Raw genomic sequence first — 97,484 nt, 5'->3', positions numbered from 1 at the left:
GACGACGGAGAGGCACGTGTCGTTCAGGAGGTCTGGACCAAACAGGGGGATGTTGTTAATTGGTTGGTTTCAGATGCATTCGGGTTGCAACAAGCTCGATCCGTTGCGGCTGAGCGAGCAATAGAAGCTGCCGAAGCCTGGATGCGTGATGAAAGAGTCGGCTTACCAGAGGACCTCGATACCGAGAAAAAAATACATAAAGAACTGACTCGCCTTCTGCCAGGGGCGGATCATTTCTGGCCGCGGTGGATTGTGTCAGTCGAAAGAGGCGTCGAGAAGAGTAAGGGAGAGCGGACGTGATCCCCGTTCCTAACCCAATTGCTGAACCTGAAAAATTTGACGATAGGTGTCGAAAAAAAGGAACGAATTGGTTAAAGAAACACCCGGAGGGCAAGAGACCGGCGGATGACTGGTCCGAATTTCGACTGGACCTTGCTAGAGGCTTTGAGAACCGGTGTGCATTTGGCGCCATGTGGATTTCAAGTGGGACTATCGATCATTTCGTCAGTTGTGATGAAGACATTAATTTAGCTTATGAGTGGGGTAACTATCGCTATGTCGATGGTTGGATAAACAGTTCAAAAAAGAAAAAAGAAGCTGCTGACCTACTCGACCCTTTTCATGTTGCGGAGGGGTGGTTTGAGATTTTACTGCCTTCGTTGCAGTTGGCGATAACAAACGCCATTCCTGATGAGTTTCGTGAGCTTGCCGAGAAAACACTGCGTGATCTTCCCATTCGTGATGATGAGAGACTGGTTCGTAATCGTCGAGAATGGCTGAGGATGTACGAGGAAAAAGAGTTGACGCTGGAGGGGTTACGCAAGAAAGCTCCACTTGTTGCAGCGGCTGTCCAAAAAAAACAGGCCATTGAAGCAGCTCGGAAAGATGTCGATCTGTAGTCGGACTCACCTCGTTCGCCCTTGAAGCATTTGCTCAAACATCCAGCCCGCAGGTCTGCTTGCGCATGACTGCGCAGCATCTCTATAGTCCGCCTTGTCATTGGCAATTCAATGATTGGACGTCGCGGTCCAAACATGTAGCCTCACAGGCACCATCGAATCGATGGCGTTTCGCTGCCCTGTATCCGTGTTATGGCGGCTGTGTGAGGGACACCTTCGGGTGTGCCGGTTTGCTATGTGTCCGGTCCGCGAACCCTTGCACGGCTGCCACCCATCAGCATCGCGGCTGATGGCGGCGGCCTTTCAATGAGAAGGACTCACACATGGCTAGTTACATTGCATTTCAATCCAACACCACCGAAACCCCAGTCCTGTTCTTCAACCCTGATGCACCATTGCGTGACCTGTGTGCATTCGCCAGTCGCCGACTGCGTGGTGCCCGCGATCTTTCACAAACCTTGACCTGTGCCACGATCAATAATCTGGATGAGCAGGACTTCCGGCATGTGCTGGAGGTGATGTACACATTGCTCGATGATGGTTGCGAGGTGCTGGAAGTGGTGGAGCAGCGAGTAATGAAACCGCTGGATCGGGTTCAATAGGCAGACCGCGTTATCGTTCTTCGCGGGCAAGCTCCGCTCCCACAGGTTTTGTGTCGTACGCTAATTCTATGCACACTGCAAAACTGTAGGAGCAGGGCTTGCCCGCGACGAGGCCCTAAAGGTCGCCAAAAGCTTCGCTGGCAAGCCAAGCTCCTACAGATCGCAGCGAGCCTGGGAATGTGTAGTGTCAGTTCGCCCTGGCCTCAACGCTGCAACACCAATATCCGCGACAACAACTCATCCCGGTCGATATAGCAGCCCTGGAAATGCCGGGGCCCAGTGGCCGGGTCGAAGGCATTGCGCGCGTGCAGCGTGCGGCGGTTGTCGAAGCACCACAGTTCGCCCGGGTTGAGCCGTTGCATCACGCGGAAACGCGCTTCGCGGGTCATGGCGATAAAGCGTCGATAGGCGCCATACAGCACCGGCATCTGTTCCACCGATGCCTCGAACGGGCCGCGCAGGAAGTTGGCCATGCGGATCTCGCTGACCTGCCCGCTACTGTCCAGTGCGATAACCGGCGCCAGGCAGCGGTAGTCGCTGTGCCGGTCCTTGTTGCGGAACTCCACCGGGATTTCGCTCAGGACACGGAACGCCGACGGGTCTTCCCGGCGCAGCGCGGCGGCAATGGCAAAGCCATCGACGAAAATGCTCTCGCCACCCTCTGCGTCATTGACCAGGCAATGCAGGAATTGCAGGCCCGGTTGCAGCTCGCGGGTCGGCAGGTCGCTGTGCAGCGGCAGGTTGAAGGCGGTGTAGGCGTTGCTGTCGGCGTCGGCCTTGGATTGCACGTTGAACAACACGCCGAAGTTGGTCTGGCGGATAAATGAGATCAGCCTCGCCACCTCGGTCAGCGAGCCTGGTTCGGTCGGTACGCCCCGAACTTGGGTCAGGCCGGTATCGCGCAAGGCCAATAACCAGTGCAGCAGGGTTTTCGGATCCTCCTTGAGGGCGGCGAACTCGAACACCGGCAGCTCCAGGCTACTGCTCCACAACCGGCTTTTCGGTTTGCCGGCCTGGCGTTCGGCACGCGACGCGTCGTCATAGGCATGCGCCCGCAGCCAGCCCGGGTCGAAACGGCTGGCGTGGCCGTCCTGCCAGTCGATGCATAGGCAGCCGCCGTTGTCGATGCGGATGGCGGCCGGCGCCAGGTCCTCAGGCACATCGACGATTTCCAGCACCTGTTCCCGAGTCACCGTGTACACGCACTGCGGGCATGGGCAGTTGTCCCGTAGCCACAGGTGATGGTACGGGCTGATACGGCCGTCCGCCCAGTACACCTCGATGCGATCCGCCAGCGGATGCGCGGCGGTCAGGGCACTGATCAGCGGGTAACTGCGGAAATCGGCAAACGCGGCGGCGCTGTTCACGGTGAGCTCCTTTTCGGGGGATTGTTATTTCTTCGCGGGCAATCCAATGACGCGACCGATGTATCCGGGGGGGGGCAGGTCGCTCTGGTCTTCGACGATGGCTTGCAGCTTTTCCAGCACGGCATCGCTGAAGGGGGCCGAGCGCGGGCCGGCGAGGTCGACGTGGAGCAGCATCTGTTCGTTGCCGGCCAGCTCCTTGTCGCCGCCTACCAGGTGCAGGCTGTGGTAGAGGTGCAGGCGCTTGGCGTCGTGGCCGATGATCTGGGTGTGCACTTCGACCTGGGCGCCGAGCTTTACTTCGTGCAGGTAGTTGAGGTGCAGTTCGAGGGTGAACAACGAGCTGCCGGTGGCTTCGCGGTTGTCGCTGTCCATGCCCAGGCGCAGCATCAGGGCGTCGGTGGCGTAGCTGAAGATCAGCAGGTAGAAGGCATCGCGCAGATGGCCGTTGTAGTCGACCCAGTCCGGGATGACTTCGGTGGTGTAGGTGGTGAGGGTGGGCATGCAGGGCTCCCTGAAGTGGGCTGATCGCAGAGGTGTTGTACTTGGGCGGCCGTCTTCGCGGGCAAGCTCCGCTCCCACAGGGTTTGTGTCGGGCACTTATTGTTGTGTACGACATCTGACCTTGTGGGAGCGGAGCTTGCCCGCGAAGGGGCCCGCCCGGACACCGATAAACTTACTCGCTGAAACTCATGCCATGCTTGGCCTTGGTGGTTTTCACCGCATCCAGCACCGCCAGCAGGCAGTCGTCACGATAGCGTTCCAGGGCCGAAATGCTGTGTTTGCCCAACTGCTCGCGGGTGCCGTCAACCACATCGTCGATCAGCTTGTCGGTCAGTTCCGGTGCCGGCAGGTAGGTCCACGGCAATTGCAGGGCCGGACCAAACTGGGCCATGAAGTGACGCATACCGGCGTCGCCCCCGGCCAGGGTGTAGGTCAGGAAGGTGCCCATGAACGACCAGCGCAGACCGGCGCCAAAGCGGATCGCATCGTCGATTTCGCCGGTGGTGGCGACGCCGTCGTTGACCAGGTGCAGGGCCTCGCGCCACAGCGCTTCCAACAGACGGTCGGCGATAAACCCCGGCACTTCCTTGCGCACATGCAATGGGCGCATGCCAAGGGATTCATAAACCTTCATCGCGGCTTGCACGGCTTCCGGCGCGGTGTTCTTGCCGCCGACCACTTCCACCAGTGGCAGCAGGTACACCGGGTTGAACGGGTGGCCGACCACGCAGCGCTCCGGATGGCTGGCGCCTTCGTAGAATTCGCTGGGCAACAGGCCCGAGGTGCTGGAACCGATCAGGGCATTGGGCTTGGCCGCGGCGCTGATCTTGCCGTGCAGCTCGAGTTTCAGCTCCAGGCGTTCCGGGGCGCTTTCCTGGATGAAGTCGGCGTCTTTCACGCACTCTTCGATGGTCGCGACAAAGCGCAGGCGCTCTTGCGAAGCACCCGGCGCCAGGCCCTGTTTCTCCAGGGCTCCCCAGGCATTGGCGACGCGCTTGCGCAGGGCCGCTTCGGCGCCGGGCGCCGGGTCCCAGGCGATCACATCAAGGCCGTGGGCGAGGGCGCGGGAGACCCAGCCGCTGCCGATGACACCGCTGCCCAGGGCGGCGAAGGTTTTGATTTCGGTGATAAAGCTCATGGCAAATTCCTGCAAAAATATCGGTTTGAGGTGGGCAGCTCGATGTTTAAATGCACGCCGTGTAAGCGGCTGTGCCTGTACCGCCGTCTTCGTGGCGGTGCGGCGATCCGAAAAGTGCCGCACCCACAAGGTCCGAGTCGTCAGCATCTTCTGGGCCCGGTCGACACTTTGTGGGAGCGGAGCTTGCCCGCGAAGAGGCCTCTGAGGTCGCCAAAAAGTCGCGGACGAGCCCGTTCCCAAAGGTCCGCCAATGTATCGATCAACCGCGCTTGGTCAGGCCCATCTTCACCCGGCCTTCGGCCGGGGTCAGGACGCGGGCACCCAGGCGGCTGAGGATTTGCGCGGCGCGCTCGACCAGTTGGCCGTTGGTCGCCAGCACGCCCTTGTCGAGCCACAGGTTGTCTTCCAGGCCGACTCGCACGTTGCCGCCCAGCAGCACCGCTTGCGCGGCCATGGGCATCTGCATGCGGCCGATACCGAAACCGGCCCAGACCGCGCCCGCCGGCAGGTTGTCGACCATGGCCTTCATGGTGGTGGTGTCCGCCGGAGCGCCCCATGGGATGCCCAGGCACAGTTGGAACAACGGATCGTCCAGCAGGCCTTCCTTGATCAGCTGCTTGGCAAACCACAGGTGGCCGGTGTCGAAGATTTCCAGCTCGGCTTTCACGCCCAGCTCTTGAATGCGCTTGGCGCCAGCGCGCAGTTGCGCCGGGGTGGAGACATAGATGGTGTCGCCGTCGCCGAAATTCAGGGTGCCGCAGTCCAGGGTGCAGATTTCCGGCAGCAAGGCCTCGACGTGGGCCAGACGGGTCAACGGACCTACCAGGTCAGTGTTCGGGCCGAACTCCATCGGGGTTTCGCCGGCACCGATTTCCAGGTCGCCACCCATGCCGGCGGTGAGGTTGACGATGATGTCCACGTCCGCTTCGCGGATACGCTCCATCACTTCGCGATACAGCGCCACATCGCGACTGAACTTGCCGGTCTCGGGATTGCGCACGTGGCAATGCACCACGGTGGCGCCGGCCTTGGCCGCTTCCACGGCGGCCGCGGCGATCTGTTTGGGCGTGACCGGAACGTGGGGGCTTCTGCCGGTCGTGTCGCCAGCACCGGTGAGTGCGCAGGTGATGATGACGTCGTGGTTCATGGTGCGGGTTCCTTACAGGCGTGGTGGTTCACACCGCAGCCAGAGACGGCTGCGGCTGCGATTTACGGTGGTTTATTGACTGGTCAATTGCAGGTTTTCAGCGGCTGGCTTGCCATCGAAGGTGGTCACACCTTCCAGCCAGCGGGCTTTGTCCTGTGGGTGATCCTTGAGCCACTGTTTGGCCGATTCGAGCGCATCCTTGTGCTCGAGCAGCGGTTGCATCATGCGGCTCTCGTCGGCGGCGCTGAAGGTCAGATTGGTCAGCAGTTTGTTGACGTTCGGGCATTGTTCGGCGTAGCTCGGCGCGGTGACGGTCCAGACGGTGGCCATGCCTTCGTTCGGGCCCAGGGCGTTTTCGCTGCCGGTGAGGTAGGTCATCTGCACGTTGACGTTCATCGGGTGCGGCGCCCAGCCGAAGAACACCACGGCTTCCTTGCGGCGCACGGCGCGATCCACCGCCGAGAGCATGGCGGCCTCACTGGACTCCACCAGTTGGAATTTGCCCAGGCCGAACTGGTTCTTGGCGATCATTTCCTTGATCTGGGTGTTGGCGCCCGAGCCGGGTTCAATGCCGTAGATCTTGCCGCCCAGCTCTTTCTCGAACTTGGCGATGTCGGCGAAGGTCTTCAGGCCCTTGTCGGCCAGGTAGGTGGGCACGGCCAGGGTGGCACGGGCATCCTTGAGGCTCGGTTCGGCCAGGACCTTGACCTGCTTGGCGTCGACGAACGGGGTGATGGTCTGGGTCATCAGCGGGTTCCAGTAGCCGAGGAACATGTCCAGGCGCTGGTCGCGGATGCCGGCGAAGATGATCTGCTGGGACGCGCTGGTCTGCTTGACCTGGTAGCCCAGGCCATCGAGCAGTACCTGGGTCATGGCGCTGGTGGCCATGACATCGGTCCAGTTGACCACACCGAGGCGAACGTTCTGGCAGGAGGCTTGCTCCGCGGCCATGACCCCTGTGCTCAGGAGCGCGGTACCGGTGAGTGCGAGCGCACAGCGGCTGATCAGTCGTTTCATGATGGTTTCCTCGGCAGGTCGTTTATTGTCGGTTCCGGCGTCTTTCGTGCGCCGGTGATGCCACGTTACGCAGCCGGGCCTTGCTGAAAACGCACAGCGGCGACCGACTCTTGCACAGCAGCGACCTGTGCTCTTGTGGCCGCCGTGCAACTGGCGTATCACGTCGGGAACGCTACCCGTCTTGCGAGCGCGTTCCATGTCCCAGGATTTCTACTTTTTGTTGATGCCGGGTTTTTCGGCGATGGGCTTTATCTCGGCGATCGAGCCCTTGCGGGTGGCCAATCGCTTTCGCGGCGAGTTGTATCGTTGGCACGTGTTGAGTGCCGATGGCGGGGCGGTGCTGGCGAGTAATGGCATGTCGGTCAACGCCGATGCGGCGCTGGAGCCGTTGAAGAAGGGCACCACGCTGTTGGTGGTGGCGGGTTTCGAGCCGCTGAAGTTCGTCACTCCGACGCTGGCGCATTGGTTGCGGCGCCTCGATCATGAAGGCGTGACCCTCGGTGGTATTGACACCGGCAGCGTGGTGCTGGCTGAGGCCGCCTTGTTGGAAGGGCATCGCGTGACCCTGCACTGGGAAGCGCTGGAGGCCTTCAAGGAATCTTATCCACAGCTGGAAGTGACCCAGGAGCTGTTCGAGATTGATCGCCGGAGGATCACCTGCGCCGGCGGCACTGCGTCCATCGACATGATGCTCGACCTGATCGGCCAGGCCCACGGTCCGGAACTGGCGATCCAGGTCTCCGAGCAGTTCGTGCTGGGGCGCATCCGCCCGCGCAAGGACCACCAGCGCATGCAGATCGCCACGCGTTATGGCATCAGTAACAAGAAGCTGGTGCACGTGGTCGGCGAGATGGAGCAGCACATGGAGCCGCCGTTGAGCACGCTGGAACTGGCGGAGTCGATCAAGGTCACGCGGCGTCAGTTGGAGCGGCTGTTTCGCCTGTACCTCAAGGACACACCGAGCAATTTCTACCTGGGCTTGCGGCTGGAGAAGGCACGGCAGTTGTTGCGCCAGACGGACATGAGCGTGCTGGAGGTGAGCATCGCCAGCGGGTTCGAGTCGCCGTCGTATTTCACCCGCAGCTACCGGGCGCGATTTGCCCAGTGTCCGCGGGAGGATCGGCGCGGGATCAAGGCGTAGGAGCTGGCTGTTGCATTGGCGTGTGCGGCCTGGGTGGCGCTTCGGCGAAACAGGATAGGAAGGCTGAACGCTGTCGTTGTGGGAGCCGGCTTGCCGGCGATTGCGATGTTACATTCACCACCGCTATCGCCGGCAAGCCAGCTCCCACAGTGTTCGCGGTGCCTTGGAAATGGGTTCAAGTCTGCTTACTTTTTCATCAGCGCCGCACAGGCCGTTTTATAGGCCTCATGCTGATATTTGTTCAATGTGGCCGGCAGGGCGAAGTCGAACTTCTTGTTCTGCGCGTTAATGGTCTGTGGCGACAGCAGCGTCACCTCGCAGTTTTCCAGCAACTGGAAAATCCCTTCGATCTTGAAGGTGGTCGGCCCACCAGCAAATTCGCCTTTCTTGCTGCGCTTCTTGATGGTAATCCGCTCGATGCCCGCGTCCTGGACGAACGCCTTGACCTGGGCGGCGAAGGCTTTGACGTTGGCCGCTTCATCATCCTCGTCCAGGGCAATTTTCTTGATGGCGACGGCCACATGCGCAAGGGCGCTGCCCTGCAAGGTGGCGATGGCGAAGATGGCTTCGCTGCCTTTGATTTCGATGCCGCAGAGGGTCATTGGAGTCCTTGGAAAAAAGAGGAAAGGCTTAGAGTTCCAGTTGGTCGGCTTTGATGCCGAAGGCCGCGGCAATTTTCTCGCGGGTCGCCTTGCGGGGCTTGTTCACGGACTCCTGCTGGGCATAGGCCGGTTGGGAAATCCCCAGGCGCTTGGCCACTTCATCCTGCGTCAGGTCCAGATGCTCACGCCACGCGCGAATGGGAGTGGCGCCATCGACGATGCGGCTGACGACTTCGTGGGGAATCAAGTCGGCTTCTATCTGCTGCGCCACGTATTGCGCATAAGGGATGACGACGAACGCCGGCCGCCCGTCGGCACCGTTGATGATCTGGATTTCAGTAGGTACGTTCATCGCGCTTCTTTACCTCTTGAATACTGACTACTTTGATCGTCCCTTCCCAATCGAACAGAATCCTGTAGCGACCGACTCGCATACGGTAGCCATAGTCATGCTGACTCAGCGCCTTGACGTTGCTGAGGTCCGGCATGTCGCTAAGGATGGTCGCTGAATCGCGAATGTGAACCTGATCCCGGGAATGCAAGCTCAGAAGTTGCTTGGCCGCCTTTCGGGTCCAGAAAATCGTATTCACGGGATGATATAAGTCTTTTATAAGAATTGCGAATGCTTACTTATATCTTCCCGCAGGACAACGCCTGAACATTGTCCTGATGTTACGTCGGCGGGCCAAGCTATTCAGAGGCCAATCAGTAATAGACACTCTCCTCACGAAACCTGGCCATCTGCCGGTAATTCCAGCACAGCAGGCAGAGACACAGCGCGATCAGGCTCACACTGGCGCTGAAAATGTAGAAATCCGCGCGTTTGAAGCTGAACTCGCTCTTCAGGCTGTGAAAGCTCGGAAACCAGTCGGAGTAGACGATCTGCACCGGATCGCCGATCTGGTATGTCGGGTTCGCCACCATCGCGTTCAGCGAAAGAGTGCCCTGGCCTCGGTGGCCCAGTTCGTAGTCGAAGGCGTAGTAGATATCCGTCGGGGAGGCCGGTTTGCGGGTATTGATGACCTGGGTGATGGTGCCGGTCACTTCCCGTGGCGCCGCCTTGATGGCGGCATACAGCAGCCCGCCGCTCTTGGACAATGCCGCCATGCCAAAGGCCAGGAAGATCAGGAAAAGCAGCAGGACGCCTCGGGTAAAGAGGTAGTCCCGTTCGGTTTCTCGAGGAGAGTACATTCAAGTTCCTTTTGAATGAGTGAGTTCATTTCCCAGTCTAGTCGCTGCCTGCGGCTCGTGCCGGGTGTATCAGTCCATGGTTTTACGCAGATCGAGCATGATCTGGTCGACGTAATCGACACGGATAATGCCCAAGCGCGGAAACTCGAAATCCAGGATCACATACAGCACGCAGACCATTACCAGCGCATAACCCAGGCTGTGCAGCCAGTTGCGGGTAGCCGTGCCGGCCATGCCATAGCCGATGAACAGGGCGCTGATCTGGGTCAGGGCGATCAACATCAGGTAGATGACCAGCGGCGGGTGAGTCTCCGACGCCACGGCGCGGGTGGTGGTGATATCGATCATCTGGTTGAGCGCCTGCAGCAGATTGGCGCCCAGCGTCGGTGTCGGCATCTGCGGCAGCGCGGCAACCGTCTGTTTCCAGAGCTCAAGTTGCAAAGCGTTGGCCCGCTGGTTGTCGTGGCGGGAAAGATCGATTTCGTTAAGGTCGCGATAGTAGGCAATGCGCGCGTCGACATAGTCGCGAAACACCTGGTGCAAGGCCGGTTGACTGGCCGGCGGCATCAGGTCCAGGCGCAACCAGGCGGTGCCCATGGCGTTGGTTTCTTCGACGATCAGGTTGCGGCGGATGTCCAGTCGGGTGGCCGCGCCGGAAAAAGTAAAGGCGATCAACAGGGCCAGCAGGCCGAAGACCGCACCTTCGATGGCGCCGATCCCGGTCCGCGCGCCCTCGGGGTCGAGGGCCAGGTGGCGGGCACCGATCCGGCGGCCAATTTCGATAAACAGCACAATGGCGACGAAAATCGCCAAGGCATACCACGGAATGGCTGAAAGTGAGCGCATGCGAAAATCCTGTGATGATCGTCGATGACTCGCCTGTACAGCCAATTCAGGACGGGACTTGATGCAGTGTAGTCAGGCGTCCCAGGTTATTCCTGGGCGATCGACTCAAGAAACTCCGACCGTTCGTCGCTCTTGCTCGCGATGCAGTCGTACTGGTCGATGGTGAACGCCTTGGTCCCGGGCTTGGCCGGCAGCGGCGCGATGGCGCAATCGGCGTCCCGCGACTTGATCCAGAGCTGTTGGGCGGTCTGCAGCTTGCCGCTGATGTCGGCCACTTGCGCCTTGTCATTGGCAAATTGCGACTTGACCCGCTCCAGCAGCGCCTCGAAGTTTTCCTTGAGCAATTGCTCGGCGGTATTCTTGCTGTAGGTGGCGCACTCCAGGGTCTGCTGGTCGTTTTCGACCGCGTCGCAGGGCGAGCTGTCCGCGTTTTCGGCCGCGTGGGCACCCAGGCTGACAAGCGCCAAAGCCAGGAAAATCGATTTCATTGCGGCGTCCCGATCCTTGATCAAAAGAGGTGGCAGAGCGATGGAGGGCAATTCTGTCTCAAGCCCGCGTCAAAGAATAGTCGTACATGGACAAGTACTTAAACCTACGGCCCGGAATTCCGCGCGGCAACACCCCTTTGTCGCGGATTGACGCTTTCGGCAATTCCCCTGTCGTTTTTGCACCCGGCTCCACGGTCCCCTGGGCATATGCTGATCCCAAAGCGCCGGCAGACGATTCGGCGCGTGAATCGCCAATAGGGGACAGCCTGATGAGCCCAGCCGAACTGCACGCCGACAGCATCGTTATCGACGGGCTGATCATTGCCAAGTGGAACCGCGAACTGTTCGAGGACATGCGCAAAGGTGGTTTGACCGCCGCCAACTGCACCGTGTCGGTGTGGGAGGGCTTCCAGGCCACCGTCAACAGCATCGCCTCGAGCCAGAAGCTGATCCGCGAGAACAGCGACCTGGTGATGCCGGTGCGCACCACCGCCGACATTCGCAAGGCCAAGGAACTGGGCAAGACCGGGATCCTCTTCGGCTTCCAGAATGCCCACGCCTTCGAAGACCAGATCGGCTATGTCGAGATCTTCAAGCAGTTGGGCGTCGGTATCGTGCAGATGTGCTACAACACCCAGAACCTGGTGGGCACCGGCTGCTACGAGCGTGACGGCGGCCTGTCGGGCTTCGGTCGCGAGATCGTCGCCGAGATGAACCGGGTCGGGATCATGTGCGACCTGTCCCACGTCGGTTCCAAGACCAGTGAAGAAGTCATCCTCGAATCGAAGAAGCCGGTGACCTACTCCCACTGCCTGCCTTCGGGTCTGAAAGAGCATCCGCGCAACAAGTCCGATGCCGAACTGAAGTTCATTGCCGACCATGGTGGTTTTGTCGGCGTGACCATGTTCGCGCCGTTCCTGGCCAAGGGCATCGATTCGACCATCGACGACTATGCCGAGGCCATCGAGTACGTGATGAATATCGTCGGCGAAGACGCCATCGGCATCGGTACCGACTTTACCCAGGGCCATGGCCAGGATTTCTTCGAATATCTGACCCACGACAAGGGCTATGCCCGTCGCCTGACCAGCTTCGGCAAGATCATCAACCCGCTGGGCATCCGCACCGTGGGCGAGTTCCCGAACCTCACCGAGACCCTGCTCAAGCGCGGTCACCCTGAGCGCGTGGTGCGCAAGATCATGGGCGAAAACTGGGTCACCGTCCTCAAGGACGTGTGGGGCGAATAACGCCGCGGTCTTTTCCCTACTGACACACACCCTGCGCGCCGATCGCGCAGGGTGTAAGCGGCCAGCCGCGATCAACGAATTCTGGAGTGTTACCCATGGCTAAAATCGCCCCACAACTGCCTATCGAAGTCGACAGCGAAACCGGTGTCTGGACTTCCGACGCCCTGCCGATGCTCTACGTGCCACGGCACTTCTTCGTCAACAACCACATGGGCATCGAAGAAGTCCTGGGCGCCGAGGCCTACGCCGAGATCCTCTACAAGGCCGGCTACAAGTCCGCCTGGCACTGGTGTGAAAAAGAAGCCGAATGCCATGGCCTGGAAGGTGTCGCGGTGTTCGAGCACTACATGAAGCGCCTGTCGCAACGCGGCTGGGGCCTGTTCAAGATCCAGGACATCGACCTCGACAAAGGCACCGCCAGCGTCAAGCTCGAGCACTCGGCGTTCGTCTACGTCTACGGCAAGGTCGGGCGCAAGGTCGACTATATGTTCACCGGCTGGTTCGCCGGCGCCATGGACCAGATCCTGGCCGCCCGTGGCAGCGCGATCCGCACCGTTGCCGAGCAGGTCTACGGTGGTTCCGAAGAAGGTCACGACGATGGCCTGTTCACTGTCAAGCCGTTGTAAGTCGAGGATCGCATTATGGCTTTCGAAGCTATGTTCCAGCCGATCCAGATCGGCAAACTGACCATCCGCAACCGTGTGCTCAGTACCGCCCACGCCGAGGTCTATGCCACCGACGGCGGGATGACCACCGAGCGTTATATCCGTTATTACGAAGAGAAGGCCAAGGGTGGCATCGGCCTGGCGATCTGCGGCGGTTCGTCCGTGGTGGCGATCGACAGCCCGCAGGAATGGTGGAGCTCGGTGAACCTGTCCACCGACCGCATCATCCCGCACTTCCAGAACCTGGCCGACGCCATGCACAAGCATGGCGCCAAGATCATGATCCAGATTACCCACATGGGCCGTCGCTCGCGCTGGGACGGCTTCAACTGGCCGACCCTGATGTCGCCCTCGGGCGTGCGTGAGCCGGTGCACCGCGCCACCTGCAAGACCATCGAGCCGGAGGAAATCTGGCGGGTGATCGGCAACTACGCCCAGGCCGCGCGCCGGGCCAAGGAAGGCGGCCTGGACGGCGTCGAACTGTCTGCCGTGCACCAGCACATGATCGACCAGTTCTGGAGCCCGCGGGTCAACAAGCGCACCGACGAATGGGGCGGTACCTTCGAAGGCCGGATGAAGTTCGGCCTGGAAGTGCTCAAGGCCGTGCGCAAGGAAGTCGGCGACGACTTCTGTGTCGGCATGCGCATCTGCGGTGACGAATTCCACCCGGATGGCCTGTCCCACGAGGACATGAAGCAGATTGCCAAGTACTACGACGACACCGGCATGCTCGACTTCCTTGGCGTGGTCGGCTCGGGTTGCGACACCCACAACACCCTGGCCAACGTGATTCCGAACATGAGCTTCCCGCCGGAGCCGTTCCTGCACCTGGCGGCCGGGATCAAGGAAGTGGTCAAGGTTCCGGTGCTGCACGCGCAGAACATCAAGGACCCGAACCAGGCTACCCGCATCCTTGAAGGCGGTTATGTCGATATGGTCGGCATGACCCGCGCGCATATCGCCGACCCGCACTTGATCGCCAAGATCAAGATGGGCCAGATCGACCAGATCAAGCAATGCGTCGGTGCCAACTACTGCATCGACCGCCAGTACCAGGGCCTGGACGTCCTCTGCATCCAGAACGCCGCGACCTCCCGTGAATACATGGGCGTGCCGCACATCATCGAGAAAACCACCGGGGTCAAGCGCAAGGTGGTGATCGTCGGTGCCGGTCCTGCCGGGATGGAAGCCGCTCGCGTGGCCGCCGAACGCGGGCACGATGTGACCTTGTTCGAGAAGAAAGATGCCATCGGTGGGCAGATCACCACGGCTTCGAAAGCGCCGCAGCGTGACCAGATCGCCGGTATCACCCGCTGGTTCCAGCTGGAGCTGGCACGCCTGAAGGTCGACTTGCGCCTGGGCACCGCCGCTGACGCGGCGACTATCCTCGACCTGCGTCCGGATATCGTGGTGCTGGCCGTCGGCGGGCATCCGTACCTGGAACAGAACGAACACTGGGGCGCCGCCGAAGGGCTGGTGGTCAGCAGCTGGGACGTGCTCGATGGCAAGGTCGCACCGGGCAAGAACGTGCTGGTCTACGACACCATCTGCGAGTTCACCGGTATGTCGGTGGCCGACTTCCTCGCCGACAAGGGCAGCCAGGTGGAAATCGTCACCGACGATATCAAGCCGGGCGTGGCGATTGGCGGTACGTCGTTCCCGACCTACTACCGCAGCATGTACCCGAAAGAAGTGATCATGACCGGCGACATGATGCTGGAAAAGGTCTATCGCGAGGGCGACAAGCTGGTGGCGGTGCTGGAGAACGAATACACCGGTGCCAAGGAAGAGCGGGTGGTCGACCAGGTGGTGGTGGAGAACGGCGTGCGTCCGGATGAGGAAATCTACTACGGGCTCAAGGAAGGTTCGCGCAACAAGGGCCAGATCGATGTCGAAGCCCTGTTCGCGATCAAGCCGCAACCTTCGCTGAGCGAGTCGGGTGATGGCTACTTGCTGTTCCGCATCGGCGACTGTGTGGCCCAGCGCAACACGCACGCGGCGATCTATGACGCGTTGCGTCTGTGCAAGGATTTCTAACGGCATCACCACCATCACCTGTGGCAAGGGGGCAAGCTCATCAGTTGGGGAAATGAGATACCGAAAACGCCGTGTAACTGTGGGAGCAGAGCTTGCTCGCGAAGAGGCCCTTGAAGTCGCTAAAAGCTTCGCGGGCAAGCACCGCTCCCACAGGGACTGTGTTCGGCCTCAACTGAACGGCAGCAGGGCTACCCCTCTAGTCACAAGTAGGTGCATCGCTTTCACCGGCATGCATATGAACCCTTGCAAGACCCGAGGTCTTTGGGAGCTGCACCATGTTGAACACCCTTCTTCCCATCCTGCTGTTTGCTGCCCTGGGCCTTGGCGTCCTCGGCGCATTGCGGCGGGCAGCCATGTGGCGTCGCGGTCGACCGGCGAAAGTCGATCTGCTCGGCGGCCTCTTTGCCATGCCCAAGCGCTACATGGTCGACCTGCACCATGTGGTGGCGCGGGACAAATACATCGCCAACACTCACGTCGCCACGGCCGGCGGCGCGGTGGCGTCGATCGTGCTGGCGATCCTGGTGCACGGTTTCGGCCTGCATAACCGCATCCTCGGCTATGCCTTGCTGCTGATGTCGGCGCTGATGTTTGTCGGCGCGATCTTCGTTTATCTGCGCCGTCGCAACCCACCAAGCCGTTTGTCGAAAGGCCCGTGGATGCGCCTGCCGAAAAGCCTGCTGGCGTTCTCGGCGTCGTTCTTCCTGGTGACCCTGCCGGTCGCCGGCATCCTGCCGGAAGACTTCGGCGGCTGGGTCATGGCCGTGATCCTCGGCATCGGTGTACTGTGGGGCGTGTCGGAGCTGTTCTTCGGCATGACCTGGGGCGGCCCGATGAAGCACGCCTTCGCCGGCGCCCTGCACCTGGCCTGGCACCGTCGCGCCGAACGCTTCGGCGGCGGCCGCTCCACCGGCCTCAAGCCGCTGGACCTGAGCGACCCGAAAGCACCGCTGGGCGTGGAGAAACCCAAGGACTTCACCTGGAACCAACTGCTGGGCTTCGATGCCTGCGTGCAGTGCGGTAAATGTGAAGCCGCCTGCCCGGCGTTCGCCGCCGGCCAGCCGTTGAACCCGAAAAAGCTGATCCAGGACATGGTGGTCGGCCTGGCCGGCGGCACCGACGCGAATTTTGCCGGCAGCCCGTATCCAGGCAAAGCCATCGGCGAGCATTCCGGCAATCCGCATCAGCCGATCGTCAACGGCCTGGTGGACGCCGAGACCCTGTGGTCCTGCACCACCTGCCGCGCCTGCGTCGAGGAGTGCCCGATGATGATCGAGCACGTCGATGCCATCGTCGACATGCGCCGTCACCTGACCTTGGAAAAGGGCGCGACGCCGAACAAGGGCGCCGAAGTCCTGGAAAACCTGATTGCCACCGACAACCCCGGCGGTTTCGCCCCGGGCGGACGGATGAACTGGGCGGCGGACCTGAACCTCAACCTGCTCGGCGAGAAGAAAACCACCGACGTGCTGTTCTGGGTCGGCGACGGCGCCTTCGACATGCGTAACCAACGCACCTTGCGCGCCTTTGTCAAAGTGCTGAAGGCGGCCAAGGTCGACTTCGCGGTACTCGGCCTGGAAGAGCGCGACAGCGGGGACGTGGCCCGGCGCCTGGGCGACGAGGCGACCTTCCAGCTATTGGCCAAGCGCAATATCCAGACCCTGGCCAAGTACAGCTTCAAGCGCATCGTCACCTGCGATCCCCACAGTTTCCATGTGCTGAAAAATGAATATGGCGCCTTCGGTGGCAACTATCAGGTGCAGCATCACAGCACCTATATGGCCGAACTGATCGGTGCCGGTGCCTTGAACCTCGGGCAACACAAAGGCAACAGCGTGACCTATCACGATCCGTGCTACCTCGGTCGCTACAACGGCGAGTATGAAGCGCCGCGTGATGTGCTGCGGGCCCTGGGGATCGAGGTCAAGGAAATGCAGCGTTCCGGTTTCCGTTCCCGTTGCTGCGGCGGCGGTGGTGGCGCGCCGATCACCGATATTCCCGGCAAACAGCGGATTCCCGATATGCGCATGGATGACATCCGCGAAACCGGTGCCGAACTGGTGGCCGTCGGTTGCCCGCAATGCACGGCGATGCTCGAAGGCGTGGTCGAACCGCGTCCCCTGATCAAGGACCTGGCCGAGTTGGTGGCCGACGCCCTGCTTGAAGAGGCGGCGCCCAGCAAACCCGCCCCCAAGCGTGAACCCGCGGAGGTGCACTGATGAGCGATATTATCCGCCGCGACCCTCGCGCCGAGTGGATCGCCCGCAACCGCCTGCACCCGTTGCACGCGGCCATGCAGCCGCAGCAACAGAGCTGGATGGGACCCAATGGCCTTATCCGCAAGAATGTCCATGGCGTCGGTTTTATCGGCCCCAACGGTATCAAGCGCATCGACCGCAGCGGCGCCCAGCAGGGCGGTGCGAGCAAGCGCACGGCCAGCGTCGAAGTGCAATTGCCGCTGCATCAGGTGCCGCAACCGGCGTTCTATATCAGCGTGGTGCCGGACATGGTCGGCGGTCGCCTGAGCAGTCACGACCGCGATCTGCTGGGCCTGGCCCATCAGATGGCCGGCAAGGACGGCGCGGTGTTGGCCGTGGTTTTTGGCGAGCACAAGGAGTCAGCCTTCGAAACCGCCGGCGTCGACCGTCTGCTGGTGCTCGACGGCAATGAATTCAGCGGTTATTCCCCGGAACAACGGGTTCAGGGCCTGCGGGCTGTGGATAACCAGTTCAATCCGCGTCACTGGTTGCTGCCGGACAGCCGCAGCGGTGGTGGCGAACTGGGCCGGCGCTTGGCCGCGAGCCTGGGCGAACGCCCGGCCACGCGGGTCTGGCAGGTCAAGGGCGAGCAGTGCATCGGTCGCGCCGGTGCTGGCCTGCAGGATCTGGCGCGGCCATTGGCGCGCTTGATCCTGGCCGCCGCCGAATGCGCCGAACCGGTCAGCGAAACCCGGCATGAAGCCTTGCCCGTGGAGTTATCCACAAGCATCGCTCGCAGCCTGCCGCGGATCGAGGATCTTGGCGCGGTAGCGGTAGACCCGGGGGCGATTCCGATGGCTGAGGCCGAGTTTATTTTCTCCGGCGGCAATGGGGTCAAGGACTGGACGCTGTTCCACGAAACGGCTGCGGCCCTGGGCGCCACCGAAGGTGCTTCGCGGGTGGCGGTGGACGATGGCTTCATGTCCCGCGACCGTCAGGTCGGCGCCAGTGGCACCTGGGTCACCGCGCGGGTCTACGTGGCCGTGGGGATTTCCGGGGCGATCCAGCACCTGCAAGGCATCGGTGCCTGCGACAAGGTGGTGGCGATCAACCTCGATCCGGGTTGCGACATGATCAAGCGTGCCGACCTGTCGGTGATCGGCGAAAGCAGTGAGATCTTCCGCGCCCTGATCGCGGCGGTGACGGCATACCGCAACGGCGCCAAGCGCGATGCGGCTTAAGGTAGGGATGACGTCATGAGTACGAATGTAATCAGCCTGGTCTCCATCGGCGCCCACCCGACCTCCGGCCGCGCCCGTCGCGCCGAACAGGATGCCCGCGCGGTGGAACTGGGGTTGCAACTGGCTGGGGATAACTTGCAGGTGGTGCATGCCGGCGATGTCTCGGAGCCGGCGCTGCGCGCCTACCTGGGCATGGGCCTGGACGAACTGCGGGTGCTGGAACAGCCGGCCGGGGCCGATGCGCTGCCGGCCCTGACCGATTATCTGCGCGATGCCGGGGCCCAGTTGGTGCTCACCGGCAGCCAGGCGGAAACCGGCGAAGGTTCGGGCATGCTGCCGTTCCTGCTGGCGGAAAACCTCGGTTGGCCGCTGGTGGTCGGGTTGGCCCAGGTCGAGTCCATCGAAAACGGTGTGGCTCATGTGCTGCAAGCCTTGCCACGCGGGCAGCGGCGCCGTTTGAAAGTCCGCCTGCCGTTTCTCGCGACGGTGGATAACGCCGCGCCCAAGCCACGGCAAAGCGCCTACGGCCCGGCACAGCGTGGCGTGCTGCACGCCGAGGAAGTGGAGGTGCTGGAAGATGAGTTATTCACCGGCGCCTTGCTGCAACCGGCCAAGCCACGGCCCAAGCGCTTGAAGGTGATCAAGGCCAAGAGCGGTGCCGACCGGATGAAGGCGGCTACGGCCAAGGCCAGCGGTGGTGGCGGGCAGGTGCTCAAGGGCGTCAGTGCCGAGGCCGGGGCCGACGCTATTCTCAAGCTGTTGATCGAGGAAGGCGTGCTGCGCTGAGGCCTGCACCGGGCGGTTCCGACGCCGCCTGTTCAGCGCCGCGTCGGTCGGTACAGCGCCAACAACTCACGGTAGTAGTGCCACACCTGCAACGCATAGTGCTCGCGCCCGTCGCCCTGCTCCGGCAGGGCGCCGGCGTTGTAGGCACCCACGGCCTGCCAGCCGTAACCCAACTGCTGAATGGACTGCGCCAGAATCCAGGCCCTGACCATGACACTGGTGCAGGGCTCGCTCCGCAGTTTGTGTTCGTCGATCCCAAAGGCCGCCAAGCGCGGCAGGTGCCGGCTATTGATCTGCATCAGGCCGATATCCCGGCTGCCATCGCGATTGGTGTTGAGCGCCGCCGGGTTCATGCCCGACTCGACCTCGGCAATGGCATAGAGCCGCAGCGGGTCGATGTGATAGCGCTCGCCGGCGTCCTGAAAACAGTTGGCCGCGGCGCTGCCGGCCATGATCAGGTAGCAGACGACAAGCATGGTGCATGAATGGCGCATCGGGCTCCCTCGCGAAGCGTGTGCCAAGACACCTCCACTGCTAGAACATGGCGCGTTGTGGAGAAAGTGTAGTCGCACGCTCAAGGGCGTCATTTGCCGCTGTGTAAAACCACAAACCATCACCCGCGGAACAAGTGTCCACAGAGGCTGTGGGTCGGCCTGTGGATAAGGTGTTCGTGCATGGCTGCAGCCTATGTAAATCAACGCCTGTAGCCCTTCGTACGAAAAATGATCAACCTAACTGACGGTTTTTATTGGAATTTTTATGTGGATAAGGGCGTTGCCGGGTTTCGCTCGGGCGCGGACTTGTTAACAAAGTCTGTTGGCGTATTTGTGGATAAGATGTTCGCTGTCCTCTACGAGCCTTGTTTTATATGGCTTGTAGGTGTTTGATCAAAAAAATATACAAATGTGTTTTTTGCGGCCTTTGATCGGCCTGTAAGCTTCATATCTCGTGGCTTTCAGCGGTTTTCCACAGAGACATGAGAAAACCCCTGACTTGCACACAAAGTCTGTTGGCCGTTCTGTGGATAAGGTGTTCGCGGTCCTGCGTAGGCCTTTAAACACGTGGCCTGTAACAATGTGATCAAAAACTGATCAATAGCTGCCAGAACGGGTCTTTCTGAATAAGTCACGGATTTTATTCAGATTCCATCGCCGCCACCGGTGCATAAAGCGCTACTTGCCCACATTTGCTGTGGGTGGATCTGTGGATAAGTTGTTCGCTAAGGTCGCCAGGCCCCGGTTCTTATAGCCCATAGTGCTATAGATCAAATTTCATACAGTTCTAAGAGCGTTTATTGACACCCCCCGGCTCAAAGTCTTCACTCATGGCACAAGGGCACAACGTTATTCGCATCCATATCAGGTTCAGGGAGAGCGCTTGATGGGTCGTCAACCGCAGTACCGTCCGCCGCCGTCCGCCCGCCTCAAGGCCGCGGCCCGAGCCAGCGCCCTGGTTCCCAGACGCATTCACCGCCACGCCATCCATCAGCGCGCTCGCCTATAGCGCTTGAGCTGGCGCTTGTGCGCCACCCGATCTTTTCGCCTGCATGCCCGGCTTGTCTGGAGAACCCGCGTGCGCGTGCGTTTGTTGCATCACCGTCCGTCCCTGTAGCGGCAATCGCAGAGTTGCCCGACCTAGCCTGATAGAGGAAATGACCATGCCACGGATTTCGACATCCATCAGTGAGATCAAGGAACGCTACGACGTCATCGTGATCGGCTCCGGTTACGGCGGCGGTATTGCCGCGTCGCGTCTGTCGCGTGCCGGGAAGAGCGTCTGCCTGCTGGAACGCGGGCGCGAGATCCAGCCGGGTGAGTACCCCAACACCATGGTCGCGGCGACGGAAGAGTTGCAGGTGCATGACCCGGACGGTCATATCGGCTCGCGCACCGGTTTGTTCGACCTGCACGTCAATGCCCAGCAGAACGTGGTGGTCGGTTGCGGCCTGGGCGGCACTTCGTTGATCAATGCCAACGTGTCCCTGGAGCCGGAGCCGGGGGTCTTCGATGACCCGCGCTGGCCCCAGGCGGTGCGCGAGCACCGTGACACGCTGCTCGCCGAAGGTTATGCGCGGGCCCGGGAAATGCTCAAGCCCAACCCGTATCCGGCCTCCGGACCGAAACTGGCGAAGCTGGATGCCAACCGCAAGTCGGCGGATTACCTCGAGGAAACAGCGCATTTTTATACCCCGCCGATCAACGTGACCTTCGACAAGCTGCCCAACAACCTCAACCATGTCGGCGTCGAACAACTGCCGTGCAACCAGTGTGGCGACTGTGTCTCGGGCTGTAACAACAAGGCCAAGAACACCACCTTGATGAACTACCTGCCGGATGCCTGGAACCACGGTGCGGAGATTTTCTGCCAGGCTGAGGTGCGGCATCTGGAGCGCGACGGTGACGGTTGGATCGTGCACTTCCAGTACCTGGACAGTGGCCGGGAAAAATTCTCGGCACCCACCCTGTTCGTCAGGGCCAACATCGTGGTGGTCTCCGCCGGCACCCTGGGCTCCACGGAAATTCTCCTGCGCTCGCGCAGCAAAGGCGTGCCGATGTCCGACCAGCTTGGCGAAAACATGAGCGGCAACGGCGATATCCTCGGTTTCGGCCACAATTGCGAACAGACCATCAACGGCATCGGTTTTGGTGCCCACTCGGCCAAGGAGATGGAGCCGGTCGGGCCGTGTATCACCTCGATCATCGACCTGCGCACCGAGGGTGACTGGCGCAGCCGCATGGTGATTGAAGAGGGCTCGATCCCGGGCGCGCTGGGGCGGCCCATGGTGCCGGCCATGGCCGGGTTTGCCGGGATGATCGGCGAGGCTACCGACAAGGGCGTCAGCGCCGAACTGCACTACAAGGCCCGCGAGGCGGAAAGTTTTCTGCGCGGTCCGTATTACGGTGCGCTGCACAATATGCAGACCTACCTGATCATGAGCCATGACGACGGCAAGGGCCGCATGCTGCTGGACGACAAGGATCAGCTGCGCATCGACTGGCCTGGGGTGGGCGAGCAGGAAAACTTCAAACTCGGTAACGCGCGCCTGCATCAGTCGACCAAGGCCCTGGGCGGGGTCTGGGTGCCGAACCCGATCTGGACCCAGCTGCTCAAGCACAGCATTGTCTCGGTGCACCCATTGGGTGGCTGCGTGATGGGTGAGGACGCCGCGCAGGGCGTGGTCAACCACAAGGGGCAGGTGTTCAGCGGGAGCCACGGCGATGCGGTCTATCCGGGGTTGTATGTGACCGATGGGGCGGTGATTCCGACCTCGCTGGCGGTCAACCCGCTGCTGACCATCTCGGCGGTCAGCGAGCGCAACATGGGCCTGCTGGCCGCCGATCGCGGCTGGGTCATCGACTACCGCCTGCCGTCGGCGCCGCGCAAACCGGTGGCGCCACCGACCCTGGGGGTGCAGTTCACCGAAACCATGAAGGGCTATTTTTCCAAGGACTTCACCCAGCCCCAGGGTACTGACCTGGCGGTCTACCAGGCCGCCGCCAAGAGCGGCGAGGCGCAGAACTCGCCTATTGAGTTCACCCTGACCATCACTGGCAACGACCTCAATCGCCTGATCAAGGAGCCGGAGCATGCCGCGACCCTGGTCGGCACCCTCAATGCCCCGGCGCTGTCGCCTTATCCGCTGACCGCCAGCAACGGCGTGTTCAACCTGTTCGAGCAGTACCAGCAGCAGGTCGGCGTGCGCCATATGAACTATGACATGAAGCTGACTGCCGAGGACGGTCGCGACTATTACTTCAGTGCCTTCAAGACCGTGCCCGAAGACAACGGCGTGCTGAATATCTGGCCGGACACCAGCACCCTCTACGTCACCCTTTATCAAGGCCCGAACAAGACCGGCGCGGTGATCGGCTCCGGGGTCATGCATATCAAGCCCGCCGACTTCGCCAAGCAGATGACCACCATGAAGGTGCTCAATGCGCGCAACGAACGCGAGCGGATCGAGGCCCTGGCGCGTTTCGGCAAGTTCTTCGCCGGGATCCTCTGGGAAAGCTACGGTGGGGTGTTTGCCGGCGATATCTACTTCAACCCGGATGCGCCACCCCGGCACAAGCGGCCGCTGGATGCGCCGGTGCCGACCGTGCATTTCTTCGAGACCGAAGACACGGTGCAACTGCGTCTGACCCGCTACCAGGCCGGCAGCAAGGGGCCGGTGATGCTGGTACACGGTTTGGGCGTGGGCTCGAATATCTTCTCCACCGACACCATCCAGACCAACTTGCTGGAGTACCTGTGCAAGCACGACTATGACGTCTGGTTGCTGGATTTTCGGGTCAGCATCCTGTTGCCGGCGAGCAAACACGAGTGGAACGGCGACCAGATCGCCCAGTACGACTACAAGGCGGCCATCGCGCAGATTCGCCAGGCCACCGGCGCGCTGGACGTGCAGTGCGTGGTGCATTGCTACGGCGCCACGACTTTCTTCATGTCGTTGCTGGCGGGGCTGCAGGATGTGCGCTCGGTGGTCTGCTCGCAGATTGCCGCGGACACGGTGGTGGCCACGGCCACCGGAATCAAGGCCGGCCTGCACCTGCCGGGGATGCTCGACGCGGTGGGCATCAAGTCGCTGACCGCCTACGCCGACAGCAAGGAGAGCCGGTTCAACAAACTCTATGACAAGGCGCTCAATGTCTATGCGCGGATCGAGGCCCAGGGTTATTGCACCAACCCGGTCTGTCACCGGATCACCTTCATGTACGCCTCGCTGTACCGCCACGACACCCTCAACGAAACCCTGCACGACAACCTGCACGAACTGTTCGGCCAATCAAATATCCAGACCTTCGAACACCTGGCGCTGATCTGCCGCAAGGGGCATCTGGTGGACTTCAAGGGCAACGATGTCTACATGCCGCATTTCAGCCGGCTGCAGTTGCCGATCTGTTTTATCAGTGGTGCCGACAACCAGTGCTATTTGCCGGAAAGCACGGAGAAGACCTATGACCGACTGGTCGGCCTGCATGGCCCCGAGTTGTTCAGCCGCCATGTGGTGCCGGGTTATGGCCATATCGATTGCATGTTCGGCAAGAACGCGGTGGTCGATGTGTATCCGCTGATCCTTGAACATCTGGAGAAAACCGCGCTGGGCTGAGGCCGGCACCTGTGGTGAGCGAGCTTGTTGTGGTGTGCAGGCTTACTTGTGGTTGTGGCGAGGGGGCTTGCCCCGTTTTACCAGACAAAACGCGATTGCAGGTTTTAGGGCCGCTTCGCGCCCCAACGCGGGCAAGCCCGGTCGCCACAAGTTAGCCGGCTCGCCACAAGTCAGCCCGGTTGCCACAAGTTAACCCGTTGGCCGCAAGCAGAAGGGTGCTCCTGCATAACAAGGAAGGGTGATATGGACAATTACATCCGCTGGTTTCAACGCTTTATCTGGATAGGCATCGTGATGAACATGGTGTTCGCACTGCCTGCCCTGTTCGCCCCGGCGCTGCTGACCTCGGTGGTTGGCCTGCCGCCGGTGCTCTCGGACCCCTGGCTGGAAAACGCCGGCATGTTGCTGGTGGGGATCAGCCTGTTCTACATGCCGTCGGGCTTCAACGCCCCGCGCTTCGTGATCCACTCCTGGTTATGCGTCTTGAGCCGGCTGGTCGCCGTGGCGTTCTGGATCTACCTGATCGAGACCAACAACACCCCTACGGTGTTCGTGCCCATGCTCTATGGCGACCTGAGCATGTTCCTGCTGCTGGGCGTCACGCTCTACATGGGCAGCACACCGGCCAACCGGCCCTGGGCCCTGCTGGTCGACGGCTGGCATGCCTGGTGCCAGGGTTGGGAAGTCCGTTGGCGGCGCCACGGCTTCCGGGTCGGCCTGCTGGTCACCCTGCTGGTACTGGGTTTTATCGGCTACGAGACCTGGTACAACATGCTGCGGGTGGTGCCCGAGGAGAAGTTCGCTTCCGACGAGGATCACTTCAAGTACGCCGCCATCGGTCTGGGCATCGAGGCGCGAATCCCCTATTACCTGTTTGCCGTGCTGCCGCAGATGTGCCCGGAAAAAATGCCCAAGCCGGGTGGCTGGGAGGCGTTCGGCTTTCTCTATGAAAACGGTCGCGACCTGCCCATCGGCATGGCCAAGCGGCAGATCGGCTACCCGACCGTGGAGCCCAACTGCGCGTTGTGCCACACCGGCTCCTACCGCGCCTCGGCGAGTGATGTGGCCAAACCGATTGCCACCGCGCCGGCCAATACCCTGCAACTGCAAGCCTTCCAGTGGTTCGCCTACGATTGCGCCAGCGACCCGAAATTCACCACCGACGCGGTGATGACGGCGATCAACGCCAAGTTCCAACTGGGCTTCTTCGAGGGCTTGTACAACCGCTATCTGATCATCCCCATGGCCAAGAGCGCGTTGCTCAAGCAAAAGCAGGCCTATGCCTGGCAGAAACTGCGGCCGGCACAGGGGCCGGGGCGCACGGACACCTTCAACCCGACCAAGATGGTGGTCTTCGGTTTCCCGGATGACTCGACCATCGGCACCGTCGACCTGCCGCAGATCTGGAACCAGAAGCCGCGCGAATCGCTGTACCTGCACTGGGACGGCAACAACAACGATATCCATGAGCGCAACTACGCCGCCGCCATGGCCGTGGGCGCGACGCCGCAGTCGGTGCTGCCGGAGAGTTTCAACCGGGTCACCCACTGGCTGCTTGGCACCCAGCCGCCGGCCTGGCCGTTCGCCCTGGATCAGGCGCGGGTGGCCCAGGGCAAGCCGCTCTGGGACAACAACTGCGCGGGCTGCCATGAGTTCGGCAAGGCCGATACTGGCCAGGTCACCACCCAAATCGACCAACTGGGTACCGACCCCCATCGTCTGGACTCCTTCACCGTCGGCCTGGTGCAGGCGTTCCATGGGTTCAAGAAACCACCCTTCGATTTCAACGCCTACCGCAAGACCCAGAGCTACAGCAATACCCCCACCGACGGCATCTGGATGCGCGCGCCGTACCTGCACAACGGCTCGGTGCCGAGCCTCTGGGACCTGCTGCAGACGCCGGACAAACGCCCGGTGGTGTTCAACACCGGCTCTGATGTCTACGACCCGGTCAAGGTCGGTTTCGTCACCAGCGGCCCGCTGGTCCAGGCACCGAGCTACTTCAGGTATGACACCCGTCTGGAAGGCAACCACAACAGTGGTCACCTGTACGGGACCCAACTTACCGACGCCGAGAAGTGGGCGCTGATCGAATTCATGAAGACGTTGTAGGGAGACAGCCATGAACTTGCCGCATCTGGAACTTGAACTTGCGAAAATCCGCGTCCGCCTCGGCGGTCTTAAAGCCCGGATGGAGTTGTCCTGGAAAAAGCTCACCAGCGAGATCGAGCCCGAGGACTTCCAGGTCATCCAGCGTCTGCTCCAGCGTGGCCACGACCAGGCGCAGTACGTCATCGAACACGGCGACTTGCCCGCCGACGAGCCGGCCGTACCCTGGGAACTGTCACATGGCCTGTCGATCCTGCATCTGGGCAACGCCGCGCCCTTGCCGCAATCGGAGGTTGACCTGCCGACGCTGGTACTCAAGGACGGCAGCCTGCTGGGTTGCCGCAAATGGGAGCTGCTGGACCTGCTCTGGAGCGAGGCGCTGATCAAGTGGATCGAGAACCTGCGTCATCACGCGCCTTTCGGTACCACACCGGCGCTGATCAAGATGCAGGACGACGTACTGCTGACCATTGCCGGCGACTGGGGAACGGGGCCGTTCGACAGCCATGCCCCGGCGGTCAGCGTTGCTCGTTTGATGCAACTGGACGAGGCGGATTTCAGCATTCACCTGGGGGATGTCTATTACGCCGGCACCGGTTCCCAGGAAAACGTCGACATGCGCGGCTGGCCCCATGGCAAGTTCGGCTCGTTCACCCTGAATTCCAATCATGAGATGTACAGCGGTGCCCACGGCTACTTCGCCGAGCTCAAGGCGCGCTTCCCGGTACAGCAGGGCACCAGCTACTTCGCGCTGTACAACGACGACTGGCTGATTGTCGGCCTGGATTCGGCTTATGCCTCGGATGCGATGAATCTCTATATGGACGGTGCGCTCAATGATGCGCAGATCCAGTGGATGCAAAGTCTGCCCAAGCGCAAGAAGCTGATGGTGCTCAGTCATCACCAGGGCTTCGACATTGGCGCGAAGGCACAGACACCCCTGTACCAGCCGGTTTGCGAGGCGCTGGGGCGGGTGCCGGATTACTGGTATTGGGGACACCTGCACAACGGGATTGTCTATGCCGAGCAGGCTGGGCTGAAGGCGCGTTGTGCCGGGCACGGGGCGATTCCCTATGGCGTGACCAGCGAGCTGGATGGCAATGAGCGGGTGCTGTTTTCCGAAGGGCAGAATGCCCGGGACGCCGATTACCCGGAGCGGGTGCTCAATGGGTACGTGAAGGTGCGGTTGAGCGGGGAGAATATTATCGAGGAGTTTATTGGCGAGGATGGGTCGGTGAGGTGGTCGTCTCACGGGTAGACTTGTGTTGACTGTACCGGCGTCTTCGCGGGCAAGCTCCGCTCCCACAGGGTCTGTGTCGTACCGCAGTTTTGCGACCGATCACAAAACCCCTGTGGGAGCGGAGCTTGCCCGCGAAGCTGTTGCTCTTAGCCGTGCACCGGCACGCCCTTGAGGTACGGTGCAGGCTCGGCCCCCAGGTTGCTCAACATCCGCTCGCTGTACCAATCCACGAAGTTGACCACGCCAAACTCGTAGGTCTTGGAGTACGGGCCCGGCTGGTAGGCCGTGGAGTTGATGCCGCGCTGGTTTTCTTCGGCCAGGCGACGGTCCTGGTCGTTGGTCGCATCCCAGACTTCACGCATGCGCGCCACGTCATAGTCGACGCCTTCCACCGCATCCTTGTGCACCAGCCACTTGGTGGTGACCATGGTTTCCTGGGCGCTGATCGGCCACACGGTGAACACGATGATGTGGTCGCCCATGCAGTGGTTCCACGAGTGCGGCAGGTGCAGGATGCGCATCGAACCCAGGTCCGGGTTCTTGATCCGGCCCATCAGCTTCTTGCAGCCCTGCTTGCCGTCCATGGTCATGGACACGGTGCCCTTGAGCAGCGGCATGCGCACGATCCGGTTACGCAAGCCGAAGCTGGCATGGGCGTAAGGGATCTTTTCGGCTTCCCAGGCCACGGTGCATTCGGCCACATGGTCTTTGAATTTCTGGTCGGCGCGCGGGTCGGTGACGTCGTCCCACTCCAGCAGGGTTTTCAGCAGTTCCGGGTGGGAGCCGCCGCAGTGGTAGCACTCGCGGTTGTTCTCCAGCACCAGCTTCCAGTTGGCTTTTTCCATCAAGGTGGTTTGCACCGCCACCTTGGTGTTTTCCATGTCGTAGGGTTCCATGTAGTGGTTCAGGGTCGTCAGGAACTCATCGATGGCCGGTGGGTTTTCCGCCAGGCTGATGAAAATGTAGCCACCGGAGGTCTTCACATGCACCGGCTTGAGGCCGTACTGTTTCATGTCGAAGTCGGCGCCCATCTCGGTACCGGCGAACAGCAGGCGACCGTCCAGCTCGTAGGTCCACTGGTGATAGTGGCAGACCAGCTTGGCGACCTTGCCCTTGTCGCTGGTGCACAAGCGCGAACCGCGGTGGCGGCAGACGTTGTGGAAAGCGTGGACCACGCCGTCGGCGCCGCGAATCACGATGATCGGGTTCTTGCCGATCTGCAGGGTCATGTAGTTGCCCTTGGTCGGGATTTCGCAGGTCATGCCGGCGATCAACCACTCTTTCTGAAAGATTTCCTGCATATCGATTTCGAACAGCCGCTCATCGGAGTAGAACGGTTGTGGTAGGGAGAAGGTGCGCTCGCGCTCTTGCAGCATCTGCGCGGTGGCCTTGCGTGCGGGTTCCAGCGGATCGCCCAAGCTCAGGGTTGCGGTGACGTCCATCGATTTAGTCCTCATGGCCATGCGGTGTGGCCGGCGAATAGTGGCTGATACGGTTAGCACGCAAGTACGGAAATACAGTGGATCATTTGCGATGGAGTGTGCGGCTGGCAGCGACATGAACCTTATCCATGGGCGACATGGCCGAATCCGTTCCCGACGCGCAACCCCCGGTCGTTGCGGGCTGGTCGCGATAAGCATGCCAATGTCGCGGATAGGTAAATGGTCGCATCGACCCTTGCGCAGAATCGCCAACATAGAGCCGACAGTCGGCGGTGGAGAACAATATGTCGAACAACTTCCTGAATCCGGTAACGACCCAGACCTGGGCCAATGGTCGGCATATCGTGCGCTGCGTGAAGGTGATCCAGGAAACCTGGGACGTGCGCACCTTCTGCTTCATGGCCGACCAGCCAATCATGTTCTTTTTCAAGCCGGGGCAGTTTGTCACCCTGGAGCTGGAGATCGAAGGCGAGCCGATCATGCGCTCCTACACCATTTCCAGCTCGCCCTCGGTGCCCTACAGCTTTTCCGTGACCATCAAGCGTGTGCCCGGCGGTCGAGTCTCGAACTGGTTGCACGACACCCTGCACGAAGGCCAGGAACTGGCGGTGCACGGGCCGGTGGGGCTGTTCAACGCCATCGACTTCCCGAGCCCGAAGGTGCTGTACCTGAGCGGCGGCGTCGGTATCACCCCGGTGATGTCCATGGCCCGCTGGTTCTACGACACCAACGGGAATGTCGACATGGTGTTTATCCACAGCGCCCGTTCGCCCAAGGACATCATCTATCACCGCGAGCTGGAGCATATGGCGTCGCGGATCGATAACTTCAGCTTGCACCTGATTTGTGAAAAGCACGGCCTGGGCGAGCCTTGGGCTGGCTATCGCGGTTATCTGAACCACAAGATGCTGGAGTTGATGGCGCCGGACTTCCTTGAGCGTGAAGTGTTCTGCTGTGGCCCGACGCCATATATGAATGCGGTCAAGCGTCTGCTGGAAGCGGCCGGGTTCGATATGAGCCGTTATCATGAGGAGTCGTTTGGCGCGACGCCTGCGGAAGCCCGTGCCGACGCGGTGGAACAGGCCGAACAGGCCGCCGAGGCGCCGGAAGTGGATGCCGCGGACTTGCACCAGGTGGAATTCACCGCGACCGGCAAGAGCATTCGCGTGGCACCGGGAGAAACCGTGCACGCGGCGGCGGCCAAGCTTGGCCTGATGATTCCCAAGGCCTGCGGCATGGGCATCTGCGGGACCTGCAAGGTGCTGAAGCTGGGCGGCGAAGTGGAGATGGAGCACAACGGCGGGATCACTGACGACGATGTGGCCGAGGGTTATATCCTGTCGTGCTGCAGCGTGCCGAAGGGCGATGTGCGGATCGAGTACTGACAGAAAGACCGCGGTCGCTTTGCGATGAGAGGTTTGCTGGCTCTGCGCGGTCTCTTTGTGATGAGAGGTTTGTTGGCTCTGCGCGGTCTCTTTGTGATGAGAGGTTTGCTGGCTCTGCGCGGTCTCTTTGTGATGAGAGGTTTGCTGGCTCTATGCGGTCTCTTTGTGGCGAGGGGGCTTGCCCCCGTTGGGCTGCGAAGCAGCCCCAAACCCTGAAAACACGGTCAGCCTGACACACCGCATTTGCTGATTTTACGACTGCTGCGCAGCCGAGCGGGGGCAAGCCCCCTCGCCACAAGGGGCGGCGATCCGCAGCTTTGAGGTTTACAGACTAAAACGCGCCACCATGCTGTTCAAATCCACCGCCAGGCGCGACAGCTCACTGCTGGCCGCGCTGGTCTGGTTCGCCCCGGTCGCCGATTGCACCGATAGATCGCGGATATTCACCAGGTTGCGATCCACCTCGCGGGCAACCTGAGCCTGCTCTTCCGCCGCACTGGCGATCACCAGATTCCGCTCGTTGATCTCGACGATCGCCGTATTGATGGTATCCAGCGCCATCCCCGCGCCCTTGGCGATGTTCAAGGTCGACTCCGCCCGCTCGGTGCTGTTGCGCATCGAATCCACCGCCTGCTCGGTCCCGCCCTGGATACTGCCGATCATCCGCTCGATTTCGCTGGTGGACTGCTGGGTACGGTGCGCCAGGGCCCGAACCTCATCCGCCACCACGGCAAAACCACGCCCGGCTTCCCCGGCCCGGGCCGCTTCAATCGCCGCATTCAAGGCCAGCAGGTTGGTCTGGTCAGCCAGCCCGCGAATCACGTCGAGCACCTTGCCGATGTCCTGGGACTCCTTGGCCAGATTGCCGATCAGCGTCGCGGTGCTTTGTACATCACCGCTCATGCGCTCGATGGCGCCGACGGTTTCCTGCACCAGGTCGCGACCGTCGCCGGCCGAGGCCGTGGCATTCTTCGAGGCTTCGGAGGTGCTCACGGCATTACGCGCGACTTCTTCCACGGCGCTGGTCATTTCATTGACGGCGGTAGCGGCCTGCTCGATCTCGTTGTTCTGCCGCACCAGGCCCTTGGCGCTTTCGTCGGTGACGACGTTCAGCTCTTCCGCCGCTGATGCAAGCTGGGTCGCGGAGCCGGAAATACGCTGCAGGGTGTCGCGCAGTTTCTGCTGCATCTTGACCATGGCCTGCAACAGGCGACCGGCTTCGTCGTTGCCCTCGACCTTGATCGGTCGGGTCAGATCGCCTTCGGCAATCTGCTCGGCGGCGCTCAGGGCGTCGGCGATGGGGCGGGTAATGCTGTTGGTCAGCAGCCAGGCAAACAGCAAGGTCAGGCCGGTGGCCAGCACCAGCAAACCCACCACCAGGTTGAACGCCGAAGCGTACTGGTCGGAGGCCTGTTGATTGGTGTCGCTGGTCTGCTGGGTATTGATCTCCACCAGCTTGGCGAGCGCGTTGTTGATCTGGTCGGAGTTGGCCAGTAACTCGCTGTTGATCAGGCTCGCCAGTTCACTGACCTGATTGTTGCGCGACAGGCCCTTCATGCGCTCTTCGAGCTGATGGTACTGGTCGAGCACTTGCACATACTGATTGTAGGTCGTGCGCTCTTCCGGGCTGGTGATCAGCTTTTCATAAATGGCCTGGGCCTTGCCGATCTGCTGATTGCGCTGGGTGAACAGGTCGAGGATTTTCTGTTGCTCGTCGGGCGCGCGGTTGGTCACCAGGCGATAGGACAACACCCGCAGGCGCAGGGTCAGTTGGGTGAGGTCGTCGAGGCTCTTGATGCTTGGCACACCGTTGGTGCTGAGCTCTTCGGCCGCCCCACGGATCTTGCTCATCTGGTTCAGGGCAAATACCCCCAGTATCAGCATCAGCGCGCCGATCAGGGCGAAGCTGAGGAATGCGCGCGGGGCGATGTTCATGTTACGTAGGGACATGGTGGCTACCTGAGAGGAGGGCGCATTCCGTGCGGCTTTTAAGGCGGGTCTGAATGACCTATCGGTCATTGGACTAAAGTCTTAAGTCCCTGCGCGTATTTGTCGCAGGCGAAGGTTTCCGACAGGGGGTGGGGAACATGTCCTGGCAATCGCAGTCCCTAAGGTTCGAAGAAAAGCATCCCGCCAGGAAAATCAAGGCTTTGCGACAGTTTTCCCCTGGCAAACGGGGGGGCTTTTCTTTATCGTACGCGCCCTTTGAAACTGCCCGAGAGATCAAGAAAATGTTGGAAGCTTCCCTGAGTCAACTGGAACAACTGGTCAGCGAACTGGTTCAGCAAAAACAGGAGCTGCTGGCCGCCAATACCGCGCTGAGCACCGAGCTGGCCCAGGCCAAGGATGAAAATGAAAGCCTGCAGCTGAACCTGATGGAGCAGGAAGAAAAGCACGGCGCCACCGCCGCTCGTATCCAGGCGTTGGTCGAGCGTGTCAGCGCAGGCCCCGTGAGCGCATGAGAACCAGCAGCGACGGGGTGACCGTCATCTCGATCCTCGGCGAGGAGTACTCGATCAAGGCGCCCGCCGGCCAGGAACGGACCTTGCAAGACGCGACGGTAATGCTCAGGGCCGCCCTGGCCGACACCAAGAAGAAATTTCCCACGCTGATCGGCGACAAGCTGCTGGTGTTAGCGGCGTTGAACCTGTGTTCGCAGCAGATCGAAGCACAGCAGCGTCACCGGGAAGAACTCGACCGTTACCAAGAGCAGGTCAGCGCCACGGTCGAAGTGATTGCGCGGTCAGTGGGGCAGACGGAATAGTTTCGTTTGAGTGATGTGGACTGTCTCGGGCCGAAGAGTAGAGCGTTGATGCTGATCAAAGCCCGCTTATATCCAGGCTTGGCTGGAGGGTTCATTTATCCATATTGATATAGGAGCGTCGTATTGACGACGCGCCTTGGATAAATGAACCGGCAGGCTGAGCACCAGGCGGTGGGATTCAAACAGGTTGTGTTAGCCCGTTTTCAAGGCGGTACAATGTTCAAGGGGGTTATACCAATAAATTAAGAATCCACCCGTCATGCAGGGGGGTATAGGCGAGAATTTTATCGAATACCGTTCCACGCTGTTCCTTGTCGTTAATAACGATGGAGACGGTATCGCCTTTCTGTAGGCCAACAAGAGCCGCGCCGCCCGGATCATCTGGGTCGACGATATGACGCGTGCCATCGGGAAAAACAATCCAAATGTGTAGTTGCAGTGGCATGGTCAGTAACCTCGATTGCTCTAAATAGGGTTATTTTCTATGCCTTAATCGATATTGCTGAACGCTCGCTGCCTGTCTCATCGCTCAAGGTTGTGAGGGTTTTATTTTTGGCAGCTGAAGGCGTCTACTGTCAGTCTTGACAGTAGATGTGATGGTTTTTTTTATGTGTTGAGTCTGCAGTAAAAGGCGGCGGGTTGTTTTTTATAGGGTTTTGTTTTTACGCGGGGCTGTTTTGAAATTGAGGCATTACCGCTATTGCTCAAGGGACAGTGGTTTATTGTGAAGTGTTATAAAGACTTGAAAGGTTGGGGCGATTGAAGGGGCGGGTGGGGGAGCATCGCGCTTTAGCTTAAGACAAAGCGCGATTAAAAGAAGTTGGCTCAGACCGACATGACTTCCCGAATATCCGCCGCCAGTTCCCGTACCCGCGCTTCCTCGGTGTCCCACGAGCACATGAAGCGTGCGCCGCCCTTGCCGATGAAGGTGTAGAAGCGCCAGCCCTTGGCGGTCAGCGCGGCGATGGCCGCTTCCGACAGTTGCAGGAACACGCCGTTGGCCTCCACCGGGAACATCAGTTCCACGCCAGGAATGTCCTTGACCAGACTGCTGAGCAGTTGCGCGCAGTGGTTGGCATGGCGGGCGTGCTTGAGCCAGGCGTCGTTTTCCAGCAAACCGACCCAGGGCGCCGACAGAAAGCGCATTTTCGAGGCCAGCTGCCCGGCCTGCTTGCAGCGATAGTCGAAATCCACCGCTAGGTCATGGTTGAAGAACAGGATCGCTTCACCCACCGCCATGCCGTTTTTCGTGCCGCCGAAGCACAACACGTCGACGCCGGCCTTCCAGGTCAGATCCGCCGGGGTGCAGCCGAGGTAGGCGCAGGCGTTGGAGAAGCGCGCGCCGTCCATGTGCAGGTTCAGGCCGAGTTCCTTGCAGGTGGCGCTGATGGCGCGGATTTCGTCCGGGGTGTAGACGCTGCCGACTTCGGTGGCCTGGGTCAGGGTCACGACGCGGGGCTTGGGGTAGTGGATGTCCTGGCGCTTGAGGGCGATTTCGCGGATTGCGTCCGGAGTCAGCTTGCCGTTTTCGGTACGCGCGGTGAGCAGCTTGGAGCCGTTGGAGAAAAACTCCGGCGCGCCGCATTCGTCGGTCTCGACGTGGGCGGTCTCCGAGCAGATCACGCTGTGGTAGCTCTGGCACAACGACGACAGGGCCAGGGAGTTGGCCGCGGTGCCGTTGAAGGCGAAGAACACCTCGCAGTCGGTTTCGAACAGTTGGCGGAAACCGTCGGCGGCGCGCTGGGTCCATTCGTCGTCGCCGTAGGCGCGCTGGTGGCCGTGGTTGGCCTGTTCCATGGCGGCCCAGGCCTCGGGGCAGATACCGGAGTAGTTGTCGCTGGCGAATTGTTGGCTCTTGTCGGTCATGGCCCGGTCCTTGTGAACGATTATGGTGCGCACTGTAACCAGAATTGACCTTGTCGCACAGGCACAGTTGTGGGAGCGGAGCTCGCCCGCGAAGGGGCCAGGGTCAGCAACACACAAAATAGCTCGACAGTGCCGACGCCTTCGCGGGCAAGCTCCGCTCCCACAGGGTTGTCCAGGCATTGATCATCCTTGTGCTTGAAGTCATGTCGTAAACGCACCTTTGCGTGGCGTCCATAGGCATTTGATCGGTCTGCGTCGGCCATACCATCGCATCCAAAGGGCACTGCCGTAAGGTAAAGGCCTCACCGAGACGAATGGCGCACCGCCGCCGCTGGGAGAGACGCGATGTTCAGCAAGCAAGACCAGATCCAGGGTTATGACGATGCACTGATGGCGGCCATGAATGCCGAGGAGCAGCGCCAGGAAGATCACATCGAGCTGATCGCGTCGGAAAACTACACCAGCAAACGCGTGATGCAGGCCCAGGGCAGCGGCCTGACCAACAAATACGCCGAAGGTTATCCGGGCAAGCGCTACTACGGTGGCTGCGAACACGTCGACAAGGTCGAGGCCCTGGCCATCGAACGCGCCAAGCAACTGTTCGGCGCCGACTACGTCAACGTCCAGCCGCACTCCGGTTCCCAGGCCAACGCCGCGGTCTACCTGGCCCTGCTCAACGCCGGCGACACCGTGTTGGGTATGAGCCTGGCCCACGGCGGTCACCTGACCCACGGCGCCAAGGTCAGCTTCTCCGGCAAACTCTACAACGCCGTGCAATATGGCATCGACACCAACACCGGCCTGATTGACTACGACGAAGTCGAGCGCCTGGCCGTCGAGCACAAACCGAAAATGATCATCGCCGGTTTCTCGGCTTATTCGAAAACCCTCGACTTCCCTCGTTTCCGCGAAATCGCAGACAAGGTGGGTGCCTATTTCTTCGTCGACATGGCCCACGTCGCCGGCCTGGTCGCCGCCGGCCTGTATCCGAACCCGTTGCCGTATGCCGATGTGGTCACCACCACCACCCACAAGACCCTGCGCGGTCCCCGTGGCGGCCTGATCCTGGCCAAAGCCAACGAAGAGCTGGAAAAGAAATTCAACGCCGCGGTGTTCCCCGGTGGCCAGGGCGGCCCGCTGATGCATGTGATCGCCGCCAAGGCCGTGAGCTTCAAGGAAGCGCTGGAACCGAGTTTCAAGGTCTACCAGCAGCAAGTGATCGATAACGCCCAGGCCATGGCGGGCGTATTTATCAAACGCGGCTACGATGTAGTGTCCGGCGGCACCGACAATCACCTGTTCCTGGTCAGCCTGATCCGTCAGGGCCTGACTGGCAAGGAGGCCGATGCCGCCCTGGGCCGTGCCCATATCACCGTGAACAAGAATGCCGTGCCGAATGATCCACAGTCGCCGTTCGTCACTTCCGGTCTGCGCATCGGCACCCCGGCCGTCACCAGCCGCGGGTTCAAAGTGGCTCAGTGCGTCGAGCTGGCCGGCTGGATCTGCGACATCCTCGACAACCTCGGCGACGCCGATGTCGAAGCGAACGTCGCCAAGCACGTGGCAGCCCTGTGCGCGGACTTCCCGGTTTATCGCTGAGAGCGGTTTTGGAGTAAATGACTATGCAACGCTATTCGGGCTTCGGCCTCTTCAAGCACTCTCTCAGCCATCACGAAAACTGGCAGAAAATGTGGCGCACGCCGACCCCGAAAAAGGTCTATGACGTGGTCATCGTCGGCGGTGGCGGGCACGGCCTGGCGACCGCCTACTACCTGGCCAAGGAGCACGGCATCACCAACGTCGCCGTGGTCGAGAAGGGCTGGCTGGGCGGCGGCAACACCGCCCGTAACACCACCATCGTGCGTTCCAACTACTTGTGGGACGAGTCGGCGCACCTGTACGAACACGCGATGAAATTGTGGGAAGGCCTGTCCCAGGACCTGAACTACAACGTGATGTTCTCCCAGCGTGGTGTCTACAACCTCTGCCACACCCTGCAGGACATCCGTGATTCGGAGCGTCGGGTCAGCGCCAACCGCCTCAATGGCGTCGACGGCGAACTGCTCAACGCCCAGCAGGTGGCGGACGAGATTCCGTACCTGGACTGCTCGAAGAACGCCCGTTACCCGGTGATGGGCGCCACCGTCCAGCGGCGTGGCGGCGTGGCCCGTCACGATGCCGTGGCCTGGGGCTTCGCCCGTGCGGCCGACGCCCTCGGCGTGGACCTGATCCAGCAGACCGAAGTGATCGGTTTCCGCAAGGAAAACGGCGTGTGCATCGGTGTCGAAACCAACAAGGGCTTTATCGGCGCCAAGCGCGTCGGCGTGGTCACCGCCGGTAACTCCGGGCACATGGCCAAACTGGCCGGCTTCCGCCTGCCGATCGAGTCGCACCCGCTGCAAGCGCTGGTGTCCGAGCCGATCAAGCCGATCATCGACAGCGTGATCATGTCCAACGCCGTGCACGGTTACATCAGCCAGTCCGACAAGGGCGACCTGGTGATCGGTGCCGGTATCGACGGCTACAACGGCTACGGCCAGCGTGGTTCGTACCCGGTGATCGAGCACACCATCCAGGCCATCGTCGAGATGTTCCCGGTGTTGTCCCGCGTGCGCATGAACCGCCAGTGGGGCGGCATCGTCGACACCACCCCGGACGCTTGCCCGATCATTTCGAAAACCCCGGTGCCGAACATGTTCTTCAACTGCGGTTGGGGCACCGGCGGCTTCAAGGCTACCCCCGGCTCGGGCAACGTGTTTGCCGCGAGCCTGGCCAAGGGTGAAATGCACCCGTTGGCCGCTCCCTTCTCCATCGACCGTTTCCACAACGGTGCGTTGATCGACGAACACGGTGCTGCTGCGGTCGCCCACTAACAGGAGAAATCCCTATGTTGCATATCTTCTGTCCTCATTGCGGCGAGCTGCGCTCCGAAGAGGAATTCCACGCTTCCGGCCAGGCGCATATCCCGCGTCCATTGGACCCGGGCACCTGCACCGACGAGCAGTGGGGCGACTACATGTTCTTCCGCGACAACCCGCGCGGCCTGCACCACGAGCTGTGGGACCACGTTGCCGGTTGCCGGCAGTATTTCAACGTGACCCGCGACACCGTCACCTACGAGATTCTCGAAAGCTACAAGATTGGCGAGAAGCCGCAATTCACCGCTAAAGCGGACAGTTCGAAAGTGCCCGGCGCGGCTGTGGGAGAGAAGGTATGAGCCAGGTCAATCGCCTGTCCAACGGTGGTCGGATCGACCGCAACAAAGTCTTGAGCTTCACCTTCAACGGCCAGATCTACAAGGGCTTCGAAGGCGACACCCTGGCCGCCGCGTTGCTCGCCAACGGGGTGGATATCGTCGGCCGCAGCTTCAAGTACTCCCGTCCGCGGGGGATCTTCGCCGCCGGTGCCGAAGAGCCGAACGCGGTGCTGCAGCTCGGCGCCACCGAAGCGACCCAGATTCCCAACGTGCGGGCTACCCAGCAAGCGCTGTATCAGGGCCTGGTCGCCACCAGCACCAACGGCTGGCCGAGCGTCAACAACGACATGATGGGGATTCTTGGCAAGGTCGGCGGCAAGCTGATGCCGCCGGGTTTCTACTACAAGACCTTCATGTATCCGCAGTCGTTCTGGATGACCTACGAGAAGTACATCCGTAAGGCCGCCGGTCTTGGTCGCTCGCCGACCGAGAACGATCCGGATACCTACGACTACATGAACCAGCACTGCGACGTGCTGATCGTCGGTGCCGGCCCTGCCGGTCTGGCCGCCGCACTGGCCGCCGCGCGCAGTGGTGCCCGGGTGATCCTGGCCGATGAACAGGAAGAGTTCGGCGGCAGCCTGCTCGATTCCCGCGAAAGCCTCGACGGCAAGCCGGCGGCCGAGTGGGTCGCCAGTGTCATCGCCGAATTGAAAGGTCTGCCGGACGTGCTGCTGTTGCCACGGGCCACCGTCAACGGCTACCACGACCACAACTTCCTGACCATTCACGAGCGCCTCACCGATCACCTCGGTGACCGTGCGCCGATCGGCCGGGTACGCCAGCGTATCCATCGGGTCCGCGCCAAGCGCGTGGTCCTGGCCACCGGTACCCATGAGCGTCCGCTGGTCTACGGCAACAACGACGTGCCGGGCAACATGCTCGCCGGTGCCGTTTCGACCTACGTCCGCCGTTACGGCGTGGCCCCGGGCAAGAAGCTGGTGCTGAGCACCAACAACGATCACGCCTACCGCGTTGCCCTGGACTGGCACGATGCCAGCCTGCAAGTGGTGGCCATCGCCGATGCCCGCAGCAACCCACGCGGTGCGCTGGTGGAAGAAGCACGAGCCAAGGGGATTCGCATCCTCACTGGCAGTGCGGTGATCGAAGCCCGTGGCAGCAAGCACGTGACCGCGGCGCGCGTCGCCGCCATCGACGTCAAGGCGCATAAAGTCACCAGCCCCGGCGAATGGCTGGAGTGCGACCTGGTGGCCAGCTCCGGCGGTTACAGCCCGGTGGTCCACCTGGCCTCGCACCTGGGCGGCAAGCCGACCTGGCGCGAAGATATCCTCGGTTTCGTGCCGGGCGAAGCACCGCAGAAACGCGTGTGCGTCGGTGGCATCAACGGTGTCTACGGTCTGGGCGATGCCTTGGCCGACGGTTTTGAAGGAGGCGTTCGCGCCGCCAGCGAAGCCGGTTTCAAGGCGGTCGAAGGCGTGCTGCCCAAAGCCCTGTCGCGTCTGGAAGAGCCGACCCTGGCGCTGTTCCAGGTGCCCCATGAAAAAGCCACCGCCCGGGCGCCGAAGCAATTCGTCGACCTGCAGAACGACGTCACCGCCGCCGCCATCGAACTGGCGACCCGCGAGGGCTTCGAGTCGGTCGAACACGTCAAACGCTACACCGCGCTGGGCTTCGGTACCGACCAGGGCAAGCTGGGCAACGTCAACGGCCTGGCCATCGCCGCCCGTTCGCTGAACGTGACCATCCCGCAGATGGGCACCACCATGTTCCGCCCGAACTACACGCCGGTGACCTTCGGCGCGGTCGCCGGCCGGCACTGCGGGCATATCTTCGAGCCGGTGCGCTATACCGCCTTGCAGGCCTGGCATGTGAAGCAGGGCGCCAAGTTCGAAGATGTCGGCCAGTGGAAGCGTCCGTGGTACTTCCCGCGCAACGGCGAAGACCTGCATACGGCGGTCAAGCGTGAGTGCAAGGCCGTGCGCGACAGCGTCGGCCTGCTCGACGCCTCGACCCTGGGCAAGATCGATATCCAGGGCCCGGACGCCCGTGAATTCCTCAACCGCATCTACACCAACGCCTGGACCAAGCTCGATGTGGGCAAGGCCCGCTACGGCCTGATGTGCAAGGAAGACGGCATGGTCTTCGACGACGGCGTCACCGCCTGTCTGGCCGACAACCACTTCCTGATGACCACCACCACCGGCGGCGCGGCTCGCGTCCTGCAGTGGCTGGAGCTGTACCACCAGACCGAATGGCCGAACATGAAGGTGTACTTCACCTCCGTGACCGATCACTGGGCGACCATGACCCTGTCCGGGCCGAACAGCCGCAAGCTGCTCAGCGCCGTCACCGACATCGACCTGGACAAGGACGCGTTCCCGTTCATGACCTGGAAAGAAGGCCTGGTCGGCGGTGTGCCGGCGCGGGTGTTCCGGATCTCCTTTACCGGCGAGCTGTCCTATGAGGTCAACGTCCAGGCCGACTACGCCATGGGTGTGCTGGAAAAGATCGTCGAGGCGGGCAAGCAGTACAACCTGACCCCGTACGGCACCGAGACCATGCACGTGTTGCGGGCCGAGAAGGGCTTCATCATCGTCGGCCAGGACACTGACGGCTCGATGACCCCGGACGACCTGAACATGGGTTGGTGTGTGGGCCGGACCAAGCCGTTCTCGTGGATCGGCTGGCGCGGGATGAACCGTGAAGACTGCGTGCGCGAGGAGCGCAAGCAGTTGGTCGGGCTCAAGCCGATCGATCCGACCAAGTGGCTGCCGGAAGGTGCGCAGCTGGTGTTCGACACCAAGCAGACGATCCCGATGAAGATGGTCGGTCACGTGACCTCCAGCTATGCCCACAACTCCCTTGGCTATTCGTTTGCCATGGCGGTGGTCAAGGGCGGGCTGAAGCGCATGGGCGAGCGGGTGTTCGCACCGCTGGCCGATGGCAGCGTGATCGAGGCGGAAATCGTTTCTTCGGTGTTCTTCGATCCTAAAGGGGACCGCCAGAACATCTGACGCCGTAGTCCAGTGGGAGCGGCGATCCGACAAGCTCCGCTCCCACACAGGGCCACGGTTGTTCATGAGGTGGAGTCAGGCACTGACCCACCGCAAAGACAGCATTCAACACAGGTGTTTCACATGACCACAGCCAACGTTTACCAACAACGCCCGACTTCCGGGGCCAAGGCCGAGTCGTCGTTGCACCATGCCGACCTCGCCAGCCTGGTGGGTAAAGGCCGCAAGAACGCCGGTGTGACCGTGCGGGAAAAGAAATTGCTCGGCCACCTGACCATTCGTGGTGACGGCCATGACGCGGCCTTCGCCGCCGGCGTGCACAAGGCCCTCGGCCTGGAACTGCCGGTGGCGCTGACCGTGGTGGCCAAGGGCGAGACCAGCCTGCAATGGCTCGGCCCCGACGAGTGGTTGCTGATCGTCCCGAGCGGCGAAGAGTTCGCGGCCGAGAAGGCGTTGCGCGAAGCCCTGGGCGACCTGCATATCGCCATCGTCAATGTCAGCGGTGGCCAGCAACTGCTGGAGCTGAGCGGCCCGAACGTGCGCCAGGTGCTGATGAAATCCACCAGCTACGACGTGCACCCGGACAACTTCCCGGTGGGCAAGGCTGTCGGCACGGTGTTCGCCAAGTCGCAGCTGATGATCCGCCATACCGCCGAAGACACCTGGGAGCTGGTGATCCGTCGCAGCTTCTCGGATTACTGGTGGCTGTGGTTGCAGGATGCGGCGGCCGAATACGGCCTTAGCGTCCAGGCCTGATACAGATTCAACGTGTTCGGTGGACTCAATGTGGCGAGGGGGCTTGCCCCTGCTGGGCTGCGAAGCAGCCCCAGACCCGGACGGCGCGGTTTGTCTGACACTGCGCGATTACCGGTTTTACGGCTGCTTCGCAACCGAACGGGGGCAAGCCCCCTCGCCAAAGTAACTAGGTTCGCCACAGGTTTTGTATTGCGCCGGTTGGCGTGCAGGTATTCAAGAACAGGAGTCACCGCATGAGCCGCGCCCCCGATACATGGATTTTGACCGCCGACTGCCCCAGCGTGCTCGGCACGGTGGATGCGGTGACCCGCTACCTGTTCGAGCAGGGCTGCTACGTCACCGAACACCACTCGTTCGATGACCGCCTCTCGTCGCGCTTCTTCATTCGCGTGGAGTTCCGCCAGCCTGACGGTTTCGACGAGCTGGCCTTCCGCGCCGGCCTGGCCCTGCGCGGTGAGTCCTTCGGCATGGTGTTCGAACTGACCGCGCCGAACTACCGGCCGAAAGTGGTGATCATGGTCTCCAAGGCCGATCACTGCCTCAACGACCTGCTCTATCGCCAGCGTATCGGCCAATTGTCCATGGACGTGGCCGCCGTGGTCTCCAACCACCCGGACCTCAAGCCCCTGGCGGACTGGCACCAGATTCCCTACTACCATTTTCCGTTGGACCCGAACGACAAGCCGGGCCAGGAGCGCCAGGTCTGGCAGGTGATCGAGGAGTCCGGCGCGGAGCTGGTGATCCTTGCCCGCTACATGCAGGTGCTCTCACCCGAGCTGTGCCGCAAGCTCGACGGCAAGGCGATCAATATCCACCACTCGTTGCTGCCCGGTTTCAAGGGCGCCAAACCTTATCACCAGGCCTACAACAAGGGCGTGAAACTGGTGGGGGCTACTGCGCACTACATCAACAACGACCTGGACGAAGGTCCGATCATCGCCCAGGGCGTCGAGGTGGTGGACCACAGTCACTACCCCGAGGACCTGATCGCCAAGGGCCGCGATATCGAAGGGCTGACGTTGGCGCGGGCGGTGGGTTATCACATTGAACGGCGGGTTTTTCTGAACGCCAACCGAACAGTAGTGCTTTAAAAGGTGGTCGTTTTACGACCTTCGCGGCGGTGCGGCGATCCGACAAGCTCCGCTCCCACATTAGGTTTGTGTCGTACTCAGAAAGTACATACGACTCGGGACCTGTGGGAGCGGAGCTTGCCCGCGAAGAGGTCCGCAAGAACAACGCAACAATCACAAGCAGTAACCCGAGCAATCTCCCGCAGTGGGCGCGGTGCCTGCCGTGACGCAACACCCCTGTAGGAGCCGGCTTACCGGCGATGGAGCCCGTAAAAACAACGCAACAACCACAGGCAATAACCCGAGCAATCTACGCGCTGCCCCCTGGCAACGTGTTGCTACATAAAAACAACAGCGAGGTGAAAGCATGTCTGGCAATCGTGGTGTGGTGTATCTCGGCAATGGCAAGGTCGAGGTGCAAAAAATCGACTATCCGAAAATGCAGGACCCGCGTGGCAAGAAGATCGAACACGGTGTCATCTTGCGCGTCGTCTCCACCAACATCTGTGGTTCGGACCAACACATGGTCCGTGGCCGTACCACCGCCCAGACCGGCCTGGTCCTGGGTCATGAAATCACCGGCGAAGTGATCGAGAAGGGCCGCGATGTCGAGAACCTGAAACTCGGCGACCTGGTCTCGGTACCGTTCAACGTGGCTTGCGGGCGCTGCCGTTCCTGCAAGGAGCAACACACCGGCGTCTGCCTGACCGTCAACCCGGCCCGTGCCGGCGGTGCCTACGGTTATGTCGACATGGGCGACTGGACCGGCGGCCAGGCAGAGTACGTGATGGTGCCGTACGCTGACTTCAACCTGCTGAAACTGCCGGATCGCGACAAGGCCATGGAGAAAATCCGCGACCTGACCTGCCTCTCCGACATCCTGCCAACCGGCTACCACGGCGCGGTCACCGCGGGTGTTGGCCCGGGGAGCAGCGTGTACATTGCCGGTGCCGGTCCGGTCGGCCTTGCGGCGGCGGCTTCGGCACGCCTGCTGGGCGCGGCGGTGGTGATCATCGGTGACGTCAACCCGATCCGCCTGGCCCATGCCAAGGCCCAGGGCTTTGAAATCGCCGACCTGTCCAAGGACACCCCGTTGCACGAACAGATCGCCGCGCTGTTGGGCGAACCTGAAGTCGACTGCGCCGTCGATGCCGTGGGCTTCGAAGCCCGTGGTCACGGTCATGAAGGCGTGAAGCACGAGGCTCCGGCCACCGTGCTCAACTCGTTGATGGGCGTGGTCCGCGTTGCTGGCAAGATCGGTATTCCGGGCCTGTACGTGACCGAAGACCCGGGTGCGGTGGACGCCGCCGCGAAAATCGGCAGCCTGAGCATCCGCTTTGGTTTGGGTTGGGCCAAGTCCCACAGCTTCCACACCGGCCAGACTCCGGTGATGAAGTACAACCGCCAGCTGATGCAGGCGATCATGTGGGATCGGATCAAGATTGCCGATATCGTCGGCGTAGAAGTAATCAGCCTGGACGACGCGCCGCGCGGTTACGGCGAGTTCGATGCGGGCGTGCCGAAGAAATTCGTGATTGACCCGCACAAGCTGTTCAGTGCGGCGTAAGTAAAGGGCAAGACGGGGAAAGGGCGACTTCGGTCGCCCTTTTCGATGGCGGCGGTATGGCTTGCATCGCTGTTGTTGATAATCGAGTGTCGGCAGCCCCCGGCAAACGTGGCCTGCCTACCCGGTAGCGTCGCCAATTGATATGACTGGGGGAGTCATGCGTTCTCCATTACGGTTGACTGCTGCGGATCGCACTGGCGCCGAGGGTTCTCATTCGATGATCGTTAACTCCCGAAAACGCAGCGGCTAGCAGATTGAACGTCGCGCCCACCTTGCCAGGAACTCCGCGAGTTTCTACCCATTTTTTTGCCGACTCCAAGTGTGCGGTTGTATTGGAAATTGTCCCGCTTTCTACTTGTTGTGCAAGATTGACATAGTATTGCCCATGCTCAAGAGAGAGTGTGTTATCTCCATGGCTTATCAAATTTTCGTTTACTTTCTTCAGTCGCTTGGTAAAGGCATTGGAAATGCCCTCGGACGAGTAAAGCGTATTCAGCTCTTGCTGAATGATCTGTCTGCCAGAGGAGGGGCTGGCTGTTGGTGTGCCTGTGTGCTCAAAAAGCGATTTTTTAGTAAGAGAGAGAAAGTCCGTTACAATGCTTGAGCGGCCATTCGAGGAGGCCGCCGTTGCTCCAGTAGCCAAGAGGGGTGGCGGTGAGGCTTTAATAGCCCCAGTGACAAGGCGATTGATGTACGGCGCTTTTGAATGACTGATGAGATGCGTCGCTTTCTTTATCAGTAACGATACGATATGCCCGCTCGGATCGCTTCGGTTGACTGGGTCGGCTTGGCAATAGGTATATGGGTTAATCCCCGCCCGTCCAAACGGACTCCAGTTGTCGGGGCTGTTAAATCGCATCAATATCGGATTGAACGCCCGATAGCCATTACCCAAAAGATAATGCCCGGTTATCGGATCCGCCTTTTCACCGTTGAACCCCAGCACACTCAGCAATCCGTTTGTCGGCGCACGATGACCGTAGGGGTTATAGGCCATGGCTTGGCGCTGGGCCTTGTCCTGGGCGTGCAGGACGGAACGTTGCTGATCGGTCGCCAGTAGGATGGTGTCGGTTGTTACACCTTGGCGTTGTTGTTGAGCCAGCAGCAGGTCTTCTTGCTGGAAGATCGAATGAGCGAGCGCACCTTGGATCTCGGTGGCCAGGCGGTCTTTCTGGTAGAAACGCTGATGGATTGGCAAATTGGCCGGTGTGCAGGCCACCAGCCGGTCAAGTGGATCGTAGCGGTACTGGATCAGCAGGGTTTGTGGTGATGACATGGCGGTAGGTATCGGAGCGGCCCGGGGTCTCTTGGCCTAGTTTCTGCGCAGACTCAGGATTTGCCTACTGACAGAACTATCAGGTTCTTGCTCCCCCCCCCCCGCCGAGTCACCAGGGGCATTATGGCTTGCATCACCATCGTTGATATCAATCGCTGTCATAACTGCTATCTGACGCGTAATCTTCACCGTAGATTTCGCGATTGCGCTGTGTGTTTAGTTGTTTTCTTCTGAATTCTTCTTGTCTTATTAATTTTTGCTGTCTGTTGATGCGAGCATTTTTGTATTGATTTTGAAGGTGGCTTCTCCCCGGTTCCGTGTCGGTGCCTGGCACTCTAATGGCCGTTTTGTGAAGATCGTCATTCCCAATGACTTGGCTGGGCAGGTAACCTTTTTTTTGACCTAAAGATATTTTTCTGAGGTTGTTTGTGTAGTCGCTTTCAGTTGAGCGCTTAAGTAGGTTTATTGGTTTGATGTTTGTATGTACTATTGTTTTTATCTTTTTAGAGGTCAGGGACAGCGCTACAAGATCATCTCCCTTAAGGTGTTTTATGATGCTTTGAAAGGCGAGGGTGGGTGTGTTTTCAAGAGAGAGGCTGGCGCGCAGTGAGGCTATTTTACTCCAGCGACGGGTGATGATTTTGAGCTTTATTAGGCCGAGAAAAGATATGTGTCCTCCGGGGTCGATCCGATTTACCGAATCTCCTTTGCAATAGGTATATGAGTTAAATCCGCTCGCCCCGAATGGACTCCAGCTGTCAGGGCTGTTAAATCGCATCAATACTGGATTAAACGCTCGATAGCCATTACCCAACAAATAATGTCCGGTCACCGGATCCACTCGTTCACCCTTGAATCCCAGCACACTCAGCAATCCGTTTGTCGGCGTGTGATGACCATAGGGGCTATACGCGAGGGCCTGGCGTTGTGCCTTATCCAGGATATGCAGGACAGAACGTTGCTGATCGGTAGCCAGCAGGGTGGTTTCGGTTGTTGCACCTTGACGCTGCTGTTGAGCCAGCAGCAGGTCTTCTTGCTGGAAGATCGAATGAGCGAGCGCACCTTGGATCTCGGTGGCCAGGTGGTCTTTCTGGTAGAACCGCTGATGGATTGGCAAATTGGCCGGTGTGCGGGCCATTAGCCGGTCCAGCGGATCGTAGCGGTACTGGATCAGCAGGGCATCGCGTGGCGAGGGCATGGGGCGGGCCTTCAGGGCGACTATTCAGAGACAGTTTCTGCTTACTCCCGAAACTTGCCTACTGGCAGAAGTATCAGGCTTTCGCAGGTCACGACAGACCTTGCAAAAAAGCCAAATATGGCAAAAATAGCCAGATTGCTGCGGTGTTGTTATAGTGAACAGGCCATCCCAGCCTGCGAGCACCTGCCATGATTGCCTTGCCTGACCTGCTTGATCTGCCCCGCCAGAATGCCTCCCAGGTGAAGAACAAGTGGGCCGACGTTGTCCGTCTGGTCCATCAGTCCGGCACTGTGGCCGTGACCAACCACTCGACCGTGGAAATGGTGCTGCTGGCCGCCGAGACCTACCAGCAACTGATCGCCGAAGTACAAGCCTACAAGGCCCGGGAGCAATCGGCCCTGGAGGAGTTGACCCAACGTTTCGACGCCCGCCTGGAGGTTCTGCAACAGCCTGAATCTGCCGCTGGCGTGCGTTCGCTGCTGGCGGCCAAGGGCAAGCTGGGCAAGCGACCCAAGGCTGGATCCTCTTACTGATGAGTGAAGTAATACCCAGCGAACGTCCGTACATTTTCGTCTTGGCGGGCGTCAACGGCGCCGGTAAAAGCTCGGTAGGTGGTGCGCTTCTGGCTGAACACGGGCTGGATTGGTTCAACCCGGATAGCTTTGCGCGTGAGTTGGTCGGCTCGCAGGGCATTGAGCCTGTTCAGGCCAATGCCCTGGCTTGGGAGCACGGTCGCTCCCGGCTGGAAACCGCGCTGCTCCAGGGGTGTAACTACGCGTTCGAAACCACACTGGGTGGTAACACGATTGCGCGTTTGCTGGCTCAGGCCGCTCGGACTCATGACGTGGTGATGCTATTTTGCGGATTGTCGTCCGCGGAGCAGCATCTGCAACGGGTACGTTTTCGCGTGTCCGTTGGTGGTCACGATATTGCGCAAAAGAAGATTCGCGAGCGTTGGGTATCCTCTCGAGCGAATCTGGTCGCTCTGATGCCGCTGTTGGCGCACTTGCAAGTGTTCGATAACAGCGCCGACGCCGCACCGGGTGAGGATATTCCAGACCCCGTGCTGATTCTGGAGATGGTGGCTGGACAAATCGTTTTCCCGGATCCGGAAGATGCCGCTGCCTTGCAGGGCACACCACAATGGGCGCGGCCACTGGTGCAGGCCGCTATTGAATACCTTCCGGAATAGTCAGATCCTGCAAGGACCACATGGCTTTTGGCTTCAAAGCGCCGCCAGCGGCCCTTGATACAACACCGGTCCGGTCGGTTGCCCAGTCGGTGAGCCGCCCGTTGGCTCAAGGCTGACCGCCAGCACCACCGAGGTGCCGAGCAACGCCTTATGCGCTTCGCTCAACTCGACCCGCCCCTTGCCTTCTTTTGGTACCAGTCCCAGGGACACCGGCTTGCCGTCCACCGGAATCACCCACAGTTCCAGACTGCGGTCGGCTTGCACCGCCGCCAGGCTCAGCGGTTCCACTTGCAGGTAGTCGGCATGGGCCTTGATCCGCAATGCCGGGGTTTGTGTGCCGCTGAGCAGGGTCGCGCTGGCGTTCACCGGATCATGGTGATAGAACACGCCCAGGGCCACCACCAGCACCAGCGAGCAGGCCGCCGCGAGAATGCGTAATCCGTTCCAGAACGGCCGCTTCTCGGGCAGGTGCAAGCGTTGCGGATCGATCCTTGCGACGACACCTTGCCAGACGCGATCCGGCACCGGCTGATCGGCCACCGACTCGGTCAGGGTCATCAGGTTTTCCTGCCACTCGGCGACCTGGGCACGCAGTTTGGCGTCATCGCGCATCAGCGCTTCGAAGCGTCGGCGCGCGGCCTTGGACATCACGCCAATGGCATAGTCGGCGGCCAGGGCGCGGCGCAGGCGGGGATTCTGGTAGTTCATGATTCAAGGCACCTGCGCAGGCGTTCCATGCCGCGGCGTATCCAGGATTTGACCGAGCCCAGGGGCGCGGGCAGTTGTTCGGCCAGCTCCGCGTAGGACAGTCCGTGGAAGTAGGCCAAGGTGATCGACTGGCGTTGCATGCCTTCCAGGGTCTCCAGGCAGCGGTTCAGGGCACTGGCCTCGCGGGCGCTGTCGAGCAGTTCGTGGGCCGACGGGCTGTCGTCGGCCAGGCTGTCTTCCTGGCCATCGACCAGGGGCACCTCGCGAAGCCGGCGCAACTGGTCGATGGCCAGGTTGCGGGTGATATTGACCATCCAGGTCATCGGCGCCGAAAGGTGCGCCTCGTAGCGCGAAGCGTTGTTCCAGATGCGCACGAAACTTTCCTGGAGGACTTCCTCGGCCAGGTCGGCGCGGCCCAGGCAACGCAGGGCTACACCGTGCAGGCGTGGAGCGACGCTACGATACAGCGTCTCGAATGCGCGGCGGTTGCCCAGTGAGCACTGGGCCAACAGCTGCCTGAGTTGATCGGCGTCGGCGGTGGAAATGGGTGTTCTCCAGACCGTCACAAAACGATGAATGGGCCGCGCTTTGCGCTCGTTGCCGGCTGAGGGTAGTTCACGGCACGCGGTTGTTCCATTCATGGGGGGCCTCACGGGCTGGCCGATCTTGCGGAGATCTTGGCCATGGACCCGCAACGACGCTCAATAAGGTCCCTGCAGGAGCCGGCTTGCTGGCGATGAACCCAAGGGCTCCGTGGTGTTTCAGGCACCCCGCGTTACCGTTGACCGCCATCGCCAGCAAGCCGGTTCCTACAGTAGAGCGGTGGTAAGACTGGATCAGCTTTTGGGCGGCAGCACCTTGTCGATCACCTGGATCACGCCGTTGGATTGCATCACGTCATAGGTGGTGTGATCGGCGGAGTTGACCGCGTTATCGACGATGTCCTTGCTCGGCAGCATGCTCTGCCCGCCGACCAACACACTGCCGTGGTCCATGCTCATGCCGGCCGCCTGGGTCAGGCCACCGGACAACGCGAGGGTCAGCAAGCTGGCAATCAGGGGGACTTTGATCGAAGTGCGTTTCATGATGAGGGGTCCTTGTCGGTATGAAGTCGGTCAGGGAGTTCTGTCCGTGCTCCATATACGTAGCGGATCAAGGATCGGATGCAACGGCCGTAGATTTTTTACCGGCGCGGTGGGAGGATTCGGTAAGCGCGGAACAAGTCCGGTTTTTTTGACTCCAACGGCAAGTGTTCAGCGCCCGTTCCTGCTGGCGGGTGGTTTTGTTGACTTCGAGGTGTGGCAATGAAGATTTCTCGCGGTGTTGTACTGGCTTCGCTCATGGCATTCGCCGCTACCCCGGTGTTCGCGGCGTTCAGCCTGAACGATGCGGCCAATGCGGTCTCGTCCATGCAGGGTGGCCAGAATGGCGATGCGGCGGCACCGGTCGGCGGCTTGCTCAGCGCCCTGGGCTCGAAACTGCATGTCACCCCGGAACAGGCGGTGGGTGGCACCGGTGCAATGCTCGGCCTGGCGAAGAACAAACTCAGCAGCAACGATTATTCGCAGTTGAGCCATAGCGTGCCGGGGCTCGACCAACTGTCGGGCGACGGCGCCTTGTCCGGCCTCGGCGGTTTGCTCGGCCAGTCGGAGAGTTCGTCGGCGGTGGTCAGTGCGCTGAGCAATGTGCAGAACACCAATGACCTGAACAAGGCCTTCGGTGCCCTGGGCATGGACAGCGGCATGGTTGGCCAGTTTGCCCCGGTGATCCTGCAATACCTGGGGCAGCAGGGCGTCGGCGGCCCGTTGCTCAAGAGCCTGGGCGGCATCTGGGGGGCCGGTAGCTGATCAAACATCGGGCCCGAATAAAAACGCATCGAACGGTTCAAACTGTTCGATGCGTTTTTTTGTATGGGCGCAACGCTATTTTTGCGCTGGGCCGCGATTTTGTGGCAGCCGGCTTGCCGGCGATGGCGTCCGAACAGGCAGCGTAAGACTCAAGGGCCTCATCGCCGGCAAGCCGGCTCCTACAGGTGCAGGTCAAACGGGGCTGTCGACTCGCTCTCGCTGCGCAAGGCCGCGATGCGCTGGTCTTTCTCGTTCCAGAGTTGGTTGACCCAGTCCTGGATCCGCTGGCGAAACAGCGGGTCGTTCTCGTAGTCGCCTTGCCACAGGTCCGCGCTCAAGTCGCGGGTCTGGAAGTCGATGATGACCTTGGGCAGGTTGCCGCTGATCAAATCCCAGAACCCCGGGATCCGTTCTTGTGGATAAACCACGGTGACGTCGAGGATCGCGTCCAGCTGTTCGCCCATGGCCGCCAGCACGAAGGCCACGCCGCCGGCCTTGGGCTTGAGCAGGTGAGTGAAGGGCGAATCCTGCGCCTGGCGCTTGGCCGGGCTGAAGCGGGTGCCTTCCAGGTAGTTGACCACGGTCACCGGCTGGCGCTTGAACAACTCGCAGGCGGCCTGGGTGATTTCCAGGTCATGGCCCTTGAGTTCCGGATGCTTGTCGAGGAAGGCCTTGGAGTAGCGCTTCATGAACGGGTAGTCGAGCGCCCACCAGGCCAGGCCGAGGAACGGCACCCAGATCAGTTCTTTCTTGAGGAAGAACTTGAAGAACGGCGTGTGCCGGTTGAGCGTCTGGATCAGCGCCGGGATATCGACCCAGGATTGATGGTTGCAGACCACCAGGTACGAAGTGTCGCGGCGCAGGCCTTCGGCGCCGCGAATATCCCAGCGGGTAGGGATACACAGGGCGAAGATCTGCTTGTCGATCTCGGCCCAGGTTTCGGCGATCCACATCACCGCCGCGCTGGCGTAGTCGCGCAGGCGACCCGGCAGCAGCAGCTTGAGCAGGGCGAAGAGCATCAGCGGGCCGAACAGTACCAGCGTGTTGAGCAAAAGCAGGAACGTGACGAAACTGCCGGTGAGCAGGCGGCGCATACAGGGACTCTTTCAAAGCGTGAGGGCGCGCCATGATAAAGGCGGCGCGGGCAGACGCCAAATCCGGGGTTGCCAAGGGTGAAGCGTTGTTCTGGCCGTTTGATAGGGCGGCAATTCGGCGATAGGGCTAGTTTTTTCGAATACTTTCGAGTTGTTCACTGACTCGCGTACGGAGTGATGTTTGGTAGTAAGGATCTGATGGGCTGAGCTTGGTCAGGGCCTCGTCGTAGCTCGGTGGTAGTTCATTATAAGATGGAGGTTGATCCATATCGCTGCCAGATATCTGTCGCACGCGATTTATCGGCAGTCTCCCGGTGTCGGACTGCGATGATGAGGGTGATAGCTGAATGTGTCTTCGCCTGCTGGCTGACGGGGCTGCGTTCTGAGGAGTGGTCCAAGCCCTTTCTGATATGGAGTAGAACATCATGCTGTCTGGATCTCCGGGGACGGGGACGGCCAGGGTATTGGTGCCTGTTTGAACCGCTCCTGGCGGCCAGTCACTGTTCGATGGTGTACGTCGCTCACTTCGAGGTGGCAGTGGCGGCGCGGTGTTTCGAGGAGGCAGTGGCGGTGCGGTGTCTCGGGGAGGCAGTGGCGGTGGTGTCTCCATGATAGGCACTCTGGGAGGCGGTCGTCGGGGGATGATCGCCGGCGGCCTTATCAGGCCATTGCTTCTAGGCCACATTGGAAAATGTCCGGTTGGATCACTTCTGTTGATCGGATCTCCTTGGCAGTAAGCATAGGCATTCAACCCTCCCGAGCCAAATGGGCTCAGGCTGTCTGGGCTATTGAAGCGCATCAGCATCGGGTTGAATGCGCGGTAACCCATACCGAGCAAGTAATGCCCGGTCGCCGGTTCTGGTCGCTCGCCATTGAAACCTAGCAAAGCGTTTTCCAGCGAGTAGCCATAGGGCAAGTACTTCGTTGCCTGATGTGCGCCAGGACCCAGGCTATGCAACACCGAGCGTTGGCCATCGACGGCCAGCAATTGGTTGTCGACGCCATCGGTGTCTTGTTTGCGTTGCGCCAGTAGGTAGTCGTCATACTGAAATACGCTGAGTCGAGTCCGCCCCTGTATCTCAGTGACCAGTCGTCTTTTCTGGTAGAAACGTTGACCCGCTTGGCCTTGAAGGCTATGGCCGGTCAGGCGATCCAGCGGGTCGTAGGCGTAGCTGCAAAGTAGCCTGGCAGGGGGAGTGCTCATCGCGGGGCTCCTATCATGCTCGGGTCTCGATGTGACTTGGAGTATGAAATATATCGCCAGTGTCCGGTACTGATAGAAATAACAGGTTCACCCTCGACCAGAGCGAACCAATACCCAAATGTCGGTCTAAACTGGCGCGCAGTTATGTTCGTGCCTACCGAAAAGGAAGTGTCCCGTGAAATCCGTTCTTGTCCTGTTGTCGTTGTTGGCCCTGCCGGTCATGGCCGCGGAGCCGACTTTGTATGGTCGTTACGAATACATCCGGTTACCGGAAATCGGTCAGACCTTCAAGGCCAAGATGGACACCGGTGCTCTGACCGCCTCGCTGTCGGCCAAGGATATCGAGCTGTTCAAGCGTGACGGCGAGGACTGGGTACGTTTCCGCCTGGGCACGGCCGATGCCGACGGCAAGGTCTATGAGCACAAGGTTGCGCGGATCAGCAAGATCAAGACCCGTACCGAGGAAGACGAGGACGGCGAAGCCGCCGACCCGAGCAAGCGCCCGGTGGTGGAACTGGAGATGTGTCTGGGTAACGTCAAGCGCAGCGTGGAGGTCAACCTGACCAACCGCAGCAGCTTCAACTACCCGCTGCTGATCGGCGCCAAGGCCCTGCGCGAATTCGGTGCGGCGGTGAACCCGGCGCGGCGTTATACGGCGGACAAACCGGGTTGCTGATGTTTGCCAAGCAGCGTAGGTGAAGACGATAGTCGCTTTTACTAACTCCTCCGGACTCTATCCTGAGTCGTTTCTGGTCGGGGCAGGCCTGGCTTTAATGGCGGGCGTGGAGGAACTGGAGGAGGCGTCGCGTCTGGGTTGAGGGCGACGACCCTGTGGGGCGTGAGTAGGGCGGAGGCAGTTCGTCGTGCCGTGTGTAAGGCGGTGGCGGTTCTCCTATGCCGGGTCGGGGAGGGGGAAAGGCCGCCAAGAGCTTCGCGGGCAAGCTCCGCTCCCACAGTCTGCTGCTGTTCACCGATTTTGTGTACGACATAAAACGGTGGGAGCGGTGCTTGCCCGCGAAGAGGCCCTTGAGTTTTGCTCCGTCCATGCGGTCGCCATCGCCGGCAAGCCGGGCTCCTACAAGGGGATGTGGCCGTCTCTAGAAGGAGGGGCTCTGCTGGCGACGTTTCCACTGGCCCAGGCGCTGTTGCAGGCTCAACGGGCTGTGGATTTGCTGCTGCCGCGCCCGGCTGAACAGGATCAGCGCCAGCTCGGCGGTGGCCAGGGCATCGGCGCTGGCGTTATGCCGATCTTCCACCTGCAGCTTGAAATACTCGATCCAGTCGTCCAGCCCGGCTTCGCGCAAGGTCGCCCGTGGGCACAGCAATGGCGCCATATCGGCAACGTCGAAAAACGGATGTTGCAAGCGGTAACCGAGGCTGTCTTTCAGGGCGCGCGCGAGCATGTGCTGGTCGAAAGGCGCATGGAACGCCAGCAGCGGGCTGTCGCCGACGAACTCCATGAACGCCAGCAACGCCTGTGCCGGGTCGCTGCCGGCGGCCAGCGCACTCGGGCCGAGGCCATGGATCAGTACGCTGGGATTGACGCTCTGCCCGGGGCGTAGCAAGGTCCGTTCGAAGCATTGTCCCAGGTCGATGGCGCCGTCTTCGATGACCACCGCGCCGATGGACAGCACCTGGTCGCGGTTCAGGTTCAGGCCGCTGGTTTCCAGGTCGACGACAATCCAGCGCTGCTCCCGCAGGGAGCGCTCGTCCAGGGGCTGGGCGGTGGGCAACTGCCCGAGCCGTGTCAGTGTCGCGGTATCCAATGTCGGTTTGCTGGCTTTCAGCCAGGAAAACAGCTTCATAGCTGATACCGCAGGGCCAGGCTGCTTTGCAGGCGTTGCGCCTGGCGCAGGGCTTCACGCAGGATGCGCCGGTCCAACTGGTTGAGGCTGTCCGGATCGACCCGATTGGAATACGGCAGATTGTGCCGGGTTTGCAGTTGATGCTGCTGCAAGCGGGTCTGCTGGATAAAGTGATAGGCCTCTTCATAAGCCGCGCCGTCGAGGCGTTCGATCACGTCCTTGGCCACCAGCTGGCGCAGGCGTTCGAGGGTATTGCTGGCCTCGACGCCATTGGCCAACGCCAGCAGGCGGGCGCCGTCGACGAAGGGGGTCAGCCCCTGGACTTTCAGGTCCAGGGTGGCTTTGTCGCCGCCGTTGCGGCTCAGCACGAATTCGCGCAAACGCCCCACCGGCGGGCGCTGGCGCAGGGCGTTGTCAGCCATCATGCGCTGGAACAGCCGGTTGTCGGCGACTTGCTCGAGGATGCCCTGGCGCAGTTGTTCACAGCCCTGCTCATCACCCCAGACCACCCGCAGGTCGAAATAGATGCTCGATGCCAGCAGGTTTTCCGGGGTGGCTTCGCGAATAAAGGCAGCGAAGAGCCGCGCCCATTCGGCCCGCGACAGGCACAGCTTGGGGTTGCCGGCCATGATGTTGCCCTTGCACAGGCTGAAGCCGCACAGCGCCAGGTTCTGGTTGATCTGCTGCGCCAGGGGCAGCAGCTTGCCGCGAATCTCAGCGGCCTGGGCGGCGTCGCGGGCCTCGAACAGGATGCCGTTGTCCTGGTCGGTGTACAGCGTCTGTTCGCGACGGCCTTCGCTACCGAAGCACAGCCAACTGAACGGCACGCCCGGGTCGCCCTTGTCGGCCAGGGTCAGCTCGATGACCCGGCAGACGCTGTGGTCGTTGAGCAGAGTGATGATCTGGGTGATCTGGGTCGATGACGCACCATGGGCCAACATGCGCTCCACCAACTGGCCGATCTCGCCACGAATGGCGATCAGGCTGTCCAGGCGTGGGGCGCTGCGGATGGTGCGCGCCAGGTGCACCAGGTCGACCCGCTGCAGGGAAAACAGGTCGCGTTCGGAGACCACGCCGCACAGGCGCTGTTCCTTGACCAGGCAAACGTGGGCGATGTGCCGTTCGGTCATGGCAATCGCGGCGTCGAAGGCGCTGTGGTCGGGAGTCAGGGCAAAGGGCGCCTGGGTCATGTGCCGGTCGATGGGCTGGCTGAAGTCCTGGACGCCATCGGCCACCACCTGGCGCAGGTCGCGCAGGGTGAAGATGCCGATCGGGGCCTTGGCCTCATCGACCACCACGATGCTGCCGACCTGTTGCTCGTGCATCTGGCTCACCGCTTCGCGCAGCGGCGTGCCCGGACTGCAGGTCACGGGGTGGCGCATTGCTAATTCGCCCAGGCGGCTATTGAGCGAGTATTGGGTGCCGAGGGTTTCCACGGCTTTGCGCTGGACCTGCTGGTTGATCAGGTCGAGCAGGCTGCTGACGCTGCGCAGGGCAAAGTTGCGAAAGGCCTCGGAGGACGAGAACAGTTTGATGAACGCGGCTTTGTTCAATTGCAGGCAGAAGGTATCTTCGCCGGCCAGGTGTTCGGTTCGGGTGGCCCGCTCGCCCAACAGCGCCGCCAGGGGGAAACACTCGCCGCTGGTGATTTCGAAGACGGTTTCGCTGCCGTCCTTGGCGGTGTACGGGCGTTCACCGACCACGCGGCCCTGTTTGACGATATAGAAGTGCTCCACCGGCCCGTCGGCAGGCTTGATGATGCTTTCGCCAGTGCCGTAGAAACGCAGCTGGCACTGCTCGACCAGATAGGCCAGATGGGCGTTCTCCATCTGGTTGAAGGGCGGGAATCTCTGCAGGAACTGCAAGGTACCGTGGATGTTTTGCAACACCGCGGTCTTCCCGGCCAGGGTGAAGGCATCCGCTTTGCTCATGACCGCTATCGCTTTTTGTCCGTTGTTATGGGCGCTAGGAATCGCCGTTTCACCCATGGTCGGCTCCCGCTTCGCGAGTGCCCATTGGACGTAAGTCTAGGTTTGCGAAATGGCCTACAGTTGAATAAGGAGATTCTTAACAAATATCGACTTGGAAAACTTTCCGACGAAGTGCACATTGAGCATCCGTTTAGCGATGTCTTAGCACTGTGCCAGGGGATTGGATTGCCGAAGGGATACCAGAGAGCCGTATGTCTGACCACGATATTTTAAGCGATGCCGAGCGCGAGGCCATTCTGCAGGTGATGCAGGCGCCGCAATTGTCGAATCAGCGGGTCCTGATCGTCGATGACGACCAGGATGCCCGAGAACTGCTGTCGGAAATTCTCGCCCTGCACGACATCCACTGTGTGACCGCCGCCAGTGGCGCGGCGGCCTTTGCGTTGCTGGAGTCCAACCGCGGCATCGGCTTGCTGATCACTGATTTGCGCATGGCCGATAATGGGCTGGACCTGATCCGCAAGGTGCGTGGTTCGGAGCGGGCGGCACTGCCGATCATCATTGTGTCCGGCAATGCGCAGGTGCGTGATGCCATTGATGCGATGCATTTGAGTGTGGTGGATTTCCTGCTCAAACCCATCGATACCGAGCAGTTGCTGAAGCTGGTCAAGCGCGAACTGGGAATGGTGGTTTAGCCCTTGTGGGAGCCAGCAAGCCGGCTCCCACAGGTACAGTGTCCGGAATGAAAAAAGCCCTGATCGTTGCCGATCAGGGCTTTTGGTTTTCAGCGCGCAATTACAGGCCGTTGCGGGCCTTGAACTCGCGACGCCGACGGTGCAGTACCGGCTCGGTGTAGCCGTTGGGCTGTTTGGTCCCTTCGATCACCAGCTCGACCGCCGCCTGGAAGGCGATGTTGCTGTCGAAGTCCGGGGCCAGCGGGCGGTACAGCGCATCACCGGCGTTCTGCCGATCGACTACCGGGGCCATGCGCTTGAGGCTTTCCATGACCTGGTCCTGGGTGACCACGCCATGGCGCAGCCAGTTGGCGATGTGCTGGCTGGAAATGCGCAGGGTGGCGCGGTCTTCCATCAGGCCGACATCATGGATGTCCGGCACCTTCGAGCAACCGACACCCTGGTCGATCCAACGCACCACATAGCCGAGGATGCCCTGGGCATTGTTGTCCAGTTCGTTGCGGATGTCCTCGGCCGACCAGTCGGTATTGCTCGCCAACGGGATGGTCAGGATATCGTCGAGCGAAGCCCGCGCGCGCTTGGCCAGTTCGGCCTGGCGGGCGAACACGTCGACCTTGTGGTAATGCAGCGCGTGCAACGCGGCGGCGGTGGGCGACGGCACCCAGGCGGTATTGGCCCCGGCCAGTGGATGGGCGATCTTCTGTTCGAGCATCGCTGCCATCAGGTCGGGCATGGCCCACATGCCCTTGCCGATCTGGGCGCGACCTTGCAGGCCGGTGCTCAAACCGATATCGACGTTCCAGTTCTCGTAGGCGCCGATCCATTTCTCCGTCTTCATGGCCGCCTTGCGCACCATCGCGCCGGCCTCCATGGAGGTGTGGATCTCGTCGCCGGTACGGTCGAGGAAGCCGGTGTTGATGAACACCACGCGCTCGCTGGCGGCCTTGATGCAGGCTTTCAGGTTGACGGTGGTGCGTCGCTCTTCGTCCATGATCCCGACTTTCAGGGTGTTGCGCGGCAGTTTCAGGACGTCTTCGATACGGCCGAACAGCTCGTTGGTGAACGCGGCTTCTTCCGGGCCGTGCATCTTCGGCTTGACGATATAGACCGAGCCGGTGCGGCTGTTCTTGCGCACGCTGTTGCCGTTGAGGCTGTGGATCGCCGCGAGGCTGGTGAGCAGGCCGTCGAGGATGCCTTCGGGGACTTCGTTGCCGTGGCTGTCGAGGATCGCGTCGATGGTCATCAGGTGACCGACGTTGCGCACGAACAGCAACGAGCGACCGTGCAGGCTCAGTTCGCTGCCGTCGACGGCGGTGTAGGTGCGGTCGGCGTTCATGGTGCGGGTGAAGGTGGTGCCGCCCTTGGCGACTTGTTCCGCCAGGTCGCCCTTCATCAGGCCGAGCCAGTTGCGGTAGATCACCACCTTGTCATCGGCATCGACGGCGGCGACCGAGTCTTCGCAGTCCATGATGGTGGTCAGGGCCGCTTCCATCAGCAGGTCCTTGACGCCGGCGGCGTCGGTCTGGCCGACCGGGCTGCTGGCGTCGATCTGGATTTCGAAGTGCAGTCCGTGGTTCTTCAGCAGGATCGCGCCAGGGGCTGCGGCCTCGCCTTGGAAACCGATCAACTGGGCGTCGTTGCGCAGGCCGCTGTTGGTACCGCCCTTGAGGCTGACCACCAGCTTGCCGTCGACAATCTTGTAGCCCACCGAATCGACGTGGGAGCCGGCCGCCAGGGGCGCGGCTTCGTCGAGGAAGGCGCGGGCGAAGGCGATGACCTTGTCGCCACGGACCTTGTTGTAGCTTTTGCCTTTTTCCGCGCCGCCGGCCTCGCTGATGGCATCGGTGCCATAGAGCGCGTCATACAGCGAACCCCAGCGGGCGTTCGAGGCGTTGAGGGCGAAACGCGCGTTCATCACCGGCACCACCAGCTGCGGGCCGGCCATGCGGGCGATTTCGTCGTCGACATTCTGGGTAGTGGCTTGGAAATCCGCCGCTTCTGGCAGCAGATAACCAATGTCTTGCAGGAAGGCTTTGTAAGCCACGGCGTCGTGGGCCTGACCGGCCCGGGACTGGTGCCAGGCGTCGATGCGCGCCTGGAAATCATCGCGTTTGGCGAGTAGGGCTCGGTTCTTCGGCGCCAGGTCGTGGATGACCTTGTCGGCACCGGCCCAGAACTGGTCGGCGGTCAGGCCGGTACCGGGAATGGCTTCGTGGTTCACGAAGTCGAACAGGACTTTGGCGACCTTAAGGCCACCGACTTGAACGTGTTCAGTCATTGCTTGCCTCACTCTGCTCAGCTATTCACTTCTATTTAAAGCCTTGCGCGCTTCTCTAAACACAGTACCAGAACATGCCCTTGCAGGCGGCTGGGCGAGCCCCGCCAACGCGAGCGGGCAGGGCTTGGCGTGCTTTCGCAGGCACTCGGGCAGACATCGTTGCGACATTATGTAGTGCGTGCTGGCGCATACTACATGATGCGTCGGGGTTGTGAAAATTAGACTAAATACGTCGTTTCGCGACCAGCGGGTTCTGGCTGGTCATGCTACGGGCGTTGATGTTCTCAAGAAATATATGAATTGTTCCAGATAAATATAAAAATCGTACACGATTCTTGTTTGTGGGCTTATCACGGACGGCCGCACGGCGGCTGGTAATGGTCGTGCCTATACTGGATCAACCAACCAGAGGGCTATCCCGTGGACCATCTCGTACTGACTGTATTCGCACCCGACAAGGCCGGCCAGGTCGAACAGATTGCCCTGTGTATCGCCGAGCACGGCGGCAACTGGCTGGAAAGCCGTATGTCGGGCCTGGCCGGGCAGTTTGTCGGGATTGTCCGGGTCGAGGCGCCGGCCCAGGCCCATGATGCGTTGATCAGGGCGCTCCAGGCACTCGCCAGCCAGGGTATTCAGGTCCAGGTGATTCCCGGTAGTGGCGAAACCCCCGGCCAGTGGAAACCCATCGCGATGGAGCTGGTGGGCAATGATCGCCCGGGCATTGTGCGGGATATCACCCGCCTGCTGACTGAGCAGGGCATCAACCTGGAGCAACTGGTGACCGATGTCAGCCCCGCGCCGATGAGCGGCGACCTGCTGTTCCATGCCGAGGCAATCCTGGCGGTGCCCCTGGAGCTGCCGCTGGAAGCCTTGCAGTCGTGCCTGGAAACCCTGGCCGACGAACTGATGGTGGAGTTGATGTTGCGCGGCGACGAAGAGTGAGGCGGGTTATCCAGTTTTAACGGGGACGGGCCTGTGGATAACCTGGGGAGAGCCGGCGCCCGGCCAGGCCGGCCGGGGCTTTCCAAGGTTTGAGCAAAAAACGAGCAGTTTCAAGGGCTTGTGCACAAACGCCGTGGACCGGCTTGTGGATAACCTTGGGGTAGAAGCCTACAGCCCAGGTGGAGCAAGGCTTGCAGGATTTTGTGTGTTTTTTGATCAGCTTCGCTTGCGCAGGCTGAGCCAGGCGTCGACGCTGTACACCGCCAATCCGGTCCAGATAAACACGAAGGCCATCAGGTTGCTGGCGGTCAGGTGTTCGTCGTACAGCAGCACGGCCAGTAGCAGCACCAGGGTTGGCGCGATGTATTGCAGGAAACCCAGGGTGGTGTAGGGCAGATGACGCGCCGCCGCGTTGAAGCTCACCAGCGGGATCAGCGTGACCGGGCCGGCGGCGATCAGCCACCAGGCTTGCGAGGTGGTCCAGAATTCGGCCTGGGCGCTGGTGGCGAGCGGGTGCAGCAACAGCCAGCCGAGGGCGATGGGCACCAGCATCCAGGTTTCCACCACCAGCCCCGGCAGGGCCTTGACCGGTGCCTGTTTGCGGATCAGCCCGTAGAAGCCGAAGGTCAGTGCCAGCACCAGCGAGACCCAGGGCAGGCTGCCGACCTGCCAGACCTGCTGCGCCACGCCCACGGCGGCCAGGCCGACGGCGATCCATTGCAGGCGGCGCAGGCGTTCGCCCAGCAGCAGCATGCCCAGCAGCACGTTGACCAGCGGATTGATGTAGTAGCCCAGGCTGGCTTCGAGCATGCGCCCGTTATTCACCGACCAGACGTAGGTCAGCCAGTTGGCGGCGATCAGGGTCCCGCTCAGGGCCAGGACCGCCAGGCGGCGCGGATTGTCGCGCAGTTCGCGCCACCAGCCCGGGTGTTTCCAGACCAGTAGCAGCAGGCTGCCGAACAGGGCGGACCAGAGCACGCGGTGGATGATGATCTCGACGGCCGGTACGGCGGCGATGGCTTTGAAGTAGATCGGGAACAGGCCCCAGATGATGTAGGCGCTGAGGCCGAGGATGTACCCGCGACGCGGGTTGGCGGCTTGCATGCAGAGTCCTTGCTTCGGCTGCTGACTGATTTGGGTGTTGATGCGCTGGTCTTGGTTGATGCGGTGAGGCTGAGGGCCCTGTCGCTGGCAAGCCAGCTCCTACACGGGCCGTGTGGAACGCGGGTTCCGGGCGCGTCGGGAGGGTGGCAGACCCTTGGCAAACAAACGCGCTCTTGTAGGAGCGCGCTTGCTCGCGATGGCGTCCTTTCAGACGCCGCCGCCGCTAAATCCTGCCACAACCGTCAGAATAATTTCAGCGGTTCTTCATTCAATGCGGAAAGTTGCTCGCGCAAGGCCAGGACCTGATCGCCCCAGTAACGCTCGCTGCCGAACCACGGGAAGCTATGGGGAAACGCCGGGTCGTCCCAGCGCCGTGCCAGCCAGGCGCTGTAGTGCATCAGGCGCAGGGCGCGCAGGGGCTCGATCAGCGCCAGTTCGCGGGGATTGAAGTCGTGGAATTCGCTGTAGCCGTCCATCAGTTCCGACAGCTGGCCGAGGCATTCCTGGCGATCGCCGGCGAGCATCATCCACAGGTCCTGCACCGCCGGGCCCATGCGGCAGTCATCGAGGTCGACGATGTGGAACATCTCGTCGCGGCACATCATGTTGCCGGGGTGGCAATCGCCGTGAATGCGGATGTTCTGGTGCGGGGTCTCGGCGTAGACCTGTTTTACCCGCTTGAGCAGGTCGCGGGCCACGGACTCATAGGCCGGCAGCAGGCTGCGGGGAATGAAGTTACCTTCCAGCAGGGTGGTCAGCGAGTCGTCGCCGAAGTTCTTCACGCCCAGCGCTTCGCGGTGTTCGAACGGACGGGTGGCGCCCACGGCGTGCAGGCGGCCGAGCAGTTGCCCAAGGCGATAGAGTTGGTCGAGATTGCCCGGCTCCGGTGCCCGGCCGCCACGCCGGGGGAACAAGGTGAAGCGAAAGCCGGCGTGTTCGAACAGGCTTGCGCCGTTGTGGATCATCGGGGCGACGACGGGGATTTCGCGCTCGGCCAGCTCGAAGGTGAAGCTGTGTTCCTCGAGAATGGCCTCGTTGGTCCAGCGCTGCGGGCGGTAGAACTTGGCGATCAGCGGTTCGCTGTCTTCGATGCCCACCTGATAGACACGGTTTTCGTAGCTGTTGAGCGCCATGACCCGGGCATCACTGAGAAAGCCGATGCTTTCCACGGCGTCGAGCACCAGGTCGGGGGTGAGTGTTTCAAACGGGTGGGACATGCTGACTCCTGCGGGCGGCAGGCGGCCGCGTCCGGCCAAGCATGTTAGCGCACCGGGGCGTAGAAAGGTGTCGGCTGTTCCGGCCTCTTCGCGGGCAAGCTCCGCTCCCACAGGTTTTCTGTCGTAGGCGGGAGCCAGGCTTGACTCGAATATTGTGGGAGCGGAGCTTGCCCGCGAAGACGTTGGGGGTTGTGTGGAGGCTCCCCAGACCGGTCGCGGTCTTTGTGGGAGCCGGCTTGCCGGCGATGAGGTCCTTGAGTCCTGTATCGACCTCAGGGACGCCGTCGCCGGCAAACCTGCTCCTGCAGGGGTGTGGCGTTTTCGAGCTGGGTTGATCAGGCGCCGATAATCCCGCCATCGTCCCGCCGGATCGCCATCACCGAGGAGCGCGGCTTGCCGTTCGGCAAATGTTCGGGGAAGGTCGAGTTGCCGGCTTCACCAGGATGCTGGATGCCGACGAACAAGGTCTTCTGGTCTGGCGAAAAGCTGATGCCGGTCACCTCGCAGCCCACCGGGCCGACCATGAAGCGACGGATCTCGCCGCTGGCCGGATCGGCGCAGAGCATCTGGTTGTTGCCCATACCGGCAAAATCCCCGGCGTTGCTGTAGTCGCCGTCGCTGAGGATCCACAGGCGGCCGGCCTTGTCGAAACCCAGGCCGTCGGGGCTGTTGAACATGTTCTGCGGGGTAATATTGGCCGAACCGGCCTTGGCCGTGCCGGGGTGCGCGGCAGGGTTGCCGGCGACCACGAACAGGTCCCAACCAAATGTATCGGTGCCATGATCATTGCCGGCGGCCTGCCAGCGCAGGATCTGCCCGTAGACGTTCTTCTCCCGGGGATTCGGTCCGCCGGTTGGCATACCTTCGTCGCCACGTTTGGAATTGTTGGTCAGGGTGCAATAGACCTGGCCATCAATGGGGCTGACGACTATCCATTCCGGGCGGTCCATGCGCGTGGCCTTGACCACGCTGGCGGCCAGGCGGGCATGGATCAGCACTTCGGCCTGGCTGGCGAAACCGCTGCCGGCATCGATGCCGTTCTTGCCGAAGCTCAGTTCCACCCATTCGCCGGCGCCCTTCGGCCGGTCCGGGTTGCCGTCGCCGTTGTCGAAACGCGCCACATACAAGGTGCCGTGATCCAGCAGATCACGGTTGGCCTTGGGGTTCTTGTGGTTGATCTTGTCGCGGCTGATGAACTTGTAGATGAATTCACCGCGTTCATCGTCGCCCATATAGACCACGGCACGGCCGTCACGGGTTTCGGCGAGGGCGGCGTTCTCGTGCTTGAAACGACCCAGGGCGGTGCGCTTGACCGGCGTCGACTGCGGATCGAACGGGTCGATTTCCACCACCCAGCCGTGACGGTTCAGCTCGTTGGGGTTTAGGGCCATGTCGAAGCGCGGATCGTGGGTGTGCCAGTTGATCTCTTTACTGCTGGCGACGACGCCATAACGCTTTTGCGCGGCATCGAATTTCTGTTCGGCATGGCTGCTGCCGAAACAGTCGGTGAAGTTCTCTTCGCAGGTCAGGTAGGTGCCCCAGGGGGTCTTGCCGTTGGCGCAGTTCTGGAAGGTGCCAAGGACTTTGCGACCCTGCTTGTCGGCTTGGGTCTGCAGCCAGGGATGGCCGGCTGCCGGGCCGCCGAATCTGATCGGTGTATTGCCGTGGATCCGCCGGTTATAGGCCGAGCCCTGGACGAAGTGCCATTGGTCGTCCTTGCGCTGTATTTCGATCACCGACACACCTTCGCTGGCCTGGGCCTTGCGCACGTCTTCGAGGGATTGCGGCTGGCCGCCGTGGGGGTAGAGGTAGCGGTAGTTGGTGTATTCGTTGTTGATCGCCATCAGCGCCCGGTTGTCGTCGCCGGGGAAGGGAAACAGGCTCATGCCGTCGTTGTTGTCGCCGAACTGGACTTCCTGGGCCTTGGCGCTGCCGTTGCCGCCGGGGTCGAAGGCCGGGCCGTTCTTGGCCAGCGGCTGGCCCCAGCTGATCAGCACGTTTGCGCTGTAGCCAGGGGGTAGGGTCAGGGTATCGGTGGTGGCGGCGGCAATGCTGTCGAAACCCAGCAGTTGGCCGGAGGCGGCGCTGACGCTGGCAGCCATCGCGCTGCGGGTCAGCAGGTTGCCGCCGAGGAACATCGCCGCGCCGCACAAGGCGCCGGCACCGATAAAGCCACGCCGGCTGAGGCCGACCATCTGTTCCAGGTCGGTGGGTTGGTTTTCTTCTAAGAGGTTCATGATCAGGCTCCCTGCGGGTCAGGGGCTCACCTTAGTAATGCACTGTGACGGATTTGTTGCAGGAAAAGCGGGGGATCGCTGCGTGATCGATCGCCGGCAAGCCTGCTCCTACAGGGGGTATGCGCTCTTCTGTAGGAGACGGCTTGCTGGCGATGGCCTCATACCGGTGTGCCCAGAATCACCAGGGACGGCGCAAACACCGTCTGCACCGGGCTTCCGACCCCCAGGTCGAGATTTTTTATCTGCTCCGGTGCTGCCAGCGCACAGAGCGTTTGTCCGTTCGCCAGCGCGATCCTGACTTGCGAAGGTCCGTCGTCATCCGCGGAAATTTCCTCGATTTGACCGGCCAGAGAATTGTGTCCAGATTTTGCCGGCTGCCCGATTGCATCCAATTCCAGCCAACCGGCCTTGATCAGGGCGACTACTTCGGTGCCGCTCTCCAACTCCAGGCGCAGGGTGCTGTCATGGGTGATCTGCGCCCGCAGCGTGAGCCCTCCGGCCAAGGCCAGGCGCACGAGGTCGTTGCGTCCTTGGCTGGTGATGTCCTGCACGGTGCCGTGGAGTTGGTTACGGGCGCTGGTGCGCAGCATCAGGCGGCCAAGCAGGTCGAGGTCGCCGCTGTCTTCGGCGGCCGCGAGGACCTGGGCCTGGATAGTTTGCAACCGTTGGTAAAGACGCAGCACCCGTTCGCCCTCGGCGGACAACTTTGCGCCACCGCCGCCCTTGCCGCCGACGCTACGTTCTACCAGGGGTTTCTGTGCCAGGTTGTTCAACTCGTCGATGGCGTCCCAGGCCGCTTTGTAGCTCAGGCCGGCACTTTTCGCGGCGCGGGTGATCGAGCCCTGTTCGGCGATATGTTGCAGCAGGGCGATGCGCTGCGGGCGGCGGACGATGTGTTGGGTCAACAGGACGGGCAGGGACATGGGGCGGACTTCGGGTCGCGGGGGTATTGGGCAAGGTGCCTCCCGCTGACTTCGACGTCAAGCCACAAGACCGCGCTCTGTTTCGAATTTGCTTGACTGACTGATAAGCCGGCTCGCCACGGGTTTTGCTGGTGTCCCTGGGACGGCTAGCGGCTTTCCGGGCTGGGTGTCCGCGCCAGGCAGTAGACATCGACCCGTCGCGCACCTTCCTTCATCAGCAATCGGGCCAGGCTTTCGGCAGTAGCACCGGTGGTCAGCACATCGTCCACCAGCGCCAGGTGCAGGCCTTCGACCTGCGCACCGGGCGCCAAGGCAAAGGCGTTCAACAGGTTGCGTCGGCGAGCCCTGGCATCCAGTTCCTGTTGCGCGATGGTGTGCTGAACTCGCAGCAAAAGGTGTTCATCTGCGGAGATTTCCAGGTTCTGGCTCAGCCACGTCGCCAGCATCGCCGCCTGGTTGTAACCCCGTTGACGCAGGCGTCGGGTCGCCATGGGCACCGGCAGCAGCAGGTCCGGTCGCGGCAGGCCATTGTCGAAGCGCTCGCGCAGGGCCTGGGCAAGCAATTCACCCAGCAGACGCCCCAGTGGCCATTGGCTCTGGTGCTTGAAACGGGTGATCAGGCTGTCCAGCGGGAAGCGGTAGGTCCAGGGCGCAATCACTTGCTCGAAAGCCGGGGGCTGCTTGAGGCACTCTCCACAGCTCAGTCCCGCCGCGGCCAAGGGCAGGGCGCAGATCTGGCACGACTCCATCAGCCAGGGCAACTCGCTCTCGCAGGGTGTACAGATAGGATGGGGTGTGTCAGTGGCTTCATCGCACAACAAGCAAATTTGTTTGTTTTTTAACCAGATGTAAACCGGTCCTGTGTATCGTGGTTGACAGTGCATGCGTCTTCCTTAAATATGCCGAGCATCCGTGTCGCGTCTGTGGGTATTCCTTTGCCCCGGCCGCTTGCCCAGCATAAAACAAGGAACTCCGCCGATGAGCGCCAGCATCACCGCCACTTTGCGTCACGATTGGTCTTTGGCCGAGGCCAAGGCTCTGTTCGTCCAGCCGTTCAATGACCTGCTGTTCCAGGCCCAGACCGTGCACCGCGCGCACTTCGACGCCAATCGCGTGCAAGTGTCGACCCTGCTGTCGATCAAGACCGGCGCCTGCCCGGAAGACTGCAAGTACTGCCCGCAGTCCGGCCACTACAACACCGGGCTGGAAAAAGAAAAACTGATGGAAGTGCAGAAGGTGCTGGAGGAGGCCGCCCGGGCCAAGGCCATCGGTTCGACCCGCTTCTGCATGGGCGCGGCGTGGAAACACCCGTCGGCCAAGGACATGCCCTACGTGTTGCAGATGGTCAAAGGGGTGAAGGCCATGGGCCTGGAAACCTGCATGACCCTGGGCAAGCTCGACCAGGAGCAGACCGCCGCCCTGGCCGATGCCGGCCTCGACTACTACAACCACAACCTCGACACCTCGCCGGAGTTCTACGGCAGCATCATCACTACCCGCACCTACAGCGAGCGTCTGGAGACCCTGGCCTATGTCCGCGATGCCGGGATGAAGATCTGCTCCGGCGGTATCCTCGGCATGGGTGAGTCCCTCGACGACCGCGCCGGGCTGCTGATCCAGCTGGCAAACCTGCCGGAACACCCGGAATCGGTGCCGATCAACATGCTGGTCAAGGTCGCCGGTACACCGCTGGAAAATGCCGATGACGTCGATCCGTTCGATTTCATCCGCATGCTCGCCGTGGCGCGGATCCTGATGCCGCAATCCCACGTCCGCCTGTCGGCCGGCCGCGAAGCGATGAACGACCAGATGCAGGCCCTGGCGTTCTTTGCCGGTGCGAACTCGATCTTCTACGGCGATAAATTGCTGACCACCGCCAACCCGCAGGCTGACAAGGACATGCAGTTGTTCGCGCGCCTGGGCATCCTCCCCGAGGCTCGTGAAGAGCACGCTGACGAAGTGCACCAGGCGGCCATCGAGCAGGCCCTGGTGGAGCAAAAGAGCAGCGAGCAGTTCTACAACGCCGCTGTTTGATCTGCCCTGTTTTCACCCAGGGCACCGCTCGGCCTTGTGGGAGCAGGATTCATCCGCGAAGGCGTCCTCGAGATCGCCAGAAGCTTCGCGGATCAATCCTGCTCCCACATAGCCGAGCGGTGTTCTTCGGATCGCATCTGCGAGGCTCCAATGTCCTTCGATCTCGCTGCCCGGTTGTCCGCCCGGCGTGCCGAAAACCTCTATCGCCAGCGCCCGCTGCTGGAGAGTCCGCAAGGCCCGCATGTGGTGGTCGATGGCCAGCCCCTGCTGGCCTTCTGTAACAACGACTACCTGGGCCTGGCCAATCATCCGCAGGTCATCGAAGCCTGGCAGGCCGGCGCGGCGCGCTGGGGTGTCGGCGGCGGTGCCTCGCACCTGGTGATCGGTCACAGCGGGCCGCATCACGCCCTGGAAGAGGCCCTGGCCGATCTCACCGGCCGGCCACGTGCGTTGTTGTTCACCACTGGCTACATGGCCAACCTTGGTGCGGTCACAGCGTTGGTGGGGCAGGGCGACACGGTGCTGGAGGACCGTCTCAACCATGCGTCGCTGCTGGATGCCGGCTTGCTCTCGGGGGCACGCTTCAACCGTTATCTGCACAACGACGCCGTCAGCCTCGCCAAGCGCCTGGAGAAAGCCAGCGGAAATACCCTGGTGGTCACCGACGGGGTCTTCAGCATGGACGGCGACCTGGCCGACTTGCCGGCCCTGGCCCGTGAGGCGCGGGCCAAGGGCGCCTGGCTGATGGTCGACGATGCCCACGGTTTCGGCCCCCTGGGGGCTAATGGCGGCGGCATTGTCGAGCATTTCGGCTTGAGCCAGGAAGACGTGCCGGTGCTGGTCGGTACCCTGGGCAAGGCCTTCGGCACGTCAGGCGCCTTTGTCGCCGGCAGTGAAGAGTTGATCGAAAGCCTGATCCAGTTCGCCCGGCCCTACATCTATACCACCAGCCAACCACCGGCCCTGGCCTGTGCGACCTTGAAGAGCCTGGAGCTGTTACGTAGCGAGCACTGGCGGCGCGAGCACCTGAATGGGCTGATTCGCCAGTTCCGCCGGGGTGCGGAGCAAATCGGCCTGACCCTGATGGACAGTTTCACCCCGATCCAGCCGATCCTGATCGGCGACAGCGGCCGGGCACTGCAGTTCGCGCAGCTATTGCGTGAGCGCGGGCTGATGGTCACGGCGATTCGTCCGCCGACCGTCCCGGCGGGTAGTGCCCGGCTGCGGGTGACCCTGTCCGCGGCCCACAGCGAGGCGCAGGTGCAGCTATTGTTAGAGGGGCTGGCTGCGTGTTTCAGCCGGTTGGGCCCCTTTGATCCCGTGGAGCCAAACCATGCGTGATCGTCTGATCCTGTTGCCCGGTTGGGGTCTCGGTATCTCGCCGCTGGAACCCCTGGCCGCCGCCTTGCGCGGGCTGGATGAGCACTTGCGGGTGGAAATCGAACCTTTGCCGGAACTGGCTTGCGGTGACCCCGACGAGTGGCTCGACGAACTGGATGCGACCGTGCCGGACAACACCTGGCTGGGTGGCTGGTCCTTGGGCGGCATGCTGGCCTCGGCGCTGGCGGCCCGTCGCGGCGACCGCTGCTGCGGTCTGTTGACCCTGGCGAGCAACCCGTGTTTCGTGGTGAGTGACGGCTGGTCCGGGGCCATGGCGAATGACACCTTCGACCTGTTCCTGGCCGGCTGTCGCGCCGATCCGCAAGCGACCCTCAAGCGTTTCAGCCTGCTCTGTGCCCAGGGTTCGGCGGACCCGCGTGGACAGGCGCGACTGCTCCTGGCCGGTGCGCCGAATACCGCGCCATCCGTTCTGTTGAACGGGCTGGAGGTGCTGGCACAACTGGATACCCGGCCTGCCCTGCAAGCCTATCGTGGTCCGCAACTGCACCTGTTCGCCGGCCAGGATGGCCTGGTGCCGGCCGAGGCCGCCAGTGAATTGCTGGCGTTGCTGCCGGATGTCGAAATCGGCCTGATCGAACAGGCCGGCCACGCTTTCCTACTGGATGACCCCCATGGAGTGGCCGGGGCTGTCCAGGCCTTTTTGCATGAGTCCGGTGATGACTGATCTTTCCCATCCTGTCTTGCCCGGCGGTCTGCCCGACAAGCGTCAGGTGGCTGCCTCGTTTTCCCGCGCGGCGGCCAGCTATGACAGCGTCGCCCAATTGCAGCGCGATGTCGGTCATGAGTTGCTCGGGCGCTTGCCGGTCTCGTTGCACCCATCCCGTTGGCTCGACATGGGGTGTGGCACCGGCTATTTCAGCCGGGCCCTGGGCGTTCGCTTCGACCAGGGCGAAGGCGTGGCGCTGGATATTGCCCAGGGCATGCTGGAGCACGCCCGTCCCTTGGGCGGTGCCCGGCACTTTGTCGCCGGGGACGCCGAGCGCCTGCCATTACAGGCCGCTAGCTGCGACCTGGTGTTCTCCAGCCTGGCGGTACAATGGTGCGCCGATTTTGCCGCGGTACTCGGCGAGGCCCATCGGGTATTGCGCCCGGGTGGGGTGATGGCCTTTGCCAGCCTGTGTGTCGGCACCCTGTACGAGCTGCGGGAAAGCTGGCGGACGGTGGATGGCCTGGTGCATGTCAACCGCTTCCGGCTGTTCAGCGACTATCAACAACTGTGCCGAGACAGCGGTTTGCGCGTGGTCAGCCTGGAAAGCCGACCGCAGGTACTGCACTACCCTGATGTGCGCAGCCTGACCCATGAGCTCAAGGCGCTGGGCGCGCATAACCTCAATCCTGGCCGACCGGGCGGTTTGACCGGGCGGGCACGGATTCTCGGGTTGATGCAGGCCTATGAACGGTTTCGCCAGGCCGAGGGGCTGCCGGCGACCTATCAGGTGGTCTACGCGATTCTGGAGAAACCGCTATGAGTGCTGCCTATTTCATTACCGGCACCGACACCGACGTGGGCAAGACCACGATTGCCGCGGGCTTGTTGCACGCGGCCCGTCAGGCTGGCCTGAGCACCGCGGCGGGCAAGCCGGTGGCGTCCGGCTGCGAGGTGACGCCCGAGGGGCTGCGCAACGCCGATGCCCTGGCGTTGTTGGCAGAATGTTCGCTGCCGCTGACCTATGCCGAGGTCAATCCGGTGGCCTTCGAGCCGGCAATCGCTCCGCATCTGGCCGCACGCGAGGCTGGGGTGAAGTTGACCGTGGCGTCCTTGCTGGGACCGATGCGGCAAGTATTGGCCAGGCAGGCCGATTTCACCCTGATAGAGGGGGCCGGGGGCTGGCGGGTGCCGTTGGCGGAGCAGGCCAGCCTGTCGGATCTGGCCCAGGCGCTGGCCTTGCCGGTGATCCTGGTGGTGGGCGTGCGCCTGGGGTGTATCAGCCATGCCCTGCTGACCGCCGAAGCCATCGACCGCGATGGGCTGCAACTGGCCGGCTGGGTCGCCAATATCATCGATCCGAAGACATCGCGCCTGGAGGAGAACCTCGCAACCCTCGCCGAACGCCTGCCGGCACCTTGCCTGGGGCGGGTGCCGAGGCTCAAGGCGGCGAGCGCCGGAGCCGTGGCGCAGTACCTGCAACTGGACCTGCTGGACTAGGCGCCGCGCCACGGTGTCTGCGGGCTGATTGATGTGACCCTAAGACTCTGGCTATCAACAGGCAATCTGCCATTATTGTTTTTGACGGGTGTTTCTTTGACGGGTCTGGTTAAATGCAGACTGTCGATTCTGTCTCCAGTCGAGTTTGCCCATGGAAATCTCAGGAAATACCGCTCTGTATGCCGGTCTGAGCACTATTCGGACCGGGCAGAATCGCGTCGATCAGTCGGCCAGCCAGGTGGCCGATACCATTGCCGAGCGCTCGCTGAAGAGCCAGTCGTCCGATACCCAGGTCAACCGGCTGTTGTCGCTGGACCGTAGCCAGCAAGATTTGTCGAGCACCATGGTGGACATGTCCCAGGGCAAGCTTCAGGTCGAGTTGGGCGCCAAGGTGGCCAAGGCCTCGGACCAGGCGCTGGGTACGTTGATCGATACCTACGCTTGATGTGGGGGGGCAACCCCAATACTGTTCAACGACGAATGATCTCAAGTCTGACCGAGATGTGTGACGAGTGGGCTTGCCCACGCTCGGCTGCGCAGCAGTCGCAAAACCGGCCGCCTCGGTCTACCCGATGCACCGGATTCGCAGGTTTTAGGGCTGCTTCGCAACCCGGAGCGGCGTTCCGACCAGCCCGCTCGCCACAGCGGCGATTCCTGAACTTCTCCCTTGTTTCATAAGCACCGGCTTACCCTCGACTATTCTTTCCATGACGCGCCCCTGGATGCCCTTCAAGGCTGCCGGCCTTTTCCTGCGCGTCTTTCATCCATGTATGACAAATGGACTATGAACGACACTTGACAAGAATTGAGCGCAAACGTATGTTTCAAACAACCGTTTGACCGGCGTGGCAAATCGACGCGGTCGCTCATTCCAGGATTCATCAGCAGAGGTTTATCGCTATGCCTGACTACAAGGCCCCCTTGCGTGATATTCGCTTCGTCCGTGACGAGCTGCTCGGTTACGAAGCGCACTATCAGAGCCTGCCGGCTTGCCAGGACGCTACTCCGGACATGGTTGACGCCATCCTTGAGGAAGGCGCCAAGTTCTGTGAGCAGGTACTGGCCCCGTTGAATCGGGTCGGCGACACCGAAGGCTGCACCTGGAGCGAGTCCGGCGTTAAGACACCGACCGGTTTCAAGGAAGCCTACAAGCAGTTCGTCGAAGGCGGCTGGCCAAGCCTGGCCCACGACGTCGAACACGGCGGCCAAGGCTTGCCGGAGTCCCTGGGCCTGGCGGTCAGCGAAATGGTCGGCGAAGCCAACTGGTCGTGGGGCATGTACCCGGGCCTGTCCCATGGCGCGATGAACACCATTTCCGAACACGGTACCCCTGAGCAGCAAGAGGCTTACCTGACCAAGCTGGTTTCCGGCGAGTGGACCGGCACCATGTGCCTGACCGAGCCGCACTGTGGTACTGACCTGGGCATGCTGCGGACCAAGGCCGAGCCTCAGGCTGATGGTTCCTACAAGGTCAGCGGCACCAAGATCTTCATTTCGGCCGGTGAGCACGACATGGCCGACAACATCGTCCATATCGTCCTGGCACGCCTGCCGGATGCGCCGGCCGGCACCAAGGGTATTTCGCTGTTCATCGTGCCCAAGTTCCTGCCGAACGCCGACGGTAGCGTCGGTGCGCGCAATGCGGTTTCCTGCGGTTCCCTCGAACACAAGATGGGTATCCACGGCAACGCCACCTGCGTGATGAACTTCGACGCGGCCACCGGTTTCCTGATCGGCCCGCCGAACAAGGGCCTGAACTGCATGTTCACCTTCATGAACACCGCTCGCCTGGGGACCGCGCTGCAAGGCCTGGCCCACGCCGAGATCGGTTTCCAGGGGGGCCTGAAATATGCCCGCGAGCGTCTGCAGATGCGTTCCCTGACGGGGCCGAAAGCGCCGGACAAAGCCGCCGACCCGATCATCGTGCACCCTGACGTGCGGCGCATGCTGCTGACCATGAAGGCCTTCGCCGAAGGCAACCGGGCGATGGTCTACTTCACCGCCAAGCAGGTCGACATCGTCAAGTACGGCCAGGATGAAGAAGAGAAGAAGAAAGCCGACGCCCTGCTGGCGTTCATGACCCCGATTGCCAAGGCGTTCATGACCGAAGTCGGCTTCGAAGCCGCCAACCACGGCGTGCAGATCTATGGCGGTCACGGCTTTATCGCCGAGTGGGGCATGGAGCAGAACGTTCGCGACAGCCGCATTTCGATGCTGTACGAAGGCACCACCGGCATCCAGGCCCTCGACCTGCTGGGTCGCAAGGTGTTGATGACCCAGGGTGAAGCGCTGAAGGGCTTCACCAAGATCGTCCACAAGTTCTGCCAGGCCAACGAAGGCAACGAAGCGGTCAGCGAGTTCGTCGCACCGCTGGCGGCCATCAACAAGGAATGGGGCGAGCTGACCATGAAAGTCGGCATGGCCGCGATGAAGGACCGTGAAGAAGTCGGAGCCGCTTCGGTGGACTACCTGATGTACTCCGGTTATGCCTGCCTGGCTTACTTCTGGGCCGACATGGCGCGCCTGGCGGCCGAGAAGCTGGCTTCGGGTACCACCGAGGAAGGCTTCTACACCGCCAAGCTGCAGACCGCGCGTTTCTACTTCCAGCGCATCCTGCCGCGTACCCGCACTCATGTGGCAACCATGCTGTCGGGCGCGAACAACCTGATGGACATGAAGGAAGAGAACTTCAGCCTGGGCTACTAAGCCGCACTGAGTCCTCTGCAAAAGCCGCTTCGCCTTCGGGGGAAGCGGCTTTTTTTGCCTGCGGCCCAGGGCGAGGCCCGCAGAAAAAATTCCCGACTGAATCGCTAAGAAGAATCGCCGCGCTGCCGTTATAGAGAGGGTGTTTGTGACTGATGTCACATTGCCGTACTTTAGTTCTTACAATACAGGCACAATGCCATTTATTGCGTTGCCGGTCGGAGCTTTACCCTTGCCGCGTTCTTCCGCTGTCCATGCTGGTCATTTTTTGCCCTCTCTCCTGTTGTTGCTTGCGGGGCTCGCGGCTGCCTACGTCAAGGAACTCAACGTCTTCTTCACCTCGCTGTTCAATGTGTTGCCGACCCTGGTTTTGCTGCTGGGCGGTTCCTACTGCGCGGTGTACCGACGCCAGCGTGAACTGTTCCTGATGGTGACGGTGTATATCGCCTATTTCCTGCTATCCACCCAGACCGACTATTACCGGGATCACGGCAAGGTCCGCGAGGATGCCGCCGTGGTCTTCCATCTGTGTTGCCTGTTGCTGCCGCTGCTGTTTGGTGTGTACGCCGCCTGGCAGGAGCGCACGCACCTGTTCCAGGACATGGTCGCGCGGTTCGCCGTGCTGCTGGCGGTGGGTAGCGTGGCGCTGGGCCTGGAGCAGAGTTATCCGCAAAGCTTGCTCGACTGGCTGGCGGAAATCCGCTGGCCGTCGCTGCACGGGGACTGGATGAGCCTGATCCAGTTGTCCTACCCGGTGTTCTTCGCTGCCTTCCTGTTGCTCACGGTGCAGTACTGGCGCAATCCGCGACCGTTGCACGCGGCGCAACTGACCGGGTTGCTCGGGTTGTTCTGGATGTTGCCCAAAACCTTCATCCTGCCGTTCACCCTCAACATCATGTGCAGCCAGGTGATGTTGATGATCGCCGCGGCGGTGGCCCATGAGGCCTATCAGATGGCTTTCCGCGACGAGCTCACCGGCTTGCCGGGACGCCGCGCGCTGAACGAGCGCATGCAGCGCCTGGGGCGCAACTATGTGCTGGCGATGACCGACGTCGACCACTTCAAGAAATTCAACGACACCCACGGTCACGACGTCGGCGACCAGGTGTTGCGTCTGGTGGCGAGCAAGCTGGCGAAGGTCAGCGGCGGCGGTCGCGCCTATCGTTACGGTGGTGAAGAGTTCGCGGTGGTGTTCGCCGGCAAGAGCCTGGAAGAGTGCATGCCGCACCTGGAGGTCATTCGCGAAGTGATCGCCAACTACCATATCCAGTTGCGCAACCAGGACAACCGCCCCCAGGACGACCAGCAAGGTCGTCAGCGCCGCGCCGGCAGCGGGGCTAGCAGTGTGTCGGTGACCGTGAGTATCGGTGTCGCCGAGCGTCAGCCGGAACAGCGCACCCCGGAAGAAGTGCTCAAGTCCGCCGACCAGGCGCTCTATGCCGCCAAGGGGGCGGGGCGTAACTGCGTGGTTGCGGCGGGGCAGACCCGGCGTGGCGCGGTGCGCACGGGTGAAGCCGTCGGCTGAGTGATGGTGGAGCATTCAGCGGGTGGACGGTGATTGTCCGGGGGTGGGCAGGGCAGTAGGTTGAGGCATCTGCTGCCGGAGAAACGACCATGCCTGAGTACCAAGCCCCGCTACGCGATATGCGCTTTCTGATCGACCATGTTTTCGATTTCCATGCCCACTACCTCGCCCTCGGCGCCACCGATGCCAGCCCCGACATGGTCGGTGCAATCCTGGAAGAAGGCGCGAAGTTCTGCGAGCAGGTGCTGTCGCCGCTGAACCGCTCCGGCGATGAAGAGGGCTGTCATTTCGAGCATGGCGTGGTGACCACGCCCCAGGGTTTCAAGCAGGCCTTTGCCCAATATGTCGAAGGCGGCTGGCATGGCCTGGCGGCGGACCCGGCCTATGGCGGGCAAGGCCTGCCGCTGTCCCTGGGATTGGTGATCAGCGAGATGATCGGTTCCAGCAACACCTCCTGGGGCATGTACCCGGGCCTGACCCACGGCGCCATGTCGGCGATCCACGCCCACGGCACCGAGGAGCAGAAAAACACCTACCTGAGCAAACTGACCGAGGGTCGCTGGACCGGCACCATGTGCCTGACCGAGGCCCATTGCGGCACTGACCTGGGGCTGATCAAGACCCGCGCCGTGCCCCTGGCCGACGGCAGTTATGCCATCAGTGGCAGCAAGATCTTCATCTCCGCCGGCGAGCACGACCTGAGCGAGAACATCGTGCACCTGGTGCTGGCCAAACTGCCGGACGCCCCGGCGGGGACCAAGGGCATTTCCCTGTTCATCGTGCCCAAGTTCCTGGCCGATGCCGCCGGCGATGCGGGCGAGCGTAACGGGGTGCACTGTGGCTCCATCGAACACAAAATGGGGATCAAGGCTTCCGCGACCTGCGTACTGAACTTCGACGAGGCCCGGGGCTTTCTGATCGGTGAGGCCAACAAGGGCCTGAACTGCATGTTCACCATGATGAACCATGCCCGGCTCGGCACCGGGATGCAGGGCCTGTGCCTGGGCGAGACGAGCTTCCAGGGTGCGGTCCGGTACGCCAACGATCGTCTGCAGATGCGTTCGCTCACCGGCCCCAAGGCGCCGGACAAGGTCGCCGACCCGATCATCGTCCATCCTGATGTGCGACGCATGCTGCTGACCATGAAGGCGTTCAACGAAGGCAGCCGGGCGCTGACCTACTTCACCGCGCAGTGGCTGGATGTGGCCCATCTGGGCACCGAGGCGAGCCAACGCCAGGAGGCCGAGGACCTGCTGGCTTTCCTGACGCCGATCTGCAAGGCCTTCATGACCGAGACCGGCCTTGAGGTCACCAACCACGGGATGCAGGTGTTCGGTGGTCATGGCTTCATTCGTGAGTGGGGCATGGAGCAGTTGGTTCGCGATTGCCGGATCGCGCCGATCTATGAGGGCACCAACGGGATTCAGGCGCTGGATCTGCTGGGGCGCAAGGTGCTCGGCAGCCAGGGCAAGTTGCTGCGCGGCTTTACCAGGATCGTGCAGCGGTTCTGTCTGGCGAATGCCGAACATCCGCAGCTCAAGGGCTATGCGGCGCAACTGGGCGGTTTGAATCAGCAGTGGGGCGAACTGACCACCCAGGTCGGCATGGCGGCGCTGAAGAACCCGGATGAAGTAGGCGCGGCGGCCTTGGACTATCTGATGTACAGCGGTTACATCATTCTTGCATACCTCTGGCTACGCATGGCGCTGGTGGCCCAAGCCCAGTTGGACGACGGTAGCGGCGACGCCGAGTATTGCCAGGGCAAGCTGGCGACCTGCGAGTTCTACTTCAAGCGCCTGCTGCCGCGCACGACCGCCCATCGGGCGGCGGTGGAGGCAGGGAGCGAGTGCCTGATGCGTTTGCCGGCGGAGTTGTTTTCTCTTTAGCGGGTTGGCGATCTTGAGGGCCCTTTCGCGGGCAAGCTCCGCTCCCGCACTGATATCCGTGTCGAACACGAGTCTCGTGCACGACACAAAACCTGTGGGAGCGGAGCTTGTCGGATCACCGCGCCGCCGCGAAGGCGTCGGAACAGGCAACGCATGACGCCGATAGGTTAGTGACCAAAAATAACAAAAAAGTCACACATAGACCCTATGTGTCGTAAAAGTTGTTAGGGTAAACTCGAGCCATAGAAAATCGGTCCCATCCGGGGCCTGTCGTTTAGATCTTGCGAGGTTTGCCATGGCTGACTACAAAGCGCCCCTGCGCGATATGCGCTTCGTCCTCAATGAAGTGTTCGAGGTCGCGAAACTCTGGGCTCAACTGCCTGCCCTGGCCGAGAGCGTCGACGCCGAAACCGTCGAGGCGATTCTCGAAGAGGCCGGCAAGGTCACCGCCAAGAGCATCGCGCCCCTGAGCCGTGGCGGCGATGAAGAAGGCTGCCGCTGGGACAACGGCGTGGTGTTCACGCCGAACGGTTTCCAGCAGGCCTACCAGACCTACGCCGAAGGTGGCTGGGTGGGTGTCGGCGGTGATCCGGCCTTCGGCGGCATGGGCATGCCCAAGGCGGTTTCGGCCCAGGTCGAAGAAATGATCAACTCCTCCAGCCTCGCCTTCGGTCTCTACCCGATGCTGACGGCCGGTGCCTGTGTCTCGATCAACACCCACGCCAGCGAAGAGCTCAAAGCCGCTTACCTGCCGAACATGTATTCGGGTGTCTGGGCCGGTTCCATGTGCCTGACCGAACCCCATGCCGGCACTGACCTGGGGATTATCCGGACCAAGGCCGAGCCGCAGGCGGACGGTTCCTACAAGGTCACGGGGACGAAGATCTTCATTACCGGCGGCGAGCACGACCTGACCGAGAACATCATTCACCTGGTGTTGGCCAAGCTGCCTGACGCCCCGGCCGGTCCCAAGGGTATTTCGTTGTTCCTGGTGCCGAAGTTCATGGTCAATGCCGATGGCAGTCTCGGGGCCCGTAACCCGGTGAGCTGTGGCTCCATCGAACACAAGATGGGCATCCAGGCTTCCGCGACCTGCGTGATGAACTTCGACGAAGCCGTGGGCTACCTGATAGGCGAGCCGAACAAAGGCCTGGCCGCGATGTTCACCATGATGAACTACGAGCGCCTGGGGGTAGGCATCCAGGGCCTGGCGTCGGGTGAGCGTTCTTATCAGAACGCGGTAGAGTACGCCCGCGATCGCCTGCAAAGCCGTTCGCCGACCGGGCCGAAGTCCAAGGACAAGGTGGCCGACCCGATCATCGTGCACCCCGACGTGCGGCGCATGCTGTTGACCATGAAAGCCTCGAACGAAGGCGGTCGGGCATTCTCCACCTATGTGGCGATGCAGTTGGACACCGCCAAGTTCAGTGAGGACGCCACCACCCGCGAACGTGCGGATGGCCTGGTGGCCTTGCTGACCCCGGTGGCCAAGGCCTTCCTGACCGACCTCGGCCTGGAGACCACCGTGCACGGCCAGCAGGTGTTCGGCGGCCATGGCTATATCCGCGAGTGGGGCCAGGAACAACTGGTGCGCGATGTGCGCATCACCCAGATCTACGAAGGCACCAACGGCATCCAGGCTCTGGACCTGGTGGGGCGCAAGATCGTCGGCAACGGCGGCGCCTATTACAAGCTGTTCGCCGAAGAGATTCGCCATTTCATCAACACCGCCGACGCCGGGTTGGCCGAGTTCACCCAGCCGCTGGGCACCGCGCTGGATAATCTTGATGACCTGACGGCCTGGGTCCTGGAGCGCGCCAAGAGCAATCCGGACGAAATCGGTGCGGCATCTGTCGAATACCTGCAAGCCTTCGGTTACACCGCCTATGCCTATATGTGGGCCCTGATGGCCAAGGCAGCGTTGGGCAAGGAGAATCAGGAGATGTTCTACGCGAGTAAAGTGGGCACGGCGCGGTTCTATTTCGCCCGTCTATTGCCGCGTATTCACTCGCTGACAGCCTCGGTAAAAGCTGGGAGCGAGTCGTTGTTCCTACTGGAAGCCGAGCAATTTTGATTCTTCGGATGTCTTGTAAGCATTTACTTACATAACGCGCTGCTCTTTGCCCCTTTCGCCAAATTGGATCCAGCGATAATCTTTGCTTCAAGGACGTCGAGCAGGAAGCTCAAAAGTAACAACAGGGACACGTAGGATTCTGCCAGGACGGCGGAGTGAAAAGGATGTCAGGGAAACAGTCTGCAAAGCCCCGCTTCGGCGGGGTTTTCTTTTGCCCGCAAAAAAGTAGCGGTCAGTTCAGCCCCTCGCGTACCACCGGCGGATGCCCACCCGCGGGGTTCGTCACGTCTTCGAGCAAGTTGCGCAACAATTCCAGCGTCGCCTGTTGGCGCTGCATATCGCGGCAGACCAGCCCCACTTTCAAGGCGACGCGCGGTTCGGTCAATGGCTTCCACAGCAACAGGTCGTCGTCGTGCTCATGGCGCGAGCGGCCCGGTAGCACCGTTGCCAGTCGCGTGTGCGGCAGGCTGTCGAGGATGCCGGCCATATTGTTCAGCTCGGCCTGGACCTGAGGGCGGCGCCCCAGATTGGCCAGTTGTCCCTGCCAGATCTGGCGGATCTGAAACTCCTCGCCCAGCAGCAGCATCGGCAGTTCGGCGGCCTGGCTCAAAGAGACTTTCTTGAATTCGCGCAATGGATGGTCGCTAGGGATCACCAGTTGCAATTCATCTTCGTACAGCAGCACCCCATGCAAGCCCGGCTGGCGCGGTGGCAGATAGCTGATGCCGATATCCAGCGAACCATTGAGCAGGCGTCGCTCGATCTCCATGCCGGTCAATTCGTAGATCTGCACCACCAGGTGCGGTTGGGCCTTGCGTACCCGTTCCAGCATCTGCGGTACCAGGCTGGTGTGCACGGTCTGCAGCACCCCGATGGCCAGGGTGCGCAGGGACTGGCCCTGGAAGTTGCGCAGGTCGTCGCGGGCCCGTTGCAGGCCATCGAGCAGCGGCAGCGCGTGGTTGTACAGGGTATGGGCGGCGAGGGTCGGCAACAGGCGTTTGCTGCTGCGTTCGAACAGGCCCACATCGAGGTTGTGTTCAAGCTGGCGGATCTGCTGCGAGAGCGCCGGTTGCGAGATCGACAGGCGCTCGGCAGCCCGGCCGACATGGCCCTCTTCATACACCGCGACGAAATAACGCAGTTGCTTGAAATCCATAAGCTGTACTTATCGAAAAAGCTCGAAAAACGAAATGGCTGCAAGTGCCGGAGAAGCCTAGTCTACCCGCAATTATAAGGGCTTACAGGGCCATAGCGTGCGATGAATACTGTTTGCGTGGACGGTGTTTACATAGGCAAGGCAAAAAATCTCGGCCAGGGTCTGGTGGGGGATACGGATAAACACCGGGTTGCCAACCGGCTCTGGTTATGGCCACAGGGCCTGGGCAGTGATGAGCACGGCGACCCGCGTTTCCATACCGGTCCCGAGCGGGCCGTGCATCACTATCCCGCCGAGCATTACGCTTACTGGCGGCAACGTTATCCACAGCTCGATTGGGTCGCACCGGCCTTTGGCGAGAATTTGTCGACGCGGGGGCTGACTGAAGGGCAAGTCTGCCTGGGTGATCTGTTTCGCTGGGGCGGCGCGTTGTTGCAGGTCAGTCAACCGCGCTCGGCCTGCTATCGCCTGAGTCGCCTCGGGACATTGCCGGAGCTGCCGCAAGAAGCCCAGGACACAGGGCGCTGCGGTTGGTTCTATCGGGTGCTCAAGTCGGGGTTTGTCAGCGCCGATCAACCCTTCGAACTGATTCAGCGCAGCTATCCCGGCCTGACCGTGGCCTGGGCGCTGCATGCCTTCTATCAGGAGCCCCTGGAGCATGCGGGGCTGAAGAAACTGGTGGACTGTCCGGCGCTGTCCTCGCGCTGGCGCGACACGGCGATCAAGCGCCTGCGCAGCGGTCGGGTCGAAGACTGGTCGGCGCGCCTGCTCGGTCTGCCGCTGGAAGGTCTGCGCGCATGAACCTGTTCAGCTTGCGGCGCACGCCGCCGAGTCTTGATGACCTCACGGCCGAGTACCGACAGTCCACCCGGCGTGACAGTGTCACCCATGAATACCTGATGCCGGTGGCTGAGCGTCCTGCCCCGGTGTTCGTACGCGGCCAAGGCTCCTCGGTGTGGGATGCGCAGGGTCAGTCCTACCTGGATTTCAGCCAGGGCGGTGGCAGCAACAGTCTGGGCCACAGTCCCGGTGTCCTGGCCCGGGTTTTGTCCGACCAGGCCTATGGCTTGATCAACGTCGGCGGCGGGTTGCATAACCAGGGGCAATTGAATCTGGCCCGGCGATTATGCGAGAGCACGGGTTGCGACCAGGTGCATTTTTTCAACAGTGGCTCCGAAGCCTGCGAGGGGGCGATCAAGCTGGCGCGTAAATGGGGACAGCTGTATCGCGGTGGCGCGTCGCGGATCATTTCGCTGAGCAACGCCTGTCATGGCAATGGTTTCGGTGCCCTGGCGGCGTCGGCGCCGGATGCCTTCGACAATCGTTTCGAACCCCGGCTGCCGGGCTTCAGCCAGGTGCCGTTCAATGATTTGCCGGCCTTGCATGCGGCCGTGGACGCCAAGACCGTCGCGATCATGCTGGAACCGATCCAGAGTGCCGCGGGGGTGATTCCGGCGACGGGGCACTATCTCAAGGGCGTCGAGCGACTATGCCGTGAGTTGGGCATCCTCCTGATCCTGGATGAAGTGCAGACCGGCATGGGGCGCTGTGGCACCTTGCTGGTCGAGCAGCAGTATGGGGTGAAGGCGGACATCATCACCCTGGGCAAGGGCCTGGGCGGCGGCGTGCCACTGGCCGCCCTGCTGGCGCGGGGCAAGGCGGGTTGTTTTGCACCAGGCGAAATCGGTGGCAGTCATCACGGCAATGCCATGATGTGCAGCGCCGGGTTGGCGGTGCTGGAGACGCTGCTCGCGGGTGATTTCCTCAGCAAGGTCCGTGAAACCGGACAGTACCTGCGTGAAGGGCTGACGCGTCTGGCTCAACGTTATGCACAGGGAGAATTGCGCGGGACCGGCTTGCTCTGGGGCTTGACCCTGGCTGATGAGTCGGCCGATGCGCTGGTCAAGGCCGCACTGCTGGAAGGGCTGCTGCTCGATGCACCGAAAGCCGACTGCCTGCGTTTTTCTCCGGCGCTGAACGTCAGCAAGAGTGACATCGACGAGATGTTGCAGCGCCTGGCCCATGCCTTTTCCCGAGTGCGAACCGCCCAGGTCCAGTGTCGCAAAGGTATTGCCGTCTGACACTGACCGACTCTTTTTCTTCAACTAATTCCCAAACCGTCTCGCGGTATAACGCGTCGCCCTGTGCCTGACTCTTTTGGCACGGGGCGTTTTTTTGTGGGCGGTGCTCAAGCGCACGGTTTCACACAAGGACGCTCCTCCAGGAGTCTGGCCAACGAGGTACGTGACGGACTTGAATTTATATACCACTAAGTGGTATGTTTCTTGGGGAAGGATTTCCATGCCATACAGGTTTTTCAAAACCCGGCGCTTCAGCGTCGATGCGAGAAAGGCACTGATCACCGATGCAGCGCTGGTCGCGACTATGAGAGAAGCCATCAGTGGTCAGGCGGATAATCTGGGCGGCGGTGTCTGGAAGAAACGCCTCAACGAGAACCGCCATCGTTCCATTGTATTGGCGAGGGGGCGTTGTTACTGGGTCTTCCAGTTTCTGTTCGCCAAAAGCGATCAGAGCAATATCACGGCGCAGGAGCTCAGTGCCTTCAAGGCGTTGGCCAAGGCTTATGAGGGACTCAGTGAGCAGCAGGTCCAACAGCTACTGGAAATGAAAGAGTTTGTGGAGATAGGTCATGACCAAGACATTTAAAAGCGAGGCGCTGGAGTCGATTCATGAGTCGGCCAGCGCGTTGCAGGCCATTGGCGCGATCAGCAAGGCGACCATGCGCGAGTTCGATGAGTCCTGCCTGGCGCAGGTCCCGGATGAAATTGCGCCGGAGCAGATCAAGCAACTGCGTGAACGCAACCATGTCAGCCAACCGGTTTTCGCCCGTTACCTGAACACCAGTGCCTCGACCGTGAAGCAGTGGGAGGCGGGTGACAAGCAACCCAGCGGCATGGCGCTTAAATTGCTGAGCATCGTACAGAAATACGGCCTGCAGATCTTGGCCTAGCGTTCGCGGCGATTGCGCGAGCGGTCCTGGGCAAAGGTGCGCAGCCCGCGGTGGGCACTGGTTTGTCCGCGAATCAGGCCGGCGCGCTCGGCGGGTTCCGAGGCTGGTAGGGGCGGCGGCGTTTGCGCCGGCTCCCCGGCTTCGTTCGAGGACGCTGGACCTTCGGCGTCGGGAGAGATTGGCAGGGACATGGGCGTTTCCTTGGAAGAGGAGCGCCCATTTTAACGGATAACGCCCGCTCAGTCCTGGCTCAGCCCCGTATAGAGCGCCGGACGGCGGTCCAGCAGATAGCGGTTGCTGGCCCGGGAGGCCTGCATCAGCGAACGGTCCAGGGTGGCGACGATCAAGGTTTCATCCAGGCCGGCGCGGGCCAGGCGGCTGCCGTCCGGCGCGGCAATGCTGCTCTGGCCGCAGTACTGGATGTCCCCCTCATGACCGCAGTAGTTGGCGTACGCCACAAAACACTGGTTCTCGAAGGCCCGGGCGCGAATGGTGACATCGGCGACGAAGTCGAACGGCACCATATTGGCGGTGGGTACCAGAATCACCTCGGCTCCGCTCAACGCCAGGCGCCGGGTGTTTTCCGGGAACTCGACGTCGTAGCAGATCAGCAGCCCGACTTTCCAGCCGCCCAGCTCCACCACCGGAAAGTGGTCGGGGCCGGCACTGAACATCGAATGATCGAGGTCACCGTAGAGGTGGGTCTTGCGGTAGTTGCACAGACTCTGGCCCTGGGCATCGATCAACTGCACCGCGTTGTAGATCTGGCCATCCTCGGCGCGCTCCGGGTAGCCGTAGACAATCGCCATGTTCGCCGCCCGGGCGAGGGCGGCAATATGTTGTGCGCTGGGGCCATCGCTGGCTTCGGCCAGGGCCCCGACCGCTTCGGCGCCGATGTTGTAGCCGCTCAGGAACATTTCCGGGAGCACCAGCACGTCCACGCCACGGGCCTCGCCGGTCAGGCGCTGCAAGCGCTGCAGGTTACCCGCGACATCCAACGGCTGCGGCGGGCATTGATAGAGAGCGATCTGCACAAGCGCGTTCCTTTCAGTCGGCCAGGGCAATCGGGCCGATGTCGTGGAAGACATCGCCCGGTCCCGGGTTCTCGGCGTGGGTGCGTCCACCGAAGTGGTTCATGATGCCCCACACGGCGTTGAGCGAAGTCTGCACCGCGCCTTCGACCCAGGCCGGGGTCCAGGACACATCGTCGCCGGCAATGAAGATGCCGCGATGTTCGGCGGGCATATCGGCCTGCATGAAGTGCGCGTACATCCGCTGATTGTAGCGGTAGTGGCCGGGCAGGGCGCCTTTGAAAGCGCCGAGGAAATGCGGGTCGGCCTCCCAGGAAACGGTGATCGGATCGCCGATGATGCGCGCGGCGATATCCACTTTCGGGTAGATCTTCTTCAGCGCGTCGAGGGCCAGCTTCACCCGCTTGTCGATGGGTTGCGGGAGCATTTTCAGGGCATCGCTCATCCACGAATACGACAGGCAGATCACCCCTGGTTTGTCGTCGCCGTTGTCGAACAGGTAGGTGCCGCGGGTCAGGCGATCGGTGAGGGTCATGCTCATCAGGTCGCGACCGGTTTCCGGGTCCTTGTCCTTCCAGAACGGGCGGTCGACCATGACGAAGGTCTTTGAGGACTGCATGTAGCGTGTGCGGTCCAGGGCCATCCACATCTTCTGCGAGAACAGCGATTCCTCGCATTCGATCTGGGTGGTCAGCAGCCAGCTCTGGCAAGTGACGAGGACGGCGGCGTAATGACGGGTATCGCCCCAGTTGTCGGTGATCGCGAACTGATCGTCGGCACCACGGGTAATGCGCTTGACGCCGGTGCGTGGCGCACCGTGGTGCAGGCTGCTCAGGCTGGTGCCGGCCGGCCAGTGGGCACAGCGCTGCGGCGCATGGCGCCAGATCCCCAGTGGTACCTGTTCCACACCACCGACCACCAGGTGCTGGTGGTCATCGCAGTTGGTCATCACCACGCGGAAGATTTCCAGCATCGAGTTGGGGAAATCCGAGTCCCAGCCGCCGGTGCCGAAACCGACCTGGCCGAACACTTCACGGTGCTGGAACGACAGCTTGGCGAAGGCCTTGGAGGTGGCGACGAAGTCGTAGAAGGTGCGGTCGTCCCACAGTGGGACCAGGGTGTTCCACAGTTCTTTCAGGCGCGGCACGTCGCGGTCGCGAATGGCCTGCTGGATATCGCCGAAGCGCGAACCGTCTTCCAGGGCGTCGGCCCAGGCGTCGGCCACTTCCTGGAACAGGGCGGGCAGGTCGGCGAGTTTCTCTGCGTAGTAGGTTTCGCCTTCGAGGTCGATCACCGTGCTGCCGGAGGCCGGGGTCAGCGGGTTGGGGAAGGGTTTGGTCTCGAGGCCGAGCTTGTCCACGTAGTGGTAGAACGCCGTGGACGAGACTGGGAAACGCATGCCGCCGAGCTCGGCGATGATGCCTTCGGCGCCTTCAAAGGCCTGGGAGCGCAGGCGTCCGCCCATTTTCGAGGCTTCGTAGACGACCGGCTTGAGGCCCAGTTTCATCAGTTCGTAAGCGGCCACCAGCCCGGCGATCCCGGCACCGACAATCGCCACTTCCGCCCCGTGGTTTTCCGCCGGGATACTGCCCAGTCCGGCTGGGTGCTCGATCCAGTCATCGAAGGCGAACGGGAAGTCCGGGCCGAAGATGGTGATGGGTTTTTTACCGTCGGCAGGATGGCGATTGTTCTTGTTCATGGCTGACCTTGCTGGCGACTCGGGCCGGGCGGTGTGTCCGGCTGGAGTATAGATAGGAAAAGACTGAGGCCATTGTAGGGAGCGGGGAGTGCGTTAATAAGACGCAAAGTGTCGTCGTTTTGATCTTACATGATGCTTTATGACGAACTGTCTGTTCGAAACGACGCGTACCTGTAGGAGCAGGGCTTGCCCGCGAAGAGGACCTTGAGGGCGCTAAAAGCTTCGCGGGCAATCGAGCGTCGACCGGCCGCTCCTACAGATACTGCATTCAGCCAGCAAATTTGCGGGGCTAAACCGGTTGCCCCCGATCCACCTTGCTACTGAGAATGATCGAGGTCGTGGTTTTCTCCACCCCTTCAACGCTGCCGATCTGGTCGAGCAACTGGTCCAGTTGTTCCGGTGAATCGCTGCGCAGCCAGGCCACATAGTCAAACTCGCCGCTTACAGCACAGAGCTGCTGGACCTGTGCCATGGCACTGAGGCGCCGCACCACATCCTTGCCGGAACGCGGTTGGACCGTGATCCCGACATAGGCCTGCAAACCGCCATCGACCACCCGCTGACCGAGGCGCACGCCATAACCGGTAATGACCTTGGCTTTTTCCAGGCGTGCCAGCCTTGAGGTGACCGTGGTGCGCGCGATCCCCAACTGCCGAGCCAGCATCGCCACGCTTTCTCGGGCATTGATCTGTAGCGCGGAAATCAACTGACGGTCGATTTCGTCGAGTGCGGGAGGGCGGGTGTCGGACAAGGTCGGGCTCCGGTGGCGGGTGTCGAGAGTTGGGTGATGTTACAGGCTTGAAGTGGCCGCCGGTTGCAAGCCGGGAATCTGATAGCGGGTACTGCGTCCGCCCCCGGGAAGTCGGTAGAGGCAACCTTTCTCCAGAAGATCCGCCAGATGGCGGGTCGCGGTCGCCTTACTGACTTTGGTGACTGCCTGGTATTGCGCGGCATTGATACCACCCTCGAAACCTCTCTCACCGCCATCGAGCAGCCTGTTGATAACTTTGAGTTGTTCAGGCGAGAGTTGAAGATGGCGATGTTGTTGCCAATACCGTGCCTTGACCAGTACCCGGTCGATGTTGGCCTGGGCCTGCTCCAGGCTGCGCAGCAGGGTTTTCAGGAACCATTGCAGCCAAGGGGTGATATCCAGCGAGTCCTTCTGGCTGGACTCGAGTATTTCGTAATAGCCCTTCCGGTCTTCGAGAATGCTCGCGGACATCGCATAGAACCGAATCGCCTGTTGTTCGCCCTGGGCCAGTGCCAGATCAGTGAGGGTACGGGTCAGGCGACCATTGCCATCATCGAATGGATGCAAGGTCACGAACCAGAAATGCGCGACTCCGGCTCGCAATAGTGGGTCGAGTGCCGTGTCGGCCTGACTGGCGTTGAACCAGTGGATAAACGCCGCCAGTTCTTCGTCGAGCCCGGCCCGCGGTGGTGCCTCGAAATGCACGACAGGTCGATCCAGACGTCCGGAGACCACCTGCATCGGCTCGTTACCGCGCAGCCTGCCAATACGGATTTTCGGTGCCAGAAGGCTTTCATCGGCCTGGAACAGCAGCGAGTGCCAATACAGCAGGCGCTCAAGGCTCAACGGCGAGTGATGGTGTTGCGTTGCGTCCAGCAGCAGTTCCGCCAGGCCCTCGCTACGTGGGCTGGCGGATTGGTCGGCGCTCAGTCCGAGGCGTCTTGCCAACGAAGACCTGACTGAACCGACATTCAGCGGCTCTCCTTCGATGGCCGATGACGTGATGATGTTTTGCAGCAAGGCATCCAGTTCGTTCTGCGCACTGCTGTCCTCGCCGATGGCTGCGGCCATGCCGAGCAAGCGTCCCTGGGCGTGTCCGCATTCCAGCAGCAGCGGCGTCAGGGCCTTTTCCTGCCAGGTGAAATGAGGCCAGTCGGGCTGTTGCCAGATCCAGTGAGGCAGATCGTTCATAGAGGACTCCGCATGAGCGTGAGCCGAATAAAAGGCTTATTCGGCTCATATGGTGAGCCGATTGTGCGATTTATTCGGCTCATCGTCTAGCTGGGAGACGCTGCAGGCTGCACTTGGGTTGAGCGGCATATCTGCTTTGATTTTTCAGAGGTTCGGTATACGTTACATTTAATATAGTTTGTCGCGTATACAGAACATGGATTATGCCCTTATCACAACGCGTCTTGGCGAGCAGGTCCGGCAGCGTCGTCTGAGTCGCGGGTTGACTCAAGCCCGACTCGCTACCTTGGCTGGCATCACCCGACAGAAGGTCATCGCCATCGAGAAGGGTGATCTGTCAGTGGGTATGGTCGCCTATGCGCGAGCCCTGGGTGCTTTGGACTGTGAGTTCGCCGTGGTGCCAGCGGTAATGCCCACGTTGGACGAAATACGGGGAGTGTTCGATTGATGACGACCGTACTGCAAGTTACGACGCCTGAAGGCTGCAATCAGTTTACTGATGCCTGTACGCCCGGATGAATACCGTCACCGAGAGTTGCATCCGATCTTCCAGATGAACCTCCCGGAAGGTTATGTCCTGGAGCAGTTGCGCAACCGTCTTGCCAAGGTGGCGAATGTCGATCCCATGCTGCTGCTTGCGCTGTCTGGTAGCAGTTCGCCTATCGGGCGGGTAGCGGTGAGTTCGCTGGAGGTCGATGCGCTCTTGCAGCGTCAACAGTACCCTGGAGATTTGCTCGCCCGAGCAGGTGCAGGGCTCACTGGCCCAGCTATTTGCCATCGTGACCTTGAGCTGCATCGTCGGTAACGGCGACGCTCATCTGAAGAACTTCGGGCTGCTGTATTCCGACCCCACGCAGCGCGATGCGCGGCTGGCGCCTGCCTACGACATCGTCAACACCACGGCTTACCTTCCAAAGGACGTCTTGGCGCTTGATCTTGTCGGCAACAAATCGTTATTCGCCTCACGGCAGGGGCTGCTGGACTTCGCTCTGGTGTGTGACGTGGCCCGGCCAGAAGAGGTCATCCGCGATCAGTTGCAAGTACTGGAACGGGTACTGGCTCGCTCGACTGAGCTTTGTGAACAGGCACCGAATGTAGTCACGGCAATTAGGCAATGTGCTGAGCCGTTTATAAAAACCTTCGGCTAGTGCATGCACACGCTCGGGGTTTACATCGGTGCCAGCATATCGGCGCTGAGCGCAACACGGTCATTGAATTGACGCCAGGACAGCATGAGTCTTGCCAGGCACAGGGACTAAGTCAGGCGGCTTTGGCCAAGGCTCTGCAAAACCTGTCGAAAAAAAGACCCGGATGGGTCCTCCTCCGTCAGCAGCAGATGATTTCTACATCGGACGTGTACTCCTTGAGACGCATACATTTACACACGTTTTTCTAGTTGCATCAGTTAGGTACGACAACTACCTTTTGACTGTCGCTGCAAAATCAGCGATCGGGCTGGACACCCGAGGTTTTCAAACGTAGTCGCACAATGCCGCGCTTGCGGTATTCTTGTGTTCGCTTTATGGCGGACTGTGCGCGGGACATCCTTGATGGGTGTGCCGGGTCCTACGTTACCCGGTTGTCCACCTGCGTACAGTTCGTCACCTTTTCGCTGGACACGAAAATGTACGAACTCCTTGAGGTATTTCTTACGTAGGAGTTTTACCTGTGACCAAGAAAATCACTCCCGATCCGCCTCCTGTTTCCAAAAATTCCAAGTCAGATGAGGGCTGTGCTCTCGTTCGTGGCGTTGTTGATGGCGCCAACGGCTCTGTAAAGTCGATCCGGTCTGATACGGCCCGTTTGCTTGGAACTCTCTCTTTAACCGTATCCAAAACCATCAATCACGCTGACCCTCTCAAACCCTCGATTTTTGCCATCCAGCCAGGCGTCAAGGCTCAGGACGCGCTGATCTACGTCTCGAAATTGCTTGAAGCCGCCGAACTGAACGGTGACGAAATCAGCTTGCACACGAATCCGGTGGAGCGATCCCTGTTCTGGGGCATGCTCCACTCGGTAGAAATGGCACGGGCAGTGGTGGATGCCCTGCTTGAGGGATCGTCTTCACCCCCTCACGCCTCAGCGGCATTAGACGAGCGCCCATTTGATTGAAGTGGTGCATGCTGCGGCTGGTTTCTGATCAGCAGACTACTCAGCTCGCCGCGCACGCATGAAGTGCAATTTCCATTAGCAGCCACCGCTCTCGGTGGCTGTTGTTCCAGCACTCAGCCATTGCGCTCAGGTGCTGGCTTGTTCTCAAATGCGGAATTGGCTGACCATTTCCTGCAACTCGTGGCCCAGTCTTGCCAGTTCGACGCTGGACGCAGCTGTTTCCTCGCTGGCACTCGCGGTTTGCTCGGAGATGTCGCGCACGTTGAGCAAGCTGCGATGGATCTCCTCGGCCACGGTACTCTGCTGCTCGGCGGAGGCGGAAATCTGCTGGTTCATCGATTGGATCGTCGACACCGTGCGGGTGATGCTTTCCAGCGATGTCACGGCGCGACGGGTCAATTCGACGCTGTTATCCGTCAGGACGCGACTGCTTTCCATGACCGCCGAGACTTTCTGGGTACCGCTTTGCAGGCCGGCGATCAGCCCTTCGATTTCTTCGGTGGATTTTTGCGTGCGCTGGGCCAGGCTTCGGACTTCGTCGGCCACGACCGCAAAGCCGCGTCCGGCTTCACCGGCTCGCGCGGCCTCAATGGCCGCATTGAGTGCCAGCAGGTTGGTTTGTTCCGCCACGGCTTTGATCACGTCGAGCACGCCGCCGATTTTTTCGCTTTCCAACTCCAGAAGGTTCATCGCTTCGGTGGAGTTGCCGACTTCGATGGCCAGTAACTCAATTTGATCGATCGCTTCACCGACCACTTTTTCACCGGCGCGCGCTTCTGTATCCGCGGCGGCGGCGGCGTTTGAAGCTTCTTCGGTATTGCGTGCCACTTCTTGTACGGTGGCGGCCATTTCGTTCATGGCGGTCGCGACCTGATCCGTCTCGACTCTTTGGCTGTTCACGTTCGCGCTGGTCTGCTCGGTAACAGCGGACAACTCTTCCGCCGCGCTGGCAATCTGGGTGACCCCCAGGCTGATGCCTTCGATCAGCTTGCGCAGGCTCACCGTCATGTACTGCATGCTGCGCTGCAATTGGCCCAGCTCGTCGCGTCGCGCGGTCTTGATGTCGTGGCTGAGATCCCCGCCCGCGATACGCTCCGCGACTTTCAGGGTTTCCAGCAGCGGATGGACGATCTGCCCGGTGATAAACCAGGCCGCGAGGATGCCCAGCGCCAACGCCAGCAGTGTGCTGATCGTCAGCAATTGGCGGGCACTTCCTGCCTCGCTATCCCGTGTCTGGCTCTGGTTGTCTATGAGCTTCTGGCTAAGGTCTTCAAGACTGACACCCAAGGCCACCATCTGATCGAGCGTTTCCAGGCTGGTGTGTACTTGCGCGGCATAGTTCTGCACATCCTGGCGGTACTGTTGCAGCAGGTGTTCCGCCTGCGTCAGGATGCCTTGTTGTTGAGAGGTGGCGGCGGCGCGAACCGTGAGCAGTTCGCTCGTGACCTGATCGATACTGGCCAGGGCGCCTTGCTCTTTGCTCGGATCATTGCTGTAGATGAAACCGTACACCACGATGCGGGCCTGCTGGATATGGACGGCGAGTAAGCTAGTGGCTTGAAACTGGTTCAGACGCTGATGGTCATCCTGCCCTTCAAGCGCCGGTGCATTGACCAGGTCCTGGGTGGCTTCATTGAGCGCTTCGGTGATTTGCGTTGCACTCTGTACCAACTTCGCGAGCGAGGCTTCACGGTCTTTGAAGGTTTGCTCAAGCGTGTTGAAGCGGGTCCGGTAGTCTCCGACGATGCGGCCTTGCTCCTCGATAAGTTGCAGGTCCGCAGGAATACTCAGTTCGCGACTCAGAGAGCGCTGATGGTCCTGGATACGTTCCAGTACGAGAGATACGGCTGCGCTGTTCTGTTCGTTGCGATCAGCCAGGTAGCGTAGGCGTTTGGCGCGCAAATCGTTGGTCAAGGAACTCAAGGTGCCGATGGCACTGATCTTGTTGCTGCGTTCGATCATGTTGGCGGTGCTGTGCCAGCCGGTCAGCGCGATCAACAAGGTCATCAACAACAGCAGGCCAAAGCCCAAGGCAAGCTTGGCATTGACGCCGATATTACTCAGGGCCTGGCTGAAACTTCTGAACATGGTCTTTCCTTAAAGTGCTGCGAACGTGCTGCCACAGGCCGTGTTTGGTTGAAGCGGGGCAATATAAGCCATACCCGGGGGAACCGCAGGGTGTATGGGGAGCGACTTTAGTCGGCTAGGCAGATCGCGGTTTTGCTCGCACTGCCGGTGCCGTTTGCATTTTGCATCTGGGCTCCTGCGGGTAGTCGTCACCTTCGAGGGGGGCAGCAGGCTGGGTTTGACCGAAAAAACTCACGGTTTGCCACATCAGCCACGCCAGGGCGTTCACTCAAGCCCTTGTCCGGGTGCATTTCAACACGGGCAATCCTAAGACGGGCGGAGCGGCAAACTATGCACAGAAGGTTGTTAGCTCGATTGCTATGGTGAAATCGCGGATGGTATGCAAATGAAGCATCTTTTGTTAGATGTCATGATTACCGTGTTTTCGGCGCTGGCAGCGGCTGGAGCGCTTCCCTTTGGAGCCGATGACGTTGCACCGAGCGGTTTGACAACGGCACAGGCGAAGAAAGTACTTGTTGTTGTGCTGGAGCACGACCCGCACCGCTGAGCATTTCGTCTTCGCCACCCTGAAAGCTCGTTTCGGGTATGACTCAAGGATCGAAAGAAGAATGGAAGCGGAACAGATCACGCTGCCCAGTGGTAAAACGGCTACCCTGGCAGCCACCCACACATTGACGGCCGTCAACGACTCCATCACCACGGTAGTGCCTGTTGCAACCCCCAAGCCCGTCATCTTGTTCATCGGGGGCGCTGGCGACCAGCACAGCTATTATTTCCAGGGTGCCTTCCATGATATCGAATATGCGGCCCAGCATCGGTCACAGCCTTGGGGGGTGGAATGGCGCCCACCTTTCGACGATTTTGGCCGATGAAGGGTCCAAGGCTAAGAGCATCGATCAACGCGCTGTTGATCGACTGTTGTCCCATATGATCTTGGGTCAGAGACGACACCGGGAAATCGTGCCAGGGCTTCAGCCCCCCTCCGTGAACCGCCGTCGCGTCAGGAAAAGCACCACGCCCAGCGGCACGGCCAGCAGTGCTAGCAGCTCCAGGTCAAAGCCCAGCACCTGCTGCTCACCAACCTTGAAGATGCTGACCAAGCCCGTTGCCAGCAGCGCCAAACCCAGCCACTTGCGCAGCGGGTATGGTTTCAGAAACTGAACGAGGATCGCGCCCAGCACCAGAAGGACGACAGTTTGCATGATGTAGGGCATGTGCAGTTCCTCAGACCTTGATGACCAGCGTCACGACAGAGCGCTGTGGGCCAATCCCGCCATGGACCTCTCCCTCGATGCTGACCAGCACGTCACCTGCATGCAGGTTCGGCAGGGCCCCTTTGAGGTACCAGTTGACACCTGTCGTCACGACTGCACCTGAAGCCCAGCCAATGAGCGGCCCGCCAAACGCACCTACCCTCCCGGCAACGCCACCTGAGGCCGCAGCAATTCCCTTGGCGACGTTGCCGCGCATAGTGCTGATAGCATCGGCCTGCTGCCGGGTGAGGGGATTGGAAATGCAGACTGTCAGCAGGCATGGCAGGTTTCGAGCCTGCATTCGGTCGTACATATCGACGACCATGCTGTTGACTTGGTAATGGGCGCGTTTCGCTTCGCCAAAGTGCAGCTCGCGCAGGCGACCTCGGTCGCTTTCCATGAGGGTGATTTGAGACAGATTGAAGACGATTCCTTCCTCGGACCTGTACTGCGTGGTCTTCTCGAACTTCATGCGCGTATCCATTCGTGCAAAAAGACGATGATTTTCTACAAGCGGTGACTAAGATGCAAACGGTCTTTGATGTGAGGCCCCGGGGAATTTGACGTCTGCACGGGTCTCATCGCCAGCAAGCCAACTCCCCGGTAACAACACATCGAGCGCGTCGGTTTTGGTACCCTTGGACCATAGGACTGTATCTGTGATGGTTCCGCCAGAAACGTGAAAGCCGCGCAATGCGCGGCTTTGGAGTTGGTGGGCCCACACGGACTTGAACCGTGGACCAGCCTCTGATGTTTTTCCACTGCCGGGGCGATCGTCAGGCCGCCTTTTCGTCCATCGAAACCAACTCGTCGGAGAAATATTGGAGCGGCAGGCTGGTCGGCATCGAATGTCAGCAGGTACGGCCGCAAGCGTTTTGGTAGTGTGTCCGCTGGACGACAGTCTATGGCTCAGAGTTTCCGACGAATGCGGCTCCCTTGATCCTGAGACCATCTACACCTAAAAAGGAATTTAAAAATCATGAATCACTGCAACATTCTGACTGCCGTGCAGTTCGTTCAAAGACACGGAAATGATTGTGCCGTATTGGCCAAAATGCTGAACGTACCGGTTGAAAATGTACTTGGTTTGGCGGCGCACGAAAGCCAGCATGGCATTGGGCGCATTGCTGTGGAGGACAATAATTATTTTTCGATGCACGCGCCTGCGCCACTTCAGATTGGAGAGGATGTGGCAAAGAAAGATCCCCACATCAAGGTTGCCAAATTCTCATCATTTCTCCAGTCGGGCCAATCTTTTGTTGCGCGGTACGGTCAGGCTGTCAAAGGCAAGACCGACCCGAGGGCGTTCGCTCAAGCCCTTGTCCGAGTGTATTTCAACACGGGTAACCCTAAAACGGGCGGGGCTGCAAACTATGCACAGAAGGTTGTCGACGCGATTGCTATGGTGAAATTGCGGATGGTATGCGAATGAAGCATCTTTTGTTTGGCGTAATTATTGCCCTGGCTTCGGCGGTGGCAGCGGCTGGAACGCTTCCTTTTGGAGCTGATGACGTTGCGCCGAATGGGTTGACAACGGCTCAGGCGAAGAAGGTGCTTATTGTTGTGCTGAAGCACGAGAAGTACCGTTTGTCAGACAAGGGCATGTTTATTGACGATAACCTCCTGCCTCCAAGCGGCAAACCTGATCGTCCAGGGTATATCGATTTTTCTCTTTCCTGGGATAACCCGAAGGCAGGAGCAACAGCCTATCTTGGTTATTACTCGGTGAACATCAAAACTGGGGACGTGTGGGAGGTTGAAAGTTGTATTAATTATCGGTTCGCAGCGTTGCGTGCATTGCAGCGCAAAATCGTTCAACGCACTGGGATACCTTTGACTAACGAGGATGTTGCACGTGGCGAAGTTGGCTGTCCTGAAACAAAGTAAGGATTTCTCGTGGCGCGTCACGGCTCCTTGAATCGCCCCGGATTTTCTAGACACCTTGCAAGCTCATTGCGTAACGCTTTTCAAACTCTACCGGTGATAGCTGGACGATCAGCGATCAGGCTCATCCTCACAGCCTGTTTGTTGGTATCCCATACTTGCCCCTGCACTAGATCTTTATTCCGTTCCGCCGTTGTTCATGAACAAAGAAATTTGCAGTAGAAATGACGTTGTGTGGCACCGCTTCCCGGCGAATGCCTATCCTGCACCTAAGTGCTCGATTAGCTTTTTAGCTTTGGATATTTCGCCACGCTGCGTGGCAAGCTTCTTTGTGGGGGTAATATCGCTGAGATAGCGGGCGAGAGCTACTTCTAGCGTCATCCGCTCGGAGCCGTTGCGCTGGATGTACACACCTCTGACCATTTCGTCTTCTGTACGTCAAGACCAGTCCTCCGCATCACGCTTGGTGCGGAAGGTTTTAGCCACGGTTGGCCAGCCAGTTTTGCGAATCAGAGCCTTCCAGGTGCCGGAAGGGGTTTTGACGAGAGTCGCCATGAGAGGGTGCTCCTAGGCGGCTGGCGAACCAGCACTGTACCTAAATTGTACCCTTGGACCATAGGACTGCATCGGAGATGGTTCCGCCAGAAACGCGAAAGCCGCGCAATGCGCGGCTTTGGAGTTGGTGGGCCCACACGGACTTGAACCGTGGACCAAAGGATTATGAGTCCTCTGCTCTAACCAACTGAGCTATAGGCCCTCAGTAGGCCGCGAATTATAGCGATGGTTTCTCGCGGGGGCTATCCGAAAACTCCGAAAGCCGCATATGAAGAAAGGTCGCGGCAAATTCTTCGGCCACCAGCGGCAGGCTGACGATGTAGCCCTGGATCTGTTCGCAGCCCTCGACGGCCAGAAAAGCCTGCTGGGCCTGGTTCTCCACCCCCTCGGCAATCACCGTGAGCTGCATGCTGCGCCCCAGGGCGATGATGGCGCGGACAATCGCGGCATCGTGGGGGTCATCCGGCAAACCACGAACGAACGATTGGTCGATTTTCAGCACATCCAACGGCAGGCGCTTGAGGTAGCTCAGTGACGAATAGCCGGTACCAAAGTCATCAATGGCCAGTTGCACCCCCAGGCGCTTGAGCTGATGCAGGACCTCCAGAGCTTCCTCGGCCTGGCTCATGATGAAGTTTTCGGTGATCTCCAGCTGCAGGCAACCCGGTTCGAGGTGGTTGTCTCTGAGCAACTGCTCGATCCGCGCGAGCAGGTTCGGTT

Annotated in this window: 89 protein-coding genes, 1 tRNA gene and 5 pseudogenes (1 of these 95 running past the window's edge); 50 read left to right on the top strand and 45 right to left on the bottom strand. The window is 61.0% G+C overall.

Annotation, left to right across the window (positions count from 1 at the left end; translation table 11 throughout):
• The 3 genes and pseudogenes from M5B99_RS10585 to M5B99_RS10575 form a co-directional block, all read left to right on the top strand.
• Window positions 1–300 (top strand): annotated as a pseudogene (locus M5B99_RS10585) (ATP-binding protein); the annotation flags it as partial.
• The gene (locus M5B99_RS10580) at window positions 297–899 is read left to right on the top strand and encodes a hypothetical protein (protein ID WP_248803976.1); all 603 of its coding nucleotides are present in this window, start codon (window positions 297–299) and stop codon (window positions 897–899) included. The pseudogene M5B99_RS10585 and the gene M5B99_RS10580, both read left to right, overlap by 4 nt.
• 323 nt (window positions 900–1,222) lie before the next feature.
• On the top strand, window positions 1,223–1,501 hold the full coding sequence (locus tag M5B99_RS10575; protein ID WP_248803975.1) for a hypothetical protein: 279 nt from the start codon (window positions 1,223–1,225) through the stop codon (window positions 1,499–1,501).
• A 203-nt stretch (window positions 1,502–1,704) separates the two neighbouring features.
• Here M5B99_RS10575 and M5B99_RS10570 read toward each other — a convergent pair whose 3' ends face one another.
• The 5 genes from M5B99_RS10570 to choX form a co-directional block, all read right to left on the bottom strand.
• Window positions 1,705–2,868 (bottom strand): gamma-butyrobetaine dioxygenase, encoded by a 1,164-nt coding sequence (locus M5B99_RS10570; protein WP_248803974.1) that lies wholly within the window; start codon window positions 2,866–2,868, stop codon window positions 1,705–1,707.
• Window positions 2,869–2,892: 24 nt separating this feature from the next.
• The gene (locus M5B99_RS10565; RefSeq protein ID WP_248803973.1) at window positions 2,893–3,369 is read right to left on the bottom strand and encodes a thioesterase family protein; all 477 of its coding nucleotides are present in this window, start codon (window positions 3,367–3,369) and stop codon (window positions 2,893–2,895) included.
• Between the two features lie 172 nt (window positions 3,370–3,541).
• Entirely contained in the window at window positions 3,542–4,507 is a 966-nt protein-coding gene (locus M5B99_RS10560) for an L-carnitine dehydrogenase (protein ID WP_248803972.1), read from the bottom strand.
• 259 nt (window positions 4,508–4,766) lie between these two features.
• The gene (locus M5B99_RS10555) at window positions 4,767–5,654 is read right to left on the bottom strand and encodes a 3-keto-5-aminohexanoate cleavage protein (protein ID WP_248803971.1); all 888 of its coding nucleotides are present in this window, start codon (window positions 5,652–5,654) and stop codon (window positions 4,767–4,769) included.
• 72 nt (window positions 5,655–5,726) lie between these two features.
• Window positions 5,727–6,671, bottom strand: coding sequence for a choline ABC transporter substrate-binding protein (choX, locus tag M5B99_RS10550; RefSeq protein WP_248803970.1), 945 nt, complete (start codon window positions 6,669–6,671; stop codon window positions 5,727–5,729).
• A gap of 196 nt (window positions 6,672–6,867) precedes the next feature.
• Here choX and M5B99_RS10545 point away from each other — a divergent pair, with 196 nt between their 5' ends.
• Window positions 6,868–7,812 (top strand): GlxA family transcriptional regulator, encoded by a 945-nt coding sequence (locus tag M5B99_RS10545; RefSeq protein ID WP_248803969.1) that lies wholly within the window; start codon window positions 6,868–6,870, stop codon window positions 7,810–7,812.
• 185 nt (window positions 7,813–7,997) lie between these two features.
• On the opposite strand, the gene M5B99_RS10540 is transcribed toward M5B99_RS10545, so the two are convergent.
• The 6 genes from M5B99_RS10540 to M5B99_RS10515 all read right to left on the bottom strand — a co-directional run bounded on the left by M5B99_RS10540 (window position 7,998) and on the right by M5B99_RS10515 (window position 10,939).
• A complete protein-coding gene (locus M5B99_RS10540) occupies window positions 7,998–8,414 on the bottom strand; it encodes a DUF3010 family protein (RefSeq protein ID WP_248803968.1) in 417 nt (138 codons plus the stop codon).
• Window positions 8,415–8,442: 28 nt separating this feature from the next.
• Window positions 8,443–8,766 (bottom strand): helix-turn-helix domain-containing protein, encoded by a 324-nt coding sequence (locus tag M5B99_RS10535; RefSeq protein ID WP_248803967.1) that lies wholly within the window; start codon window positions 8,764–8,766, stop codon window positions 8,443–8,445.
• A complete protein-coding gene (locus M5B99_RS10530; RefSeq protein WP_248803966.1) occupies window positions 8,750–9,004 on the bottom strand; it encodes a type II toxin-antitoxin system RelE family toxin in 255 nt (84 codons plus the stop codon). Before M5B99_RS10530 ends, M5B99_RS10535 begins: the two co-directional genes overlap by 17 nt.
• Before the next feature lie 115 nt (window positions 9,005–9,119).
• Window positions 9,120–9,605 carry a DUF3592 domain-containing protein gene (locus M5B99_RS10525; protein ID WP_248803965.1) on the bottom strand — a complete coding sequence of 162 codons (486 nt, stop codon included), beginning with the start codon at window positions 9,603–9,605 and terminating at the stop codon, window positions 9,120–9,122.
• A gap of 69 nt (window positions 9,606–9,674) precedes the next feature.
• Window positions 9,675–10,451 carry a DUF4239 domain-containing protein gene (locus M5B99_RS10520; RefSeq protein ID WP_248803964.1) on the bottom strand — a complete coding sequence of 259 codons (777 nt, stop codon included), beginning with the start codon at window positions 10,449–10,451 and terminating at the stop codon, window positions 9,675–9,677.
• A gap of 86 nt (window positions 10,452–10,537) precedes the next feature.
• A complete protein-coding gene (locus M5B99_RS10515; protein WP_248803963.1) occupies window positions 10,538–10,939 on the bottom strand; it encodes a lysozyme inhibitor LprI family protein in 402 nt (133 codons plus the stop codon).
• Between the two features lie 269 nt (window positions 10,940–11,208).
• Between M5B99_RS10515 and M5B99_RS10510 the strand changes: the two genes are divergently transcribed.
• The 6 genes from M5B99_RS10510 to M5B99_RS10485 all read left to right on the top strand — a co-directional run bounded on the left by M5B99_RS10510 (window position 11,209) and on the right by M5B99_RS10485 (window position 19,113).
• Complete coding sequence (locus M5B99_RS10510; protein ID WP_100942521.1) at window positions 11,209–12,186, top strand: dipeptidase; 978 nt, start codon at window positions 11,209–11,211, stop codon at window positions 12,184–12,186.
• Between the two features lie 95 nt (window positions 12,187–12,281).
• On the top strand, window positions 12,282–12,812 hold the full coding sequence (locus tag M5B99_RS10505) for a DUF5943 domain-containing protein (protein ID WP_040071353.1): 531 nt from the start codon (window positions 12,282–12,284) through the stop codon (window positions 12,810–12,812).
• A 15-nt stretch (window positions 12,813–12,827) separates the two neighbouring features.
• The gene (gene dgcA, locus M5B99_RS10500; protein ID WP_248803962.1) at window positions 12,828–14,888 is read left to right on the top strand and encodes a dimethylglycine demethylation protein DgcA; all 2,061 of its coding nucleotides are present in this window, start codon (window positions 12,828–12,830) and stop codon (window positions 14,886–14,888) included.
• Window positions 14,889–15,163: 275 nt separating this feature from the next.
• A complete protein-coding gene (gene dgcB / locus M5B99_RS10495) occupies window positions 15,164–17,107 on the top strand; it encodes a dimethylglycine demethylation protein DgcB (RefSeq protein WP_248803961.1) in 1,944 nt (647 codons plus the stop codon).
• Window positions 17,107–18,327 (top strand): electron transfer flavoprotein subunit alpha/FixB family protein, encoded by a 1,221-nt coding sequence (locus M5B99_RS10490; protein ID WP_248803960.1) that lies wholly within the window; start codon window positions 17,107–17,109, stop codon window positions 18,325–18,327. Before dgcB ends, M5B99_RS10490 begins: the two co-directional genes overlap by 1 nt.
• A gap of 15 nt (window positions 18,328–18,342) precedes the next feature.
• Window positions 18,343–19,113: an electron transfer flavoprotein subunit beta gene (locus tag M5B99_RS10485; RefSeq protein ID WP_248803959.1), complete on the top strand. Its 771-nt coding sequence runs from the start codon at window positions 18,343–18,345 to the stop codon at window positions 19,111–19,113.
• Window positions 19,114–19,145: 32 nt separating this feature from the next.
• Here the strand turns inward: M5B99_RS10485 and M5B99_RS10480 are convergent, their stop codons facing one another.
• The gene (locus tag M5B99_RS10480) at window positions 19,146–19,607 is read right to left on the bottom strand and encodes a transglycosylase SLT domain-containing protein (RefSeq protein WP_248803958.1); all 462 of its coding nucleotides are present in this window, start codon (window positions 19,605–19,607) and stop codon (window positions 19,146–19,148) included.
• Window positions 19,608–20,770: 1,163 nt separating this feature from the next.
• Between M5B99_RS10480 and M5B99_RS10475 the strand changes: the two genes are divergently transcribed.
• From M5B99_RS10475 to M5B99_RS10465, 3 genes are all read left to right on the top strand, one after another.
• Window positions 20,771–24,223 carry a GMC family oxidoreductase N-terminal domain-containing protein gene (locus M5B99_RS10475; protein WP_248803957.1) on the top strand — a complete coding sequence of 1,151 codons (3,453 nt, stop codon included), beginning with the start codon at window positions 20,771–20,773 and terminating at the stop codon, window positions 24,221–24,223.
• A gap of 243 nt (window positions 24,224–24,466) precedes the next feature.
• Window positions 24,467–26,335, top strand: coding sequence for a hypothetical protein (locus M5B99_RS10470; protein WP_248803956.1), 1,869 nt, complete (start codon window positions 24,467–24,469; stop codon window positions 26,333–26,335).
• Between the two features lie 10 nt (window positions 26,336–26,345).
• On the top strand, window positions 26,346–27,590 hold the full coding sequence (locus M5B99_RS10465; protein WP_248803955.1) for a metallophosphoesterase: 1,245 nt from the start codon (window positions 26,346–26,348) through the stop codon (window positions 27,588–27,590).
• 128 nt (window positions 27,591–27,718) lie between these two features.
• On the opposite strand, the gene gbcA is transcribed toward M5B99_RS10465, so the two are convergent.
• Window positions 27,719–29,014, bottom strand: a complete 1,296-nt coding sequence (gene gbcA, locus M5B99_RS10460; protein ID WP_248795250.1) for a glycine-betaine demethylase subunit GbcA — start codon at window positions 29,012–29,014, stop codon at window positions 27,719–27,721.
• A gap of 284 nt (window positions 29,015–29,298) precedes the next feature.
• Here gbcA and gbcB point away from each other — a divergent pair, with 284 nt between their 5' ends.
• Window positions 29,299–30,399 carry a glycine-betaine demethylase subunit GbcB gene (gene gbcB / locus M5B99_RS10455; protein ID WP_248795252.1) on the top strand — a complete coding sequence of 367 codons (1,101 nt, stop codon included), beginning with the start codon at window positions 29,299–29,301 and terminating at the stop codon, window positions 30,397–30,399.
• Window positions 30,400–30,723: 324 nt separating this feature from the next.
• Here gbcB and M5B99_RS30205 read toward each other — a convergent pair whose 3' ends face one another.
• Both M5B99_RS30205 and M5B99_RS30200 read right to left on the bottom strand, forming a co-directional pair.
• Window positions 30,724–31,587, bottom strand: coding sequence for a methyl-accepting chemotaxis protein (locus M5B99_RS30205; RefSeq protein ID WP_412548720.1), 864 nt, complete (start codon window positions 31,585–31,587; stop codon window positions 30,724–30,726).
• Window positions 31,579–32,334, bottom strand: a pseudogene (locus tag M5B99_RS30200) (MCP four helix bundle domain-containing protein); the annotation flags it as partial. The gene M5B99_RS30205 and the pseudogene M5B99_RS30200, both read right to left, overlap by 9 nt.
• Window positions 32,335–32,630: 296 nt before the next feature.
• Here M5B99_RS30200 and M5B99_RS10445 point away from each other — a divergent pair.
• Window positions 32,631–32,861 (top strand): hypothetical protein, encoded by a 231-nt coding sequence (locus M5B99_RS10445; RefSeq protein ID WP_121135201.1) that lies wholly within the window; start codon window positions 32,631–32,633, stop codon window positions 32,859–32,861.
• The gene (locus tag M5B99_RS10440; protein WP_248803953.1) at window positions 32,858–33,163 is read left to right on the top strand and encodes a cell division protein ZapA; all 306 of its coding nucleotides are present in this window, start codon (window positions 32,858–32,860) and stop codon (window positions 33,161–33,163) included. The genes M5B99_RS10445 and M5B99_RS10440 overlap by 4 nt, the downstream gene beginning before the upstream one ends.
• Window positions 33,164–33,392: 229 nt before the next feature.
• On the opposite strand, the gene M5B99_RS10435 is transcribed toward M5B99_RS10440, so the two are convergent.
• A complete protein-coding gene (locus M5B99_RS10435) occupies window positions 33,393–33,608 on the bottom strand; it encodes a hypothetical protein (RefSeq protein ID WP_248803952.1) in 216 nt (71 codons plus the stop codon).
• 380 nt (window positions 33,609–33,988) lie between these two features.
• Window positions 33,989–35,029, bottom strand: coding sequence for a threonine aldolase family protein (locus M5B99_RS10430; RefSeq protein WP_248803951.1), 1,041 nt, complete (start codon window positions 35,027–35,029; stop codon window positions 33,989–33,991).
• Window positions 35,030–35,374: 345 nt separating this feature from the next.
• Between M5B99_RS10430 and glyA the strand changes: the two genes are divergently transcribed.
• The 7 genes from glyA (at window position 35,375) to fdhA (ending at window position 44,653) form a co-directional block, all read left to right on the top strand.
• Complete coding sequence (gene glyA, locus M5B99_RS10425; RefSeq protein WP_248803950.1) at window positions 35,375–36,628, top strand: serine hydroxymethyltransferase; 1,254 nt, start codon at window positions 35,375–35,377, stop codon at window positions 36,626–36,628.
• A gap of 23 nt (window positions 36,629–36,651) precedes the next feature.
• The gene (locus tag M5B99_RS10420) at window positions 36,652–37,902 is read left to right on the top strand and encodes a sarcosine oxidase subunit beta (protein WP_100938568.1); all 1,251 of its coding nucleotides are present in this window, start codon (window positions 36,652–36,654) and stop codon (window positions 37,900–37,902) included.
• Window positions 37,903–37,916: 14 nt separating this feature from the next.
• Window positions 37,917–38,246, top strand: a complete 330-nt coding sequence (locus M5B99_RS10415; protein WP_100938567.1) for a sarcosine oxidase subunit delta — start codon at window positions 37,917–37,919, stop codon at window positions 38,244–38,246.
• Complete coding sequence (locus M5B99_RS10410; protein WP_248803949.1) at window positions 38,243–41,260, top strand: sarcosine oxidase subunit alpha; 3,018 nt, start codon at window positions 38,243–38,245, stop codon at window positions 41,258–41,260. Before M5B99_RS10415 ends, M5B99_RS10410 begins: the two co-directional genes overlap by 4 nt.
• Before the next feature lie 123 nt (window positions 41,261–41,383).
• Window positions 41,384–42,016, top strand: a complete 633-nt coding sequence (locus tag M5B99_RS10405) for a sarcosine oxidase subunit gamma (RefSeq protein WP_248795263.1) — start codon at window positions 41,384–41,386, stop codon at window positions 42,014–42,016.
• Window positions 42,017–42,249: 233 nt separating this feature from the next.
• On the top strand, window positions 42,250–43,107 hold the full coding sequence (gene purU / locus M5B99_RS10400) for a formyltetrahydrofolate deformylase (protein ID WP_248803948.1): 858 nt from the start codon (window positions 42,250–42,252) through the stop codon (window positions 43,105–43,107).
• A gap of 346 nt (window positions 43,108–43,453) precedes the next feature.
• Window positions 43,454–44,653 (top strand): formaldehyde dehydrogenase, glutathione-independent, encoded by a 1,200-nt coding sequence (gene fdhA, locus M5B99_RS10395; RefSeq protein WP_248803947.1) that lies wholly within the window; start codon window positions 43,454–43,456, stop codon window positions 44,651–44,653.
• Between the two features lie 169 nt (window positions 44,654–44,822).
• Here the strand turns inward: fdhA and M5B99_RS10390 are convergent, their stop codons facing one another.
• Both M5B99_RS10390 and M5B99_RS10385 read right to left on the bottom strand, forming a co-directional pair.
• Window positions 44,823–45,929, bottom strand: a complete 1,107-nt coding sequence (locus M5B99_RS10390; protein ID WP_248803946.1) for an RHS repeat-associated core domain-containing protein — start codon at window positions 45,927–45,929, stop codon at window positions 44,823–44,825.
• Between the two features lie 148 nt (window positions 45,930–46,077).
• Entirely contained in the window at window positions 46,078–47,127 is a 1,050-nt protein-coding gene (locus tag M5B99_RS10385; protein ID WP_248803945.1) for an RHS repeat-associated core domain-containing protein, read from the bottom strand.
• Window positions 47,128–47,315: 188 nt separating this feature from the next.
• Here M5B99_RS10385 and M5B99_RS10380 point away from each other — a divergent pair, with 188 nt between their 5' ends.
• A complete protein-coding gene (locus M5B99_RS10380; RefSeq protein ID WP_191489568.1) occupies window positions 47,316–47,660 on the top strand; it encodes a type II toxin-antitoxin system Phd/YefM family antitoxin in 345 nt (114 codons plus the stop codon).
• Window positions 47,660–48,319 carry an AAA family ATPase gene (locus M5B99_RS10375; RefSeq protein WP_248803944.1) on the top strand — a complete coding sequence of 220 codons (660 nt, stop codon included), beginning with the start codon at window positions 47,660–47,662 and terminating at the stop codon, window positions 48,317–48,319. Before M5B99_RS10380 ends, M5B99_RS10375 begins: the two co-directional genes overlap by 1 nt.
• 33 nt (window positions 48,320–48,352) lie before the next feature.
• Here the strand turns inward: M5B99_RS10375 and M5B99_RS10370 are convergent, their stop codons facing one another.
• The 3 genes from M5B99_RS10370 to M5B99_RS10360 all read right to left on the bottom strand — a co-directional run bounded on the left by M5B99_RS10370 (window position 48,353) and on the right by M5B99_RS10360 (window position 50,112).
• Complete coding sequence (locus tag M5B99_RS10370; protein WP_248803943.1) at window positions 48,353–49,027, bottom strand: anti-sigma factor domain-containing protein; 675 nt, start codon at window positions 49,025–49,027, stop codon at window positions 48,353–48,355.
• Window positions 49,024–49,668 (bottom strand): sigma-70 family RNA polymerase sigma factor, encoded by a 645-nt coding sequence (locus tag M5B99_RS10365; protein ID WP_248803942.1) that lies wholly within the window; start codon window positions 49,666–49,668, stop codon window positions 49,024–49,026. Before M5B99_RS10365 ends, M5B99_RS10370 begins: the two co-directional genes overlap by 4 nt.
• Window positions 49,669–49,863: 195 nt before the next feature.
• Entirely contained in the window at window positions 49,864–50,112 is a 249-nt protein-coding gene (locus M5B99_RS10360) for a hypothetical protein (protein WP_248803941.1), read from the bottom strand.
• 219 nt (window positions 50,113–50,331) lie between these two features.
• Here M5B99_RS10360 and M5B99_RS10355 point away from each other — a divergent pair, with 219 nt between their 5' ends.
• Entirely contained in the window at window positions 50,332–50,874 is a 543-nt protein-coding gene (locus M5B99_RS10355; RefSeq protein ID WP_248803940.1) for a DUF2780 domain-containing protein, read from the top strand.
• A gap of 179 nt (window positions 50,875–51,053) precedes the next feature.
• Here M5B99_RS10355 and M5B99_RS10350 read toward each other — a convergent pair whose 3' ends face one another.
• On the bottom strand, window positions 51,054–51,968 hold the full coding sequence (locus tag M5B99_RS10350; RefSeq protein ID WP_248803939.1) for an acyltransferase: 915 nt from the start codon (window positions 51,966–51,968) through the stop codon (window positions 51,054–51,056).
• Window positions 51,969–52,095: 127 nt separating this feature from the next.
• Window positions 52,096–53,172 carry an RHS repeat-associated core domain-containing protein gene (locus M5B99_RS10345; protein WP_248803938.1) on the bottom strand — a complete coding sequence of 359 codons (1,077 nt, stop codon included), beginning with the start codon at window positions 53,170–53,172 and terminating at the stop codon, window positions 52,096–52,098.
• Between the two features lie 175 nt (window positions 53,173–53,347).
• Here M5B99_RS10345 and M5B99_RS10340 point away from each other — a divergent pair, with 175 nt between their 5' ends.
• Entirely contained in the window at window positions 53,348–53,848 is a 501-nt protein-coding gene (locus tag M5B99_RS10340) for an ATP-dependent zinc protease (RefSeq protein WP_248803937.1), read from the top strand.
• Between the two features lie 421 nt (window positions 53,849–54,269).
• Here the strand turns inward: M5B99_RS10340 and M5B99_RS10335 are convergent, their stop codons facing one another.
• Together M5B99_RS10335 and M5B99_RS10330 are read right to left on the bottom strand one after the other, a co-directional pair.
• Entirely contained in the window at window positions 54,270–54,977 is a 708-nt protein-coding gene (locus M5B99_RS10335) for a PolC-type DNA polymerase III (protein ID WP_248803936.1), read from the bottom strand.
• On the bottom strand, window positions 54,974–56,908 hold the full coding sequence (locus M5B99_RS10330) for a putative nucleotidyltransferase substrate binding domain-containing protein (protein WP_248803935.1): 1,935 nt from the start codon (window positions 56,906–56,908) through the stop codon (window positions 54,974–54,976). Before M5B99_RS10330 ends, M5B99_RS10335 begins: the two co-directional genes overlap by 4 nt.
• Window positions 56,909–57,159: 251 nt before the next feature.
• On the opposite strand from M5B99_RS10330, the gene M5B99_RS10325 reads away from it, so the two are divergent.
• Window positions 57,160–57,603: a response regulator gene (locus M5B99_RS10325; protein ID WP_248803934.1), complete on the top strand. Its 444-nt coding sequence runs from the start codon at window positions 57,160–57,162 to the stop codon at window positions 57,601–57,603.
• A gap of 100 nt (window positions 57,604–57,703) precedes the next feature.
• On the opposite strand, the gene M5B99_RS10320 is transcribed toward M5B99_RS10325, so the two are convergent.
• Window positions 57,704–59,881, bottom strand: coding sequence for a malate synthase G (locus M5B99_RS10320; protein WP_248803933.1), 2,178 nt, complete (start codon window positions 59,879–59,881; stop codon window positions 57,704–57,706).
• 420 nt (window positions 59,882–60,301) lie between these two features.
• On the opposite strand from M5B99_RS10320, the gene M5B99_RS10315 reads away from it, so the two are divergent.
• Entirely contained in the window at window positions 60,302–60,823 is a 522-nt protein-coding gene (locus M5B99_RS10315) for a glycine cleavage system protein R (protein WP_248803932.1), read from the top strand.
• Between the two features lie 216 nt (window positions 60,824–61,039).
• Here M5B99_RS10315 and rarD read toward each other — a convergent pair whose 3' ends face one another.
• From rarD to M5B99_RS10290, 5 genes are all read right to left on the bottom strand, one after another.
• Window positions 61,040–61,927 carry an EamA family transporter RarD gene (gene rarD, locus M5B99_RS10310; protein WP_248803931.1) on the bottom strand — a complete coding sequence of 296 codons (888 nt, stop codon included), beginning with the start codon at window positions 61,925–61,927 and terminating at the stop codon, window positions 61,040–61,042.
• A 242-nt stretch (window positions 61,928–62,169) separates the two neighbouring features.
• Window positions 62,170–63,144: a serine/threonine protein kinase gene (locus M5B99_RS10305; protein ID WP_248795302.1), complete on the bottom strand. Its 975-nt coding sequence runs from the start codon at window positions 63,142–63,144 to the stop codon at window positions 62,170–62,172.
• Between the two features lie 335 nt (window positions 63,145–63,479).
• On the bottom strand, window positions 63,480–65,381 hold the full coding sequence (locus M5B99_RS10300; protein WP_248803930.1) for a PhoX family protein: 1,902 nt from the start codon (window positions 65,379–65,381) through the stop codon (window positions 63,480–63,482).
• Window positions 65,382–65,539: 158 nt separating this feature from the next.
• A complete protein-coding gene (locus M5B99_RS10295; protein ID WP_248803929.1) occupies window positions 65,540–66,304 on the bottom strand; it encodes a TOBE domain-containing protein in 765 nt (254 codons plus the stop codon).
• A 146-nt stretch (window positions 66,305–66,450) separates the two neighbouring features.
• A complete protein-coding gene (locus M5B99_RS10290; RefSeq protein ID WP_248803928.1) occupies window positions 66,451–67,188 on the bottom strand; it encodes a ComF family protein in 738 nt (245 codons plus the stop codon).
• Window positions 67,189–67,282: 94 nt separating this feature from the next.
• On the opposite strand from M5B99_RS10290, the gene bioB reads away from it, so the two are divergent.
• The 10 genes from bioB (at window position 67,283) to M5B99_RS10240 (ending at window position 80,073) form a co-directional block, all read left to right on the top strand.
• Entirely contained in the window at window positions 67,283–68,338 is a 1,056-nt protein-coding gene (bioB, locus tag M5B99_RS10285) for a biotin synthase BioB (RefSeq protein WP_248803927.1), read from the top strand.
• Between the two features lie 150 nt (window positions 68,339–68,488).
• Window positions 68,489–69,679 carry an 8-amino-7-oxononanoate synthase gene (gene bioF, locus M5B99_RS10280; protein ID WP_248803926.1) on the top strand — a complete coding sequence of 397 codons (1,191 nt, stop codon included), beginning with the start codon at window positions 68,489–68,491 and terminating at the stop codon, window positions 69,677–69,679.
• Window positions 69,672–70,403: an alpha/beta fold hydrolase gene (locus M5B99_RS10275; protein WP_248803925.1), complete on the top strand. Its 732-nt coding sequence runs from the start codon at window positions 69,672–69,674 to the stop codon at window positions 70,401–70,403. Before bioF ends, M5B99_RS10275 begins: the two co-directional genes overlap by 8 nt.
• Complete coding sequence (bioC, locus tag M5B99_RS10270; protein WP_248803924.1) at window positions 70,396–71,208, top strand: malonyl-ACP O-methyltransferase BioC; 813 nt, start codon at window positions 70,396–70,398, stop codon at window positions 71,206–71,208. Before M5B99_RS10275 ends, bioC begins: the two co-directional genes overlap by 8 nt.
• Entirely contained in the window at window positions 71,205–71,885 is a 681-nt protein-coding gene (bioD, locus tag M5B99_RS10265; RefSeq protein ID WP_248803923.1) for a dethiobiotin synthase, read from the top strand. The genes bioC and bioD overlap by 4 nt, the downstream gene beginning before the upstream one ends.
• A 151-nt stretch (window positions 71,886–72,036) precedes the next feature.
• A complete protein-coding gene (locus M5B99_RS10260) occupies window positions 72,037–72,330 on the top strand; it encodes a pyrroloquinoline quinone biosynthesis protein PqqE (protein WP_248803922.1) in 294 nt (97 codons plus the stop codon).
• Window positions 72,331–72,785: 455 nt separating this feature from the next.
• Window positions 72,786–74,591 carry a phenylacyl-CoA dehydrogenase gene (locus tag M5B99_RS10255; protein WP_248803921.1) on the top strand — a complete coding sequence of 602 codons (1,806 nt, stop codon included), beginning with the start codon at window positions 72,786–72,788 and terminating at the stop codon, window positions 74,589–74,591.
• Window positions 74,592–74,820: 229 nt separating this feature from the next.
• Window positions 74,821–76,113: a GGDEF domain-containing protein gene (locus M5B99_RS10250; RefSeq protein ID WP_248803920.1), complete on the top strand. Its 1,293-nt coding sequence runs from the start codon at window positions 74,821–74,823 to the stop codon at window positions 76,111–76,113.
• An 89-nt stretch (window positions 76,114–76,202) separates the two neighbouring features.
• A complete protein-coding gene (locus M5B99_RS10245; RefSeq protein ID WP_248803919.1) occupies window positions 76,203–77,999 on the top strand; it encodes an acyl-CoA dehydrogenase C-terminal domain-containing protein in 1,797 nt (598 codons plus the stop codon).
• A gap of 295 nt (window positions 78,000–78,294) precedes the next feature.
• Window positions 78,295–80,073 (top strand): acyl-CoA dehydrogenase C-terminal domain-containing protein, encoded by a 1,779-nt coding sequence (locus tag M5B99_RS10240; protein ID WP_248803918.1) that lies wholly within the window; start codon window positions 78,295–78,297, stop codon window positions 80,071–80,073.
• A gap of 232 nt (window positions 80,074–80,305) precedes the next feature.
• On the opposite strand, the gene M5B99_RS10235 is transcribed toward M5B99_RS10240, so the two are convergent.
• Window positions 80,306–81,229 (bottom strand): LysR family transcriptional regulator, encoded by a 924-nt coding sequence (locus tag M5B99_RS10235; RefSeq protein ID WP_248803917.1) that lies wholly within the window; start codon window positions 81,227–81,229, stop codon window positions 80,306–80,308.
• 102 nt (window positions 81,230–81,331) lie between these two features.
• On the opposite strand from M5B99_RS10235, the gene M5B99_RS10230 reads away from it, so the two are divergent.
• The 4 genes from M5B99_RS10230 to M5B99_RS10215 all read left to right on the top strand — a co-directional run bounded on the left by M5B99_RS10230 (window position 81,332) and on the right by M5B99_RS10215 (window position 84,200).
• Window positions 81,332–82,030: an MOSC domain-containing protein gene (locus tag M5B99_RS10230; RefSeq protein ID WP_248803916.1), complete on the top strand. Its 699-nt coding sequence runs from the start codon at window positions 81,332–81,334 to the stop codon at window positions 82,028–82,030.
• Complete coding sequence (locus M5B99_RS10225) at window positions 82,027–83,310, top strand: aspartate aminotransferase family protein (RefSeq protein WP_248803915.1); 1,284 nt, start codon at window positions 82,027–82,029, stop codon at window positions 83,308–83,310. The genes M5B99_RS10230 and M5B99_RS10225 overlap by 4 nt, the downstream gene beginning before the upstream one ends.
• 220 nt (window positions 83,311–83,530) lie before the next feature.
• Window positions 83,531–83,896, top strand: a complete 366-nt coding sequence (locus M5B99_RS10220) for a type II toxin-antitoxin system RelE/ParE family toxin (protein WP_248803914.1) — start codon at window positions 83,531–83,533, stop codon at window positions 83,894–83,896.
• Entirely contained in the window at window positions 83,880–84,200 is a 321-nt protein-coding gene (locus M5B99_RS10215; RefSeq protein WP_103497065.1) for a helix-turn-helix domain-containing protein, read from the top strand. The genes M5B99_RS10220 and M5B99_RS10215 overlap by 17 nt, the downstream gene beginning before the upstream one ends.
• Here the strand turns inward: M5B99_RS10215 and M5B99_RS10210 are convergent.
• From M5B99_RS10210 to M5B99_RS10190, 5 genes are all read right to left on the bottom strand, one after another.
• A complete protein-coding gene (locus M5B99_RS10210) occupies window positions 84,197–84,391 on the bottom strand; it encodes a hypothetical protein (protein WP_248803913.1) in 195 nt (64 codons plus the stop codon). The two genes, M5B99_RS10215 and M5B99_RS10210, sit on opposite strands and share 4 nt — an antisense overlap.
• A gap of 48 nt (window positions 84,392–84,439) precedes the next feature.
• Entirely contained in the window at window positions 84,440–85,234 is a 795-nt protein-coding gene (locus tag M5B99_RS10205) for a carbon-nitrogen hydrolase family protein (protein ID WP_248803912.1), read from the bottom strand.
• A gap of 13 nt (window positions 85,235–85,247) precedes the next feature.
• Window positions 85,248–86,930: a flavin monoamine oxidase family protein gene (locus M5B99_RS10200; protein WP_248803911.1), complete on the bottom strand. Its 1,683-nt coding sequence runs from the start codon at window positions 86,928–86,930 to the stop codon at window positions 85,248–85,250.
• 289 nt (window positions 86,931–87,219) lie between these two features.
• Window positions 87,220–87,681, bottom strand: a complete 462-nt coding sequence (locus M5B99_RS10195; RefSeq protein ID WP_248803910.1) for an Lrp/AsnC family transcriptional regulator — start codon at window positions 87,679–87,681, stop codon at window positions 87,220–87,222.
• Between the two features lie 39 nt (window positions 87,682–87,720).
• Window positions 87,721–88,872: a Fic family protein gene (locus M5B99_RS10190; RefSeq protein ID WP_248803909.1), complete on the bottom strand. Its 1,152-nt coding sequence runs from the start codon at window positions 88,870–88,872 to the stop codon at window positions 87,721–87,723.
• A 196-nt stretch (window positions 88,873–89,068) separates the two neighbouring features.
• Here M5B99_RS10190 and M5B99_RS10185 point away from each other — a divergent pair, with 196 nt between their 5' ends.
• The 3 genes and pseudogenes from M5B99_RS10185 (at window position 89,069) to M5B99_RS10175 (ending at window position 90,984) form a co-directional block, all read left to right on the top strand.
• The gene (locus tag M5B99_RS10185; protein ID WP_103495696.1) at window positions 89,069–89,320 is read left to right on the top strand and encodes a helix-turn-helix transcriptional regulator; all 252 of its coding nucleotides are present in this window, start codon (window positions 89,069–89,071) and stop codon (window positions 89,318–89,320) included.
• 27 nt (window positions 89,321–89,347) lie between these two features.
• Window positions 89,348–90,020, top strand: a pseudogene (locus M5B99_RS10180) (HipA domain-containing protein).
• Between the two features lie 520 nt (window positions 90,021–90,540).
• Window positions 90,541–90,984 carry a hypothetical protein gene (locus M5B99_RS10175; protein WP_412548718.1) on the top strand — a complete coding sequence of 148 codons (444 nt, stop codon included), beginning with the start codon at window positions 90,541–90,543 and terminating at the stop codon, window positions 90,982–90,984.
• Between the two features lie 144 nt (window positions 90,985–91,128).
• Here the strand turns inward: M5B99_RS10175 and M5B99_RS30195 are convergent, their stop codons facing one another.
• Together M5B99_RS30195 and M5B99_RS30190 are read right to left on the bottom strand one after the other, a co-directional pair.
• Entirely contained in the window at window positions 91,129–91,833 is a 705-nt protein-coding gene (locus tag M5B99_RS30195) for a methyl-accepting chemotaxis protein (protein ID WP_412548719.1), read from the bottom strand.
• 201 nt (window positions 91,834–92,034) lie between these two features.
• A pseudogene (locus tag M5B99_RS30190) lies at window positions 92,035–92,946 on the bottom strand (methyl-accepting chemotaxis protein); the annotation flags it as partial.
• Between the two features lie 511 nt (window positions 92,947–93,457).
• On the opposite strand from M5B99_RS30190, the gene M5B99_RS10165 reads away from it, so the two are divergent.
• Window positions 93,458–93,619 carry a hypothetical protein gene (locus M5B99_RS10165; RefSeq protein WP_248803907.1) on the top strand — a complete coding sequence of 54 codons (162 nt, stop codon included), beginning with the start codon at window positions 93,458–93,460 and terminating at the stop codon, window positions 93,617–93,619.
• Between the two features lie 61 nt (window positions 93,620–93,680).
• Complete coding sequence (locus tag M5B99_RS10160; protein WP_318654567.1) at window positions 93,681–93,944, top strand: hypothetical protein; 264 nt, start codon at window positions 93,681–93,683, stop codon at window positions 93,942–93,944.
• A 99-nt stretch (window positions 93,945–94,043) separates the two neighbouring features.
• On the opposite strand, the gene M5B99_RS10155 is transcribed toward M5B99_RS10160, so the two are convergent.
• Window positions 94,044–94,286: a hypothetical protein gene (locus tag M5B99_RS10155; RefSeq protein ID WP_248803906.1), complete on the bottom strand. Its 243-nt coding sequence runs from the start codon at window positions 94,284–94,286 to the stop codon at window positions 94,044–94,046.
• A 10-nt stretch (window positions 94,287–94,296) separates the two neighbouring features.
• Window positions 94,297–94,797, bottom strand: coding sequence for a hypothetical protein (locus M5B99_RS10150; protein WP_248803905.1), 501 nt, complete (start codon window positions 94,795–94,797; stop codon window positions 94,297–94,299).
• Window positions 94,798–95,304: 507 nt separating this feature from the next.
• On the opposite strand from M5B99_RS10150, the gene M5B99_RS10145 reads away from it, so the two are divergent.
• The gene (locus tag M5B99_RS10145; RefSeq protein ID WP_248803904.1) at window positions 95,305–95,757 is read left to right on the top strand and encodes a glucosaminidase domain-containing protein; all 453 of its coding nucleotides are present in this window, start codon (window positions 95,305–95,307) and stop codon (window positions 95,755–95,757) included.
• A complete protein-coding gene (locus tag M5B99_RS10140; RefSeq protein WP_248803903.1) occupies window positions 95,754–96,212 on the top strand; it encodes a hypothetical protein in 459 nt (152 codons plus the stop codon). The genes M5B99_RS10145 and M5B99_RS10140 overlap by 4 nt, the downstream gene beginning before the upstream one ends.
• 264 nt (window positions 96,213–96,476) lie before the next feature.
• On the opposite strand, the pseudogene M5B99_RS10135 reads toward M5B99_RS10140, so the two are convergent.
• The 3 genes and pseudogenes from M5B99_RS10135 to M5B99_RS10125 form a co-directional block, all read right to left on the bottom strand.
• Window positions 96,477–96,764, bottom strand: a pseudogene (locus tag M5B99_RS10135) (site-specific integrase); the annotation flags it as partial.
• Window positions 96,765–96,889: 125 nt separating this feature from the next.
• A tRNA-Ile gene (locus tag M5B99_RS10130) sits at window positions 96,890–96,966 on the bottom strand.
• A gap of 15 nt (window positions 96,967–96,981) precedes the next feature.
• Window positions 96,982–97,484: the 3' end of a bifunctional diguanylate cyclase/phosphodiesterase gene (locus tag M5B99_RS10125; protein ID WP_248803902.1), read on the bottom strand. Its footprint extends 3,238 nt past the window's final position; the window shows 503 of its 3,741 coding nt (coding positions 3,239–3,741); its start codon lies beyond the right edge, outside the window — the gene reads right to left on this strand; the stop codon is at window positions 96,982–96,984.

Origin of the sequence: Pseudomonas sp. MWU13-2100, from assembly GCF_023242365.1 — a bacterium.
In the GTDB taxonomy this organism is placed as follows: Bacteria; Pseudomonadota; Gammaproteobacteria; order Pseudomonadales; family Pseudomonadaceae; genus Aquipseudomonas.
The sequence above is the reverse complement of the archived record's forward strand: the minus strand, read 5'-3'. Positions and strand labels throughout refer to the sequence as shown.

What these genes read in the sequence shown, in the direction of transcription:
- M5B99_RS10575 (WP_248803975.1), top strand. Translation starts at nt 1,223, where the DNA reads ATGGCTAGTTACATTGCATTTCAATCCAACACCACCGAAACCCCAGTC.
- M5B99_RS10565 (WP_248803973.1), bottom strand. Translation starts at nt 3,369, where the DNA reads ATGCCCACCCTCACCACCTACACCACCGAAGTCATCCCGGACTGGGTC.
- M5B99_RS10560 (WP_248803972.1), bottom strand. Translation starts at nt 4,507, where the DNA reads ATGAGCTTTATCACCGAAATCAAAACCTTCGCCGCCCTGGGCAGCGGT.
- M5B99_RS10555 (WP_248803971.1), bottom strand. Translation starts at nt 5,654, where the DNA reads ATGAACCACGACGTCATCATCACCTGCGCACTCACCGGTGCTGGCGAC.
- choX (WP_248803970.1), bottom strand. Translation starts at nt 6,671, where the DNA reads ATGAAACGACTGATCAGCCGCTGTGCGCTCGCACTCACCGGTACCGCG.
- M5B99_RS10545 (WP_248803969.1), top strand. Translation starts at nt 6,868, where the DNA reads ATGTCCCAGGATTTCTACTTTTTGTTGATGCCGGGTTTTTCGGCGATG.
- M5B99_RS10540 (WP_248803968.1), bottom strand. Translation starts at nt 8,414, where the DNA reads ATGACCCTCTGCGGCATCGAAATCAAAGGCAGCGAAGCCATCTTCGCC.
- M5B99_RS10535 (WP_248803967.1), bottom strand. Translation starts at nt 8,766, where the DNA reads ATGAACGTACCTACTGAAATCCAGATCATCAACGGTGCCGACGGGCGG.
- M5B99_RS10525 (WP_248803965.1), bottom strand. Translation starts at nt 9,605, where the DNA reads ATGTACTCTCCTCGAGAAACCGAACGGGACTACCTCTTTACCCGAGGC.
- M5B99_RS10520 (WP_248803964.1), bottom strand. Translation starts at nt 10,451, where the DNA reads ATGCGCTCACTTTCAGCCATTCCGTGGTATGCCTTGGCGATTTTCGTC.
- M5B99_RS10515 (WP_248803963.1), bottom strand. Translation starts at nt 10,939, where the DNA reads ATGAAATCGATTTTCCTGGCTTTGGCGCTTGTCAGCCTGGGTGCCCAC.
- M5B99_RS10510 (WP_100942521.1), top strand. Translation starts at nt 11,209, where the DNA reads ATGAGCCCAGCCGAACTGCACGCCGACAGCATCGTTATCGACGGGCTG.
- M5B99_RS10505 (WP_040071353.1), top strand. Translation starts at nt 12,282, where the DNA reads ATGGCTAAAATCGCCCCACAACTGCCTATCGAAGTCGACAGCGAAACC.
- dgcA (WP_248803962.1), top strand. Translation starts at nt 12,828, where the DNA reads ATGGCTTTCGAAGCTATGTTCCAGCCGATCCAGATCGGCAAACTGACC.
- dgcB (WP_248803961.1), top strand. Translation starts at nt 15,164, where the DNA reads ATGTTGAACACCCTTCTTCCCATCCTGCTGTTTGCTGCCCTGGGCCTT.
- M5B99_RS10490 (WP_248803960.1), top strand. Translation starts at nt 17,107, where the DNA reads ATGAGCGATATTATCCGCCGCGACCCTCGCGCCGAGTGGATCGCCCGC.
- M5B99_RS10485 (WP_248803959.1), top strand. Translation starts at nt 18,343, where the DNA reads ATGAGTACGAATGTAATCAGCCTGGTCTCCATCGGCGCCCACCCGACC.
- M5B99_RS10480 (WP_248803958.1), bottom strand. Translation starts at nt 19,607, where the DNA reads ATGCGCCATTCATGCACCATGCTTGTCGTCTGCTACCTGATCATGGCC.
- M5B99_RS10475 (WP_248803957.1), top strand. Translation starts at nt 20,771, where the DNA reads ATGCCACGGATTTCGACATCCATCAGTGAGATCAAGGAACGCTACGAC.
- M5B99_RS10470 (WP_248803956.1), top strand. Translation starts at nt 24,467, where the DNA reads ATGGACAATTACATCCGCTGGTTTCAACGCTTTATCTGGATAGGCATC.
- M5B99_RS10465 (WP_248803955.1), top strand. Translation starts at nt 26,346, where the DNA reads ATGAACTTGCCGCATCTGGAACTTGAACTTGCGAAAATCCGCGTCCGC.
- gbcA (WP_248795250.1), bottom strand. Translation starts at nt 29,014, where the DNA reads ATGGACGTCACCGCAACCCTGAGCTTGGGCGATCCGCTGGAACCCGCA.
- gbcB (WP_248795252.1), top strand. Translation starts at nt 29,299, where the DNA reads ATGTCGAACAACTTCCTGAATCCGGTAACGACCCAGACCTGGGCCAAT.
- M5B99_RS30205 (WP_412548720.1), bottom strand. Translation starts at nt 31,587, where the DNA reads ATGCAGCAGAAACTGCGCGACACCCTGCAGCGTATTTCCGGCTCCGCG.
- M5B99_RS10445 (WP_121135201.1), top strand. Translation starts at nt 32,631, where the DNA reads ATGTTGGAAGCTTCCCTGAGTCAACTGGAACAACTGGTCAGCGAACTG.
- M5B99_RS10440 (WP_248803953.1), top strand. Translation starts at nt 32,858, where the DNA reads ATGAGAACCAGCAGCGACGGGGTGACCGTCATCTCGATCCTCGGCGAG.
- M5B99_RS10435 (WP_248803952.1), bottom strand. Translation starts at nt 33,608, where the DNA reads ATGCCACTGCAACTACACATTTGGATTGTTTTTCCCGATGGCACGCGT.
- M5B99_RS10430 (WP_248803951.1), bottom strand. Translation starts at nt 35,029, where the DNA reads ATGACCGACAAGAGCCAACAATTCGCCAGCGACAACTACTCCGGTATC.
- glyA (WP_248803950.1), top strand. Translation starts at nt 35,375, where the DNA reads ATGTTCAGCAAGCAAGACCAGATCCAGGGTTATGACGATGCACTGATG.
- M5B99_RS10420 (WP_100938568.1), top strand. Translation starts at nt 36,652, where the DNA reads ATGCAACGCTATTCGGGCTTCGGCCTCTTCAAGCACTCTCTCAGCCAT.
- M5B99_RS10415 (WP_100938567.1), top strand. Translation starts at nt 37,917, where the DNA reads ATGTTGCATATCTTCTGTCCTCATTGCGGCGAGCTGCGCTCCGAAGAG.
- M5B99_RS10410 (WP_248803949.1), top strand. Translation starts at nt 38,243, where the DNA reads ATGAGCCAGGTCAATCGCCTGTCCAACGGTGGTCGGATCGACCGCAAC.
- M5B99_RS10405 (WP_248795263.1), top strand. Translation starts at nt 41,384, where the DNA reads ATGACCACAGCCAACGTTTACCAACAACGCCCGACTTCCGGGGCCAAG.
- purU (WP_248803948.1), top strand. Translation starts at nt 42,250, where the DNA reads ATGAGCCGCGCCCCCGATACATGGATTTTGACCGCCGACTGCCCCAGC.
- fdhA (WP_248803947.1), top strand. Translation starts at nt 43,454, where the DNA reads ATGTCTGGCAATCGTGGTGTGGTGTATCTCGGCAATGGCAAGGTCGAG.
- M5B99_RS10390 (WP_248803946.1), bottom strand. Translation starts at nt 45,929, where the DNA reads ATGTCATCACCACAAACCCTGCTGATCCAGTACCGCTACGATCCACTT.
- M5B99_RS10385 (WP_248803945.1), bottom strand. Translation starts at nt 47,127, where the DNA reads ATGCCCTCGCCACGCGATGCCCTGCTGATCCAGTACCGCTACGATCCG.
- M5B99_RS10380 (WP_191489568.1), top strand. Translation starts at nt 47,316, where the DNA reads ATGATTGCCTTGCCTGACCTGCTTGATCTGCCCCGCCAGAATGCCTCC.
- M5B99_RS10375 (WP_248803944.1), top strand. Translation starts at nt 47,660, where the DNA reads ATGAGTGAAGTAATACCCAGCGAACGTCCGTACATTTTCGTCTTGGCG.
- M5B99_RS10370 (WP_248803943.1), bottom strand. Translation starts at nt 49,027, where the DNA reads ATGAACTACCAGAATCCCCGCCTGCGCCGCGCCCTGGCCGCCGACTAT.
- M5B99_RS10365 (WP_248803942.1), bottom strand. Translation starts at nt 49,668, where the DNA reads ATGAATGGAACAACCGCGTGCCGTGAACTACCCTCAGCCGGCAACGAG.
- M5B99_RS10360 (WP_248803941.1), bottom strand. Translation starts at nt 50,112, where the DNA reads ATGAAACGCACTTCGATCAAAGTCCCCCTGATTGCCAGCTTGCTGACC.
- M5B99_RS10355 (WP_248803940.1), top strand. Translation starts at nt 50,332, where the DNA reads ATGAAGATTTCTCGCGGTGTTGTACTGGCTTCGCTCATGGCATTCGCC.
- M5B99_RS10350 (WP_248803939.1), bottom strand. Translation starts at nt 51,968, where the DNA reads ATGCGCCGCCTGCTCACCGGCAGTTTCGTCACGTTCCTGCTTTTGCTC.
- M5B99_RS10345 (WP_248803938.1), bottom strand. Translation starts at nt 53,172, where the DNA reads ATGAGCACTCCCCCTGCCAGGCTACTTTGCAGCTACGCCTACGACCCG.
- M5B99_RS10335 (WP_248803936.1), bottom strand. Translation starts at nt 54,977, where the DNA reads ATGAAGCTGTTTTCCTGGCTGAAAGCCAGCAAACCGACATTGGATACC.
- M5B99_RS10330 (WP_248803935.1), bottom strand. Translation starts at nt 56,908, where the DNA reads ATGAGCAAAGCGGATGCCTTCACCCTGGCCGGGAAGACCGCGGTGTTG.
- M5B99_RS10325 (WP_248803934.1), top strand. Translation starts at nt 57,160, where the DNA reads ATGTCTGACCACGATATTTTAAGCGATGCCGAGCGCGAGGCCATTCTG.
- M5B99_RS10320 (WP_248803933.1), bottom strand. Translation starts at nt 59,881, where the DNA reads ATGACTGAACACGTTCAAGTCGGTGGCCTTAAGGTCGCCAAAGTCCTG.
- rarD (WP_248803931.1), bottom strand. Translation starts at nt 61,927, where the DNA reads ATGCAAGCCGCCAACCCGCGTCGCGGGTACATCCTCGGCCTCAGCGCC.
- M5B99_RS10305 (WP_248795302.1), bottom strand. Translation starts at nt 63,144, where the DNA reads ATGTCCCACCCGTTTGAAACACTCACCCCCGACCTGGTGCTCGACGCC.
- M5B99_RS10300 (WP_248803930.1), bottom strand. Translation starts at nt 65,381, where the DNA reads ATGAACCTCTTAGAAGAAAACCAACCCACCGACCTGGAACAGATGGTC.
- M5B99_RS10295 (WP_248803929.1), bottom strand. Translation starts at nt 66,304, where the DNA reads ATGTCCCTGCCCGTCCTGTTGACCCAACACATCGTCCGCCGCCCGCAG.
- M5B99_RS10290 (WP_248803928.1), bottom strand. Translation starts at nt 67,188, where the DNA reads ATGCACTGTCAACCACGATACACAGGACCGGTTTACATCTGGTTAAAA.
- bioB (WP_248803927.1), top strand. Translation starts at nt 67,283, where the DNA reads ATGAGCGCCAGCATCACCGCCACTTTGCGTCACGATTGGTCTTTGGCC.
- bioF (WP_248803926.1), top strand. Translation starts at nt 68,489, where the DNA reads ATGTCCTTCGATCTCGCTGCCCGGTTGTCCGCCCGGCGTGCCGAAAAC.
- M5B99_RS10275 (WP_248803925.1), top strand. Translation starts at nt 69,672, where the DNA reads ATGCGTGATCGTCTGATCCTGTTGCCCGGTTGGGGTCTCGGTATCTCG.
- bioC (WP_248803924.1), top strand. Translation starts at nt 70,396, where the DNA reads ATGACTGATCTTTCCCATCCTGTCTTGCCCGGCGGTCTGCCCGACAAG.
- bioD (WP_248803923.1), top strand. Translation starts at nt 71,205, where the DNA reads ATGAGTGCTGCCTATTTCATTACCGGCACCGACACCGACGTGGGCAAG.
- M5B99_RS10260 (WP_248803922.1), top strand. Translation starts at nt 72,037, where the DNA reads ATGGAAATCTCAGGAAATACCGCTCTGTATGCCGGTCTGAGCACTATT.
- M5B99_RS10255 (WP_248803921.1), top strand. Translation starts at nt 72,786, where the DNA reads ATGCCTGACTACAAGGCCCCCTTGCGTGATATTCGCTTCGTCCGTGAC.
- M5B99_RS10245 (WP_248803919.1), top strand. Translation starts at nt 76,203, where the DNA reads ATGCCTGAGTACCAAGCCCCGCTACGCGATATGCGCTTTCTGATCGAC.
- M5B99_RS10240 (WP_248803918.1), top strand. Translation starts at nt 78,295, where the DNA reads ATGGCTGACTACAAAGCGCCCCTGCGCGATATGCGCTTCGTCCTCAAT.
- M5B99_RS10235 (WP_248803917.1), bottom strand. Translation starts at nt 81,229, where the DNA reads ATGGATTTCAAGCAACTGCGTTATTTCGTCGCGGTGTATGAAGAGGGC.
- M5B99_RS10230 (WP_248803916.1), top strand. Translation starts at nt 81,332, where the DNA reads ATGAATACTGTTTGCGTGGACGGTGTTTACATAGGCAAGGCAAAAAAT.
- M5B99_RS10225 (WP_248803915.1), top strand. Translation starts at nt 82,027, where the DNA reads ATGAACCTGTTCAGCTTGCGGCGCACGCCGCCGAGTCTTGATGACCTC.
- M5B99_RS10220 (WP_248803914.1), top strand. Translation starts at nt 83,531, where the DNA reads ATGCCATACAGGTTTTTCAAAACCCGGCGCTTCAGCGTCGATGCGAGA.
- M5B99_RS10215 (WP_103497065.1), top strand. Translation starts at nt 83,880, where the DNA reads ATGACCAAGACATTTAAAAGCGAGGCGCTGGAGTCGATTCATGAGTCG.
- M5B99_RS10210 (WP_248803913.1), bottom strand. Translation starts at nt 84,391, where the DNA reads ATGTCCCTGCCAATCTCTCCCGACGCCGAAGGTCCAGCGTCCTCGAAC.
- M5B99_RS10200 (WP_248803911.1), bottom strand. Translation starts at nt 86,930, where the DNA reads ATGAACAAGAACAATCGCCATCCTGCCGACGGTAAAAAACCCATCACC.
- M5B99_RS10190 (WP_248803909.1), bottom strand. Translation starts at nt 88,872, where the DNA reads ATGAACGATCTGCCTCACTGGATCTGGCAACAGCCCGACTGGCCTCAT.
- M5B99_RS10185 (WP_103495696.1), top strand. Translation starts at nt 89,069, where the DNA reads ATGGATTATGCCCTTATCACAACGCGTCTTGGCGAGCAGGTCCGGCAG.
- M5B99_RS30195 (WP_412548719.1), bottom strand. Translation starts at nt 91,833, where the DNA reads ATGGCCGCCACCGTACAAGAAGTGGCACGCAATACCGAAGAAGCTTCA.
- M5B99_RS10165 (WP_248803907.1), top strand. Translation starts at nt 93,458, where the DNA reads ATGAAGCATCTTTTGTTAGATGTCATGATTACCGTGTTTTCGGCGCTG.
- M5B99_RS10160 (WP_318654567.1), top strand. Translation starts at nt 93,681, where the DNA reads ATGGAAGCGGAACAGATCACGCTGCCCAGTGGTAAAACGGCTACCCTG.
- M5B99_RS10155 (WP_248803906.1), bottom strand. Translation starts at nt 94,286, where the DNA reads ATGCCCTACATCATGCAAACTGTCGTCCTTCTGGTGCTGGGCGCGATC.
- M5B99_RS10150 (WP_248803905.1), bottom strand. Translation starts at nt 94,797, where the DNA reads ATGAAGTTCGAGAAGACCACGCAGTACAGGTCCGAGGAAGGAATCGTC.
- M5B99_RS10145 (WP_248803904.1), top strand. Translation starts at nt 95,305, where the DNA reads ATGAATCACTGCAACATTCTGACTGCCGTGCAGTTCGTTCAAAGACAC.
- M5B99_RS10140 (WP_248803903.1), top strand. Translation starts at nt 95,754, where the DNA reads ATGAAGCATCTTTTGTTTGGCGTAATTATTGCCCTGGCTTCGGCGGTG.